Origin of the sequence: Pedobacter deserti, assembly GCF_024436415.1 — a bacterium.
In the GTDB taxonomy this organism is placed as follows: Bacteria; Bacteroidota; Bacteroidia; order Sphingobacteriales; family Sphingobacteriaceae; genus Pedobacter; species Pedobacter faecalis.
In genome coordinates this window covers 519,044-634,386 of sequence record NZ_JAFMZQ010000001.1, presented here as the reverse complement: position 1 = coordinate 634,386, position 115,343 = coordinate 519,044, and the positions used below count along the sequence as shown (strand labels likewise).

The 115,343-nt window shown below is 46.0% G+C and carries 109 protein-coding genes and 1 tRNA gene (2 of these 110 running past the window's edge); 68 read left to right on the top strand and 42 right to left on the bottom strand.

The window, feature by feature from the left end; translation table 11 throughout:
- The 3 genes from J3P40_RS02925 to J3P40_RS02920 all read right to left on the bottom strand — a co-directional run.
- Window positions 1-233 carry the 5' portion of a helix-turn-helix domain-containing protein gene (locus tag J3P40_RS02925; protein ID WP_256002761.1) on the bottom strand. It extends 214 nt beyond the left edge of the window, so 233 of the gene's 447 nt are visible here — the first part of the coding sequence; the start codon lies at window positions 231-233; its stop codon lies beyond the left edge, outside the window.
- A 349-nt stretch (window positions 234-582) separates the two neighbouring features.
- Window positions 583-756 (bottom strand): type II toxin-antitoxin system Phd/YefM family antitoxin, encoded by a 174-nt coding sequence (locus J3P40_RS17790; RefSeq protein ID WP_370687707.1) that lies wholly within the window; start codon window positions 754-756, stop codon window positions 583-585.
- 18 nt (window positions 757-774) lie between these two features.
- Window positions 775-1,581 carry a hypothetical protein gene (locus tag J3P40_RS02920; protein ID WP_256002758.1) on the bottom strand — a complete coding sequence of 269 codons (807 nt, stop codon included), beginning with the start codon at window positions 1,579-1,581 and terminating at the stop codon, window positions 775-777.
- 112 nt (window positions 1,582-1,693) lie between these two features.
- Between J3P40_RS02920 and J3P40_RS02915 the strand changes: the two genes are divergently transcribed.
- The 4 genes from J3P40_RS02915 (at window position 1,694) to J3P40_RS02900 (ending at window position 5,219) form a co-directional block, all read left to right on the top strand.
- Window positions 1,694-2,635, top strand: a complete 942-nt coding sequence (locus tag J3P40_RS02915) for an NADP-dependent oxidoreductase (RefSeq protein ID WP_256002756.1) — start codon at window positions 1,694-1,696, stop codon at window positions 2,633-2,635.
- A gap of 210 nt (window positions 2,636-2,845) precedes the next feature.
- Window positions 2,846-3,478, top strand: coding sequence for a DUF6266 family protein (locus J3P40_RS02910; RefSeq protein WP_256002754.1), 633 nt, complete (start codon window positions 2,846-2,848; stop codon window positions 3,476-3,478).
- A 30-nt stretch (window positions 3,479-3,508) separates the two neighbouring features.
- A complete protein-coding gene (gene tsaE, locus J3P40_RS02905; RefSeq protein ID WP_256002752.1) occupies window positions 3,509-3,934 on the top strand; it encodes a tRNA (adenosine(37)-N6)-threonylcarbamoyltransferase complex ATPase subunit type 1 TsaE in 426 nt (141 codons plus the stop codon).
- A gap of 58 nt (window positions 3,935-3,992) precedes the next feature.
- Entirely contained in the window at window positions 3,993-5,219 is a 1,227-nt protein-coding gene (locus J3P40_RS02900; protein WP_256002749.1) for an alanine dehydrogenase, read from the top strand.
- On the opposite strand, the gene J3P40_RS02895 is transcribed toward J3P40_RS02900, so the two are convergent.
- Window positions 5,220-6,548 carry a D-alanyl-D-alanine carboxypeptidase/D-alanyl-D-alanine-endopeptidase gene (locus tag J3P40_RS02895; RefSeq protein ID WP_256002747.1) on the bottom strand — a complete coding sequence of 443 codons (1,329 nt, stop codon included), beginning with the start codon at window positions 6,546-6,548 and terminating at the stop codon, window positions 5,220-5,222.
- A gap of 31 nt (window positions 6,549-6,579) precedes the next feature.
- Here J3P40_RS02895 and J3P40_RS02890 point away from each other — a divergent pair, with 31 nt between their 5' ends.
- The 3 genes from J3P40_RS02890 (at window position 6,580) to J3P40_RS02880 (ending at window position 9,064) form a co-directional block, all read left to right on the top strand.
- The gene (locus J3P40_RS02890; protein ID WP_256002745.1) at window positions 6,580-7,806 is read left to right on the top strand and encodes an aspartyl protease family protein; all 1,227 of its coding nucleotides are present in this window, start codon (window positions 6,580-6,582) and stop codon (window positions 7,804-7,806) included.
- 51 nt (window positions 7,807-7,857) lie between these two features.
- Complete coding sequence (locus tag J3P40_RS02885) at window positions 7,858-8,811, top strand: hypothetical protein (RefSeq protein WP_256002743.1); 954 nt, start codon at window positions 7,858-7,860, stop codon at window positions 8,809-8,811.
- A gap of 61 nt (window positions 8,812-8,872) precedes the next feature.
- Entirely contained in the window at window positions 8,873-9,064 is a 192-nt protein-coding gene (locus tag J3P40_RS02880) for a cold-shock protein (RefSeq protein WP_256002741.1), read from the top strand.
- Between the two features lie 68 nt (window positions 9,065-9,132).
- Here the strand turns inward: J3P40_RS02880 and J3P40_RS02875 are convergent, their stop codons facing one another.
- Window positions 9,133-9,942, bottom strand: a complete 810-nt coding sequence (locus J3P40_RS02875; RefSeq protein WP_256002739.1) for a glycerophosphodiester phosphodiesterase — start codon at window positions 9,940-9,942, stop codon at window positions 9,133-9,135.
- A gap of 90 nt (window positions 9,943-10,032) precedes the next feature.
- Between J3P40_RS02875 and J3P40_RS02870 the strand changes: the two genes are divergently transcribed.
- From J3P40_RS02870 to J3P40_RS02850, 5 genes are all read left to right on the top strand, one after another.
- Window positions 10,033-13,335, top strand: a complete 3,303-nt coding sequence (locus J3P40_RS02870) for a DUF4175 family protein (protein ID WP_256002737.1) — start codon at window positions 10,033-10,035, stop codon at window positions 13,333-13,335.
- Window positions 13,336-13,344: 9 nt separating this feature from the next.
- The gene (gene ybeY / locus J3P40_RS02865) at window positions 13,345-13,782 is read left to right on the top strand and encodes an rRNA maturation RNase YbeY (RefSeq protein WP_256002735.1); all 438 of its coding nucleotides are present in this window, start codon (window positions 13,345-13,347) and stop codon (window positions 13,780-13,782) included.
- 64 nt (window positions 13,783-13,846) lie between these two features.
- The gene (locus tag J3P40_RS02860) at window positions 13,847-15,706 is read left to right on the top strand and encodes an ABC-F family ATP-binding cassette domain-containing protein (RefSeq protein ID WP_256002733.1); all 1,860 of its coding nucleotides are present in this window, start codon (window positions 13,847-13,849) and stop codon (window positions 15,704-15,706) included.
- Between the two features lie 68 nt (window positions 15,707-15,774).
- Window positions 15,775-17,637 carry a tRNA uridine-5-carboxymethylaminomethyl(34) synthesis enzyme MnmG gene (gene mnmG, locus J3P40_RS02855; protein WP_256002731.1) on the top strand — a complete coding sequence of 621 codons (1,863 nt, stop codon included), beginning with the start codon at window positions 15,775-15,777 and terminating at the stop codon, window positions 17,635-17,637.
- A gap of 143 nt (window positions 17,638-17,780) precedes the next feature.
- Window positions 17,781-19,403: an Ig-like domain-containing domain gene (locus tag J3P40_RS02850; protein ID WP_256002729.1), complete on the top strand. Its 1,623-nt coding sequence runs from the start codon at window positions 17,781-17,783 to the stop codon at window positions 19,401-19,403.
- Here the strand turns inward: J3P40_RS02850 and J3P40_RS02845 are convergent, their stop codons facing one another.
- Both J3P40_RS02845 and nadB read right to left on the bottom strand, forming a co-directional pair.
- The gene (locus tag J3P40_RS02845; protein ID WP_256007047.1) at window positions 19,404-19,913 is read right to left on the bottom strand and encodes a gamma carbonic anhydrase family protein; all 510 of its coding nucleotides are present in this window, start codon (window positions 19,911-19,913) and stop codon (window positions 19,404-19,406) included. It abuts the gene before it with no gap.
- On the bottom strand, window positions 19,913-21,499 hold the full coding sequence (nadB, locus tag J3P40_RS02840) for an L-aspartate oxidase (RefSeq protein WP_256002727.1): 1,587 nt from the start codon (window positions 21,497-21,499) through the stop codon (window positions 19,913-19,915). The genes J3P40_RS02845 and nadB overlap by 1 nt, the downstream gene beginning before the upstream one ends.
- Before the next feature lie 455 nt (window positions 21,500-21,954).
- On the opposite strand from nadB, the gene nadA reads away from it, so the two are divergent.
- Window positions 21,955-22,947, top strand: a complete 993-nt coding sequence (nadA, locus tag J3P40_RS02835) for a quinolinate synthase NadA (protein ID WP_256002725.1) — start codon at window positions 21,955-21,957, stop codon at window positions 22,945-22,947.
- A 15-nt stretch (window positions 22,948-22,962) separates the two neighbouring features.
- On the top strand, window positions 22,963-23,997 hold the full coding sequence (thiL, locus tag J3P40_RS02830) for a thiamine-phosphate kinase (RefSeq protein ID WP_256002723.1): 1,035 nt from the start codon (window positions 22,963-22,965) through the stop codon (window positions 23,995-23,997).
- Here the strand turns inward: thiL and J3P40_RS02825 are convergent.
- On the bottom strand, window positions 23,994-25,217 hold the full coding sequence (locus J3P40_RS02825; RefSeq protein WP_256002721.1) for a DNA recombination protein RmuC: 1,224 nt from the start codon (window positions 25,215-25,217) through the stop codon (window positions 23,994-23,996). The two genes, thiL and J3P40_RS02825, sit on opposite strands and share 4 nt — an antisense overlap.
- 136 nt (window positions 25,218-25,353) lie before the next feature.
- Here J3P40_RS02825 and J3P40_RS02820 point away from each other — a divergent pair, with 136 nt between their 5' ends.
- Window positions 25,354-26,049, top strand: a complete 696-nt coding sequence (locus J3P40_RS02820) for a zinc metallopeptidase (RefSeq protein ID WP_256002719.1) — start codon at window positions 25,354-25,356, stop codon at window positions 26,047-26,049.
- Between the two features lie 4 nt (window positions 26,050-26,053).
- Here J3P40_RS02820 and apaG read toward each other — a convergent pair whose 3' ends face one another.
- Window positions 26,054-26,440 carry a Co2+/Mg2+ efflux facilitator ApaG/CorD gene (apaG, locus tag J3P40_RS02815; RefSeq protein WP_256002717.1) on the bottom strand — a complete coding sequence of 129 codons (387 nt, stop codon included), beginning with the start codon at window positions 26,438-26,440 and terminating at the stop codon, window positions 26,054-26,056.
- A complete protein-coding gene (gene dusB, locus J3P40_RS02810; protein ID WP_256002715.1) occupies window positions 26,425-27,423 on the bottom strand; it encodes a tRNA dihydrouridine synthase DusB in 999 nt (332 codons plus the stop codon). Before dusB ends, apaG begins: the two co-directional genes overlap by 16 nt.
- 48 nt (window positions 27,424-27,471) lie before the next feature.
- On the opposite strand from dusB, the gene J3P40_RS02805 reads away from it, so the two are divergent.
- Window positions 27,472-28,383: a CPBP family intramembrane glutamic endopeptidase gene (locus tag J3P40_RS02805; protein ID WP_256002713.1), complete on the top strand. Its 912-nt coding sequence runs from the start codon at window positions 27,472-27,474 to the stop codon at window positions 28,381-28,383.
- Entirely contained in the window at window positions 28,380-29,189 is an 810-nt protein-coding gene (locus tag J3P40_RS02800) for a phosphatidate cytidylyltransferase (RefSeq protein ID WP_256002711.1), read from the top strand. Before J3P40_RS02805 ends, J3P40_RS02800 begins: the two co-directional genes overlap by 4 nt.
- Here the strand turns inward: J3P40_RS02800 and J3P40_RS02795 are convergent.
- Window positions 29,179-30,435: a hypothetical protein gene (locus J3P40_RS02795; RefSeq protein ID WP_256002709.1), complete on the bottom strand. Its 1,257-nt coding sequence runs from the start codon at window positions 30,433-30,435 to the stop codon at window positions 29,179-29,181. The genes J3P40_RS02800 and J3P40_RS02795 overlap by 11 nt on opposite strands.
- A gap of 15 nt (window positions 30,436-30,450) precedes the next feature.
- Window positions 30,451-33,792: a transcription-repair coupling factor gene (gene mfd, locus J3P40_RS02790; protein ID WP_256002707.1), complete on the bottom strand. Its 3,342-nt coding sequence runs from the start codon at window positions 33,790-33,792 to the stop codon at window positions 30,451-30,453.
- A 76-nt stretch (window positions 33,793-33,868) separates the two neighbouring features.
- On the opposite strand from mfd, the gene J3P40_RS02785 reads away from it, so the two are divergent.
- From J3P40_RS02785 to J3P40_RS02765, 5 genes are all read left to right on the top strand, one after another.
- The gene (locus J3P40_RS02785; RefSeq protein WP_256002704.1) at window positions 33,869-34,192 is read left to right on the top strand and encodes a DUF2752 domain-containing protein; all 324 of its coding nucleotides are present in this window, start codon (window positions 33,869-33,871) and stop codon (window positions 34,190-34,192) included.
- A complete protein-coding gene (locus J3P40_RS02780) occupies window positions 34,185-34,544 on the top strand; it encodes a TM2 domain-containing protein (protein ID WP_256002702.1) in 360 nt (119 codons plus the stop codon). The genes J3P40_RS02785 and J3P40_RS02780 overlap by 8 nt, the downstream gene beginning before the upstream one ends.
- A gap of 19 nt (window positions 34,545-34,563) precedes the next feature.
- Entirely contained in the window at window positions 34,564-35,661 is a 1,098-nt protein-coding gene (locus tag J3P40_RS02775) for a Nif3-like dinuclear metal center hexameric protein (protein WP_256002699.1), read from the top strand.
- Window positions 35,661-36,407 carry a zinc ribbon domain-containing protein gene (locus J3P40_RS02770; protein WP_256002696.1) on the top strand — a complete coding sequence of 249 codons (747 nt, stop codon included), beginning with the start codon at window positions 35,661-35,663 and terminating at the stop codon, window positions 36,405-36,407. The genes J3P40_RS02775 and J3P40_RS02770 overlap by 1 nt, the downstream gene beginning before the upstream one ends.
- A gap of 161 nt (window positions 36,408-36,568) precedes the next feature.
- Entirely contained in the window at window positions 36,569-36,922 is a 354-nt protein-coding gene (locus J3P40_RS02765) for a hypothetical protein (protein ID WP_256002693.1), read from the top strand.
- A 423-nt stretch (window positions 36,923-37,345) separates the two neighbouring features.
- On the opposite strand, the gene J3P40_RS02760 is transcribed toward J3P40_RS02765, so the two are convergent.
- From J3P40_RS02760 to rsfS, 3 genes are read right to left on the bottom strand one after another with little or no spacing between them, the layout of a single operon-like run.
- On the bottom strand, window positions 37,346-37,990 hold the full coding sequence (locus tag J3P40_RS02760; protein WP_256002690.1) for a LutC/YkgG family protein: 645 nt from the start codon (window positions 37,988-37,990) through the stop codon (window positions 37,346-37,348).
- 11 nt (window positions 37,991-38,001) lie between these two features.
- Window positions 38,002-40,092: an ATP-dependent zinc metalloprotease FtsH gene (gene ftsH, locus J3P40_RS02755; protein WP_256002688.1), complete on the bottom strand. Its 2,091-nt coding sequence runs from the start codon at window positions 40,090-40,092 to the stop codon at window positions 38,002-38,004.
- A gap of 19 nt (window positions 40,093-40,111) precedes the next feature.
- A complete protein-coding gene (gene rsfS, locus J3P40_RS02750) occupies window positions 40,112-40,486 on the bottom strand; it encodes a ribosome silencing factor (protein ID WP_256002685.1) in 375 nt (124 codons plus the stop codon).
- A gap of 40 nt (window positions 40,487-40,526) precedes the next feature.
- Between rsfS and J3P40_RS02745 the strand changes: the two genes are divergently transcribed.
- Together J3P40_RS02745 and pfkA are read left to right on the top strand one after the other, a co-directional pair.
- Entirely contained in the window at window positions 40,527-41,297 is a 771-nt protein-coding gene (locus tag J3P40_RS02745; RefSeq protein ID WP_256002683.1) for a biotin--[acetyl-CoA-carboxylase] ligase, read from the top strand.
- Between the two features lie 93 nt (window positions 41,298-41,390).
- Window positions 41,391-42,374 (top strand): 6-phosphofructokinase, encoded by a 984-nt coding sequence (gene pfkA, locus J3P40_RS02740; RefSeq protein ID WP_256002681.1) that lies wholly within the window; start codon window positions 41,391-41,393, stop codon window positions 42,372-42,374.
- Window positions 42,375-42,398: 24 nt separating this feature from the next.
- On the opposite strand, the gene J3P40_RS02735 is transcribed toward pfkA, so the two are convergent.
- Complete coding sequence (locus tag J3P40_RS02735) at window positions 42,399-42,719, bottom strand: heavy metal-binding domain-containing protein (RefSeq protein ID WP_256002678.1); 321 nt, start codon at window positions 42,717-42,719, stop codon at window positions 42,399-42,401.
- A gap of 42 nt (window positions 42,720-42,761) precedes the next feature.
- Window positions 42,762-43,280, bottom strand: a complete 519-nt coding sequence (locus J3P40_RS02730; protein WP_256002675.1) for a 5' nucleotidase, NT5C type — start codon at window positions 43,278-43,280, stop codon at window positions 42,762-42,764.
- A 160-nt stretch (window positions 43,281-43,440) separates the two neighbouring features.
- On the opposite strand from J3P40_RS02730, the gene J3P40_RS02725 reads away from it, so the two are divergent.
- The 5 genes from J3P40_RS02725 to J3P40_RS02705 all read left to right on the top strand — a co-directional run bounded on the left by J3P40_RS02725 (window position 43,441) and on the right by J3P40_RS02705 (window position 47,110).
- The gene (locus J3P40_RS02725; RefSeq protein WP_256002673.1) at window positions 43,441-44,004 is read left to right on the top strand and encodes a 30S ribosomal protein S16; all 564 of its coding nucleotides are present in this window, start codon (window positions 43,441-43,443) and stop codon (window positions 44,002-44,004) included.
- 82 nt (window positions 44,005-44,086) lie between these two features.
- Window positions 44,087-44,608 carry a ribosome maturation factor RimM gene (gene rimM, locus J3P40_RS02720; RefSeq protein WP_256002670.1) on the top strand — a complete coding sequence of 174 codons (522 nt, stop codon included), beginning with the start codon at window positions 44,087-44,089 and terminating at the stop codon, window positions 44,606-44,608.
- 15 nt (window positions 44,609-44,623) lie between these two features.
- The gene (gene trmD, locus J3P40_RS02715; protein WP_256002668.1) at window positions 44,624-45,301 is read left to right on the top strand and encodes a tRNA (guanosine(37)-N1)-methyltransferase TrmD; all 678 of its coding nucleotides are present in this window, start codon (window positions 44,624-44,626) and stop codon (window positions 45,299-45,301) included.
- A gap of 121 nt (window positions 45,302-45,422) precedes the next feature.
- Window positions 45,423-45,770: a 50S ribosomal protein L19 gene (gene rplS / locus J3P40_RS02710; protein WP_256002666.1), complete on the top strand. Its 348-nt coding sequence runs from the start codon at window positions 45,423-45,425 to the stop codon at window positions 45,768-45,770.
- A gap of 113 nt (window positions 45,771-45,883) precedes the next feature.
- On the top strand, window positions 45,884-47,110 hold the full coding sequence (locus J3P40_RS02705; RefSeq protein WP_256002664.1) for a Glu/Leu/Phe/Val dehydrogenase dimerization domain-containing protein: 1,227 nt from the start codon (window positions 45,884-45,886) through the stop codon (window positions 47,108-47,110).
- An 18-nt stretch (window positions 47,111-47,128) separates the two neighbouring features.
- On the opposite strand, the gene J3P40_RS02700 is transcribed toward J3P40_RS02705, so the two are convergent.
- The 3 genes from J3P40_RS02700 to J3P40_RS02690 are packed head-to-tail and all read right to left on the bottom strand — an operon-like array spanning window position 47,129 to window position 50,547.
- Window positions 47,129-47,788: a phosphatidylserine decarboxylase family protein gene (locus J3P40_RS02700; protein ID WP_256002662.1), complete on the bottom strand. Its 660-nt coding sequence runs from the start codon at window positions 47,786-47,788 to the stop codon at window positions 47,129-47,131.
- Between the two features lie 60 nt (window positions 47,789-47,848).
- Entirely contained in the window at window positions 47,849-48,391 is a 543-nt protein-coding gene (hpt, locus tag J3P40_RS02695) for a hypoxanthine phosphoribosyltransferase (protein ID WP_256002659.1), read from the bottom strand.
- Between the two features lie 8 nt (window positions 48,392-48,399).
- Window positions 48,400-50,547 carry a transglycosylase domain-containing protein gene (locus J3P40_RS02690; protein ID WP_256002658.1) on the bottom strand — a complete coding sequence of 716 codons (2,148 nt, stop codon included), beginning with the start codon at window positions 50,545-50,547 and terminating at the stop codon, window positions 48,400-48,402.
- 113 nt (window positions 50,548-50,660) lie between these two features.
- On the opposite strand from J3P40_RS02690, the gene J3P40_RS02685 reads away from it, so the two are divergent.
- The 3 genes from J3P40_RS02685 to J3P40_RS02675 are packed head-to-tail and all read left to right on the top strand — an operon-like array spanning window position 50,661 to window position 52,714.
- The gene (locus J3P40_RS02685) at window positions 50,661-51,737 is read left to right on the top strand and encodes an Mrp/NBP35 family ATP-binding protein (RefSeq protein WP_256002657.1); all 1,077 of its coding nucleotides are present in this window, start codon (window positions 50,661-50,663) and stop codon (window positions 51,735-51,737) included.
- Between the two features lie 34 nt (window positions 51,738-51,771).
- The gene (locus J3P40_RS02680; protein ID WP_256002656.1) at window positions 51,772-52,017 is read left to right on the top strand and encodes a NifU family protein; all 246 of its coding nucleotides are present in this window, start codon (window positions 51,772-51,774) and stop codon (window positions 52,015-52,017) included.
- A gap of 55 nt (window positions 52,018-52,072) precedes the next feature.
- A complete protein-coding gene (locus J3P40_RS02675) occupies window positions 52,073-52,714 on the top strand; it encodes a peptidase associated/transthyretin-like domain-containing protein (protein WP_256002654.1) in 642 nt (213 codons plus the stop codon).
- Here the strand turns inward: J3P40_RS02675 and def are convergent.
- A complete protein-coding gene (gene def, locus J3P40_RS02670; RefSeq protein WP_256002652.1) occupies window positions 52,711-53,274 on the bottom strand; it encodes a peptide deformylase in 564 nt (187 codons plus the stop codon). The genes J3P40_RS02675 and def overlap by 4 nt on opposite strands.
- A 17-nt stretch (window positions 53,275-53,291) precedes the next feature.
- Entirely contained in the window at window positions 53,292-54,521 is a 1,230-nt protein-coding gene (locus J3P40_RS02665) for a M16 family metallopeptidase (RefSeq protein WP_256002650.1), read from the bottom strand.
- A 128-nt stretch (window positions 54,522-54,649) separates the two neighbouring features.
- Here J3P40_RS02665 and htpG point away from each other — a divergent pair, with 128 nt between their 5' ends.
- The 5 genes from htpG (at window position 54,650) to J3P40_RS02640 (ending at window position 59,661) form a co-directional block, all read left to right on the top strand.
- Window positions 54,650-56,539 carry a molecular chaperone HtpG gene (htpG, locus tag J3P40_RS02660; RefSeq protein ID WP_256002648.1) on the top strand — a complete coding sequence of 630 codons (1,890 nt, stop codon included), beginning with the start codon at window positions 54,650-54,652 and terminating at the stop codon, window positions 56,537-56,539.
- A gap of 157 nt (window positions 56,540-56,696) precedes the next feature.
- The gene (locus tag J3P40_RS02655) at window positions 56,697-57,407 is read left to right on the top strand and encodes a DUF4397 domain-containing protein (protein WP_256002646.1); all 711 of its coding nucleotides are present in this window, start codon (window positions 56,697-56,699) and stop codon (window positions 57,405-57,407) included.
- A 178-nt stretch (window positions 57,408-57,585) separates the two neighbouring features.
- On the top strand, window positions 57,586-58,095 hold the full coding sequence (locus J3P40_RS02650; protein WP_256002643.1) for an RNA polymerase sigma factor: 510 nt from the start codon (window positions 57,586-57,588) through the stop codon (window positions 58,093-58,095).
- Window positions 58,076-59,344, top strand: coding sequence for a porin family protein (locus J3P40_RS02645; protein ID WP_256002641.1), 1,269 nt, complete (start codon window positions 58,076-58,078; stop codon window positions 59,342-59,344). The genes J3P40_RS02650 and J3P40_RS02645 overlap by 20 nt, the downstream gene beginning before the upstream one ends.
- A gap of 56 nt (window positions 59,345-59,400) precedes the next feature.
- Window positions 59,401-59,661: a hypothetical protein gene (locus J3P40_RS02640; RefSeq protein WP_256002639.1), complete on the top strand. Its 261-nt coding sequence runs from the start codon at window positions 59,401-59,403 to the stop codon at window positions 59,659-59,661.
- Window position 59,662: 1 nt separating this feature from the next.
- On the opposite strand, the gene J3P40_RS02635 is transcribed toward J3P40_RS02640, so the two are convergent.
- The 7 genes from J3P40_RS02635 to ruvX all read right to left on the bottom strand — a co-directional run bounded on the left by J3P40_RS02635 (window position 59,663) and on the right by ruvX (window position 66,696).
- Window positions 59,663-61,201 carry a YifB family Mg chelatase-like AAA ATPase gene (locus tag J3P40_RS02635; protein WP_256002637.1) on the bottom strand — a complete coding sequence of 513 codons (1,539 nt, stop codon included), beginning with the start codon at window positions 61,199-61,201 and terminating at the stop codon, window positions 59,663-59,665.
- Between the two features lie 94 nt (window positions 61,202-61,295).
- Complete coding sequence (ffh, locus tag J3P40_RS02630; RefSeq protein WP_256002634.1) at window positions 61,296-62,636, bottom strand: signal recognition particle protein; 1,341 nt, start codon at window positions 62,634-62,636, stop codon at window positions 61,296-61,298.
- An 84-nt stretch (window positions 62,637-62,720) separates the two neighbouring features.
- On the bottom strand, window positions 62,721-63,740 hold the full coding sequence (locus J3P40_RS02625; protein WP_256002632.1) for a DUF3078 domain-containing protein: 1,020 nt from the start codon (window positions 63,738-63,740) through the stop codon (window positions 62,721-62,723).
- Between the two features lie 77 nt (window positions 63,741-63,817).
- Complete coding sequence (locus J3P40_RS02620; RefSeq protein WP_256002630.1) at window positions 63,818-64,570, bottom strand: hypothetical protein; 753 nt, start codon at window positions 64,568-64,570, stop codon at window positions 63,818-63,820.
- 50 nt (window positions 64,571-64,620) lie between these two features.
- Entirely contained in the window at window positions 64,621-65,610 is a 990-nt protein-coding gene (locus tag J3P40_RS02615; protein WP_256002627.1) for a glucosaminidase domain-containing protein, read from the bottom strand.
- Window positions 65,611-65,634: 24 nt separating this feature from the next.
- Window positions 65,635-66,270: an O-methyltransferase gene (locus J3P40_RS02610; RefSeq protein ID WP_256002625.1), complete on the bottom strand. Its 636-nt coding sequence runs from the start codon at window positions 66,268-66,270 to the stop codon at window positions 65,635-65,637.
- A gap of 9 nt (window positions 66,271-66,279) precedes the next feature.
- Window positions 66,280-66,696 carry a Holliday junction resolvase RuvX gene (gene ruvX / locus J3P40_RS02605; protein WP_256002622.1) on the bottom strand — a complete coding sequence of 139 codons (417 nt, stop codon included), beginning with the start codon at window positions 66,694-66,696 and terminating at the stop codon, window positions 66,280-66,282.
- 107 nt (window positions 66,697-66,803) lie between these two features.
- Here ruvX and J3P40_RS02600 point away from each other — a divergent pair, with 107 nt between their 5' ends.
- From J3P40_RS02600 to J3P40_RS02590, 3 genes are read left to right on the top strand one after another with little or no spacing between them, the layout of a single operon-like run.
- Window positions 66,804-67,952 (top strand): DNA polymerase III subunit, encoded by a 1,149-nt coding sequence (locus tag J3P40_RS02600; RefSeq protein ID WP_256002620.1) that lies wholly within the window; start codon window positions 66,804-66,806, stop codon window positions 67,950-67,952.
- 1 nt (window position 67,953) lies between these two features.
- Complete coding sequence (locus J3P40_RS02595; RefSeq protein WP_256002617.1) at window positions 67,954-69,387, top strand: PSP1 domain-containing protein; 1,434 nt, start codon at window positions 67,954-67,956, stop codon at window positions 69,385-69,387.
- Complete coding sequence (locus J3P40_RS02590) at window positions 69,380-69,853, top strand: gliding motility lipoprotein GldH (protein WP_256002615.1); 474 nt, start codon at window positions 69,380-69,382, stop codon at window positions 69,851-69,853. The genes J3P40_RS02595 and J3P40_RS02590 overlap by 8 nt, the downstream gene beginning before the upstream one ends.
- Here J3P40_RS02590 and J3P40_RS02585 read toward each other — a convergent pair.
- Window positions 69,836-71,137 (bottom strand): UDP-N-acetylmuramoyl-tripeptide--D-alanyl-D-alanine ligase, encoded by a 1,302-nt coding sequence (locus tag J3P40_RS02585; protein WP_256002613.1) that lies wholly within the window; start codon window positions 71,135-71,137, stop codon window positions 69,836-69,838. The genes J3P40_RS02590 and J3P40_RS02585 overlap by 18 nt on opposite strands.
- 81 nt (window positions 71,138-71,218) lie before the next feature.
- Here J3P40_RS02585 and J3P40_RS02580 point away from each other — a divergent pair, with 81 nt between their 5' ends.
- The 3 genes from J3P40_RS02580 to J3P40_RS02570 all read left to right on the top strand — a co-directional run bounded on the left by J3P40_RS02580 (window position 71,219) and on the right by J3P40_RS02570 (window position 78,522).
- The gene (locus J3P40_RS02580) at window positions 71,219-73,660 is read left to right on the top strand and encodes a M14 metallopeptidase family protein (protein ID WP_256002610.1); all 2,442 of its coding nucleotides are present in this window, start codon (window positions 71,219-71,221) and stop codon (window positions 73,658-73,660) included.
- Between the two features lie 287 nt (window positions 73,661-73,947).
- Window positions 73,948-77,064: a SusC/RagA family TonB-linked outer membrane protein gene (locus tag J3P40_RS02575; protein WP_256002608.1), complete on the top strand. Its 3,117-nt coding sequence runs from the start codon at window positions 73,948-73,950 to the stop codon at window positions 77,062-77,064.
- Between the two features lie 12 nt (window positions 77,065-77,076).
- Window positions 77,077-78,522: a SusD/RagB family nutrient-binding outer membrane lipoprotein gene (locus tag J3P40_RS02570; RefSeq protein ID WP_256002606.1), complete on the top strand. Its 1,446-nt coding sequence runs from the start codon at window positions 77,077-77,079 to the stop codon at window positions 78,520-78,522.
- Between the two features lie 483 nt (window positions 78,523-79,005).
- Here the strand turns inward: J3P40_RS02570 and J3P40_RS02565 are convergent, their stop codons facing one another.
- Window positions 79,006-79,848: a S66 peptidase family protein gene (locus J3P40_RS02565; protein ID WP_256002603.1), complete on the bottom strand. Its 843-nt coding sequence runs from the start codon at window positions 79,846-79,848 to the stop codon at window positions 79,006-79,008.
- Window positions 79,849-79,889: 41 nt separating this feature from the next.
- Between J3P40_RS02565 and metG the strand changes: the two genes are divergently transcribed.
- From metG to J3P40_RS02550, 3 genes are all read left to right on the top strand, one after another.
- A complete protein-coding gene (gene metG / locus J3P40_RS02560; protein ID WP_256002601.1) occupies window positions 79,890-82,004 on the top strand; it encodes a methionine--tRNA ligase in 2,115 nt (704 codons plus the stop codon).
- A gap of 42 nt (window positions 82,005-82,046) precedes the next feature.
- A complete protein-coding gene (locus J3P40_RS02555) occupies window positions 82,047-82,499 on the top strand; it encodes an EamA family transporter (protein ID WP_256002598.1) in 453 nt (150 codons plus the stop codon).
- A gap of 58 nt (window positions 82,500-82,557) precedes the next feature.
- A tRNA-Arg gene (locus J3P40_RS02550) sits at window positions 82,558-82,629 on the top strand.
- Window positions 82,630-82,694: 65 nt separating this feature from the next.
- Here J3P40_RS02550 and J3P40_RS02545 read toward each other — a convergent pair.
- Window positions 82,695-83,447: a phosphatase PAP2 family protein gene (locus tag J3P40_RS02545; RefSeq protein ID WP_256002596.1), complete on the bottom strand. Its 753-nt coding sequence runs from the start codon at window positions 83,445-83,447 to the stop codon at window positions 82,695-82,697.
- A gap of 246 nt (window positions 83,448-83,693) precedes the next feature.
- Here J3P40_RS02545 and J3P40_RS02540 point away from each other — a divergent pair, with 246 nt between their 5' ends.
- From J3P40_RS02540 to J3P40_RS17785, 3 genes are all read left to right on the top strand, one after another.
- On the top strand, window positions 83,694-84,740 hold the full coding sequence (locus J3P40_RS02540) for a sensor histidine kinase (RefSeq protein ID WP_256002593.1): 1,047 nt from the start codon (window positions 83,694-83,696) through the stop codon (window positions 84,738-84,740).
- Between the two features lies 1 nt (window position 84,741).
- Window positions 84,742-85,464 carry a LytR/AlgR family response regulator transcription factor gene (locus J3P40_RS02535; protein WP_256002590.1) on the top strand — a complete coding sequence of 241 codons (723 nt, stop codon included), beginning with the start codon at window positions 84,742-84,744 and terminating at the stop codon, window positions 85,462-85,464.
- A 274-nt stretch (window positions 85,465-85,738) separates the two neighbouring features.
- Window positions 85,739-85,864 carry a hypothetical protein gene (locus J3P40_RS17785; RefSeq protein ID WP_370687721.1) on the top strand — a complete coding sequence of 42 codons (126 nt, stop codon included), beginning with the start codon at window positions 85,739-85,741 and terminating at the stop codon, window positions 85,862-85,864.
- Here J3P40_RS17785 and J3P40_RS02530 read toward each other — a convergent pair.
- On the bottom strand, window positions 85,861-86,673 hold the full coding sequence (locus J3P40_RS02530; RefSeq protein ID WP_256002588.1) for a hypothetical protein: 813 nt from the start codon (window positions 86,671-86,673) through the stop codon (window positions 85,861-85,863). The two genes, J3P40_RS17785 and J3P40_RS02530, sit on opposite strands and share 4 nt — an antisense overlap.
- A gap of 61 nt (window positions 86,674-86,734) precedes the next feature.
- On the opposite strand from J3P40_RS02530, the gene J3P40_RS02525 reads away from it, so the two are divergent.
- On the top strand, window positions 86,735-87,244 hold the full coding sequence (locus J3P40_RS02525) for a hypothetical protein (RefSeq protein ID WP_256002585.1): 510 nt from the start codon (window positions 86,735-86,737) through the stop codon (window positions 87,242-87,244).
- Between the two features lie 127 nt (window positions 87,245-87,371).
- Complete coding sequence (locus J3P40_RS02520) at window positions 87,372-87,968, top strand: Crp/Fnr family transcriptional regulator (protein WP_256002583.1); 597 nt, start codon at window positions 87,372-87,374, stop codon at window positions 87,966-87,968.
- Here the strand turns inward: J3P40_RS02520 and J3P40_RS02515 are convergent.
- Window positions 87,937-88,539, bottom strand: coding sequence for an RNA polymerase sigma factor (locus tag J3P40_RS02515; RefSeq protein ID WP_256002580.1), 603 nt, complete (start codon window positions 88,537-88,539; stop codon window positions 87,937-87,939). The genes J3P40_RS02520 and J3P40_RS02515 overlap by 32 nt on opposite strands.
- A 115-nt stretch (window positions 88,540-88,654) precedes the next feature.
- Between J3P40_RS02515 and J3P40_RS02510 the strand changes: the two genes are divergently transcribed.
- The 6 genes from J3P40_RS02510 to J3P40_RS02485 all read left to right on the top strand — a co-directional run bounded on the left by J3P40_RS02510 (window position 88,655) and on the right by J3P40_RS02485 (window position 98,384).
- Complete coding sequence (locus J3P40_RS02510; protein WP_256002578.1) at window positions 88,655-89,815, top strand: FecR family protein; 1,161 nt, start codon at window positions 88,655-88,657, stop codon at window positions 89,813-89,815.
- A gap of 356 nt (window positions 89,816-90,171) precedes the next feature.
- Window positions 90,172-93,720: a SusC/RagA family TonB-linked outer membrane protein gene (locus J3P40_RS02505; protein WP_256002575.1), complete on the top strand. Its 3,549-nt coding sequence runs from the start codon at window positions 90,172-90,174 to the stop codon at window positions 93,718-93,720.
- An 11-nt stretch (window positions 93,721-93,731) separates the two neighbouring features.
- Entirely contained in the window at window positions 93,732-95,093 is a 1,362-nt protein-coding gene (locus J3P40_RS02500; RefSeq protein WP_256002572.1) for a RagB/SusD family nutrient uptake outer membrane protein, read from the top strand.
- 15 nt (window positions 95,094-95,108) lie between these two features.
- On the top strand, window positions 95,109-96,080 hold the full coding sequence (locus tag J3P40_RS02495; RefSeq protein WP_256002569.1) for a discoidin domain-containing protein: 972 nt from the start codon (window positions 95,109-95,111) through the stop codon (window positions 96,078-96,080).
- Between the two features lie 30 nt (window positions 96,081-96,110).
- Window positions 96,111-97,247 (top strand): TlpA disulfide reductase family protein, encoded by a 1,137-nt coding sequence (locus J3P40_RS02490; RefSeq protein ID WP_256002566.1) that lies wholly within the window; start codon window positions 96,111-96,113, stop codon window positions 97,245-97,247.
- A 9-nt stretch (window positions 97,248-97,256) separates the two neighbouring features.
- Window positions 97,257-98,384, top strand: coding sequence for a TlpA disulfide reductase family protein (locus J3P40_RS02485; protein WP_256002563.1), 1,128 nt, complete (start codon window positions 97,257-97,259; stop codon window positions 98,382-98,384).
- 83 nt (window positions 98,385-98,467) lie between these two features.
- Here J3P40_RS02485 and J3P40_RS02480 read toward each other — a convergent pair whose 3' ends face one another.
- A complete protein-coding gene (locus J3P40_RS02480; RefSeq protein WP_256002560.1) occupies window positions 98,468-98,974 on the bottom strand; it encodes a DUF6265 family protein in 507 nt (168 codons plus the stop codon).
- A 93-nt stretch (window positions 98,975-99,067) separates the two neighbouring features.
- On the opposite strand from J3P40_RS02480, the gene J3P40_RS02475 reads away from it, so the two are divergent.
- Together J3P40_RS02475 and J3P40_RS02470 are read left to right on the top strand one after the other, a co-directional pair.
- On the top strand, window positions 99,068-99,370 hold the full coding sequence (locus J3P40_RS02475; protein WP_256002557.1) for a hypothetical protein: 303 nt from the start codon (window positions 99,068-99,070) through the stop codon (window positions 99,368-99,370).
- Between the two features lie 10 nt (window positions 99,371-99,380).
- Complete coding sequence (locus J3P40_RS02470) at window positions 99,381-100,031, top strand: DUF305 domain-containing protein (protein ID WP_256002554.1); 651 nt, start codon at window positions 99,381-99,383, stop codon at window positions 100,029-100,031.
- A 1-nt stretch (window position 100,032) separates the two neighbouring features.
- Here the strand turns inward: J3P40_RS02470 and J3P40_RS02465 are convergent, their stop codons facing one another.
- Window positions 100,033-101,070: an LLM class flavin-dependent oxidoreductase gene (locus tag J3P40_RS02465; protein WP_256002552.1), complete on the bottom strand. Its 1,038-nt coding sequence runs from the start codon at window positions 101,068-101,070 to the stop codon at window positions 100,033-100,035.
- Window positions 101,071-101,155: 85 nt separating this feature from the next.
- Window positions 101,156-101,953, bottom strand: coding sequence for a DUF3298 and DUF4163 domain-containing protein (locus tag J3P40_RS02460; protein ID WP_256002549.1), 798 nt, complete (start codon window positions 101,951-101,953; stop codon window positions 101,156-101,158).
- A 31-nt stretch (window positions 101,954-101,984) separates the two neighbouring features.
- Between J3P40_RS02460 and J3P40_RS02455 the strand changes: the two genes are divergently transcribed.
- The 4 genes from J3P40_RS02455 to J3P40_RS02440 all read left to right on the top strand — a co-directional run bounded on the left by J3P40_RS02455 (window position 101,985) and on the right by J3P40_RS02440 (window position 108,456).
- Window positions 101,985-102,842, top strand: coding sequence for a phosphodiester glycosidase family protein (locus tag J3P40_RS02455; RefSeq protein ID WP_256002546.1), 858 nt, complete (start codon window positions 101,985-101,987; stop codon window positions 102,840-102,842).
- Window positions 102,843-102,845: 3 nt separating this feature from the next.
- Window positions 102,846-104,030 carry an aspartate aminotransferase family protein gene (locus J3P40_RS02450; RefSeq protein ID WP_256002544.1) on the top strand — a complete coding sequence of 395 codons (1,185 nt, stop codon included), beginning with the start codon at window positions 102,846-102,848 and terminating at the stop codon, window positions 104,028-104,030.
- Window positions 104,031-104,104: 74 nt separating this feature from the next.
- Window positions 104,105-105,013 (top strand): class I SAM-dependent methyltransferase, encoded by a 909-nt coding sequence (locus tag J3P40_RS02445; RefSeq protein WP_256002541.1) that lies wholly within the window; start codon window positions 104,105-104,107, stop codon window positions 105,011-105,013.
- Window positions 105,014-105,165: 152 nt separating this feature from the next.
- Entirely contained in the window at window positions 105,166-108,456 is a 3,291-nt protein-coding gene (locus J3P40_RS02440; protein ID WP_256002539.1) for a ThuA domain-containing protein, read from the top strand.
- Here J3P40_RS02440 and J3P40_RS02435 read toward each other — a convergent pair.
- Window positions 108,440-108,808 (bottom strand): response regulator transcription factor, encoded by a 369-nt coding sequence (locus tag J3P40_RS02435; protein ID WP_256002536.1) that lies wholly within the window; start codon window positions 108,806-108,808, stop codon window positions 108,440-108,442. The two genes, J3P40_RS02440 and J3P40_RS02435, sit on opposite strands and share 17 nt — an antisense overlap.
- 57 nt (window positions 108,809-108,865) lie before the next feature.
- Here J3P40_RS02435 and J3P40_RS02430 point away from each other — a divergent pair, with 57 nt between their 5' ends.
- A complete protein-coding gene (locus J3P40_RS02430) occupies window positions 108,866-109,426 on the top strand; it encodes a thiamine pyrophosphokinase (RefSeq protein ID WP_256002533.1) in 561 nt (186 codons plus the stop codon).
- 3 nt (window positions 109,427-109,429) lie between these two features.
- Entirely contained in the window at window positions 109,430-109,933 is a 504-nt protein-coding gene (locus tag J3P40_RS02425) for a GNAT family N-acetyltransferase (protein ID WP_256002531.1), read from the top strand.
- Here the strand turns inward: J3P40_RS02425 and J3P40_RS02420 are convergent.
- Both J3P40_RS02420 and J3P40_RS02415 read right to left on the bottom strand, forming a co-directional pair.
- The gene (locus tag J3P40_RS02420) at window positions 109,923-110,864 is read right to left on the bottom strand and encodes a M20/M25/M40 family metallo-hydrolase (RefSeq protein WP_256002528.1); all 942 of its coding nucleotides are present in this window, start codon (window positions 110,862-110,864) and stop codon (window positions 109,923-109,925) included. The genes J3P40_RS02425 and J3P40_RS02420 overlap by 11 nt on opposite strands.
- A complete protein-coding gene (locus J3P40_RS02415) occupies window positions 110,861-111,955 on the bottom strand; it encodes a DUF4407 domain-containing protein (protein ID WP_256002525.1) in 1,095 nt (364 codons plus the stop codon). The genes J3P40_RS02420 and J3P40_RS02415 overlap by 4 nt, the downstream gene beginning before the upstream one ends.
- Before the next feature lie 96 nt (window positions 111,956-112,051).
- Between J3P40_RS02415 and J3P40_RS02410 the strand changes: the two genes are divergently transcribed.
- The 3 genes from J3P40_RS02410 to J3P40_RS02400 are packed head-to-tail and all read left to right on the top strand — an operon-like array spanning window position 112,052 to window position 113,529.
- A complete protein-coding gene (locus tag J3P40_RS02410; RefSeq protein ID WP_256007046.1) occupies window positions 112,052-112,369 on the top strand; it encodes a rhodanese-like domain-containing protein in 318 nt (105 codons plus the stop codon).
- Window positions 112,370-112,555, top strand: coding sequence for a DUF6358 family protein (locus J3P40_RS02405; protein WP_256002522.1), 186 nt, complete (start codon window positions 112,370-112,372; stop codon window positions 112,553-112,555).
- An 11-nt stretch (window positions 112,556-112,566) separates the two neighbouring features.
- Window positions 112,567-113,529, top strand: a complete 963-nt coding sequence (locus J3P40_RS02400) for a hypothetical protein (RefSeq protein ID WP_256002520.1) — start codon at window positions 112,567-112,569, stop codon at window positions 113,527-113,529.
- Window positions 113,530-113,539: 10 nt separating this feature from the next.
- Here J3P40_RS02400 and J3P40_RS02395 read toward each other — a convergent pair whose 3' ends face one another.
- Together J3P40_RS02395 and J3P40_RS02390 are read right to left on the bottom strand one after the other, a co-directional pair.
- The gene (locus J3P40_RS02395) at window positions 113,540-114,157 is read right to left on the bottom strand and encodes a rhomboid family intramembrane serine protease (RefSeq protein WP_256002517.1); all 618 of its coding nucleotides are present in this window, start codon (window positions 114,155-114,157) and stop codon (window positions 113,540-113,542) included.
- Between the two features lies 1 nt (window position 114,158).
- Window positions 114,159-115,343, bottom strand: partial view of a M14 family metallopeptidase gene (locus tag J3P40_RS02390; protein WP_256002515.1) — the 3' portion only. Its footprint extends 516 nt past the window's final position; 1,185 of the gene's 1,701 nt are visible here — the last part of the coding sequence; the start codon falls outside the window, past its right edge; its stop codon occupies window positions 114,159-114,161.

Sequence of the window (115,343 nt, the reverse complement as noted above, 5' to 3'; positions counted from 1 at the left end):
GTCACTTCAGTTGCCAGAGGAACGATAGAAATCGGCTTACCTTCACTCATCGCCTTAAGAATTTCTCCCAAAAGCTCAAGTGCTCTATACGGGATTTTAATCCGTTCCTTTGTCTCCTCGATCTCAATCTCGGTTTGCTCCCCGCTAATATGTGATAGCACGGAAGACAGCGTTGGATATGATTCAATAGCCATCTTCTGTTCCAGCTTAGAAGGCCTCCGTATTTGTTCCATAATTAATAAGATTTATGCACAAAAATAAACGAAATAAACGAAACAAACAAAATAGACGAAACACGATTATATTAACAACGATCTAAAATGCCAGTCGTTGCTTCTATAAAATGGGCACAATGAGAAAATTAACTTCGTATATACCAGCGCCCTTTATAATGCTTAAATCCTAAGAACTTCCCATGTTTAAAGAATCCCTGACCGTGAAAGGGGGGTTCTTTTAATTTCTCTTGGTAACGCTCTGATTCTGTGCTCGGCATCTTCATCATTCCATCCAATACTCAAAATCTTCCCAGGCTTCGGGAGTAAAAACGATATTCATGCTCAGTCTTTCACGTGAGTTTCATCTTCAGGAATAAATAATTTTCGCACTCCCTTGATTTAGACGCTCAATAGACTGTTCAAGACGTCTACGATTGGCTTCAGTGGACATCAAATGTGATGTTTCAATAAGCGAATTGTATTCTTCAGTGGAGATCACTAAGACAGCGTCATTCTCACTATTATTAGCTATTACTTTCATAATTAAGTTTTCAATGGCTCACTCCCCATAATCAAACATCACCTCGAGTCTTGACGCTGTTGCCGCATTGCCAGTCGTCACACGCTTAACCGGCAATCCTACCGCATTGTAACTGTACTGACTTGTTCTTAATTCACCCCAATCCATTTTCTGGCTCGTCAAGTTATTCGGGAGAAAGAAGGCTCTATAATCGAAATCACAGGAAATCTGCTTGAAAACGCCCACACTATAGGTAACAGACAGGACTGGTATTCCTTGGAGCGGATTCTGCTTGTCGTCGAATATACAGTCTTGCTTAATATCAGCAGCCAGAGGAGGCAGGGTCATCCATTCACTTGAATCGTCCTCTTCGCTTCCCGGGTGTGTCCAGTAGTCAGGTATACCATTTCTGTGAACCCTTCGTGTCACCCGCAGCGTATCACCTAAGCTATAATCAAACACGTATGCAAACTTCTTTAACGCAGCTGGAACGTCCGAGATCTCCACACGGGAGAGCCTGTCGCCCTCGTGGCTGAAGTTCGCCTGGGCACATAACCTTACGGCGCCGTCTGTCAATTGCTCATAAGTCTTGGCGGCGGTTATCTTGCCGGCCGAATACTCGTAATCCGTGTAAACTTCAATACTACCATTTTTATACTGCCTTGTTTGTTTCAGCAGCCCTTTGTCATCAAAATAAAACTCCGTTTTGCGGGATACCTCAGCCTCAACGGTCGTGATCGATTTGATCCTGTGCTGGGATTTTTGCGGATTATCTTTCTTGCATGAGGAAAGGCTGGTGCCAATCAGCACTGTCAGAACCAGCGTTAATACTTGTAATGTTCTCATAAGAGCCTGAGCGTTTGTTTTTCGTCCCACTAATGTAATTAGAAAACTTTGACAAAAACAACCATTTAAAACACTGAAATTAACGCCACTTTTGTACAAATCAACTCCGCAAATGATGAAAGCCATTATACTTAAAGAACCTGGCGAGGCCGGGCAACTGGAATACACCGACCTTCCTGTACCCACAATTGTGCAGGGCGAGGTCCTGATCAGGGTAAAAGCGATCAGCATTAACCCTGTCGACGTGAAAACGCGTGCTGGCAAGGGTGTTTATGGGCGCATCAAAGCTGAGCAGCCCTTGGTTATAGGCTGGGACGTTTCGGGCGTGGTGGAAGAAAGTCTGAGCGACTTGTTTAAGGCTGGCGATGAGGTGTTTGGGATGGTCGACTTCCCCGGCCACGGCAAGGTTTATGCTGAGTATGTAGCTGCACCTGCTGCTCAACTGGCACTGAAGCCGGCAAATGTTTCGCACGGAGAGGCCGCAGCTGCCACGCTGGTGGCGCTTACAGCATGGCAGGCGCTGGTTAAGAATGCCAAGGTTCAGCAAGGGCAAAAAGTGCTGATTCATGCGGCATCGGGTGGCGTCGGTCATATCGCGGTGCAGATTGCCAAACATCTGGGTGCTTTAGTCACCGGAACTTCCTCCGCAAAAAACAAAGACTTTGTGCTGTCGCTTGGGGCCGACGAGCATATTGATTATACCGATTACAACTGGAGTGCACATCCGCGTGAGTACGATTTTGTACTGGATACCATTGGCGGCGAAAACATCGATCACTCGCTCGAAGTAACCAAAGAAGGTGGCACCCTGATCAGCATTCCATCCGGACTTAATGAGCAGGTGACGGACAAGGCAAAATCGAAAGGTGTGAACGGCTACTTCTTCCTGGTGCAATCGAACGGCGAAGACATGAAACACATTGCTGATCTTCTTGAAAAAGGCGTGATCAAGCCGCATGTATCGCAAACTTTCTCATTCGGGCAAATGGCCGAGGCTCACCGGCAGGTGGAAAGCGGAAGAACGGTCGGAAAAGCAATTGTAGCCCTTCCCTGATTTAGCCTGTTAGTTAATCAGCAAGATGCCACTTCGTCTGTGCATGAAAGCTAAATAACAGGGGGAAAACAGGGGCTTAACAGGGGCATAGCCCGGATCAAACATAGCCAAATTCGGGTAAGGTCCGGGTTAATCCTTTATAAACTATGTATTAAAATTTTGTTTTCATGCCACTATTCCTTAACTTAGTATAAACCAAGTATCAACGATATGGCAAGAATAAAAAAAGGAATTTTAGGCCCGTTCAGTGGCACAATTGGCACGGCAGTGGGGTATGAATTGAAGGGACAAGGCGTTATGCGCTCCCGACCAAGGGTAAACAAAAAAAGGAAAGTTTCAGATCCCGAGCAATCCAACAGGGATTGGTTTAAGGTGCTCCAGCATTGGCTGCAGCCGATCACGCCATTTCTCAGGATCGGCTTTAAAAACTATGCCGAGACATTCGAGGGTTTTTTAGGCGCTAAATCGTACAACAGTAAAGTTGCCAGAGGCGGTGAATACCCGGAGATATGGGTTGATCCGGCCAAGGCATTGGTTAGCTACGGACATTTGAGTCAGGCCGATCAGGCCGGGGCAGACTGCGCGAAACCTAATACGATTACGGTCAACTGGAGCGGAGGCGAACAGGTAGCCATGGAGAAAGCCATGATTTTACTGTACAATATCGAGAACAGGCATGCTTACATAGACACAGCCGCAGCATGGAGGGCCAAAGGCACATTTGATTTTGAGCTGAGTCCGACCGATGTGGGCAGGGTGTTTCATGTTTATCTTGCTTTCGTTACGATCGATCAAACGCACCAAAGCAATAGTCAGTACCTTGGCGCGGTAACCCTGCAATAGATAGCGCGTTATTTGCTAGATTTGCAGGCTATGAACAAGCTTGAAATTGAGGTCAACGGATTGGATGAATTATCTTCCGCCGCAGCGCAGATCCTGGATTTTGCCGCCGGTGAACGCATATTTATCCTGCGGGCAGAGATGGGCGGGGGTAAAACGACGCTGATCAAGGAACTGGCACGGGAGCTGGGGGTGACCGAGGTCGTTTCGAGCCCTACTTTTTCTATTGTAAACGAATACGATGCGCAGGGCGAGCCGGTCTACCATTTTGATTTTTACCGGATCAAGGACATCCGGGAGGCGTACGACATCGGCTATGAGGAGTACTTTTACTCCGGACACGTATGTTTTGTGGAGTGGCCGGAGAAAATTGAGTCGCTTTTGCCTGAACATTATGTGGAAATCAGCATTGTTGTGTTGAGCGATACAGCGCGCTTGCTAAGGTTATCAAAAATTTAACAGTATAAGTACCTTTTTTTCAGCTATTATGCTTAATTTCAGCAACTAAAATAGTAAGATGGCAACAGGATTACGCGAAGGAATGGCCGCTATTGCACAAAAAGGTTTGTTGCAGCCTAAAGAGGCAATGTCAGAAATAGCTCCGAAAAGTAACAGTCTTTTTATCGGTATCCCTAAGGAGATCTCTTTTCAGGAAAACAGGGTTCCGCTCACACCTTTGTCGGTAGCCCTGCTCGTAAACAACGGGCATAAAGTACTCATTGAGTCGGGTGCGGGACAGGGCGCTAACTTTTCCGACAAGGATTACAGCGAGCAGGGCGCGCAGATTTCCTTCGATAAGAAGGATGTTTTTGCTGCCGATGTGCTGGTTAAGATCGCTCCGCCGACACTGGAGGAGATTGAACTGATGCACAAGGGGCAAACGCTGATCTCGGCCATGCAGATGGGCGGCATCAATGAAAGTTACCTGAAGGCCATGCTGGCGAAGAAGATCAATGCTTTATGCTTTGAGCATCTGCGCGATGAAGGGAATGTGCTGAGCGTAGTGAGGGCCATGAGCGAAATTGTCGGGGCCACCTCTATCCTGATCGCAGCCGAATACCTGAGTAGCGTAACCGGCGGCAAGGGCTTGATGCTTGGGGGTTTCACGGGCGTTCCGCCTACGGAAATTGTGATCCTGGGCGCAGGCACGGTGGGCGAATATGCCGCACGTACGGCGCTTTCGCTGGGTGCCGAGGTTAAGGTGTTCGACAGCTCCATATACCGGCTCAGAAGGCTGCAGAATAACCTGGGAAGCCGGGTGTTTACTTCCGTGATGCAGCCGATTGTCCTTGAAAAGGCGATTACGACTTGCGATGTGGTCATCGGCGCGATACGGGCTACCAATGGCCGCAGTCCTTGTATTGTAACGGAAGAAACCGTGAGCCGCATGAAGCCTAATTCGGTGGTGATCGACGTGAGTATAGACCAGGGCGGTTGTTTCGAGACCTCGGAGGTAACCAACCACAAAGATCCGGTGTTCCGGAAATATGATGTGATCCATTACTGTGTGCCGAACATTGCTTCGAGGGTTCCCAGAACGGCTTCTTATGCCTTAACAAACATCTTTAGCCCTATTTTGGTGGATATTGGTGATATGGGCGGCTTGATGAACGTGGTATGGACCAAGCCGGGCATCAGGGAGGCGCTGTATATTTATCAGGGGCATCTGACCAATAAGGATCTGGCAGGCATGTTCAATATTCCGTATAAGGACATTGAACTGCTCGTGGTATCGAATCAATAGTTACATGTTTTCGTATACGTAGGTCACGACATCGGCTACGGCGGCCCTGATCTGGGCGGTAGGCTTCACGAAATTGTTGTTCATAAAGGCAAACAGGTAGGTATTGCCTTTTTTTGTGACGATATAGCCCGCCTGGTTATAGTTGTTCGAGAAGCTTCCTGTTTTGCCAAATACAAAGGGCTTATCGGTAGCCGGATAGGCGGCTTTCAATGTACCGCGGTTGCCCCCGGCGGGAAGCAGGTCGTAAAGGGCCTTATCTTCTTTAAATTCCAAACGTATGCGTTTGAGCACCTCGATAAGCGAGCGAGGTGTGATGAGGTTGTACCGCGTTAGTCCCGATCCATCTACCCACACCGGCTTATCGGGCAAGTCCGACAAATACCTTGAAAGCACGGTTTTGATGGTTTTTTCGCCGGATAAAGTATCACCCAATCGATCCGCACACACCAGCAGCAACTGCTCGGCAATGAAGTTGTCGGACGGCAGCATCATTTCCTTAATGGCCAGTTTGGTGGGTGTACTATAAAGGGTTTTGGCATCTGACGGAAGTGTACGGCTTAGGGTGGCTACCCGCTTTTTCAGTGTATCGCTAAGGAGGGCAAGTGTAAGCGTATGACTAAGCTTATAGGGCAGTTGCTGCGTGTAGTTCGGCGGAATGCTGAGGGGCGGGTAAGTAAAGCTGTTCTGTGTAAATGCCCTGGTGATATGGAAGGATGTATCGCGGTCGGAAGAATCGGCGGCAAGATAGGCTTGGAACAGTCGCGGCAAAGTTTGGAGTTTTCCCTCGCGTTCGCTTATGCTCAGCACATTGCCCATCACCGGAAATTCATTGATCTCCGCCTGGTAATCGTCATTATAATCGTCCCATTGCCAGCCGCGGCCATAAAAGGCGCCGGTATACCGGCCTGGGACAAAGAACAGTTGCCGGCCACTATTTACCAGGAAACTGGCCGCCTTGGTGCCCTCCAACCTGTTATGCAAAAAAGAGGGGTCGCCAGTACCCCAGAAAATCAGCGAATCGCCGCGTTCCTGGTAGCGGAGCGCCGGCAGGGAATCGGGCAGCAGCTTGAGTGCGGCATACATGGTCAGCAGTTTCATGTTAGAGGCCGGCGTAAAGTATTTATCGGCCTGATGTGCCGCAACCATCTTCTGCTTACCGCTGTCGTACAGGGCAAAGCCGGCGTGGTGACCGGTAAGCTCTTCAAAGCGCTCCAGTCTGCGGCTGATCTCCTTTTGTCCGCGGTTCTGCACAGAACAGCCGGGCATCGCCAGTAAGGCGAAGGCTGCTGCGGAAATGCGGTACCGGTACTTTAGCTTAATTTTAAACATGCTGTACAGGCTAATTTATTAAATTAGTTTGATGAAACGCTGGTTGACCCCCAAATTGCTGTTGCTGGCCATACTGCTGCTGCAGGCATGGCCTGTCATGTCGCAGACCTTCCGGCTGGACGGCAAGCGCAAACAGCAGCGTGTGGCGTTCGACCATGTGCGCAACCTGGTGATCGTGAAGATGTATGTGAACGACAAAGGCCCGTATAATTTCATCCTGGACACTGGGGTCGGGCCTATGATCGTTACCGATTCGGCTATTGCGAGTATGGTCGACCAGCATAAACTGCGCCCCATTACCATTGCGGGTATGGGTGGAAATGTTGTGCTCAACGCACTGGCCTGCGACCACATGAAGGTCCGGCTGGGCAGGGCTGTGGCCTCCAGCATCCCTGCAGCAATACTGGAAGATGACGCTTTCGGGCTATCGGCCTACGTAGGCATGAAGATTTCCGGACTCCTGGGGTACGATTTCTTCAGCAGCTTTGTGGTCGATGTGAATTATTCTGCGCGTAAACTGCGCTTCGGCTCTGGCAAGGATACGCCGCAGCGCAGGGGCGAAAAGATTGACATTGAACTGATTGGCAATAAACCGCATACTGTGGTTGAACTGATGGTGCCGGGCCGGGGCAAGATTGCCGCCAGGGTTGTGCTCGACAATGGCGCCAGTCACGCGCTATCACTGGAAAGTCTGGACAACCTCCCCTTCCCTGTACCGGACCAGTCGATCGCCGCCAATCTGGGTGTGGGTTTGGGCGGACCAATAAGCGGGCGTATCGCGCGGATGCCAGAGATGAGGATGGGTGGATTTGTGTTTACCGGGGTGCTGACTTCCTTTCCTGAATATGACCGCCAGGCGGGACTTCGTTTCCTGGAAACCCGTCATGGCAACCTGGGTGCCGATATCCTGAGCAGGTTTAACATGGTGATAGACTATGCCGGCAATGCCATGTATTTACGGCCCAATAGTACCTACCGCAAGCCCTTTGAGCACGATATGTCGGGCATGGAACTGTTTGCCGACGCTTCAGGCTCCCGCTTCTTTATCGGCCGCATAGAACCCGGATCGCCTGCAGAGGAGGCAGAACTAAAGCCCGGCGATGAACTGATCACGGTAAACTTTAACCGCTCAAAATCCCTGAACCTGAGTGCGCTCAACATGCTGCTGCGGTCGGGCGACGGTACCATACTCTATTTTTCTGTAAACCGTGGCGGTGAACTGCTGGTGAAGCGGATAAAGTTGAAGAAAAGAATATAAATCTCTAATTTTAGCGTTTTATGTGTACTTACATATTCTGCGCGACTTAAGATGATTAACAGACTTTTCCTTGCCCTGCTTTCGGGGTCCTTCCTGGTGTTATCAGGATGCGGCAACCGGGAGGGCGATAAAAATGATCCCGGCAATACCACAATGCCCGACGGGCGATACGATTTCAATACGATTAAGGACATTACTTTCTACGAGGCTAAGCGTAAGTTTGCTTCGGGTTTGATATTCAACGAGTCAGGCTTTCAGCAGGAACCGTCCTGGGAGATCCGCTTCCGATCCAATGATACCGTGGAAGTGTACAGTCCGGATGAAGACAAGATGTTCCCCTTTTACATCACCTACGATCACGGACAGGTCTATAATTTTGCGAAAAACTATTTCAGGATCATGCATGTGTCTAAAGACAGCCTGGTGTTTCAGCGCCTTCACCTGAAGCGCAAGGAAATCTCCAAGGGCATTGAGTCGGACGTGCACATGACCTTCTATACGGATGCATATATCACCAAGAAGCTGAAGACAACGCTGGAAGAGCTAAGAAAGCCTCTTCCGAAAGACTCGGCTTATATTCGTGAGCTTACAGCCAAAGCGCAGAGAAATCCCGGCAATGCCGACAGTGCCTTTGCGGCAAGGAGTCCGGTCGCTTTTACGCCTGTAAGCGATATGATCAAGGTGGAAAAGAAAGACAATACCGATCCGGTGATGGGTTTAACGGCCTACGATTATATGTTTCCGAGGTACCGGATTGAAATCTCCAAAGCGTACAAAGACTTCGGTTATGAGTTTTCCGTAGTGGTGGATGAGAACGGAAAAATCCACCTCGGGAAAATTGACAATGTGATCCCGGAACAGATGGCCAGCAGGCGAAAAACCATACAGGCAATCATCGATGTGTACTTTTATAACCTGCTGAAAATAAGCCCGGGAACTTCGCTGGGCATCCCTCACCCGAGCGAGGTGAAGATTGTGGCCGTGGGCAAAACCACCAAAAAATGAGGGGCTTGCATTTTTAAAAAAATATTATGTACATTGCAGACTTAATTATAAAAACAATACAATGCAAGAAGGAACAGTAAAATTTTTTAATGTAACTAAAGGTTTCGGTTTTATTATCCCATCAAATGGCGATAGCGATATCTTTGTACATTCAACAGGCCTTATCGACGAAATTCGTGAAAACGACAAAGTTGAATACGAAGTAGAGAGCGGTAAAAAAGGCTTGAACGCGGTTAATGTTAAAGTAATCTAGATTATTCAAGACATAAATTGTACAGCATCGCAGTGTTACTGCGATGCTTTTTTGTTTTAGGGGGCGGATTATTTCCTATCTCTTGACGCAAGAATATTGAGCAAGCGCTCCGGCTGATCGGTAGTGATGAACTCAACCTTATTATCGAGCAGCCAGTTCATGTCGGCCTCTTCGTTGACGGTCCATGAGTTGATGGTTAGCCCCAGTTCTTTGGCTTTGGCAAACCACTCCCCTTTCTTATACACATTCATGTGGTAGTCGGCACCGTAAAAACCATCGGCCTTGAGCTGCTCCAGGGAAACATCACCTTTCAGGTAAGCTACATTGGCTTTTGGCTGTATCTGACGAATATGCTTAAGGATGTCATAACTGAAACTGATATAGTCGACCCAGGCTGTAGCTTTTAATTTGCCTACCATGGCCACAGCTTTATCCGTCATGCGCAGATCGCGCTCTGTGCTGATATTGGATGGTTTAAGCTCCAGGATGAGCTTGGTTTTCTTCTGTTTTTTCCCTGCTTTAAGGTACTCTTCCAGCGTGGGGATGTTCTCGCCATTCGGATGCTTTTTGGTAAGCAGGTCTTTATACGTGGAACGAGGGATGGACAGTCCGTAGAAAACATCATCATGGTTTACCACCAGTACACTGTCGGACGTCATATGCACATCGAATTCGGCCCCGTGGCAACCGAGCCTGACGGCTTCCTGCAGGGAGGCGATGGAATTTTGAGGGAGGTTTTTCTGTTTCCATGCGCCGCGATGGGCGATGACGGGGTTCTTATTCCAGGATCCCTTGCCCGATGACCGGCCTGCTGGCGTACCTGGATTGATCTGCATGCTGAGCGCTGCAAGTGTAACGGCTATAATGGTTGCTTTCATATGTGATAATTTAATCAAAATTATCCGTTTATTATTAAGCGAATGTTTTGATCTGTTTATTTTTATCTTTATTTACATTGTGCAAACTTAATGAAGAGCAATTACGATCTTCTGGTATCTAAAATCAATGAGTTTATTCAAAAGTTTTACCTGAATAAACTGTTGCGCGGAAGCATTTATACCGCGGCACTCATGCTGAGCGGGTATTTATGCCTGTTCCTCTTCATCTATTTTACATATCCGACGGTTCTGGTCAAAACGGTATTGTTCTTTGCTTATCTGGGCGTTTCCCTTACAGCCATCGCGTTCTGGATCGGCAAACCTGCGCTTCATTATTTCAGGTTGGGCGACAACCTGAGTATGGAGGAAGCCGCCGTGCTTATTGGCGATCATTTCTTTCATGTGCGGGATAAGTTACTGAATACGCTTCAGTTGAAAGCGCTTGCAGATGCCAATCCGGCACAGAATGCCTTAATTCTGGCGGGTATCGACCAGAAGATCATGGAACTTCGTCCGGTGCCGTTCTCCAGTGCGATCCGGTTTAAAGACAACAGGAAATATTTGAAATATTGTCTGCTGCCACTGGCCGTGATCGTACTCATTGGCGCTGTTTCTCCAGCCATACTGAAAGAGGGTACCTCGGGCTTCATACAGTATAACCGTGAAATCCTGCCTAAAGCCCCGTTTAATTTCGTGGTGATGAACAGGTCGCTCCAATACACCCAGGGCGACGATGTGACGATAACGCTAAGGCTGACCGGCGAGACGCTGCCCCAGGATGTGTATATCGTAGATGGCAAAAACACGTATAAACTGATAAAGGCGGACAAGACGACTTTTACGCACGTCTTTCCGAACATTCAGCAGAGCAAACAGATTTTCTTTTCAGCGGGTGGTTTCAGTTCTGCGGGCTACCTGATTGAGGTTAGGCCGCGTGCGGCGCTTACGGGGGTTAGCGCAGCGTTGCATTTCCCGGCCTATCTGAACAGGAAGACGGAAAGGATAAATAATGCTGGCGACTTGACGGTGCCGGAGGGCACTAAGGTTACGTGGAACATGCAGACCGTGCATGCGGAAGAACTGGAGTTCTCGCTGGGCAATAAGGTTTATCGCCTGCGTCCGCAGGAAGATGGGTTCAGCTACAGCGCAACGCTGAGTGAGACCACGCGGTACCGGATCTTTCCAAAGAACAGGGCTACTGTTTCACGTGATTCGTTGTCGAACCAGATCCTGGTGATGAAAGACCAGTATCCGGCGATCAGCGTGTCAGGCACACTGGATTCGATTACGCAGAAGGCCATGTACTTTGTGGGCAGCGTAAGCGACGATTATGGCTTAACGGCTCTTCACTTCAAAGCGGAAATACGGGGCGCTGGTGCCGAAAAGCGGCTGATCAGCAAAAGACTGCCTTTGAAGCCGGGGCAGGCGGGACAAAGTTTCACCTGGCTGTGGAACATCAATGATCTGGCGCTGAAGCCCGGGGAACGGGTGTCTTATCTTTTTGAGGTGACGGATAACGATGGCGTGAACGGCGGAAAGAAATCCCGTACGGATGTACGCACTTTCGAGAACCCTACGGCGGCGGAGGTTTCGGCCCGGATAGAAGCTGGCAGCTCGGCCTTGAAAGGACAGATGGAACGCGCCATTAAGCTTGCGGGCGAACTTGAAAAGGAAAGCAAGAAGCTTGCGGGCGAGCTCCTGGATAAGAAGCAGCTGGGTTATGAAGAGCGTAAACAGATTGAGGCCTTGCTGAACAAGCGGAAGGAACTGGAACGCAGTATAGAACAGATGAAGCTTGAGAATGAGCAAAACACCTTGCAGAAGATAGAAAACCAGGCGCTTAAAGAGGAGATGCTTGAAAAGCAAAAGCAGATCGATGAGCTGTTTAACCAGGTGCTTGATGATAAAACGAAATCGCTGCTGCAAAAGTTGCAGGACATGATGGACCAGCGCAGCAAGGATCAAACCCGGCGCGATCTGTCGGACATGCAGATGGACAACAAATCACTCCGTAATGAACTCGACCGCATTCTCGAGTTGTATAAACAGCTGGAATTTGAGCAGCAACTGGAAGGGGCAATCGACCAGCTTCGCGAACTGGGTAAGGAACAGCAGTCTCTTGCTGAAGAGACGCGTAAAAATGCATCTGATCCTGCCGCGTTGAAGAAAAAACAACAACAGCTTAATGAGGCGGTCGACAAGGTTAAAAAGGACCTTGCCGAACTGGAAAAAAAGAATGAGATGCTGGAAAGGCCCAATTCTTTTAATGCTCCCGAGGAGAAAATGGAGTCGGTACAGAAAAAGCAGGAGGAAGCGAATAGACAGCTTGACCGCAAAGCGCGCAGCGAAGCAGCCGAAAATCAGCGCAAAGCGGCCGAAGAGATGAACGAAATGGCGAAGCAGATGGAAGAAGAAAAGGCGAAGTCGGAAAAGGAAGCGGAATCTGTGAATGCACGCGACCTGAGGCAGCTTCTGGAAAACCTGCTGAAGACTTCATTTGAACAGGAGAAATTGATGCTCGACCTTAAGGAAATGAATGTTTCGGATCCGAGACTGCGTGCCGCGGCGCAAAAGCAACGCGTGCTTAAGGACTACATGAAGACGGTGGGCGACAGTCTTTTTTCGCTGAGTAAGCGGGTTCCGCAGATTGAACATGCCGTGAATGAGGAGATGCATAAGGTAAATCAGAACGTAGACAAGAGTCTGGAGTATCTCTCGGACCGTAATCTTTTTAACGCGGGCAGGCATCAGCAGCAAGCCATGACGGCGATCAACAATCTGACGCTTATGCTGAACGAGGCCCTGGAGCAGTTGCAGCAGTCGAAAAGCAACGCTAAAAGCGGTCGCGGCCAGAAAAACAGCATGCAGCAACTCAGACAAATGCAGCAGCAGTTGAACGAGAACATGCAAAAGGCCCGGGAACAGTTGCAGAAAGGCGGCGGAAAGGGATCGGTACCTAAGGGACAGATGAGTGAGGAGTTTGGTCGGATGGCACAGCAGCAGCAGATGATCAGGGAGGGTTTGCAAAAGCTGAACAACGAGGGCAAGGCCAAAGGCGCCGGCGGCAATATGGACAAGCTGATCGAAGAAATGAAGAAGACGGAAAGTGATCTGGTGAATAAACGCCTGGAGCTTGAAGCCATGAACAGGCAGCGTGATCTGCTGGTGAAAATGCTGGACCTGGAGAAGGCGGAAAAGGAACAGGAAGAGGACAGCAGCAGGCAGAGCAAGGCTGGTAGGGATTTCCCCCCGCACTACCTCCGCACGCTTGAGAAAATGGAACAGGAGCGGCGACCAGGGACGCAATGGCTGGATATTATGCCGGCGGAATTGAACCACTACTATAAAAACAGCTTAGCGGAGTATTATAAAATGCTAAATTTGAGGCCTTAAATGATTAAAATGCCTAAGCCCGCTATTTTCTTTTTTTCGGAGGACCTGAATTTTACGCTTAAAAATAAGACCGTTATCCGTTCCTGGCTGCTTGATGTGATACAGGCAGAGGGTTATATGTTAAGTGAATTGAACTTCATATTTTGCAGCGACGCCTATTTACTCGATATAAACAAGCGTTTTCTTCAGCACGACACGTTTACCGATGTGGTGACTTTTGATTCGTCTGAGGAGCCGAAAACGATTCAAGGCGATATTTTTATTAGCGTTGACCGGATCAGGGAAAATGCATCGACGTACAAAGAGCCTTTTTTAAAGGAGCTTTGCCGGGTGATGGTGCATGGCACCTTGCATCTGCTGGGCTATAAAGATAAAAGCAAGACGGATAAAGCCAGGATGACAGACAGAGAGGATCATTACCTGGCTATATTAACCCTCCTGCGTTAAGCGCGATTTATAATCCGTACTTTTGCAGTAATTTTCTGACTATTACATACGTTAATCATACACTTTGAGTACACTAATTGCAGCTGAAAACCTTGGCCATGCTTATCATGAGGAATGGCTTTTTAAGAATCTGACCCTGGGCATTCAAACCGGACAGCGCGTTGCGCTGGTCGGAATAAACGGTGCCGGTAAAAGTACTTTGCTGAAACTGCTTGCCGAACGCTTTCTTCCCCTGGAGGGCAAGATCGTTAAAAATAAAAGCGTGCGTATTGGATTCCTTGATCAGGAGCCCTCCTTCCCTGACGGTTATTCGATCAGTGATTTTATATTTTCCCAGGAAAACAAACAGCAACAGTTGATCCGGGAATATGAGGAACTGATTGAACAGGAGCATCCCGATGAAAATGAACTGAACCGCCTGTACGGAGAATTGAGTGAGCATAACGCCTGGGAATACGAGCATGAGATCAAAACGATCCTGAGCCGTATGGGCATTACGCAGCTTCAGCAGAAGATTTCTACGCTTTCGGGCGGACAGAAAAAGAGGCTGGCTTTGTCTAAGCTGCTTATCGAAGATCCGGATATCTATGTGTTGGACGAACCGACCAACCACCTGGATATAGACACGATTGAATGGCTGGAAAAATTGCTGACCTCCGGAAACAAGACGGTATTGCTTGTGACACACGACAGGTATTTTCTGGATAATGTATGCAACACCATCGTGGAGCTGGACCGTGGAAAGATGTATATCTACAATGGGAAGTACGCTTATTTCTTAGAGAAAAAATCGGAGCGTGAAGCTGCCGATGAGGCGACTTTCCAGAAGAATAAGAACCTCCTGAAAAAGGAATTGGAATGGATGCGCCGTATGCCTCAGGCAAGGGCCACGAAATCTCAGGCGAGAATAGATGCTTTCTACGATTTGGAATCTAAAACTAAACAAAGATCTGATAATCAAAGTATTACGCTTAATATCAAGATGGCCAGACAGGGCGGTAAGATTTTGGAGCTGGATCATGTAGGTATTGCCTTTGAAGGAAAGGAAATATTCCGTGACTTCTCTTATGTCTTTAAGAAGGGCGACCGGATTGGTTTGGCCGGAAAAAACGGGACTGGCAAGAGTACCTTACTTAATATCATTACAGGTGATCTGAAGCCGCAGCAGGGAACGGTTAGCGTCGGCGAGACTACGGTTTATGGTTATTACAAACAAGGCGGACTGAGCTTTAATGATAAGGACCGGGTGATTGATGTTGTGAAGTCGGAAGCAGAATATATACAGATGGCGAACGGCCAGCAGATCTCCGCATCGCAGCTGCTTACCTTATTTCTCTTCCCCCCGAAGAAGCAGCATGGGATGGTTGAGAAACTGAGTGGCGGTGAAAAAAAGCGCTTACACCTGATGCGGGTCTTAATGCAAAATCCGAATTTCCTGATCCTGGATGAGCCGACAAACGATCTTGACATTGATACACTGAACGTGCTGGAGGAATTCCTGGAAGCATTCCAAGGGGTATTAATTCTGGTGTCGCACGACCGATATCTTCTGGATAAAATGAGCGATCAGCTGTTTATCCTGGAAGGCAATGCGGAGGTAAAATTGTACAATGGAAATTACTCTGATTACCGCAACAGTTTGGAAGCGGCGACAGCTAAACCTGAACTGGTAAAAAAAGCTGAAGTAAAGGAAGAAACGCAGACACCACAAAAGAAGCGCTCCTATAAAGAGGAAAAAGAGCTCAACGATATAGAGAAAAGTATAGCCGACAGGGAAGCACAGATTGCATCTCTTACCCAGCTTTTAGCGCAGATCGATGCAGCCGATTACATGGCCTTGAAAGAGAAATCGGAAGACATCGAACGCCTGAAAAAGGAGCTCGACACGCTTACCGAACGATGGATAGAACTATCCGATATTTAATGTAATTTTGTGTTGTTCCACGTGAAACAAAAAGCACTGTTCCACGTGGAACTTATAATAAAACAAGGATGTTTAAAGAATACGATGTGATTGTGGTAGGTGCCGGACACGCCGGTTGTGAAGCTGCGGCAGCAGCGGCAAACTTGGGCTCGTCTGTGCTTCTCATTACCATGAATATGGAAACCATTGCTCAAATGAGCTGCAACCCTGCTATGGGAGGCGTAGCCAAAGGTCAGATTGTGCGGGAGATTGATGCTATGGGAGGCTATTCTGGCATCATTAGCGACAAAACGACGCTCCAGTTTCGCATGCTCAACCTTTCTAAAGGTCCGGCAATGTGGAGTCCAAGGAGCCAGAACGACCGTAAGCGCTTTGCTGAAGAGTGGCGGCTTGCACTGGAACGGACGCCAAATGTCGACTTCTGGCAGGATATGGTATCCTCTCTAATCGTTAAAAACAATACTGTTATAGGCGTAAAAACTTCCATCGGAAGTGAGATATACGGAAAGGCCGTGGTGCTTACAAACGGTACATTTTTGAATGGAAAGATTCACATCGGAGAGAAGAAATTTGGCGGAGGAAGAACAGGTGAGAAAGCCGCAACCGGGCTTACTGAACAGCTCACCGAGCTCGGCTTTGAAGCAGGCCGGATGAAGACCGGTACACCTCCAAGAATCGATGGTCGCTCGCTAAACTACACCGTGATGGAGGAGCAGTGGGGAGATGAAAATCCTGGAAAATTCTCATATCTCGATATACCGCGATCGACCGAGCAACGCTGTTGCTGGATCACCTATACAAACAGCCGGGTTCACGAAACACTCAAAGAAGGTTTTGAAAAATCCCCAATGTTTACCGGACGGATTAAAGGATTAGGTCCCCGTTATTGCCCGTCCATAGAAGATAAAATAAACCGCTTTGCAGAGCGCGACAGGCACCAGATTTTCGTTGAGCCGGAAGGCTGGAATACCTGCGAAATTTATGTCAACGGTTTTTCTACATCCTTACCTGAAGATGTGCAGTACAAAGCGCTCACCCAGATACCGGGTTTTGAAAATGCAAAGATGTTTAGGCCAGGCTATGCGATTGAGTACGACTACTTCCCTCCTACCCAATTGGATTTAACACTGGAGACTAAATTGATCAGCAATCTGTTTTTCGCAGGACAGATTAACGGTACCACCGGTTATGAAGAAGCAGCGAGCCAGGGTTTCATTGCAGGAATAAACGCACATCTGAAAATTAACGATGCGCATGAATTGATTATGAAGCGCTCTGAATCTTACATAGGTGTACTCATCGACGACCTGGTTACCAAAGGCACGGAGGAACCTTACCGCATGTTTACGTCACGGGCAGAACACCGCTTGCTTTTACGCCAGGACAATGCTGATATTCGCTTGTCGCCAATAGGCTATAAGCTGGGGCTAATTGATGATGAGCGCATGGATCGCGTGAATGCCAAGATTTCTGACTCCGATGACATCGTCGCATTCACTAAAGCGCAGTCGGTAGCGCGCAATGACATAAACGCTTTGCTGGAGCAGATGAATACCAGTCCCCTGACACAGAACGTTAAGCTCTTTAACTTACTAACCCGGCCACAACTTGACATTAACGCACTGAGGAAAGCACATCCCGGGTTAGACGAGTATTTATCAAAGTATTCTGAAGAGACCATTCAGCAGGCTGAGATCAAGATCAAATATGAAAGCTACTTTCAGAAGGAGCAGGAAATAGTCGATAAAATGCAGAAGATGGAAGATAAAGACATTAACCCCGACTTTGACTATACAAAGCTCGTATCGCTGTCAAAAGAAGCCAGGGAAAAACTTTTGAAGATTAAGCCCCGTACTTTGGGCCAGGCTTCAAGAATTTCAGGCGTTTCGCCCTCAGATATATCTGTTTTGATGGTGCATATCACAAAATAGAACATATCGCATTGATTATCAACTAGATATGATACAAACAGCGCTAATTTTAAATGAACGATTTTTAAGCGATTTAAGACATTATTTAGAAATCGGAGACATATTTATCATAAAGAAGATATAATTGATTATAAGGCCTTAAAATGCGAAATTCAGAGATTCTGTTTAAAACCATGATCACGTGCATGGGCGTTGGACTGATGTACAGTTGCGCGAGTATTCAGCAGCCCCAAGGTGGCCCCAGAGATGAGACGCCGCCTAAAGTTGTACGGATGCTGCCCGAAGATAAGACCGTAAATTTCAAATCGAAGGAAGTCATCATTGAATTTGATGAATACTTTAAGATTCAGAATGAGTTCAAGGAATTCTCAGTATCGCCGGAAATGAACGTCGCGCCTACCCTGAAAAGAAAACAAAAATCTTTGCATGTGGTATTTGCTGACTCAGCGCTCGAAGCAAATACAACCTACACACTCAATTTCGGTCAGGCCATCGCTGACGTGAACGAAGGCAACGCTGCAAAAAATCTTACCTACGTCTTTGCCACGGGCGATAAACTTGATTCTTTAAGCATTAAAGGAAAGGTGAGCAGTACGCAGACTGGCTTGCCCGAACTAGATGCGCTGGTATTCCTGCTGCCGATAAACCGCGATACCTTACTTGGGAAGCGGCGGCCCTCCATTTATACGTATACGGACAGCAGCGGAAACTACAGCCTGAACAATTTAAGGGAAGATACGTACCGGATCTATGCCCTTAAGGAGAAAAACGGCGACAAAATCTATCAGGAGAATGTTGATGATATCGCGTTTCTTAAGGACTCGATCAAATTAGAGGGTAACCTGACGGATATAAATCTTAATCTGTTCAGGGAGGACGCTACGCAATTTCGCATCGTCGACAAGCGCATACATAACGATGGCAGCATATCCATGATTTTCAATCAGAAATTGAAACAACCGGAAATCGTTGTGCTGGATCCCCCGGCGCTCGATGTCAGCAAAAAAATACGCTTCAATAATGCTAAAGATTCCTTAAAAATCTGGCTGACGGACATGAGTTTTGATTCCACAAAAATAAGCATTAAGGATCAGGGAAAGCTACTGCAAACAACCACTTTCAATAAAGGTAAAAACGAGAAGTATACCAGGACACTGGTAACAACAGACAACCTGGAAGGCGGCTTGCTTAATCCCAATAAGCGCTTGAAACTGTCTTTTAATCTTCCTATTGAAAAGGCTGATGTCTCAAAGATCACCCTTTTGGAAGATTCCTCAGAAGTATCGGGATTGAGCATACAAAAAGATTCTGCCGACTTCCTGTCGTATTATGTTATATATCCCTGGAAGCAAAAGCGGCAATATGACTTGAATTTCGCCGACAGCGCTTTTACAGGATTGTTTAATACCAACAATAAGATATTTGACAAGAGTTTCCGGTTGATCAGCAAGGATGAATACGGGACTTTAAAAGTCCAGATCAAAACACCAGAGCCCGACAAACAATATATTCTGGAGATCGTAGATGAGCAAAAAAGAGTGATCAATTCTCTCGTTGTAAGGCAAGACACCTCGGTGAGTTATGCCAATTATAAGGGTGGAAAATACTTTATCCGTATTGTATATGACACCAACAAAAATGGTGTATGGGATACCGGGAACGTGCCGCAGAGGCGTCAGCCGGAAAAAATATGGAATGAACCTAAGGAACTTTCCATCAGACCTTTATGGGAAAGAAATGAAGTGATAACGATTCCTAAGGAATAATTAACTAAACCAACTGGAGTACATGATATAGTTGTCCGGCAATCTATTCAATAAAGCCCTTTGCTCTTCGGTAATGGGCTTTATTTTTTTTGCAGGGGTCCCTGCATAAATGTATCCTCCTTCGCAGTGCGTCCCTTCCAGTACTACGCTCCCAGCTGCGATAATCGTGTATGGTTCGACCACAGCATGATCCATCACTATTGCGCCCATACCTATCAGGATATTGTCGTGCAAGGTGCAGCCATGGACGATGGCGTTATGTCCGACAGACACGCGATTTCCAATGCTTGTAGCGGCTTTAAGGTAGGTAGCGTGTATCACGGCGCCATCCTGTATATTGGTTTCGTTGCCGATGGTAATACTGTTTACATCGCCCCTGATCACCGCATTGAACCAAACAGAACAATTATTTCCCATGACAACCTCTCCTACTATAGTAGCATTCGGGGCAATGAAACAATCGGAACCCCATTTAGGAGCGATCCCTTTAACTGGTAATATTGTCATAATCAAAAAATCGTATCGGTAAGCTGGCCGGAGTGTTGAGGATAATCTGTGGTGTAATGAAGCCCTCTGCTCTCCTTACGGGACATGGCGGCTTTAATGACCATATAAGCAACCTGGATAACATTTCGTAGTTCACAGAGCTTGACAGAAACTTTGTTGGCCTTGTAAAAATCCTCTGTTTCCTGATGCAGCAGATAAAGTCGCCGGAGCGCCCTGTCGAGACGGAAATCTGACCGCACTATACCTACATAATCGCTCATAAGCTTCTGGGTTTCACGAAGATTATGGGTAACAAGAATATCTTCATTTGACTGCACTACGCCCTGATCGTTCCACTCTGGAATATGATCTGGAATATGGTTGTTCTTATAGTTGGCCACCGCATGCTCGTAAATCCTGTGCGCAAACACAGGCGCTTCAAGTAAGGAATTGGACGCCAACCGGTTGGCACCGTGAAGCCCGGTCGAAGAACACTCCCCGCATGCATAAAGATTGTTAATACTCGACCTCCCATACTCATCGACCAAAATACCTCCGCACATATAATGGGCGGCCGGCGTTACCGGGATGAGGTCCTTAGTCATATCTATGCCAATAGAAAGGCACTTCGCATAGATATTAGGGAAATGGGAAAGAATATCGGCCTGACTCCTGTGCCTGATATCCAGGTATACAAAATCTTCCCCGGATTTCTTCATTTCAGCGTCGATAGCCCGTGCTACGATATCGCGGGGTGCAAGCGAACCCCTGGAATCATACTCGTACATAAACTCTTCACCATTCTTACGCCGCAAGACACCACCAAAGCCCCGTACTGCTTCTGAGATCAGAAAAGCAGGATACTCGCCTGGATTATATAAAGCTGTAGGGTGGAATTGTATAAACTCCATATTCCTCACCTTGCCCTTGGCTCTGTATACCATAGCCATTCCATCCCCAGTGGCAATGACCGGGTTAGTTGTACTTGAATAGATATGCCCCGCGCCTCCCGATGCCATTACGGTGACGTTTGCTAATATCTTTTCCACATCGTTAAGCTCTGTATTAAAAGCATATATGCCGTAACAGTTAATATCTCCGGTACGTTTATCCACATGTTCACCGAGGTGATGCTGTGTAATCAGCTCCAGACAGAAGTAATGTGTTAATATCTCTATATTCTCATTCTGGTGAATCTGCCTTAGCAAGACGCTTTCAATCTCGTACCCGGTAACGTCTTTGTAATGCAACACACGGTGCTCAGAATGACCACCTTCCTTGGCCAAATCATATACGCCAAGGGCGTCCTTGTCGAAATTTATACCGTATTCTATGATCTCATTGATGCGTTGCGGACCTTCTTTGACCACGATCTCAACAATCCTCGGATCACACAATCCATCGCCTGCGATCAGGGTGTCTTCAATATGCTTTTCAAAAGAATCATCTTTGTCGACAACTACAGCTACACCACCCTGTGCATACTTGGTATTCGACTCATCTTCATTGGATTTGGTTACAATAAGAACTTTGCCGTGCCTGGCTGCTTTGAGTGCAAAACTCAATCCTGCTATACCTGATCCAATGACTAAAAAATCGACTTTTCTCATTAAAAATTATCTTAAATCCGGTGCAATGTTAACAACATTGAAACAGCTGTTAGTTGATTGTATATATTATCTGAACAAAAAAATTTGATTGTTTAAAGCTAAGCTAAAATGACAATTATGCGCAATATTTTAAGTTATTTTTGATCAACTTTGCATGGTTTACTAACGTTTCAGCGTGTCCTAAAAACTTCACAAAAACGTATTGATAAGTTTTAAAGAGTAATGGTATAGCTTTGTAAATCAGTCTTGAAAATGCGATTACATGCAAATAAAATGTTAGTAAATTACTAATAACTCGACATTCAATATTAAAACAAAAGTATTTTTTCACATTACCAACACCCTAATAAACCTTAAAAATCTATTTATATTAAATCATTATATTTTATTGAAGCGTTGAAAGCTCCGTATCTTTACGAAGAAAAAAAAGCCGAGATGTATACCGTCTGACGAATATGGATATTACAGCAGAATTAAACAGGAAGGGTTTTGTAGACGAAACTATTGATCCGTCGCTCGACCTTTTCGATGAGATTGAGAAGTTAAAAAAGGAAAAGAATGCCATCATACTGGCACACTATTATCAGGAACCTGATATACAGGATATTGCAGATTATATTGGTGATAGTTTAGGACTCTCTCAGGAAGCCGCAAAGACAGAGGCCGACGTTATTGTTTTTGCAGGTGTACATTTTATGGCCGAAACTGCGAAGATCCTATCCCCGGATAAGAAGGTGCTTTTGCCTGATCTGAAGGCCGGCTGCTCTCTTGCAGACAGCTGTCCGCCGCATTTGTTTAAGAAATTTAAGGAGCGGCATCCTGACCATGTGGTGATCACTTATGTGAACTGTACAGCTGAGTTAAAGGCTTTGAGTGATATTGTGTGTACTTCCACCAACGCGGTGCAGATTGTAGAAAGTTTACCAAAGGATACCAAGATCATATTTGGACCCGACCGTAACCTTGGGGCATGGGTGGCTAAGAAGACCGGCCGTGATCTGGTCCTGTGGAACGGTGCCTGTATGGTGCATGAGATCTTTTCGAGGGAGAAGATTACGCGTCTGAAAGAGCGTCATCCGAACGCGAAGTTTCTGGCCCATCCGGAGTGTGAGGAAGCTGTATTGCAGATGGCCGATTTTATAGGATCTACAACCGGTTTGCTGAAGTATACGATGACGAGCGAGGCTGACGAATTCATTGTAGCAACGGAAAGCGGCATTATCCATCAGATGGAAAAGGCAAATCCTGGCAAAACCTTTATACCAGCTCCGCCAAACAATAGCTGTGCCTGTAATGATTGTCCGTATATGAAGCGCAATACGCTTGAGAAACTGTATTTGTGTATGAAAAATGGCTTACCAGAGGTAACGGTACCGGCGGATATCATTGTACAGGCCAGAAAGCCCATCGAGAGAATGCTGGAGATTTCAGCAAGTTTAGGATTGTAAAGAAATTTAGAGATCATGTTTGAAAACAAGGAACGTACGGATATAGCGAATTTGGGTGAGTTTGGATTGATCAGGCACCTGACGGAGAACTTTAAGATCAGGCATGAAACGAGTGTTAAGGGTGTTGGAGACGATGCAGCGGTGTTGAACTTTAAAGATAAAGAGGTGCTGATATCGACGGATCTTCTGCTGGAAGGGATTCATTTTGACCTGGCATACGTACCACTGATGCATTTGGGATATAAGGCTGTACAGGTCAACCTGAGCGATATTTATGCGATGAACGGTATGGCTACCCAGGTTACTGTTTCTATTGGTTTATCGAGCAAATTTCCGCTGGAAGCAGTAGAGGAAATTTATAAGGGTATAGAACTGGCATGCAACAAGTTTAATATTGATCTTATCGGCGGGGACACGTCGGCAAGCAAACAAGGGCTTGTGATTAGTGTTACAAGTATAGGTTACGCGGAAAAAGAGGCTGTTACGTATAGAAACGGTGCGGAGGAAGGGGATCTTATTTGCGTTTCCGGGGATCTTGGTGGTGCGTACGTAGGGCTTCAGATCCTGGAAAGGGAAAAACTCATATTTTTAGAAAATCCGAATATTCAGCCTGATCTGGAAGGCAAGGATTATATTATCGAAAGACAACTGAAACCGGAAGGGCGCCGGGATATTGTTGATCTTTTAGCACAAATGGGCATCAAACCTACTGCAATGATTGATGTGTCTGACGGTCTGGCCTCGGAGATATTGCATATTTGTCAGCAATCTGACAAGGGGTGTAATTTATATGAGGAAAAATTTCCGATTGATCCGCTGACTTATGAGACAGCGCGTGAGCTCGGTCTTGACCCAACGGTTTGTGCCCTAAGCGGAGGTGAGGACTATGAGCTCCTGTTTACTATTAAACAGGCTGATTATGAAAAGCTTAAGCACGATGTGGATATCAGTATCATTGGCCATATCACAGATAAAAACTCGGGCTGCAAGCTGATCTCGAAGTCGAACGTGGTGCATGATATAAAGGCACAGGGCTGGAAGGCATTCTAATCCAGGTATTTACCGTCTATCTGTTTGGTAGCCCTGGCGCCTAGAAGTCTGATTTTTTCGGAGGTGCCCGAGAGGTTTCCATTGCCGGTAGACAGTTTATTCATCGCCTTATCAAAAGCATCCTGGCTTTGCCTGATGTTTTTACCGATGTTTTCCATATCGGCAAGGAAGCCTACGAATTTATCGTACATGGTACCGCTTAAGCGGGCTATTTCCAGCACATTTCGTGTTTGACGCTCCTGTTTCCATATACTTGAAATGGTTCGAAGGGTGGCGAGCAGTGTGGAAGGACTTACAATGACTACTTTTTGTTCCCATGCATAGTTAAAAATTTCTGCATCTTTTTGGACAGCAATTCCGAATGAGGACTCTATGGGAATAAAAAGCATGACAAAATCCGGCGAGTTGATTTGCTGAAGTTCCTGATAATTCTTTGCTGATAGTCCCTGTATATGCGCTTTAATGGATGCAAGATGTTGTTTAAGATATATCTCCCGCTCCGTATCCGTATCTGCGTTGACCAGGCGCTCATAGGCCACTAAGGATACTTTTGCATCGATAATGATGTGTTTTTCATCAGGAAGGTTTATAACTACATCGGGATAGAAGCGAGAACCGTCTGCGGTTTTCAGGCTGTGCTGGATGTGGTATTCACGGTCTTTCACGAGTCCGGAGCTTTCCAGTATCCTTTCCAGGATCACTTCGCCCCAGTTGCCCTGTTTCTTGCTGTCGCCCTTTAACGCCTTTGTGAGGTTTGCTGCATCTTCCTGGATCTGCCTGCTTTGCAGCATAAGCTGGGAAATGACGCCTTTCAGTACGTTTCTTTCATCTGATTCGTTCTTGTAGGCTTTTTCTACTTTTTCTTCAAAAGCTTTGATGTTCTGCTTTAGGGGATTCAGAACCTGGTCGAGCTGATATTTGTTATGCTCGGTGAACCTGGATGCCTTATCGTCAAGTATCTTATTGGCTATATGCTCAAATTCCATTTTCAAACGGTTTTGAAGTTCATTGATATAACTTTCCTGGCGGATGTGATTCTCTTTCTGAAGTTCCAGTTGATACCCTGCCCTGACAAGCTCGTTATGCTTTTCAGAATGACTGATGCGCAGCTGCGCAAGTTCATCGGTAAGCTTATTTTTTTCCTTTAGCAGAACTAGGTATCGCCACACCAGGACGATACTTGCTGCTAATATTATGATCAATACAATTATCACGTTCATGAGTATGCTAAATATTTAAGTAATACTAATGTAATTTTGGATCAGTATCAAATTAGTTTTAAAAGAAATTTCCGCTTGGCAGGGAAACGGGTATACTTTTTGATTTGTAACTCTTTGAAAAACATACACTACGACAATGGGAGCATATTTTATATTAATAATCCCGGTTCTACTTCTGAGCATGTTCGTGCAATGGCGATTTAAAAGTAAGTTTGCACAGTATGCGGAAATGCAATTGAATTCGGGGTTTTCGGGTAAAGAGGTGGCGGAACGGATGCTGCATGATCATGGTATTTTTGATGTACAGGTAATGAGCACAGACGGACAGTTGTCTGATCACTATAATCCTGAGAATAAAACAGTCAATTTAAGTACTGATGTTTATTACGGGCGAAGTGTTGCAGCGGCAGCAGTAGCAGCGCATGAATGCGGTCACGCGGTTCAGCATGCGAAAAGCTATGCGTGGCTCAGTTTGAGAAGCAGTATGGTCCCTATAGTAAGTATTACGTCGAATTTGCTTCAGTGGGTATTGATTATTGGGGTCTTTTTAATAGCCTTTACCTTTAACCCTATTGTTTTGGCTATTGGTGTGGCCGGTCTGGCGCTGATTACGCTCTTCAGCATAATTACCCTGCCGGTTGAATTTGATGCGAGCAGGCGGGCGCTAAACTGGCTTAAATCGAATCGTGGGGTCTTAGCTACTACACAGGAGCATGTACAGGCCAAGGACGCACTGTGGTGGGCGGCTATGACTTACGTGGTGGCGGCGTTAGGCGCAATGGCCAATCTGCTGTATTACCTGTCTATTTTATTCGGCCGCAACAGGGACTAGGAGATTAGTTGAGCCGGTAAGGCACGATCAGCTGGAACTGGGGAATTTCAACAATAAACTCCGTGTCGTCGCTGAAGCGATGCATCAGATAGTTGCCTCTCATACTTCCCATATCTGTAGTAAGATGGCATCCGGAAACATAGGAGTGGCTATTGCCTGGCTGAAGCACCGGTTGTAAACCTACTACCCCCTCGCCTTCTACTTCTCTCTGCATCCCGTTTGAGTCGAAAATGAACCATTGGCGGCGTTTGAGCTGGATGGTTTGGTCGGTAAGATTTTCGATAGTGATACGATAAGCAAACATAAAGTGCTCTCCTTCCGGACTCGAATATTCGTCCTGAAAAGTTGTCTCAACGGAAATCTTAACGCCTTGTGTTATTGCTGTAACCATGATTCCTGATATTTATCTGCGATTTCATCCAGAATGCTGTGGATGGTGCTGATGTCTTCTTCTTTGACGAGTTGCATGCGATAGGGTTTAAAGTCGGGCAGCCCTTTGAAATAGTTGGCGTAATGCCTTCTCATCTCAAATATTCCAACCCGCGGTCCTTTCCATTCGATAGATTTTTCGAAGTGTGTACGGCATACAGAAATACGCTCTTCGATAGTGGGTGGCGGAAGAACCTGACCAGTGTTGTAGAAATGGCGTATTTCCCGGAAGATCCAGGGATAGCCGATAGCCGCTCTTCCGATCATGATTCCGTCAACTTCATATTCCAGGCGCCAGTCTGCCGCCTTTTGGATGCTATCTACATCTCCGTTACCAAAAATAGGTATCTTGATTCTTGGATTCCGCTTTATCTTTCTTATAAGGGTCCAGTCTGCCTCCCCTTTGTAGAGCTGGGCCCTGGTTCTACCATGTATGGTAAGCGCCTGGATGCCTATGTCCTGAAGTCTTTCCGCAACTTCTTCAACGTTTTTGGTGTTGTCATCCCAACCCAAACGGGTCTTTACGGTAACAGGTAAATGTGTAGCCTTTACTACCGCGTCGGTCATCTTAACCATTTTATCTATATCCTGAAGGAGGCTTGCACCAGCTCCGCGACAGGCAACGTTTTTAACCGGGCAGCCATAGTTTATATCCATCAGGTCTGGTCCGGCCAGGGTAGCTATTTCGGTAGCTTCGCGCATGTGGTCTATTTCACTCCCGAAGATCTGTATACCGATAGGGCGTTCGTATTCAAATATGTCCAGCTTAGCTTTACTTTTCGCTGCATCCCGGATCAGTCCCTCCGACGAGATAAATTCGGTATACATCATATCTACCCCGTTCTGTTTGCAGACAAAACGAAATGGCGGATCACTCACATCTTCCATCGGGGCGAGCAATAATGGGAACTCACCCAGATCTATATTTCCTATCTTTACCGACATTTTCTATCTTCAAGCCAAATTTGAGTACAAAGGTACTCAATATGCATAATGAATTTTATACAAAAAGATAAAGCGGAGAATACGCCCTATATTCAGATCGTTCTGCTGCTTGCCTATGCGCTGATCGGCTTTGTCGTTTCGTCGGTAATTGCTATAGCTGTGCTGGTGGGAATGTATGGCATGGAAATGCTGGCTAACCCCCTTTTGCTGACCAGTGGAGAAAATGAATACCTGCCTGGTTTACGGCTGTTGCTTATCGCGAATTCTGTGGGCCTTTTCCTTTTCCCACCGCTCCTTTTGTCGTTTACAGAGAAGCGGTCGCCTTATGCTTTGTATCATTTTGAGCCGCTTCAACTGCGACTGTTTGCTATGGTGTTTGGAATTGTACTTGTGTCGATGCCCTTTATGGAATGGGTAGCCATTGCAAACCAGAAAATGGTATTGCCCTATTTCTTGCAGGATTTGGAACGCTGGATACGGATGAAGGAGGACGAAAACATGCGTACCACGCTGATTTTGCTGAAAATGGCGTCTGTAAAGGATCTGTTGATCAATCTTTTCATGATAGCCCTGCTGCCTGCCGTTGCGGAAGAATTGATGTTCCGGGGCGCCGTGCAGCGCATTTTCGGGAGGTTTTTTAGCAATATACATGTGGCGATATGGCTTTCAGCAATATTGTTTAGTGCAATCCATGTGCAGTTTTATGGCTTTGTTCCACGTATGCTGCTTGGTGCAGCCTTTGGATATCTGTACTTCTGGAGCGGAAGTTTGTGGTATGCCATTGTTGCGCACGGCTTGAATAATGCCTACGCGGTATTGGCGGCCTGGTATATGCAGCAAAAAAATATACCATTATCGGAAGATTCAGTGAGCACTCCTCAATTTACCTGGTATGCATATGTGGTAAGCTTTGTGCTGACGATAGCTGCATTCCGCTACTTTAAAAAACAAGCCAAATGAAAACACGGGCAATTACTGCATTTTTTTTTACGATCGTCATGCTGGGCTCTATCCTGCTGGGTGGCTATACGTTTACGGTGTTTTATTTGTTGCTAAGTCTGGCAGCACTGCTGGAATTTTTTAAGCTGATAAAAACGTCTGGCATCAGGCCGCACAGGAATGTTGCACTGGTGGCAGCGGCACTTATTTTCTTAATGACGGCGGGCTTTCATTACCTGAAATTTGAGTCGAAATTCCTTTTCCTGCTGGTACCGCTGATTTTTTCAGTTTTTATCACGGAGTTGTACAAAAAGTCCAAAATCCCTTTTGCGAATATCTCTTACACTTTTGTTGGCTTTATATATGTAACCATCCCCTTCTGTTTCTTCTTCTCACTGGGGTTTTTGTATAATGGGAATTCCTACAGTTTTCATCTGCCTCTTGCGTTCTTACTGATGCTGTGGGCAAGTGACACGGGCGCTTATCTGTTTGGTGTTAAGTTTGGCAAAACGCGATTGTTTGAGCGCCATTCTCCTAAGAAGTCCTGGGAAGGACTGGGCGGCGGAATGCTGACGAGCCTGCTGGTTTCCTATGGTATATCACTTTGGTTTACCGAGATAAGTTTACTTGTATGGGCCGGAATGGCCTTTTTAATCGTTTGTTTTGGAACGCTGGGTGATCTGGTGGAGTCGATGCTGAAGAGAAGTCTGAACGCAAAAGATTCGGGATCTTTACTGCCCGGTCATGGTGGAGTGCTTGATCGTTTCGATGGGTTATTAATCGCCGCACCGGTGGTGTATGCCTATCTGTATCTGATTATAAACTAGATTCATGCGGGTGTGCAGCCTGTCCGGTAAAATATTCGGCATCTGCCAGGTATTTCAATATGGATTCAGGGTCCTTGTCGCTTATTTCGTGCTGGCTAAACTCCTGCAGGTGGCTTAGCTTAAGCAGTGAACCGCAACCGGCATCAGTAAATAGTTTGCTCAGCTTTTCGTTCTGATGGATATGATAGGCGTTGAAGGTCGACAGTTTATCTATCATCAAATGTTTTTTGTCTTCCTTCTCGAGGTCTATAAGCTTTTGCAGTTTCCGTCCTTCCGGGGTGTTGTCATTCGTCAGGAACAGGAATGTGCGGATAATAAATCGATTATCGTCTAATGTAACCAGCAGGTAACCCACTTTTTCATCTGATATGTAAAATGGTACCAGGCTTCGGGAGTTTTCCCGGTGGTACTCGATATCATCTTGCTCAAAGGTTAGAAATACGATAGAATGCATGATACCAGGGGTGATGTCAATTCGTTCCTGAAGCCTGTTTAAAGCGTGCTGCTGGATGTATACATCGAGCGGCATGTCGATGCCCCGCGATTGAAATCCTAGCTGAGAAGGCTTTATTTTTGACCATACCTGCTTAAGTTCTGGGTCGACCCATCCGAGACGGTATACGACGCGTTTTTCTCCGTCGATGATCATACTGCTCTTTTCTGTTTTGAACTCATGGATCATGATGTCATTATGCTGGCTGAGCATATTGCAGGCCGCTGTCTGATTAATGTCGGCCTTAATGATACTTCGGTTATAATCGCTCAAAAAGAGTGTTACATCCTGCATAAGTGTCGCCATCATATCCATGATCAAATCGTGGCTTTCTGTTTCGGGAAAATAGTCACTAAGCGATTCGCGGACCTGATCGGCATGTGCAAAGTAATTGTCGGACATGACCGATACGTAGTTGATAAGAATCAGCCCTTCGGAGAAAAGCAGGTTTAACGGTACTTTGTTCCCGTTGGTAAGCCCAATGAACTGATCTTCCATAAACCTGTTCATGAGTTTGTTAAACTGTATAACGAGGGACTTGGACATATCTGACCCGGGTGCGGCCTTGGCTTTAAGGACCGGGTATCTGGATTCATATATTTGTTCAAGCGCTGCGGGGGGGAATTTTTTAAATATGCCCGGACCCGCAAGCATGTCGCACATGTAGGCGATGCGCTCCATAAAACGCTTCTTGTGTCGCATGGCCTGCGCTTTGGCTTCTGCTGGGTTATACTTCTTTTTTGCTTTGGCCATGAGTCTCAGGTTTCTTTAATGCAATACCATTTCGAGCATTTCAACTGCTTCGTCTACTGTGTTTAAGTTATCAAAAGCGATGCGCAAACTGTCTTTAACTTCTTTAAGATTGCATAGTCTGGGATGCATCTGCGCAAAGTGCAGAATCTTATTGAATGTATTGGAATCAAAAAAAGGTGATTGCTTATCTGACACAAAGTAACCACGTAATATTCCTTTTTTGAACGTTATTTTTTCAAAGGCAAGTTTTTTAGCCACCCATTGTAAACGTAATACGCTAAGCATGGTTTGTACCTGCTTCGGAACCGGACCAAATCTGTCGCGCAGGGATTTTTCAAAGGCTTCCAGCTGTGTGTTATCCTCTATCTTCGATAGTTCTGTATACAGATTATACCGCTCAGTGATGTTGGTTACATAGTTGTCTGGAATGTATAACTCCAGATCAGTATCTATTTGAGTGAAGGTTACAAACGGTTTTTCCGGCTGATCTTTGAACAGGTCTTTAAATTCATCGTCCTTTAATTCCTGTATGGCTTCGTCGAGTATTTTGTGATACATCTCAAATCCGATTTCGGCAATAAAACCACTTTGTTCTGCTCCCAGAAGGTTACCGCTGCCGCGGATATCCAGATCGCGCATAGCGATATTGAAACCACTGCCCAGATCGGAAAACTCTTCAATGGCGCTGAGGCGTTTTCGTGCTTCAGAGGTTAGTGTGCTGAGCGGAGGACTAAGCAGATAGCAGAATGCTTTCTTATTGGAACGGCCCACACGACCACGCATCTGGTGCAGATCGCTTAACCCAAACATATGTGCATGATTAATGATGATGGTGTTCGCGTTGGGAATATCGAGGCCTGCTTCGATGATTGTAGTTGCTACAAGTACATCTTTTTCTCCGTTTATGAAGTCGAGCATAACATCTTCAAGCTGGTCGCCATCAAGCTGACCATGAGCAATACCTATGCGCGCCTTGGGTACCAGTCGATGTATTAACCCGCCAAGCTGGGGCAGGTCGTTTACCCGGTTGTGGATGAAAAATACCTGTCCGCCACGGTCAAGCTCGTACTGGACCGCCTCCTGGATCAGTTTATCATTGAATACGTGCAGTTCAGTATTTACCGCCTGCCGGTTTGGCGGTGGCGTACTCATAATGGAAAGATCCCTGGCGCCCATCAGGGAGAAGTGAAGCGTACGGGGAATGGGCGTAGCAGTAAGCGTAAGTGTGTCTACATTGACTCGTAACGCCCTCAGTTTTTCCTTTGAGGAGACACCGAATTTCTGTTCCTCATCGATAATCATAATGCCAAGGTCCTTAAATTTCACATCCTTACTTAAGAGTCGGTGCGTGCCAATGATAATATCAACCTTTCCTTCTGAAACTTCCTTCAGCGTGTCTTTAATCTGTTTGCTGGTTTTAAAGCGATTTATATAATCGACTTTACAGGGAAAGTCTTTTAAGCGGCTTGAAAACGTTTTGAAGTGCTGGAGCGCCAGAATTGTGGTGGGGACAAGTACTGCTGCCTGCTTGCCGTTTGCAACGGCTTTGAAAGCCGCACGAATGGCTATTTCGGTTTTGCCGAAACCTACATCGCCACATACCAACCGGTCCATAGGATGCGGGGCTTCCATATCCCTTTTGACGTCGCTCGTGGCCTTTACCTGGTCGGGGGTATCCTCATAAATAAACGAGGCCTCAAGCTCTGTCTCCAAAAAGCCATCGGGAGCGAAAGCGGTACCGATCTGAGCTTTGCGCATGGCATAGAGCTTGATCAGGTCGCGCGCAATGTCTTTAACTTTTTTTTTTGTTGTTTTCTTCAGCTTGTCCCAGGCTTCCGTCCCAAGCTTATTCATTTTGGGAGCCGTGCCGTCTTTGCCGGTGTATTTGGCAATCCGGTTCAGGGAATTGATATTCACATACAAAAGATCATTATCGGCATAAACAAGCCGGATCATTTCCTGTGTCTTTCCGTTTACATCTACTTTTTCCAGCCCAGCGTATTTTCCGATTCCGTGATCGATATGGGTGACATAGTCGCCAGGTTTGAGATCGCGTAGCTCTTTCAAGGTGATCGCCTGACTTCGCTGGTAGCCTCTCTTTAGCTTATATTTATAAAAGCGGTCGAAAATCTGATGATCGGTATAAAACGCAACATGTTGACCAGCATCGATAAAGCCCTCCCTCAGAGAGATATTTACCGGCGTAAACCGTGCTGTTTTGTCGATATCATCCAGAATGGCATACAATCGCTCTGTTTGTTTGGATGAAGCGCTGAATATGAAATTGTGAACGCCTTCTTTTTCGTTTGCTTTCAGGTTGTGAATAAGCAGTGAGAAATCTTTGTTGAAAGATGGTTGAGGCCTTGTTTCGAAATTGAGGAGATGTTCAGTTTTATAAAAGAACTGTTTTCCAAACTCGATCAATGTGAAATCCTGCAGCGTGTCAGCCAGCATCTTTTCGTCTGAAAAAGCGAATTTCGGATCAATCCAGTCGGCGTTTTCCTGTTTTTCTTTACTGGGAAGTGCTTTCCAAAGCTCTACAGCTTTCTTGTATCCGGACTTCGTGATGTCGAGCGTAAATTCCACGTCTTTGAACCAAAGTTGCGTGTCAGAATCGATATAATCCAACAGACTGATGTTGTTCTCGGTAAGATATTTGGACTGGACGTTTGGAATGATCGTAAGCAGATTAACGTCCTCCACAGACAATTGGCTCTCTATGTCGAATGTTCTTATGCTTTCCACTTCATCGCCGAAAAATTCGACACGATAGGGAAGATCATGGGAGAAAGAAAATATGTCTACAATACCACCTCTTATAGAAAATTGTCCGGGTTCATAGACGAAATCGGTTCTTTCAAAATCGTAATCTATCAGAAATTCATTTATGAAGTCTATGCCGAGTTTGGCGCCAAGGCTAATCTCAAGTGTGTTTTTTTCAAGTACTGACCGGTTTATAACCTTTTCCGCCAATGCTTCGGGGTAGGTGACCACCATGCGTCCGTATTCGGAATGATGGTTGAGCTCGTTGAGCACTTCTGCCCGGGCCAGCACGTTTGCCGTATCAACCTGGGTGAATTCAAATGCTTTACGAAATGAGGATGGAAACAGCAGCACTTCGTTATCGAGTATACTCTCCAGATCTGATTGGAAGTAGGCTGCCTCTTCCCTGTCGGGCAAAACAAAGAGCATGGGTTTATGCAGCAGGAAATAGCTGGCGACAGCAACAACGACGTCTGATGACCCGACCAAACCACGCATTTGAACTTTTGTCCCCTTGCCTGTATTCAATGACTTTGCAAGGGACTCTACCCTGCTGTCCGTCTTGTATCTGTTAATGAGGTCGCGGATATTCACACTACAAATGTAAGACTTATGAGTATTTTAGCTGTAACAATGGTCCTATTAATCAATCTTAGTAATAAATTGCATCATGAAGTGGTTTAGCCAGATGCCTTTGGAGCTTACTTTCTGGGTGATGGCGATTGTGCTTCTGGCGACTGCAGAACCGGTAACCCACCACGACGCAAATCATTTGACATTATGTCCGGTTGCGTTGCTTGGTCTGGACTGGTGTCCGGGTTGTGGGATCGGGAGAGGAATCACTCAAGTGCTGCATGGGAATATAACGGAGAGCTGGAATCATCACAAACTGGCCATTCCTGCACTGCTGGTCATCGCATGCCGGGTTGTTGACCTTAGCGGATTTAGACGAAACCATTTAAATATTATATCAGGAGGAAAAAAACATGTATGATTCACCATTTATGACATTGCCCGGGATTACACCTCAAGAGTATTCCTATTTACAAACAGCGACTACGGGGTTCAGTGACCAGCAGTTGAGGGGATTTTTGATGATATATGGCAGTAAACGAAGAAATCCTGACGATATGGTTCTGTACGCGATCCTTGGTTTTTTCGTTCCGGGCTTACCGAGATTTCTTGTTAACCAAATTGGGATGGGTGTCCTCTATTTTTTCACGCTTGGATTGTGCTTTATTGGAACGATCATAGACCTGGTAAATCATAAAAACCTTGCATTTGAATATAACCAGCGTATGGTATTTGAGAGCCTGCAAATGGTGAAGATGGGTAATATACATTGACGATATGTATATTTAGTGCATGAAGTTAGGTATTTTAATTAAGCACCTTGAATCTTTTGCTCCGCTGCAATATCAGGAGGATTACGATAATTCCGGACTCCTTGTGGGTAATCCGGATCAGGAAATATACGGCGCTTTGGTGGCGCTTGATTGTACGGAAGACATTATAGGGGAAGCCATAGCAAATAGCTGCAACCTGGTGATTACACATCATCCTATCATTTTTAAGGGATTGAAACGAATTACGGGGTCTACGTACACGGAACGTGTAGTTCAAAAGGCACTCAAAAATGATATAGCTATTTACGCAATACATACCAACCTGGATAGTGTGAAGCACGGTGTGAATGGAGTGATTTGTAAGCGCCTTGGGCTCAGAAACACCCGTGTACTGAGGCCTAAGGGCGATTTGTTGAGAAAGTTGGTTACTTTTTGCCCTATGGCTCACGCGGATGAAGTTAGGGAAGCGCTGTTTTCGGCGGGTGCGGGACACATTGGTCAGTATTCCGAGTGTAGCTTTAACAGTCCGGGCTTTGGTACTTTTAAAGCAGGGGAAGGAACCGAACCCTATGTTGGGGAACGGGATATTCTTCATGAGGAGTCGGAGCTCCGTATAGAGACCGTTTTCCTCGCTAAAGACCAGCGTAAGATCTTGCTCGCGCTGCTTGAGTCGCACCCTTACGAGGAGGTGGCATACGATATTATTCCACTCGCAAACGGTTTGGATACTGTTGGTTCGGGTATGATAGGATGGCTTGAACAGGAGACGGACTGCCTTCAGTTTATGAACTTCTTAAAAGACAGAATGGACACAAACCTTATCCGGCATACCACATTGCTTCCAAAGAAAATAAGACGGGTTGCCGTTTGCGGTGGTTCGGGAAGTTTTCTGATCAAGGACGCAATAGCGCAGCATGCCGACGTGTTTATTACATCTGATTTGAAATATCATGAGTTTTTTGATGCGGACGGAAAAATAGTGCTGATGGACATCGGACACTTTGAAAGTGAACAATTTACATGCGACCTGTTGATAGACATTATTCAAGAAAAATTTCCTAACTTTGCAGTCCGCTTAACGGAGCGTAATACAAACCCGATAAATTATTTTGTTTAATGGAACAAACTGTAGAACAAAAGCTAAAAGCTTTGTACGAATTACAAACCTTACACACCAAAATTGATAAGATACGTCAGATCCGCGGTGAACTTCCTATGGAGGTGGCTGATCTTGAAGATGAGGTTGCTGGTCTGGAGACCCGCATTCAAAAGTTCAAAGCCGAACTGGATGATACAGAAGATGCCATTGTAACCCGCAAGAACATGATCAAGGAAGCACAAAACCTGATCAAGAAATACGAGACCCAACTTAAAGAGGTTAAAAACAACCGGGAATACGATGCTTTAACCAAGGAGGTAGAAATTCAGAATCTTGAGATTCAGGTATGTGAGAAGAAAATCAGAGAATACGGATTTGAAATCACCCAGAAGAATGAGGTTTACGAAAAGGCACTTGAGGATTTGGAGCTGAGGAAGAAAGATCTTGAAGTGAAAAAATCAGAGCTTCAGACAATCACCGCAGAGACCGAGAAGGAAGAAGATACCCTGACAAAGCGGTCGGAGGAAGCTTCAACTCAGATCGAAGAGCGTCTGCTTACTGCATATAATAGACTTAGAGGAAATGCTAATAATGGTTTGGCGGTTGTGACAATCGACAGGGATTCATGTTCTGGTTGTTTCAATCAAATACCTCCGCAAAGGCAATTAGATATACGTCAACGCAAAAAGATCATAGTATGTGAACACTGTGGTCGTATTTTGGTAGACGAGGCCTTAACTCAGGAAGTGATGGAGGAGGCGTAACAGCGTTTTAAATTATTATTGAGGCCGCCCGATAGGGCGGCTTTTTTTGTGCTTAAGAATTAAAACCGATAAAATATTTAGTTTTTAGAAAAATTTGATTTTATTTTGATGTAGTTTGGCGGATTTGTGATTTTATATTACGTTTGTATAAAATATCTGTGATGAGTAAGAAAACGTGTCTATATTGCGGTGCCGTGCTTAAGGGCCGATCTGACAAGCAAAGCTGTGATGATCAATGCAGAAGCGCAAAGAACCGGACGGATAACAAGAGTACAGAAGCGGGAAGGCGGGTGGGGAGGGCACTACGTAGAAACAGAGATATCCTTCTTAAAGTAAACCCATCAGGTTCAAAGCGCGTCCTGATCGCTGATTTGATTGAGCAGGGTTATCAACCTGAATTTTTCACATTTCTTCGAACTGGCGAAAGTGGAGTTTATTTCGGGGTTTATGAGACCGTAATTGTACCCGTTGACTCCCAGTATTGGCAACTCACCCGGATTAACACGTTGGTGTAGTTGTATTGCACCCAGTCTACTCTTTACCTTTAGATCGCCCTCTGCCCTGTGTTTTCCGTTCCGGTAGATTCTTGTAAAATGGGGCCTGGATCTCCGCATTGATTAGCTCTCCCGGCATAATTCCAAATATTATCTCCAGTTTTCTGACCTTCGTATAAGGGATATCCTTATTGCTAGTGAGAGGAATTTTACCGTAGTTTATGAAAGTATTAACTGAGACGTCTAACAATTCATGGATTATGGGAGCTAAATTTCTATGATCTTTCTGTTGCAAGCTTTCCAGCAATTCGATAATTTTATACTTATACATGTGAGCCTTTTATTTTTTATCAAAACGTTAGGCTACAAAAATATGTCGTTGAAAATAATTTGCCCAAGTATAACCGGTTAATTTAAATTGACTGGAGTCAGTTACAAATTACTTTAATGAAAATCATCGACCATAAAGACAAACAGTTCCTTTGGTCCGTGGGCGCCTAGTACGAGTGTCTTTTCAATATCAGCGGTGCGGCTAGGGCCGGTTACTGTACTGATCATTGAGGGCAACTGATTTCCGTACTTATTGCGCATTTGAGTGAAGGCGTCTTTAATGTCCATAACAAGCTGGCCAGTTCGTGCTACAACGATATGATGATGCGGAAATATACTGAGCCTCCGTCCGGCAGCATTGTTATTAGAAAGCATTACAGAGCCGTTTCGCGCAATAAGTGCTTCACAGAGGGTTATTCCAACCTCGGCAAATTCAAAGTCCTTATCTGTCTTATAAAAGGGGAATTCGTACTGTGTGAGTAGAGCTTGAAGTTCCGGCTCCCAGCAGTATATTTTCCTCCATTTAAACTGGTCTGCAAGCTGAAGGATATTTTCCATGAATTCCAGCCCGTTTTCGCAATAGATGAAATGACCAGACACAGCAGTAAGCTGCTCTGCAAATAAGACCTCAGGAATCTCTGTTGCCTCTTTGTATACGGGAGTATCTTCTATATTAGGATAAGGATTATCCCTCTTCTCAAGGAGGGCTTTCCTTATCCTTTTTAGCATGAGTTCTTTTGGTGTGATGTTTTCGTGCATCGCCAAAGGAATTATTCCGACGGGGTGTTTGGCAGATTGACGGTCACCGGAGAATCGTTCGTTTCAGTGACGCCATCGTGCAAAAGCCCTTCGGCTGCCGGTTTTTGGTCGCCTGTGCCGTTAACAAACTCGTCGTAAGTTGTCCGGTTGTCAAAAGGCCTCTTTCCTAAGATCTCCTCGAGATCTGTTTGAAACAGAATTTCCTTCTCGATCAGTTTCTGAGCAAGTTTTTCCAGCCCGTCGCGCTTCTCAGTCAGCAATTGTTTGGTACGATCGTAGACTTTAGCGATCATGCCGCGGACTTCGCCGTCAATCAATTCAGCAGTTTTTTCAGAATATGGTTTACTAAAGTTGTATTCGTTCTGAGGATCGTGAAAAGACACATTGCCGACCGAATCATTCATTCCATAAATAGTCACCATAGCATAGGCTAGCTTAGTGATGCGCTCCAGGTCATTTTGTGCTCCGGTAGAGATTTTACCAAATACGATATCTTCTGCAACCCGGCCACCCATGGTCATACACATGCCGTCCGTTAACTGTTCGGTTGTATATAAAAACTGTTCTTTAGGCAGATATTGGGCATATCCTAATGCCGCAACACCACGAGGAACTATAGAGACCTTAACCAGCGGGTCTGCGTGTTCCAAAAACCATCCTGCGATTGCGTGGCCAGCTTCGTGATATGCTACAATCCTCTTTTCTTCAGGAGATATGATCTTGTTCTTTTTCTCCAGTCCGCCGATTACCCGGTCGACCGCATCCTGAAAATCCTGCATATCTACCGTTTCCTTATTTCGTCTGGCTGCAATAAGCGCAGCCTCATTACATACATTCGCTATTTCCGCACCGGCAAAGCCCGGGGTTTGGGCCGATAGTTTCTTTGCATCAACCTCTGGGGCCGTTTTTATCGGTTTAAGATGGACTTTGAAAATCTGCTCGCGACCAACCAAATCTGGCTTGTCTATGGAAATTTGCCTGTCAAACCTTCCGGGCCTCAATAAGGCAGAGTCCAGCACGTCCGGACGGTTCGTAGCAGCAAGTATAATAATGCCAGAGTCAGTTCCGAAACCATCCATTTCTACTAATAACTGGTTCAGCGTGTTTTCGCGCTCATCATTTCCGCCCATCATGCTGTTCTTACCACGTGCACGTCCTATAGCGTCAACCTCATCAATAAATATGATACACGGTGCTTTATCTTTAGCCTGTTTGAACAGATCTCTTACGCGGGAAGCTCCAACGCCCACAAACATTTCGACAAAATCTGAACCGGAAAGAGAGAAAAATGGAACCTGCGCTTCTCCCGCTACGGCTTTCGCAAGTAAGGTTTTACCCGTGCCCGGAGAACCTACAAGCAATGCGCCTTTTGGAATTTTACCACCAAGGTTTGTGTATTTTTTAGGGTTCTTAAGAAAATCAACGATCTCCATCACCTCCTGCTTTGCTTCTTCCAGACCCGCGACATCGTTGAAAGTGACGCTTACCTGGCTTTCTTTATCAAATAGGGTAGCCTTGGATTTTCCAATATTGAAGATTTGTCCGCCTGCTCCCCCTGCGCCACCACCCATACGGCGCATAATGAACATCCAAAACCCTATAAACAGCAACACGGGAATAATTACGGTGAAAAACCAGGAATTAAATGAACTTTGCCGGGTTTCCTTTTCAGCCAAAATACGCTGATCAGGAGGAAGTGACGCCTGAGATTCCTTTAGTTGCTCGTCCACCGCGTCCATAGATCCAGCGGTATAGTATACTGCCGGGCCGCCTGAGCTAAAATTTCCTTTCGGCTGATATTTTTTATACTTAGGATCGCTTAGCCGATCTTTTTTGATATAGACTTCGACTTTCACCAAATCTTCATGTTTATACGCAACCAGCTTCTGCACATCGCCAGGCAGAAGCATTTGTTTCTCAAATTCACGATAGTCTATTTTCGTCGCCGTGTCGGAATTGAAAAAGAAGTTCAAAAAGATCAACCCAAGTATAAGCGCTGCATAGACCCAGAAGATATTGAATTTAGGCCCCTTCTGTGGCTTTTTTGGAATATTGGGGATCCTTTTAATAAGTTTCGGTTTTGTATTTTGGTCTTCTTTCATTTGTCTTGGATATTATTGTTTAGGCGCTTTTATATGACGTTGCCTGGGCATCTCCCCACAAATCTTCAATGCCATAGAATTCGCGCTTTTCCGTTTTAAAAATATGTACTACGATGTCAAGGTAATCCAGGATAATCCAGTCCGCAACATCGTGTCCCTCTTTACGCCAGGGATCTGTTTGTGTGGCTTTAAAAATTTCTTCTTCTACGCTGTCGGCAATGGCTTTAACCTGAGTAGACGAATTGGCACTGCATATGATGAAATAATCGGAAACGGAACTATTAAGGTTTCTCAAATCCAAACGCACGATATCATTTCCTTTTTTTTCCTGAATGCCTTGAACGGCAACTTCTGAGAGGTATGTAGAAAGGTTTCCTATTTTCTTTTTTACCATTAAATAACTTAAGTTTGATTAACAAATATACGATCAACACTTGCAAAATAACACTTTTCCAACATTATTTGTTGGTCACAATCTGATCAGATTATCTTCGGTGGGTTCTACAAATGACTTTCTCAAAATGATGTTGTCAAATTCCGAGCCACTGTTGGAAGGCACTGTAATTATGGCAGATAACCAATTTGCGGGGCGAGGGCAATACAGCAGTTCGTGGCAGTCTGAGCCTGGCTCAAACTTGACGTTCAGTATCTTCTTAAAGCCGGGTTTCGTCCCGCTCGAAAAGCAGTTCTTATTGAATATGGCAGTTTGCGTGGGCATAAATGAGGTTTTATGCAAGCTCACTCCTTCTGGCTTTTCGGTCAAATGGCCGAACGATGTGTATTACCAGGATCGAAAGGTTGGCGGCGTTCTCATCGAAAATGGCGTCTCTGAAAGAATAATAAGTTACAGCATTGTCGGAATAGGAATAAATGTCAACCAGCAGAACTTTGATGGTCCAGGTCTTGCAAAGGCAGTTTCAATAGGTAAAATTTTACAGCAGCATGTCGATTTGCAAGATCTTTTAAGGCAGATATGTGGTGGCATTGAAGCCGAATATCTGAAATTGAAGGCAGGCAGACAGCAAGATCTGCATGAAAGGTATCTGTCTATTCTTTATCGCCGTGGTATAACCGCGCAATACGAAGATAAAACGGGTGCGTTTGACGGGGAGATAACCAGGGTGGATGAACGTGGCGTTATGTTCGTAAAACGAGAGGGTAAAGATTATGAATATCGGGTTAAAGAAATAGAATTTTTACCATGACTAGGCAGAGATGCGGGAGCTAAATGAAAAATATTAAGTAATTTCACGGCCATATTGAAAATATAACAAACGATATTTTCAATGAGCAACCAAATGAATAAGATTAAAAATATAGGTGTATTAACTTCCGGGGGTGATGCTCCGGGCATGAATGCAGCGATTCGGGCTGTAGTGCGGGCGGGTATTTACTACGACTTATCCGTTACCGGGGTACTCAGGGGATATGAGGGTTTGATTAACGGTGACTTTATTGAAATGGACCGTAAATCGGTAGCTAATATCATTCAGCGTGGCGGAACGATTTTGAAGACGGCTAGGAGCGATTCTTTCCGCACCAAGGAAGGACGAGCTGAAGCTTTTAAGCAAATTAAGGAGAAGCAAATAGATGCATTGATCGTTGTTGGTGGCGACGGAACATTCACCGGGGCAAACATATTTTCTCAGGAATACGATATCCCTGTGGTAGGGTTGCCCGGCACTATCGACAATGACTTGGAAGGGACGGATTTTACCATAGGATATGATACCGCAATCAACACGGTAATTAATGCCGTTGATAAAATCAGGGATACCGCTGAGTCGCATGACAGACTGTTTATCGTTGAGGTGATGGGAAGAGACTCCGGCTTAATTGCGCTAAGAAGCGGAATAGGTGTTGGCGCGGAGGCTATTATGATTCCTGAGGCTAACATGGGCGTTGAGGGCCTTGTTACAAGGCTTGAGAACGGACGTAAAGACAAAGCTTCAAAAATCATTATTGTGGCCGAAGGCGATGAGATTGGTGGAGCTTTTAATGTTGGGGAAGTTCTTAAGAAAAAGTTTCCAGCATATGATATACGCGTATCGGTGCTGGGGCACATACAGCGCGGTGGAAAACCAAGTTGCATGGATCGTGTGTTAGCGAGCAGGTTAGGTGTAGCAGCTGTTGAGGGCCTGCTTAGCGGTCAGTCGGGCGCTATGGTTGGATTAAAAAACAGGGAAGTCATCTTTACGCCTTTTGATCATGCTATTAAGCATATTGATGCAAAGGAAATTAGTCCGGCCTGGCTCAAATTGGTTGAAATACTATCTTTATAACAAAAGGCCCCGGAGGGGCCTTTATTATTCAATGATAACGGCTGTCCCCGTGGCGGCAACCATAAGCATGCTCCCTCCATTGCCGACAGTTTCGTAGTCTAGATCTACACCAATGATCGCATTAGCGCCCATTGAGGCCGCATATTGCTGCATTTCATTAATGGCGGTGTTTTTCCCTTCGCGTAAAACCTGTTCATACGAACCGGACCTGCCTCCTACGATATCTCGGATGCCGGCAAACAAGTCTTTAAAAATATTTGCACCGATGATGGTTTCGCCAGTAACCAGCCCGATGTACTTCACGATTTTTTTGCCTTCTACTGTATTTGTTGTTGTAACTAACATACTGTGGTCTTTTTTGTATTCGACTAAAATCCTAAAGAAATGTTACAAAAGTTTTTCCAATACTTCCCGCCAGTTGTTTACGCGCTCATATTCGGTAAGCAACAGATTATGAGGAGAGGTAAACAGTAATTTCCTGCCTTTAAACCCTACGAAATTTTTGGCTCTATCGTCAATCATTACGTCTACATCAACGATCTTGTTCCCACAAAAAATAATATTCTTCCATCCTATAAAAGGGAAGTGTTCATTTAACCAGTCGTACTTATCGATCAGTGAGTTCCGGAACTCCATAGCGGCAGAGACGATATACACCTCATATTTTTCATGAAGGGCTCGTACTGCGCTCACGCTTCCTTCCAAAGGTTCCAGGTCCCTGAAAAATCCAGGTTCGTTAATATAGTCAAACCATTTGTCTTTCACTGCCTCCGGAACATGCTGATATATTTCGTTGCCAGGGATAAGAACCGTGTCGAGAGATACCCCGTAATCTCTGTTATATAATTTTATAAACTTCTTTATCGGGTCTGCCAGGACCTCATCCATGTCAATAGCTATTCTCATTACGCAGTTGTTTGTAACCAAATATGGGTATTCTGGTTTTAACCCGTGTACGTGAATTTAAAAAATATTGCATGTTGCTTATCATTAGTATTTTACTTAAATTTGCCACCCCGCAAGCACGGAGCTCCGGGAACTATGTTGAATACATAAACAAAAAGAAATGGCAACTAAAATCAGATTGCAAAGATTCGGAAAGAAAGGTAAGCCTTTTTTCCACGTAGTGGTAGCGGATTCCCGTTCACCAAGAGATGGTAAGTTTATTGAGCGTTTGGGATCATACAATCCAAACACCAATCCGGCTACCATAGAGCTTAATTTTGATAAGACCTTAGATTGGGTTAATAAAGGAGCTCAGCCAACAGATACTTGTCGTGCTATCCTGTCTTACAAGGGCGTACTATACAAAAAACACCTTGAAGGCGGCGTTAAAAAGGGTGCATTAACTCAAGAGCAGGCAGAAGCTAAGTTTGCGGAGTGGCTCAGCGCTAAAGACAACAAAATTGAAGGCAAGAAAGAGAGCCTTACAAAATCTAAAGAAGAGCTGAAGCAGGCAGCATTAGCCGCAGAGTCTAAAAAGAAGGCTGAGCGGGCAGAAGCACTTGCCGCTAAAAATGCACCTGTAGAAGAGCCAGCTGAAGAGGCTGTGGATACTGAAGAAGTAACTGCTGCCGAAGGTACAGAAGAGACTCCTGCAGCTGAGGCAAGCAGCGAAGAACAAGCATAATTTTCTCAGTACTCAATGATGGCGAAGGATTTTCTGACTGGAAAAATCCTTCGCTTTTTTTTTGAATCTATTTATAATACTCATGACACCGGAAGAGGCGTTTTATATCGGATATATCACAAAAACCCGCGGACTGAAGGGAGAAGTCCAAATTTTCTTTGAATATGACAGTCCCTCAGAGCTGGATTTAAGCGTGCTATTTGCTGATATTCAAGGCAAGATGGTACCCTTCTTTACGGCATCTTACAAATTGCATACGAATAATACCGGCTACTTTACCTTCGATGATCTGGATCACATAGACAAAGCGCAGATCCTATTAAAAAAGCGAATATATCTACCTCTCTCTAAGAAGCCGGAGCGGACGCCAGATGAGTTTTATTATGAAGACCTTGTAGGGTTTTTCGTAACCGACGAAAAACTTGGAGCACTGGGCAAAGTGATACAGGTGCATGAATATCCGCAACAGTTTGTAGCCACAGTGAAGTATCAGGAAAAGGAAATAATGTTCCCACTTACAGATGAGTTTATTCAGGAGGTCGACGATGAGGAAAAACGCCTGCTTGTTCAATTACCGGAAGGCTTGCTCGACGTTTACCTATAAATTGTAGATTTGCGCATGCGTTTCGATATTATAACCGTTCTGCCAGGCTTGCTGGAAAGCCCCTTTGCCCACTCAATTTTGCAGCGCAGTCAAAAGAAGGGACTGGCGGAAATCGTCGTACACAATCTGCGGGACTACGCGTCTAACAAGCAGAAAAGTGTTGACGACTACCCGTACGGAGGTGGGAGCGGGATGGTGATGTCTATAGAGCCTTTTGCAAAATGTATAGAAGCACTAAGGCAGGAGCGTATGTATGACGATGTTATTTTCATGACGCCAGATGGGAAGACGTTTAATCAGTCAGTAGCCAACGAACTTTCGGTTAAACAAAATCTGATTATACTATGCGGGCATTACAAAGGAATAGACCAACGCATCAGGGATTTGTATGTTACGCGGGAAATATCCATTGGGGACTATGTTTTGTCAGGAGGGGAACTTCCTGCCGCTGTAGTAGTTGATGCGGTCGTTCGCTTGATACCCGGTGTACTCAATGACGAAACCTCTGCGCTTTCAGACAGCTTTCAGGGCGATCTTCTGGACGCCCCTGTTTACACGAGGCCGGCTGACTGGAACGGGCACAGGGTGCCGGATGTCCTGCTCAGCGGACATGAAGCTAAAATCAGTGAATGGCGGTACGAGCAAGCCCTGGCGCGAACGAAAGACAGGCGTCCCGACCTGCTAAAAGATTAATGGTTGTTGAAATCAAAAGCATTGTGGAAAAAAATAAATTATGCTTTTTTTTATCAAATAATATTCATAATATTGCAATCCGATTTTTAGAGAACAAAAGTCGGCTTAATAGCTTAAAATCATGGATTTAGTAAAATTTGTTGAAGAACAGGTAGTCGCAAAAAATGAGGTTCCTGCATTCAAATCAGGAGATACAGTGAGCGTTCACTATAAGATTCGCGAGGGTAATAAAGAACGGGTTCAGATTTACCAGGGTGTTGTATTACAACGTAATAGCGTAGGTGCTAATGAGACCTTCACCGTTCGTAAAATGTCCAATGGTGTGGGTGTTGAACGTATATTCCCGATCAACTCACCAAATATCGCTAAAATTGAAGTGAATAGCTATGGTAAAGTTCGTCGTGCAAAACTATTCTATTTGCGTGAACTTACCGGTAAAGCTGCCCGCATCAAGTCAAAAAGAGTATAGCTCCATACTCCTTAAAAATATCGCCTCCAGGTTTTCTGGGGGCTTTTTTTTTATCTAAGTTTGCGGTCAACTAACTTATGAGATAGCCAAAAAGATTGGTTGTCTGACACATCATGAAAGAACTTTTAAAAAAATTCGAAGAAAAGAAGCCTGAAATTGTTTTTGAATGGAAGGACCGGGAGTCGGAAGCAGAGGGATGGGTAGTGATAAACTCTCTGCGGGGTGGTGCGGCAGGAGGAGGAACCCGGATGCGGAAGGGGCTCGACAAACGTGAAGTAGAATCCCTCGCCAAAACCATGGAGGTTAAATTTACGGTATCCGGCCCACCCATAGGTGGTGCAAAGTCTGGCATTAATTTCGATCCTGCAGATCCGAGGAAAAAGGAGGTCTTAGAAAGATGGTATAAAGCTGTGATGCCCATTTTAAAGAGCTATTACGGCACCGGCGGAGATCTTAATGTGGATGAGATTCACGAAGTTATCCCGATCACGGAAGATTATGGTTTGTGGCACCCTCAGGAAGGTGTAATTAACGGGCATTACCAGGCCCGGGAAAATGAACGCATCCATCAGATCGGCCAGCTTCGCTATGGAGTGTCTAAAGTACTCGAGGATCCTGCGTACACGCCCGATATCAAGCGTAAATATAAGGTTGCCGACATGATTACAGGTTATGGGGTAGCAGAGTCTATACGCCACTATTATAATATCTGGGGAGGCCAGCTAGAAGGTAAGCGGGCAATTATCCAGGGCTGGGGCAATGTAGCCGCCGCTGCTGGATATTATTTATCGCAGAACGGCGTAAAAATCGTTGGTATTATTGACCGGGTAGGCGGGGTTATTAAAAACGAAGGGCTCGGTCCCGATGAGGTTGCGCAGCTTTTTAACAATAGACTCAATAATACCCTGGTTGCTCCGGATTTAATGTCTTTTGATGATGTATATGCGCAGATATGGCAAACAGGGGCAGAGATTTTTGTGCCTGCTGCAGCGTCAAGGCTGGTCACGTTAAGCGAGGTAAATCAACTTATTAACAATGGCCTTGAAGTGGTTGCATGCGGGGCGAATGTTCCCTTCGCTGATAAGGAGATTTTCTTCGGTAACATCATGGAACAGGTTGACAACCACATAGCCTTGATTCCGGATTTCATATCTAACTGCGGAATGGCACGTGTATTTGCCTACCTGATGCAACGCAATGTAGAGATGAGCGATGATGCAATATTTACGGATGCATCCAACGTGATATATGAAGCGATGCAGGCCATCTTTGTTCAGTCAAGGTCTAAAACGGGGCTTTCCAAAACTGCTTTCGAGATCGCATTGAAGCAATTGTTGTAATGAAGGGCGGTATAAAGGCTATTTAAGCTCTCCGAGCACGGTCACGCCGCCCTTTACCATTTGCCCAAGCTGGAGGTCTACTTTAGTCCCAAGTGGAAGAAATACGTCTACGCGGGATCCGAATTTTATAAAGCCAAACTCCTTGCCTTGTTCCACCTGGTCTCCCTCTTTCACATACCACACAATTCTTCTGGCAAGTGCACCCGCAATTTGACGAAAAAGCACTGCACTGCCATTTTTATGTTCAACTACTACTGTTGTGCGCTCATTTTCGGTGGAAGATTTTGGATTCCAGGCTGCAAGATATTTTCCGGGATGATACTTAAAGAATTTTACCATACCCGAAATGGGGTTCCGATTAATATGAACATTTACAGGCGACATAAATATAGAGACCTGAAGACGCCTGTCCTGAAAATATTCGCCTTCTTCAGTTTCTTCGATAACAACGACTTTTCCGTCTGCCGGGCATATCACAAGGTTTTCCCCCGATGTAAATAGTCTTTTCGGATTTCTGAAAAACTGCAGAACGATAAGGAATAAAGCAAGCGAAAAGATATAGGTGATCCACCGCAACCATGCTACGTCAGCATATTTATAATCTACAACTGCATTTAAAACAAAAATAAAAAGCAGTGACAAAGCAATCGTGGTGTACCCTTCCTTGTGTATGGTCATAGTATTAATTAATGCTAAGCGCAAAATTCGGAAAAAAATATCGCATTCGACGCAACCGGATCAAACTGATTTGGCGCTATAAATGTCCTTTAGGTTTCTTCCGAGCCCATCATAGTCTAATCCGTAGCCAACAACGAAGTTATTGGCTATTTCAAAACCGATATATTGTTGTTCGTTAATCTCGGTACGCAAGGCAGCTGGCTTAGATAATAAAGTACATATGGCCACTGAAGCAGGGTTCTGCTCCTGAATGCGATCAAGAATATATCGTAGCGTTAAACCCGTATCAATAATATCTTCCACAATAATAACATCGCGGTTATGTAGGTTCTTCGGAAGGCCAAAGATTTCTTTAATTTCTCCGCTGGTTTCCTGGCCCTGATACGAGGAGACCTTTATGAAGCTGACCTCACAGGAGCCGCTGATCTCTTTGAGGAGGTCTGCCATGAACATAAACCCACCGTTTAGCACCCCAATGAAAATCGGACACCTTGTCTCATAATCAACGTTCAGTTGGATCCCAATTAAACGGGTTCTTTTTTTAATCTGATCGTTTTCAATCAGGATTTCAAAATATTTATCCGCTACTTGAATGGTGTTCATGGCGATGGTTAAGGCTGTTCAGTGTTGTTCTCTCTTCTTCTTTGTTCCCGGCGTTCTCTCCGTAATTCCCGTCTCGACTTTTCGACGGTGTCCGAAGGAGCCGTCTTTGATACGGTGTCACGTTTTGATCCACCGAAAAGACGATCAAAAAGGGACTTAGAATCGTCCTGGGTTTCGATAGGGGGTAGCTGATCGTCTAATTCTACTGCATTCGTATCAATTGTCGCTGAATCTGGCAAAAGGTATTGCCTCAATCCTTCTCGTAGCCTGACGGTGTAAAAACCGTAGCCATTGGTGTCAGGCGGCGTCAGGCCCCTGCGGGCCATGATATTCCCGATATAACGAAAGTAATTATACATATACCCCTTCAGGCCGCCATCACTGCCAAATTTATACATAGCTATTTTCGGTCTCGGCACAATGTTCGCAAGAAATATACCCTCGCCAATGTTAAGTTCCGAAGGGTGCTTTCCAAAATAGTGCCGTGACGCTTCGCCGATCCCATAGATGTTCTGTCCCATCTCAATGATGTTGAAATACACCTCAAGCATTCTGTTTTTGCTTATAAGCCGGTTATTTTCAATCAGCCATACGATCAATATCTCTTCCGCCTTTCTGGCCAATGTTTTTTGTCGGCTAAGAAAAACGTTTTTAACGAGCTGCATGGAGATCGTACTTCCGCCACGAACGAAGCGTTTCTCTTTAAAATTCACCGCAAATGATTTCCTGATCGATTCCTGAACGAAACCTTTATGGGAAAAGAACGACGGGTCTTCTGAGGTGAGTATGGCGTTTTTGAAGTTGCTGGACACCTCGTTCAGCGGCGTGAAGTTAGCATTTGCCGGGCCAATCAGGATATCACGCATGGGTTTTCCATATTCATAAGGCGTGTAGATGAAGTCTTTATTGATTTTCTGAAGATTTGTTTTACCCCATTGAAGTATCTTAAAGCCATTGGGTGTTAGCCCCGAAGAAAATTTAACACTGTCGGGTATGCTGCTGTCTAAATGAAAATAGAGGTCGTAACGAACTTTTCCGGCGACCTTGATGCCCTCCAGCGATTCAAACAGGCCAGCAGGCAGCGAATTAAATAGCTGTTGAGCGTCCTGTTCGGGAATCCTCAGTTTCAGTTCGTATATCTTGTTCGGTTTAAGCGTATACTTCAGGTAAGGCCTAAGTTCAACATCCCGAAGGAAAATGGAGGAAGAACTATCCAGGGCAACGTAATTTTTTCCAACAAGCATATCCGCGTCTATCCTGGCATCCCTGATCACGATGTCATTTGAGGCGATTTTGGAATGATTGAAGAGCAAGTTATGAACAGCCCATGATCCCTCGATCCTATATCCTTCACCCGAATTGTGCGCATTTGTCATCTGAGTTCTGACCGTGTCGAACCGAATGCGCGCATGTAGCTTATTGTTCAAATAAGGCAGTTCTACGCTTCCTTTTTCGGCATATAGCTTAACGTCAAGCTGCTTTTTTCCAGGCTTCAGCAAACCTGAGAGGTGCCAGGTCGCTTCACCCGAGTTTACCAACACCGTAGAGGAGAAGTCGCCGTCGTCGATATTCGCCTCAATAACCCTGAAGGAGAGCTTAGCGGTATCGTTGTCATTCACATCAAGCACAAAATTTTTCACGGCCATCTGATCCGGAATCTTATATAGCAGTTGGTTCACGATATTATGGGCTACATCTGCCAGATTAAGCTCCCCCTGGGATTCCGCATTTTCGCGTTTTTTTCTCTTAAGAATAAAATCTAGATTGCTTACAGAATCTCTAAAAACGGCCTGTACTTTTCCATCAGTCAGGTTAACCTCCGAAAGCTTAACATCTCCGAAGAGCAAAGGGAACAGTTTAACACCAACAGTCATGTCCGAAATCGTCAGCAGCGTGTCCCGCTCTTTCGGCACCACGGTTACACTTTTCATACGCACGGTACTCAACCCGCTAAAATCTGCTGAACCAATCTTAACCAGAAGATCGTAGTCTGAATCCGCTTTGTTTACCGCTTTTGCCATAACCTTTTTTAGCAATGACTCGCGCTTCGTATAGGCCACAGTGCCAAAAACCAATAACAACAGCAAAATAACCCCAATAATCCAGGCGCCCATTTTCAAATATTTCGCAGGAATGTTCAATTTTTTAGGAAGCATGCTGTGGTACAGAGTTGATCAAATGTAGTGGATAAATGTTTTTTTCGTGTTAAAATTACACTAAAAACCCTAATGTCAACGATTTGTAGGCCTGTTTTGTTTAAATTTGAGCAATGATAATTACCCCAGAACAAGTTCTAACAGCACTAAGTCATGTCGAGGATCCCGACCTTAAAAGAGATCTTGTATCCCTGAACATGATCAAGAATCTGAAGATAGATGGTCCTCATGTCTCGTTCACATTAGAATTGACAACGCCAGCGTGTCCGATGAAAGATATGCTGACCAATGCCTGCACAAATGCCATCAAACATTTAGTGAACAACCAGGCCCAGGTTTCTATAGAGGTCACTTCCCGGGTAACCAGGCCTCTTGACAGCTCGCAGTTGAAGGACATCAAAAACATTGTGCTTGTCTCATCTGGCAAAGGAGGCGTAGGTAAGTCGACCGTGTCGAGCAATTTGGCAGTTGCGCTTGCTGCAACAGGAGCGAAGGTAGGTCTTATCGATGCGGATATATACGGACCCTCCATACCGACAATGTTTGGGGTTACAGGGATTAAACCCGGAGCCACCGAAACAACCGGAGGAAAGGCGCTTATTACCCCGGTTGAAAAATATGGCATCAAACTGTTGTCCCTGGGGTTTTTTGCAGATCCTGATCAACCAGTTCCGTGGCGCGGGCCCATGGCTTCAAATGCCGTGAAGCAGTTATTTAGTGAGGCCGACTGGGGTCAACTTGACTACCTGGTTGTAGATCTGCCCCCGGGAACCGGAGACATCCATATCACCATTGCACAAAGTTTCCCGATAGCTGGAGCAGTAATAGTCACCACCCCTCAGCAGGTAGCTCTGGCAGATACCCGGAAAGGACTAGGCATGTTTATGATGCAGGGAATCAATATCCCGGTGCTTGGGGTTATTGAAAACATGTCATATTTTACTCCGGCCGAACTACCGGAAAACAAGTATTACCTTTTCGGTAAAGACGGAGGCAAGACACTCGCTGAGTCTTTCCGTGTGCCGTTCCTGGGTGAAATCCCTATCCTTCAAAGCGTATCCGAAGCAGGTGACCAGGGGAAGCCGATAGCGCTGAACAACGAGGATCTGCTTGCGAAAACATTCTCTGTCATTGCAGGGAAAGTAGCCCAGCAGGTTGCTATAAACAATGCGCAAAAGGTTAATTCATAAAAATTTACTATTTTTATATTTTAATAAACATCCAATGAATTTAACAGAACAAGTTGAACAGGCATTAGAAACCATCAGACCATATCTGGTGGCAGATGGGGGTGACGTAGCGATTGAAGAGATTACGCCGGAAAAAGTAGTTAAATTACGATTATTGGGTAATTGCGGCTCTTGCAAGATGAGTTTTATGACGATGAAAGCAGGCATAGAGCAAGCCATCATTAAAGCTGTACCAGAAATCACCGGGGTTGAAGCGATCAACCTGACCGAGCCCGTATGATCTTTTAACACTATTTAACGGAAGCGTTGTTTATACAATAGCTATCTTTGTATATATGAGGTATTTGTTAATTGTCTTGTCCTTCTTCCTTGCGGCTCCGCTGTTTGCGCAGCAGACTCCTGTCAGCAAGAAACTGATCCAGTTCTCCGGGATCATTACGGACCTGGACAGCAATACCGCGGTGCCTTATGTTACGGTAACTAACCTTACCAACAAAGACCAAAGGTACGCGGCAAACTACAAGGGCTTTTTTTCGTTTATTGCCCATCCTGGCGATACTATACTTTATTCTGCCGTGGGATATCGTGAACAGATGTTAGTCATCCCCGGAAAGATCGACGACACCAAATATACGGCAATGGTAAAAATGAAAGCCGAGATCATAAACCTGCCTACCGTCCGGGTCTTTCCGTGGGCTACCGTTGAAGAGTTTACGCGTCAGTTTATGACGATGAAAGTTGCGGATGATGACTATGTCATTGCAAATAAGAACCTGTCACGGGAAAACCTTAACGGGATGATCCAGAATCTACCACGGGATGCCGGAGAGATATCCAGTATCAACTACCGCCTCAATCACGACAGGGCGTTGAATAAGAACATGGTTCAGACAAACCCTTTGCTGAATCCATTTGCATGGGGAAAACTCATGCAATCGATCTTCAGCGGTGATAAAAGCAGAAGTTCAGATAACTAACGCCTCTTGGATTGGTTAGGGAAGCGCATTTTATATTCCGCCTTTACGTTGCCTTTTGAAATGGCGTCCAGCCTGCTCTTCAACATACGTTTTCTGAGTAAGCCAAGCTTATCTGTGAAGAGCGTTCCCTGAATATGATCATATTCATGCTGTATGACGCGCGCAGGCATACCTGTAACCTCCTCTTCCTGCAGCACCCAGTTCTCATCATAATATCTGATGCGCACGTTCGGCTTTCGCATCACGTCCTCACGAATATCTGGAATACTGAGGCAGCCTTCGTTAAAAGCCCAGGGTTCGCCGCTTTCTTCAATGATCTCAGCGTTGATAAAAACCTTCTTGTAACGATCCTTATCCTTGTCGTCCCCGCCGCTCGTGTCAACAATAAACAACCTTATGGCCAGGCCAACCTGTGGAGCAGCAAGCCCTACACCGCTTGCGTTATACATGGTTTCAAACATATTGCTTATCAACTTATCCAGGTCAGGATAAGATGCATCAATTGGTGTACAGACCTTTTTTAAGACAGGATCTCCGTAGGCTACAATCGGTAACTTCATTTGGCAAAAGTAGTAAATTAGCTTATAGGAAAAAAGCTCAGGGAACTCAGGTTTTCTTCGTCGAGCACCTCATTAGCAATGTCAGCAAGCGCGTCAGAAGATACCGCTTCTATTTTATTGAAAACCGTCTGCAAACTATCCACAAACCCATAGTCGAGCAGGCTCTTTGCCATCGAAATGATCAGACCGATACGGTTCTCTTCACCCAATGCAATCTGACCGATAAGTTTCTGCTTTGCTTTTTGAAGCTGTATGGGTGATAAGGACTTATCCTTTATTTTTTTCAGTTCTCTGTTAATCAGCATCCATGCCTTGTCAACCTTCTCCTTGTCCGTTCCGAAGTATATGGTGAAAAGACCAGTGTCGCTTAGCGGGCTGTAGCTCGACTCGATCGTGTAGGCAATGCCATGCTTTTCCCTGATCTGCAGGTTTAAGACGGAACTCATCCCATTGCCCCCAAGGAAGTTGTTGAGCAAGAGTAAACCGGTTTTATACTCATGGTGCAGCGAGTACGCCTGAGCGCCTAGTACTGCGTGAACCTGCTGAATCGGCTTCTGTTCAACAATGGCTCGCGGGCGAACCTTTTTAGGAGGCGTGCGCGTTATCGAGGGCGTGTTTTCAGCAATGTCAGCATAGTGCTTTGTAAACACAGCCTTGGCTCTGTTAAAACTATAATTACCCAAAACGGCAACCACAATCTCGCTTGTCCGGTATTTAAAGGCAAGAAACTTGAATATATCAGCTCGAGTGATCGACATAACGCTTTCTGAGGAACCAAGTATATTTCGGCCAAGCGCATTTCCCGCAAATATCAGATCTTCAAAATCATCATATATGGCTTCTTCCGGCTGATCGAGATATGACGCTATTTCATCCAGGATCACACTTTTCTCCTTCTCCATCTCATCCTCAGGAAAGGTAGAATGAAAAACGATGTCGTTAAAGAGTTCTAGGGTACGATCCAGATAGGGGTTGAGAAATGAAGCATGAATACAAGTGTATTCCTTTGTTGTATAAGCGTTTAAATCGGCTCCCACGCTCTCAAGCCTGTTTAGGATCTGGTTTGTCGTTCGCTTCTCGGTGCGCTTAAAGATCAGATGTTCTATAAAATGCGCAAGGCCACTTTTATCATCGGCTTCATCTCTGGAGCCGCTATTGATAACAATGCAGGCATGTGAAATCGGAGAAGCTGAGGGGACGTGGAGCAAGCGTATGCCATTAGGCAACGTGTGAACATTATATTCCATTCCGCACAAAGGTACACAAAGTAAATTGACTGCTGCGGTTTGATCAAAGCCGACTGTCAATTTGACAACAAAATTATTTTTGGAATAGGCCTTGATATGCAGCACATGTACTTTTAAAAGTTAAAAATATGAGCGTAGAAGAAAAAGGAACCATATCCATCCACACGGAGAACATTTTTCCTATTATCAAGAAATTTCTTTATTCCGACAACGAGATTTTCTTGAGAGAACTCGTTTCCAATGCCGTTGATGCGGTGCAGAAAATTAAACGACTTTCATCGCTGGGCCAGTATAACGGAGAGCTAGGAGCACCGCTGGTAGAGGTGGCACTCGATAAGGAGAAGAAGACCATAACCATATCCGACAACGGACTGGGGATGACTGCCGAAGAGATAAAGAAATATATTAACCAAGTGGCTTTCTCGGGCGCAAGCGAATTCGTAGAGAAGTTCAAGGACGCAAAAGATGCCAACGAGATCATTGGCAAATTCGGGCTTGGATTTTATTCTGCCTTTATGGTGGCCGACTTAGTCGAGATTCAGACTCTGTCTTACCAGGAGGGAGTGGAAGCTGCTCGTTGGGTGTGCGACGGAAGCACTACCTACGAAATTACTGCAGGTAGCCGCACTACTCGGGGAACAGACATTATTCTTCATATCAACGCAGAGTCTGAAGAGTTTCTGGACAAGTTTAAGTTAGAAGGAATCCTCGACAAGTATGGAAAGTTTCTTCCTGTTCCCATTAAGTTCGGCACCAAAACCGAGCAGGAGCCGGACGGAGAAGATGAAGAAGGAAAGCCAAAATACAAAAGCGTGGAAGTTGATAATATCATCAACACCACGAATCCGATCTGGACCAAAGCGCCTGCAGATTTGTCAGATCAGGATTATCTCGACTTTTATAAACAGTTGTATCCATTCTCCGAGGATCCGCTTTTCTGGATACATCTTAATGTAGACTATCCATTTAACCTGACCGGGGTACTATATTTCCCTAAACTGAAGAACGACTACGAGTTTCAGCGTAACAAAATCAAGTTGTTCTCCCGCCAGGTATTTATTACCGACGAGGTTAAAGACATTGTTCCTGAGTTTTTAATGCTTTTACACGGTGTAATAGATTCTCCGGACATTCCGCTAAACGTATCACGAAGCTTCCTTCAGGCCGACAGCAACGTTAAAAAGATTAACAACTATATTACACGTAAAGTAGCCGACAAGCTTCAGGAGTTGTTTAATAAAGACCGTAAAGCGTTTGAAGAAAAATGGACAGATATTGGCCTTTTTGTTAAATACGGTATGGTAAGCGAAGAGAAGTTTTACGAAAAGGCCAAAGACTTTGCGCTGCTTACAAACACCAAAGAGGAGCACTATACGCTGGAGGAATACCGCGAAAAGGTGAAGGACATACAAACCGATAAAAACGGCCAGGTTGTTTACATTTACGCTAATGACCCGGCTAAGCAGGACAGCTTTATCCAGTCGGCAGGCAAAAAGGACTACGATGTACTGGTCATGAATTCTCCGATCGACAACCATTTCGTGAGCCATCTCGAACAAAAGCTTGAGAAAACTTCGCTGAAGCGTGTCGATTCAAGCGTTGCCAGCAAGCTTATCGAAAAAGACGAGCAGATCGAATCTGTACTTACCGAGGAGCAATCACAGCAGGTTAAAGAAATCTTCGAGAAAGCTATTTCGAAGCCGGGCTACACCGTTGAGATCGTAGGCCTCAATCCTGAAGAGCTGCCAGTTACCGTTACCATGGACGAGTTTATGCGAAGAATGAAAGACATGGCCGCAATGGGCGGAGGCATGGGTTTCTACGGCAGTATGCCTGATAGTTATAAAGTAGCAGTAAATGGCAACCACAAGCTCATCGGAAAAATAGCGGCTGCAACAGACGAAGAGACCAAAACCATGCTTGCCAAGCAGGCGATGGACTTAGCATTACTTGCGCAAGGCATGCTAACGGGAGCCGAACTAACGGCATTTGTCAGCAGAAGCGTAGAACTCATTTAATTAAGCGATCCTTAACAGATCATGAGCTGGCTGAGCAATCAGCCGGCTTTTTTTATGTTTTTTAATTCGATGTAGCGTTTTGTCAGCTTTGCCCGTTTTAGTATCAAACTGTTAGCGGCCATAACAAGATTGAAACAAATTTAAAGAGACAAACACTATGAAGATTTTAACAAATATTAAAACCATCTCAAGAACTTTCGCAGCACTGGCCTTTGGTGCAATCGTTTTATCCGCGTGTTCAAAAGATGATGACGATTTTACGCCTCCTGAAATCGCCGGACTAAACGTTGTGCATGCCTCTCCCACGACAGAGAAGCTTGATGTTTATGTCGAAAACACTTTGGTGCCCAACAATACCGACTTCAGTTTTGGAGGTAAGATCGGTTATTTGAATCTGATCACTGGAAATAGGACCATTATTGTAAAGAAAAAAGGAACAACCGCGAACCTGCTTTCGGAAGGCTTTGACTTTGAGGTTCAAAAAGGGTATACCTTGTTTGTTGCCGATAAATTTGACCAGTTGAAGTATGTCATGATCAAAGATGATCTGTCGTACCCGCAGAGTGGTAAGGCGAAAGTGCGGTTTGTGCATATGAGTCCGGATGCTCCGGCCCTAAATTTGGCTATAGCGGGTAAAGACACCGACTTATTTACAAACAAAACGTTTAAGCAATACACGGAATTTGTAAACATAGATCCGGCACAGAATATTACGTTCAATGCGGAGGATAAAGAAACCGGCGCCGTGGTAGCTACCGTCGCCAACGTAAAGATTGAAGCAAATAAGATCTATACCATTTGGGTAAAAGGCCTTGCAGAATCTGATGATGATCAGTTGAAGCTGGCCGTAAACGTTTTTGCTCACTAGGCCCTGTGCCAGGCAAACCGACAGCCGGGACTTATATTGGTTCCGGCTTCATTAATTAAAAAATATCCAGGATATTTGCGGGTCAACTGACTGATATAAAACGAATTCCCAAATAGGAATGCTCCATTTGCATCAAGCAATCAAAGGTTGCTTAAATAACGACAACAAATGCAAAGAAATGGTCTACAAATCATTTTACGGATACATTATTGGGGTTATTTTACGCTACGTAAACAACCGCGATGACGCGGAGGAACTCGTCAACGACAGTTTTATCAAGATATTTAAAAGCATCGCACAATTCAGTTTTCCTAAAGAGGACGACCAGCTTCAGAAGGCTTTCAAGGGATGGATTGCCAGAATATCATCCCGAACTGCGATCGATTTTCTCAGAGCCAGAAAAGAGTTTACCTCGATAGACGATATTGCAGAGGGCGACCAGCCAGTTACCCATCTAAACGCCATCACTCAACTTAACGTGCGGGACATCATGAGCCTGCTCAATGCCCTCCCGGAAACCCAGCGCCTTATTTTCAATATGTATGAGATCGAAGGCTTCTCGCACGATGAGATTTCCAGGGCACTGAGTATCTCTGAAAGCTCGAGCAGGGTTTATCTTACCAGGGCCAAGACAAGGCTGAGGGATTTATATGTTAAAAATTTAAGTCATGTTTATGCGACCAACTGATCATAGAGAGCCAGGAGAGGACGAGCTGATTGCCCGTATTCGGGAGGGTTTGATCGGGCATGAGGAGCCTTATCGCCCGGGCGCATGGGAAGAATTTAGTACGAAGAAGCAGCCAGGACGCAAGCCGCTTATATTATGGCTCGGCGCAATAGGCTCTGCTGCTGCAGTGGGACTCATTGTAGCCAAATTGTTCTTCTTTAACCAGACGCAAACACCAGACTCACTGATTCCGGCTCAGGAACAGCCAGGACTTACAAAGATTGAAGATACGGGTATTCAGAAGGCCCCCGAAACAACTGCACCTGAAACCCATATTTCAAAACGGGAGCAGATCATTGTTCATCCTGCGGTAACTCCGGGCACTGAAACGCAGGGATATGCCGTTGCGCAGGACCCTGAAGCTAGTCCGGTACAGGCAATCGCTAAAAACCCGGCATACAACATAGCCAACGTTGTACCTAAGCTGGAACAGTCGGCCTCAGAGAGAGTAGCCCGTCCTCAGGAAGAAACAACAACTACGCCGGTGACAGCCAGAAGGAACGATATCGAAACGTTCCTGGCGCTCGAGTCGGCGAGGAACCAGGCTCAGCCTAAAAAAGATGCTTCGTCCGCGGCCGACAAGTGGGAAGTCGGCGTTATGCTGGCGCCCTCTGTAGGCAATGCAGGCAAATTGAATATGGGTTACGGCTTAAGTATGGCCTACGCGCTTTCCGATAAAGTATCCTTAAGCTCAGGGCTCTCTTATAATGAAATGGCGGCATCTAAAGGTACTGAGGACAACCGGCTGATGGAATCGCCTGCGAAGACTGCCATCGCCAGCGAATCGAAAAGCCTGGAGTCTGTGGATGCCAGGGTAGTAGGAATAGACATCCCGCTGGAAGTAAAATACCGCTTCAGCGAAAAGGTATATGCAAACGTAGGCGTCTCGGCTTTCGCGGTCATCAATCAGCGCCAGAACAACACCTATATACAGGAGCGCCTGGTGCAGAACGCCCCCACCCTGGCCGGTGAGGAAGACAGCTTTAAAACCGTCATTGTTGCCGAGAAAGCTAGAGAGGAGGCTCCGCGGTCTGAGGTCAACCAGCAGAACTACCTTGGCTTCTATAATTTTTCTTTTGGATTCAGGCAGAAAATAGCGGGCGACAAGGCAATTTCCATAGAACCCTTTATGAAGGTGCCGATGAAGGAAATTTCTAAAGAAAACCTGCGCTTCATGGGTACCGGTCTCCGATTGAAATTCGACTTCTAAGTGCTGAAACAGCTCCGTAATTCTGATTATCTTTACACCAGAATAAAACAGTAGCCATGCAGCAACCATTTGATATCATACTCGGCGATGTGAACTATGCGGTATTTCCTGAAGGAAATGATACCTACGCCATATATAAGGACGGAAAAGAATACGCTCTTATTCAAAAAGATACCGATACCCAGTGGATCAAGTTGGATGCTGAGACCGGTACACCTGACTTTGAGGCCGACGAAGAGATCAATCAAATCGGCCGTGAAATCGTTGCCTATGTGCCTCCTGCAGAAGATGATGAACTGGACGAAGACGAAGATTAATCTACCGGTTCCAGCTGCTTCTGTCCAGGCTGCGGTAATGGATTGCCTCCGCCAAATGCTCCAGGCGGATTTCCGGTGTCCCCGTCAGATCCGCAATGGTGCGCGAAACCTTCAGTATACGGTCATACGCCCTGGCCGAAAGCCCAAGTTTTTCCATGGCACGCTTAATTAACTGCTGTCCGTCAGGATTAATTTTACAAACTGCGCGGACCATATTGGGGCTCATTTGCGCGTTGTAGTGCAGCGATTCCTGCTGCCTGAATCTTTCCGTTTGCACTGCCCTGGCAGCGATCACCCTTTCGCGAATCGCACTGCTCGGCTCAGCCTCCGCAGCAGATGTCAAGGCATTAAAGTCAACAGGGGTTACTTCCACGTGCAGGTCAATCCGGTCCAGCAAGGGTCCTGAAATCTTTCCAAGATAGCGCTGAACCTCGCCCGGACTACAGGTACATTCGCGCTCGGGGTGGTTAAAGAAACCACATGGGCACGGATTCATAGAGGCGATAAGCATGAAGCTGGCGGGGTAATCCACACACATCTTTGCTCTTGATATCACCACATTCCTGTCTTCCAGCGGCTGACGCATCACTTCCAGTACGCTTCTTTTAAACTCCGGAAGTTCATCCAGAAATAGTACGCCGTTATGCGCAAGGGAGATCTCCCCAGGCTGCGGATTAGCGCCACCGCCAACCAATGCCATATCCGAGATTGTGTGATGCGGACTGCGGTAAGGGCGTTCGGTCATCAAGGCATTTGCGGCACTTAACTTACCCGCGACCGAATGAATTTTCGTGGTCTCCAGCGCTTCATGCAGACTAAGGGGAGGAAGGATCGTTGGCAACCGCTTGGCCAGCATCGTTTTTCCCGCGCCCGGTGGACCAATCAGAATCAGGTTATGCCCGCCAGCAGCTGCAATCTCCATCGCGCGTTTGATGTTTTCCTGGCCCTTAACATCAGCAAAGTCGTAAGGATACCGGTTTATACTCCTGAAAAAGTCAACGCGGGTATTTACCACCACCGGTTCAGGTCTCTGGCCTCCGGTAAAAAAGCTAACCACTTCGGGCAGCGTGCGCATGCCATATACCGAAATATCGCTTACAATAGCTGCTTCCCCAGCATTTGCGTCCGGCAGAATAAAGCCACCGAAGCCAGCCTGTCTTGCTTGTATTGCGATTGGCAAAGCACCTTTAAACGGCTGGAGTGTCCCGTCGAGCGAGAGTTCGCCCATAATAAAGTAATTGCCTATGTCGTCCGCTTCAATCTGACCTGAAGCTGCCAGGATGCCAATAGCAATAGGTAAATCGTATGCAGAACCTTCCTTCCTGATGTCGGCAGGCGCCAGGTTAATCACAATTTTCTGTCTGGGCATTTTGAGACCGGCCGACTGGATCGCGTTTTCTACTCTGCGCAGACTTTCCTTGATCGCATTGTCGGGCAAGCCAACGATATGATACCTATTGCCACCACCAATGCTCACCTCAAGCGTTATCGTAAGCGCATTGACACCAAATACGGCGCCTCCATATGTTTTTACCAGCATAGCTTTTACGAGGGGCTCGTTGCCCTTGTCTAAATTAAGCTGATTTACCGCCACGACGGTTGCCGTAAAAGAAATTTATTTTTTAGGCAGAAGACTACATTCTTCCCTGAGGCATTTTCGGCATGTTTCTCATCATCTTTGCCGCAGCGGCCGGATTTGAGAATTGCTTCATCACCTTACGCATGTCCTCAAACTGCTTGATCAGTTTAGTAACCTCCTCAACAGGTCGGCCCGAGCCTTTAGCGATCCTAAGCCTTCTGCTTTGCTGAATGCTATCCGGGTTTTCCTTCTCAAACGGCGTCATAGACTGGATGATCGCTTCAATACCTTTAAACGCATCATCTTCGATCTCGATGTTCTTCATCATTTTGCCAACGCCTGGGATCATCCCCATCAGATCCTTCATGTTGCCCATCTTTTTAATTTGCTGGATCTGATTATAAAAGTCGTTGAAGTCGAACTTATTCTTACGGATTTTCTTTTGAAGTTCCGCAGCCTCTTTCTCGTCAAACTGCTGCTGCGCGCGCTCTACAAGGGAAACCACGTCACCCATACCCAGAATACGGGAAGCCATACGGTCCGGATAGAATACATCCAGCGCCTCCATTTTCTCACCCGTGCCAATAAATTTAATGGGCTTGTTTACCACCGATTTGATAGAAAGCGCAGCACCACCGCGGGTATCACCATCAAGTTTCGTTAAAACCACCCCGGTGAAATCAAGGCGGTCGTTAAAAGCCTTGGCAGTGTTAACCGCATCCTGTCCGGTCATGGCATCAACAACGAACAGGATTTCATGCGGTTTAGTATTGGCTTTAACAGCGGCAATCTCATCCATCATCTGCTCATCTACCGCCAACCGGCCTGCTGTATCTATGATAATAACATTGTTATTCTGTTTTTTACCCTCGGCAATACCTTCCACGGCAATACCTACCGGGTCTTTCGAGTCGCGGTTTACATACACCGGCACACCAACCTGTCCGCCCAGAACCTCCAACTGATCAATCGCTGCAGGACGATATACGTCGCCCGCCACCAAAAGAGGCTTCTTACCTTTAGCTTTAAGGAAGTTTGCCAGTTTACCGGTAAAGGTCGTTTTACCCGCACCGTTCAAACCCGCAATCAGGATAATCGTAGGATTGTTCTTAAGGTCAAGCTCCGTAACCTCACCACCCATCAGGGAGGTCAGCTCATCGTTCATGACCTTGGTGAGCAACTGTCCGGGCGAGATAGACGTAAGAACGTTCTGACCAAGCGCCTTCTGCTTCACCTCATCCGTAAAGGTTTTCGCTGTCTTATAATTTACGTCGGCATCCAAAAGCGCCTTACGGATCTCCTTCATGGTCTCGGCCACGTTGATCTCTGTAATGCTACCCTGACCCTTTAAAACTTTAAACGCACGGTCCAGCTTATCCTGTAAATTTTCAAACATCTCTTAATCCTGTATTTATGGTGATTATACTCGCTCCAAAGTTAGTGAATTTTTTGACCCCACATAAGGCTTGTACCTGTTTACTTATCTCGGGAAAGTGAACCCAAAACCTAAGGAAAGGTTTTGACTGGCCTGTATTTCGCGGTCAGCATCTTTATCAAACAGACCTACGCCGTTGATCTGCACCCGCATAAACTTGTTGATCTGAGACTTCAAGGTAACATCCAAGCGGTGGTCAATATGCTCAAGCTGCCTGTCGTAAGGGATAAACATGTTATAACGAGCATAGAGGAATACATTCTTAAAGATTTCCTTATCGCGGAGTTCGCTGGTTACCTGAAAGGCGAGCTCATTTCTGAACGTTTGAGGAGGCCTTGCACCTTCACGCTTTCTTAAGCCGTAATTTCCGTTGTTAAACCGGGTGTTTATTACCGTTGTATCCAGCATAAACGTTTGTTTTGCCGTACCAGTACCGATCCTTGTTGAAAAATAAGGAACAGGTTTGTACTCAAAACCGATAGACTCCGTAAGGTATCCCGGAGACATGAACTTGGAAATCAGGGACGACTTCTCTTCCCCTTCTTCCCTGTAATAGGCATAACCCGCATCAAACTGCGTCTCAAGGGTTACCGATCCAAAGAAGAACCAACTCTTCGACAGCTGCAAACCCGCTTTGTTATCCCAGAAGATACGGTCTTTCGTTTTTTTCTGCAATTGGTCCTTATTTTTGATCTTACCGTATTCCAGCCTTACCTCGCTGGTATAGCTGTAGCCCTCCTTGCTGTAGGCTGTCCTGTAATTCAACATGCCACCCACGGCAAATGAGTTTACACCACCGGCTTTCCAGTTCTTCGAAAACGAGCCCTGATTTACATCTACGCCAATCTGCGTGGTCGTCTTCCAGTAGTTTACTTTTTCATCCACCACAACCGGCAATATCTGTACAGGTTTGAATACCATGGGCGTTATACGCACCGGGATAGGACTCCGCTTTAACTTAATTTCAAGTCCTTTAGTTTCAATAGGAAGCGTATCTATCTCCTGTGCAAACAGAGGAGATACTGCGCCGAGCAATAAAAAAAGACAGATCTTAAAAGGCTTCATTTTATACAAAGTAAAGCAAAAAAGTGACTTATTAAAAGTTTAATGCTAAACTAATTACGGGCATAAAAGTTTTCCAGTCAGAACTCTTCCATTTTTACCTTAGGCAAAGGAGGCAGGCGAAAAGCGGCCGGATTACGCTTATAACTCGCATAACTGTTCCTCAGATACACCACAAAAGCATAGTCAGACGCACTAAGCACAAACTCATAGGTAGGCCGGTATTGCTGCATAAAATCCTGCGCCTCGTAGTCACTGATGTTGAGAACCTGCTTCACATGTTCAGGCCTGAACCGATAATCAATGATCGACTCCCGATAGTCGCGCTCCAGAATCTTCTGCAAGTGCCGCGCATTTTTTCCCTGCCGGCTCAGCAAGTTATAAATCGCGTCTATCCCCAGACCAACGCCACCCATGCCCAAATTGAGAAGGTCTTTAGATTTACCCCTTTCAAGGGCATATTTATATTCGCGCTGTGTAAGCTCGTACTGTTCTTGAGGCGTCAGCTTCCTGCCCATGATGGAAACCTCTTTAAGCGTAATTCCGCGGGATTTAAGTTGGAATAGCACCGACGACTGCCCGTGGAACACCACTGTATCTACCGCATATCCTTCCAGAACGGCAAAGATTGTGTCGCCCGCAGCGGCACTGATCGCAAACTCACCCTTAGCATTATTATAAATGCCCTCATCGCGACTGCTGTTATAGATGTAAACCTTTGCCAGGCGCTGTTTGGAGTCTGTGTCAACAACGAAGCCCCGCAGGTTGCTCGTCTGAGCAAAAGCCCCTGCAATGCAAGAGCAAAAAAGAATAAGCAGGCCTAAAATCTTCATTGGATAACTCAAAGCTACAAGATAACATCATGAGCCGTAAAATATTAACATTATTTAACTACAATCAGTTTCTGCCCAATTTTAATTCCGGAGTCAGTCAGACCGTTCAGCGTTTTCAAGTCCTCCACCGAAATATTAAAACGTTTAGAGATACTGAAGAGGGTGTCGCCCTGTTTTACGACATAATTCTTTTCAGCTGGAACAGCAGCCGGATCAGGTGCGGACGTTGGTTCCGGAGTTGCGGGCGATACCACAACAGGCTTTTTGTCGCGTTGCTTATATGGGCGGTATACCGGCGCAGGCGGGATGTCGCTGTTTACCGGCGGAGCGGAGATTTTCAATGTGTCCGGCACTTTAAGCACCTGTTTAGACGGAGGCGTCTCCACGGGCTTAAACTTCTTGTCTTCTTTAGGAATGTTGGCATTGATCTCTGTAAACACCCTGTCCTCCCGCTTCAATTTTTCCGTTTCCGTTTCAGGCTGATCGTAGCGGTATAACTGATACTTGTCGATCAGGTTGATCAGCAGTTCCGGGTATTTAGGGTTGGTCGCATAGCCCGCCGCTTTCAATCCCATCGCCCAATTGCGGTAATCGTTTTTGTCGAGCTCGAATAAAGCACTGTAGCGTTTGCGCTTTAAAAATTCCGAATGGTCGCGGTACGACTCACGCGCGTCCTTATAGACCCGGAAACAATCATCCTTCTGGTCATCATCTTTATAATACCCCTTTCCCTTCCAGTCGGACGTACATTTTATGCCGAAGTGGTTATTAGCAAAGCGCGCCAGACTGCTGTTGCCGCTGGCCGACTCGAGGATGCCCTGCGCAAGCGTGATACTGGCTGGGATCCCGTACTTGTTCATCTCTTCAATGGCTACCGACTTGAACTCCTCTATATAAGACAAGGTTGTCCGCGATTTGTATTCAGGATTAGCTTTTGTGGCTTCCTTTTCAATTTTTTTATTGTTACGGCTGTATTGTCTCGTCTTACAAGACGAGAAAAACAGGATAATTGCAGCAATGCCCAGCAGTTTATATTTCATTAAAACGCTCGTTTTCAGTGTTAATTATTTTTTTCTAATGATAAACAGACCGTCCCTAACCGGAAGGATCAGCTTCTCTACACGGTCATCGGCAGCGATCTTGTCGTTAAAACCCGTAATGTTTTTCGTGTCCTTATCCTGTTTTTCCTGCAGCACCTTGCCGCTCCAGAGCACATTATCCACAATAATCAGTCCCCCGCTCCGCACCTGGTCGAACACCATGTCATAATACGTCCCATTGTTTTTCTTGTCGGCATCAATAAACACTAGGTCAAACACCTCGTCAATCTCCTGAAGCGTGCTTGTCGCATCGCCGATAATATACCTGATCTGATCCTTGAAAGGGGATGCCGCGAAGCTCTCACGCACCATGTCTTCCAGTTCTTCGTTGATGTCGAGCGTATACAGCATGCCATCATGCTGCAGACCTTCGGCCAGGCATAGTGTGGCATAACCCGTAAAGGTACCTACTTCCAGTATCCTTTTTGGAGAAATCATCTTGCTCACCATGCTCAGCACGCGGCCCTGGTAATGCCCCGAAAGCATTCGAGGCATCAAAACCTTCAGATTGGTTTGCCGGTCTATGTGCTTCAGTAGCTCGCTTTCCGGTTCACAGTATTGAAGCAGCAGTTGCTGCATATCATCATTGATCAGGCTCATATTGTGCTGTTATAAACGAGGGTGCTCCATAAAATATTGTAAAATGATCGTAGCCGAAATGGTATCAATACGCTCCTTGTTTTGCCGGTCCTGCTTCCTGATCCCGCTCTGCAACACCGTCTCATGTGCCAGTTTGGAAGTGAATCGCTCGTCGACCCAATACTGTGGAATATCCGGGAAAGTCTTTTTCAGGGTACGCGCAAAACCCTTCACATGCTGCGCGGAATCCGAAGGGGTACCATCCATTTGTTTCGGGTCGCCAAATACAAAAGCCTCCACAGTTTCCCGAGCCAGATAATTTTTCAGATATTGCACTAAATCCTTCGGATGCACGGTGTCCAAACCAGTGGCAATGATCTGCATCGGGTCGGTAACCGCAATACCAACACGCTTTGTTCCATAGTCGAAGGCCATAATACGGGGCATGGGTCCAAAGATAACCAATTATTTAAGTAACCACGTTTGGATATTGTTGTTGCTCGGGCAGTATTCCCGACTTCATTCTCTACGTTATTTTTACTATTTTGCATGCCATGCAGTTCAGGAAAATCATTGGTCAGGACGCTGTGAAGGCGCAGTTGATCCAGTCGGTAAACGACAACCGGGTAAGTCATGCCCAGCTGTTTTTGTCGTGCGATGGTAGCGGGGCGCTTCCTCTGGCCATAGCCTATGCACAGTATCTTAACTGTGGCGACCGGCATGAGGGTGATAGCTGTGGCAATTGTGCTTCATGCCGCAAGTATGAGCGGTACATCCATCCGGATCTGCATTTCTCTTACCCCTTCTTCGCTTCCAAAGATATACGAACGGCGGTAGATGTGCTCGAAGAATGGAGAAATATGCTGCAGGAAGATATCTATTTCGATATGGATACCTGGCGCTCCAGGCTGAACGCGGAAAACAAGCAGGCCAATATTAATATCGCCGAGTGCCACGATGTCATCAAAAAGTTGAGCTACAAAGCCTTTGAGGCGCCTACTAAGGTGCTTATTATGTGGCTGCCCGAGTATCTCGATAAAGAAGGAAACAGTCTCCTTAAGATCATTGAAGAGCCGCCGCAGAACACGTTATTTATATTGGTAGCGCATAATCAGGACCAGATCCTACCCACTTTGCTGTCTCGTACGCAAATTGTTAAAATACCTAAACTGGATGATGAGGTTATTGAGGAACACCTGCTGGAAAGCTTTGGACTGTCCGAAAACCAGGCGCGTGAGTACAGTTTTTTGGCCGACGGAAATCTGATTGAGGCGAAGCGGCTGGTAGTGAATACGCACAATGAGAATGCCGACCTGTTTTCCGGTTGGTTGAGGATGGGCTATGGCAACAGGGTGGCAGACCTGATTGGCTTTGTGGATCAGATCGCGGGCTGGGGCCGGGAAAATCAAAAGAACTTTCTGAAATATGGCATCAGCTTTATGCGGGAGTGCAGTCTGCTGCTCAGCGGCGCTGAAGACCTGGTTAAACTGCCCGCGAATGCATTAGATACCGCAAAGAAACTGTCGGCCAACGTGCTTAGTCTGGCCATGGCCGAAGCCGTGGTAGAGGAGCTCGAGAAAGCGCACTATCATGTGGAGCGAAATGCGAATCCTAAAATTCTGTTTTTAGATGTATCTTTACAGCTGGTTAAAATAATCAAATTTAAAACGTTCCCTTCGGGGACTCAACATATATTCAACTGATATGGGATGTGGAAGTTGCTCTACAGGAGGTGGTTGCGCACCCGCGGGCTGCAAAAGTAATGGCTCTTGCCTTACAAATGGCTGCGGTAAAATGGATGTTTACGACTGGCTGTCCAACCTGGATATGCCAACCAATTATAAGCCTTTCCCCATTGTAGAGGTTAAATTTAAAGGGGCCAGGAAAGAGTTTTTTGTGAATGCAGAGAACATTTATCTGGAAATAGGTGAGCTGGTAGCCGTTGAAGGGGCTACCGGAGGTTACGATATCGGGCACGTTTCGCTTACGGGCGAACTGGTGCGCATGCAGATGAAACGGCGTAAAACGCATGCTGATCAGGTAACCCGGAAGGTGTACCGTAAGGCTACGGAAGCCGATGTGCAAAAATGGAAGATCGCAAAGGATCTGGAATGGGAAACCATGCATAAGGCCCGGACGCTTGCGCTCGATCTCCGCTTATCGATGAAAATCAGTGATGTGGATTATCAGGGCGATAAGACCAAGGCGACTTTCTTTTATACTGCCGAAGGGCGTGTCGATTTCAGGGAACTGATCAAGAAGATGGCCGAAACTTTTAGGGTGCGTATAGAAATGCGTCAGATCGGTATGCGCCAGGAGGCCGGGCGACTAGGCGGTATAGGTTCATGCGGACGGGAATTGTGCTGTTCTACCTGGCTTACTAATTTTAAAACGGTATCTACCGCTGCTGCGCGGTATCAGAACCTTTCACTTAACACGCTTAAATTGGCCGGACAGTGCGGCAAGCTGAAATGCTGCCTCAATTACGAACTGGACACCTATCTGGATGCATTGAAAGATATTCCCGACCGTGTGGACAGTCTGCATACCGAAATTGGTGTGGCCCGTCACCAGAAGACGGATATTTTCAAAAAGGTGATGTGGTTCAGTTACCCGAACACGGAGGACTGGATTCCGCTTAAGGTTGATCGCGTGAAGGAGATCATGGCGATGAACAAGCGTGGTCAGAAGCCGGTTAATCTGAAGGAGGAAGCCATAAACCTTGCTCCGGTTGTTGTTGCCGAGAAAACACACGATTACGAAAATGTGGTGGGGCAGGATAGCCTGACCCGCCTGGACGATAAATCGAGAGGACGCGGGAACAAGAACAAGAACAAGCAGGGTGGCGACAGGAACAACCGGCAAGATAGAAATCAACGTCAGCAGAAGCCTTCACAAGCAAAACAGGGCGGTGGTGCTGGGCAGATAAAGCAAGCCGGACAAGGCCAGCCCGCTGCGCAAGCGAAGCAGGCACAACAGCCGAAGCCACAAGGACAGCCACAGGCCAAACCAGCACAGCCAAAGCCACAGGCCGTAACGGGAGTTGAAGGAGGCGAAGGACAACCGGCGGCAAACAGGAATCGTAACCGTAACCGCAACCGGAGAAATAAGCAAAAGGACAAGCCTAAAGATGAGTAGACCGGGGCTTCTTGTTGTTGCAGCCCTTCTTTGCCTGTTTTTTTATGGCTGCGAACCCGGCACAATTGCAGATACCAATGTGTCGGTACCCGCTCGCAACTGGACCTATGTAAATAAAGCACGTACGGTGGTCGACATCCAGGACATCAGCAAAGCCTACAATATCTATTTCAAGCTCCGTCATACTTCCGATTACAGGTATTCAAACATCTTTATACTGATGCATATGGGTGGTGCTGGAATTAAAAAGCATACACACCGGTACGAATACCGCCTGGCCGAGCCCGATGGCAGATGGCTGGGTGCCGGATCTGGAAATCTGTATACCTATACTTTTCCCTTGCTTACTAACTACCGGTTTACCAAGCCTGGTAAATATGCCATTGAGATTGAGCAAAACATGCGCGACAATCCTCTGAAGGAAATCAGCGATGTTGGGATTAAAGTATCACAGCAGGGGCAGTAACTGCTCAAGAGCCATTCCGCGCGATCCTTTTAGTAACACGAGGCTGTTTCGGACCGGGTGCTCCTGGAAATAATCTAATGCCTCGGCCGGGGTAGCGAAATACCTGCCGGGCTGCTTGTCGCGCAACCGGCTAAATGCCTCGCCTACAAAATAAAGCTCGTCGGCACCCACAGCGGCAGCTTCACCGGCAATGTTAGCATGCTGAGTTTCCGATTCATTACCCAATTCAAACATATCGCCTATAATAATCACCTTGCGGTTGGCGGTCAATCGGCCGAGGTTGCCCAGGGCGGCCGACATGCTGCTGGGGTTGGCATTATAAAAATCGCATATGACTTTATTGTAAGACGTTTCGGTCAACTGTGAACGGTTATTGTTGGGGTGATAGCCCGCCAGTCCCTCAGCTATCTGGCCCGCACTTACACCAAAATAATTGGCAATGCAGATAGCAGCGAGAATGTTCTCAAAATTATATGCTCCGGTTAAATTCACGCTGGCGTTGTAGGTGCCGGTGGTGTCAGACCAGAAGAGGCTGATCAGCGGATCGGCCGTAAGCAATTCGCCCCATACATCGTTTCCCGGATCTTTGCCGTAACTGATGATCTGCTGCAGACCGGCGATGCGGCCCATTTCCTTTAGGTGGGCATTGTCCTGGTTAACGAAAGCTTCCCTGCCGTGGTTTGCCAGGTAGGTGTATAACTCACCTTTACCTTTTTTAACGCCCTCGAATCCGCCAAAGCCTTCCAGATGGGCCATGCCCACATTGGTGATCATGCCGTGGGTCGGGTCGGCTATACCGCAAAGAAATTCAATCTCCTTCTGGTGGTTGGCGCCCATCTCAATGACGGCGATTTCCGTGCCGCTTGGTATAGACAGGATGGAAAGCGGCACGCCTATATGGTTGTTCAGGTTGCCCTGGGTAGCGAAAGTGCGGTATTTAGGCAACAAAGCAGCATTGATAAGTTCTTTTGTGGTCGTCTTACCATTCGTGCCGGTCAGCCCCACAACAGGTATATTGAGCTTGCTGCGATGATGCCGGGCCAGGTCCTGCAAAGCGCTGAGCACGTCGGGTACCAAAATGCAGCGATCGCTCGTTTTGTATTTGATATTGTCGACTACCGCATAGGCAGCTCCCATCGTTAAGGCTTGTTCCGCAAAGGTGTTCGCGTCAAATTTATCTCCCCTGAGGGCGAAAAATAAACAGCCAGGCGTTATCCTGCGGGTATCGGTACAGATCAGCGGGTTTTTCAGATAGTGTTGGTAAAGCAATTCGGTGCCGGTCATAGCAGATAGTTAATGCGCGATAAAAATACACGATGAACAATAAACAAAAAATTTATCTTTAGTAATTGTACAACAAATTTTATGGCCAAAAGTATTCTGCTTTTTTTTGCGTCCCTCCTCCTGGGCAGCGGTGTACTTGTAGCCCAGGTAAGAACGCCGGACGACTACCTGGGTTATGAGTTGGGAAGCAGATTTACAAGTCACGACCAACTGATCGCTTATTTCAAACACGTAGCGGCGGCCGATAAAGAGCATATAAAGTTAATCAGCTACGGCACCTCCTATGAAGGGCGCGAACTGATCGCTGTGATAATATCCTCCACGGAGAATATGAGCAGGCTCGAAGAGATCAGGCAGCAGAACCTTCGTCTAAGTAAAGGGCGTTTTGCCGGTAAAGCCTTGAAGGGACAACCAGCCATTATGTGGATGAGTTATAATGTTCACGGTAACGAAGCTAGCACGTCAGAAACGGCTGCAAAAACCCTGTACGCGCTCACCGGGGGCAGGACGAATGAGATTGAGCGCTGGTTGAGCAACACAGTGGTCATCATAGATCCCTGTCTGAACCCCGACGGCCGGACACGCTACCTGAACTATTTTAATGAAGTGAGCGGTGCTGCGCCTAACCTTAGTCCGCTGGCCAGAGAGCATAACGAACCCTGGCCGGGCGGTAGGAGCAATCACTATTACTTCGACCTGAACCGAGACTGGGCCTGGCAAACGCAGCAGGAGACGCGTCACCGCCTTAAGCTATACAGGCAGTGGATGCCTCAGGTGATGGTCGACTTCCATGAACAGAATTATAATGAACCCTACTATTTCGCCCCGGCCGCGGAGCCTATTCATGTCGATGTAACGCCATGGCAGCGGGAGTTCCAAACCATTGCTGGAAAGAACAATGCAAAATATTTTGATGAGTATGGCTGGCAGTATTTCACCAAGGAACGTTTCGACCTGCTCTATCCTTCGTATGGCGATACCTATGCCTTATATAATGGCGGCGTGGGCATGACCTACGAACAGGGAGGTATAGATGCCGGTCTTGCCGTAATCACCCTGCAGGGCGATACCCTTACCTTAAAAGATCGCATCGCACATCACTACACCACCGGACTGGCTACGCTGGAAACCGTTTCGCGGCATGCCGACAAACTAGTCCAGGAATTTAAAAGCTATTTTGAGAAGGCATTGATCGCTCCTCCGGGGATTTATAAGACATACGTAGTGCGTGGGGTAAATGGGGGCAGACTCCAAAAATTGGCCGAATTGCTCGACCGGAACGGGATAAGCTATGCATATGGTCAAAACACCGCATTGAGGGGGCTGAACTATGAAACCGGAAAAACAGAGCAGTTCCAGCCCGGGCGGAACGATCTTTTTGTGAACCTGCACCAGCCTGCGGCTATGCTGGCCAACGTGCTGTTTGAGCCGCGGACAGAAGTGCGCGACTCCAACACGTACGACATAACGGCCTGGTCGCTCCCTTATGTTTATGGCTTACCAGCATATGCAGTAAAGGAGTCTGTGAAAGGACTCTATCCATCCCCGGATACGGCAACGCAGAAAACAGTCGGGCCGCCCGCCGTACGGCCATACGCCTGGGTGGTCGACTGGAATTCGCTTACACATGCCCGGCTACTGATCGATTTGCAGGCCGCGGGAATTAAAGTGCGCGTAGCTGAAGAGCCGTTCACCATTGCCGGGAAGCAGGTTGCCGTAGGTGCGCTGCTGGTATACCGGGCGGAGAATGAAAAGAACATCCCTGGTTTGGTCGCGAAGATTGAAGCTTTGCAACGTAAGCATACCATTGTGTTGCAGGCTATAGCGAGCGGTTACGCCGAAAAAGGAAAGGATCTGGGTTCGTCGGCCTACCCCGTTCTAAGAGCCCCTAAAATTGCCTTGCTGGCTGGCTCCGGTAGCACAGCCCAAAACGTGGGGGAGATCTGGCATTTTCTGGAGCGTGAGCTTCGCTGTCATATTACCACTGTGAATATCGAGTCGCTCGACCTGATTGACATACGGAATTTTAACGTATTGATTGTTCCAGATGGCCTATACGACGCAGGAATAAGCGAACATTTGCAGGACTGGATTAAGGCGGGGGGTAAATTGATTTTGATAGACCGCGCAGCGGATGCGGTTGCAGATTGGAAGCCCTTTCAGATCCGCATACGTGAAGCAGGTAAAGAGAACAGTTTGCCCGGGGCAATTTTCAAGCTCCAGATGGACGCTGCCCACCCGCTTTCAGCGGGAATTGAAAAGTGTTATTTCGCACTCAAAACGGATGACAAAGTTTACGAACCTCTTGAAAAAGGAAAAAACGTGGGGTCATTTCATTCGGGAAGTTACGTGTCCGGTATAGCCAGTAAAGCAGCCTGCCAAAAGCTAAATAGCGGAATGCTGTTTGGTGTAGAAAAGATCGGCTCGGGAACCGTTATATATCTAGGAAACAATATTTTATTTCGTTCTTTCTGGGAATCCGGCAAACAAATCTTCGCCAACGCTGTTTTTCTAGTTAATTAGCAGCAACAGGGCTGTATTAGAAAGAAAGGAGGGCAAATTCCTTAAAACGTTAAAATTTGTTAATCATTCTGTTTGTTCGACGAGGGAATTCCCAAACAGAACAAAATTCTATTGAATCAAATTGAATAAAATAAAATTTTACGTGCGCATTTGTTAGTCGGTTTTTAGATTCCTGTATTCTGTCATTGTTTTGTCATTAAAAGCTGCTTCGCGATGAAATAGCTATGCATGCATACTAAAATCCCTATATTTAGCGCAATTATTAACTAACCTAAATTTTTAATTTTATGAAAAAACTTCTACAAAGTTTGTTCATAATCTTGTGCATGGCATCCACGGCTATGGCGCAAGACCGAACAATTACTGGTACAGTTACCGGACAAGACGATGGTCTTCCGCTTCCGGGCGTTTCTATTTTAGTAAAGGGTACAAAAGTTGGTACTCAGACGAGTTCCGAAGGCCGTTACGCGATTACAGTTCCGGCAGGCTCTACAGAACTTGTTTTCTCTTATCTTGGTTATGTATCGCAAACAGTTACACTGCCTTCAGGCAATGTTGTCGATGTTGCTCTGGCATCAGATTCACAAGCTCTCTCAGAAGTGGTTGTTACTGCACTGGGAATATCGAGGGAATCAAAGTCGCTTGGCTATAGCGCTTCGGTAATCAAAAGCGAACAGCTCACTGAAGCACGTTCAACAAACGTATTGAATTCTCTTGCCGGAAAGGCTCCCGGGGTGCGGATCAATTCAACCTCCGGAACGCTTGGAGGTTCAGCAAAGATTGTCATCCGTGGAGTCAATTCGTTGGGAGTAAATAATCCTCTTTTTGTCATTGATGGCGTACCTGTTACTGACGGGACATCTACTGGAGGTACCACGGCCAATAATGTTGACTATGGAAACCGTATCGGTGACTTAAGTTCCGACGACATAGAATCTATGACCGTGCTGAAGGGAGCTGCTGCTACCGCGCTTTATGGTTCTAGAGCTAAAGACGGTGCTATTATTATCACTACCAAGAGAGGTGCAAAGGGGTCTAAGACATCGGTTAGTGTTAATTCATCTGTACGTTTTGAAAGTCCTTTGATATTGCCGGATTTTCAGAACGAATATGCACAGGGCATTTATGATGAGACCGAGGACGCGTACATCTATGACTTGAGATACTCTAACGGTTGGGGACCAAAAATTTCTGATGTTCAAGGCCAGCAGTTTACGGATTTTCTTGGCCGGCAGGTTACACTTAAGGCATATCCTAATAATGTTAAAGATTTCTTTAACACCGGAGCCTCTTACATAAACAACGTGGCTTTCGCTGGCGGAGGCGACAACTCAGACTACAGGCTGAGTTTCACTGCTGTGAACGAAAAAGGAATTATCCCTGAATCTAAACTTGGGAAATATAACTTTTCTGTAAATGCGGGACGCGAATTCAGTGAAAAGTTCTCCTCAAGATTTGTTGCAAGCTATAACCGCATCAACGCAGACGGAAGACCTTCTCAGAGTTCCAACAATACAAACATTATTACATCCGCTATTTATTCGTTACCGAGGGTAGTTGATATTAATGACGTAAGAAATAATGTGATTGATGAAACCGGAAAACAAATTTTCCTTACGACGGACAGAACAGGAAACAACCCTTACTGGATTATGCAGTATAACAGAAACTCGAATAAGGTGGATCGTTTTCTGGGGTCTTACACGTTGGATTATAAACCGCTCGACTGGATAACGATCACCAATACTTTAGGTGGAGATATTTATACAGAAAAAAGATCTAGTGTTACCCGGAAAGGAACTGCTGGTACAACGAACGGTGCGTTTACAAATACTGACATTTTCCAGCGTCAGATCAACAACGACTTGGTTGAAGACTTCGACTTTCAATTGGTTGTTGGTGGTAACATCAACGAGCGGTCGTCCGAAAGCACAGTAGTTGACGCGAGGGACCTTACTATTGATCAGTTGTATAACTATTCGAACGCCGTTCGTACAGTGCCAACATTAGCTTACAGCAAAAGACGACTTTTGGGCGCTTTTGCAGCATTCAGTGCCAGTTATAAGGACTTCCTTTATCTCGATGTTACCGGAAGGAATGACTGGGCTTCTACACTACCTATAAATAATCGTTCATATTTCTACCCTTCGGTAAGCGGAAGTTTCTTATTCTCCGAATTGCTCAAAGATAAGAATATGGATTGGCTGAGTTATGGAAAGTTGCGGGCTAGCTGGGCAAGTGTCGGAAGTGACTTGCAGCCATATAATTTGGATTTCCAATATAATCCGGTAACAAGTGTATTCATGCAGTATGTAAGTTCTTCAGCGCCTATTTTCCCGATCGGAGGTGTAACTACCGCATTCACCGGCCCGCGGATTTTGCCTAACGCTGATCTGGTTCCTGAAAAACAGAACTCTTACGAGTTGGGTGCAGATGTTCGCTTTCTGGCAAATCGTATCGGCTTGGATTTCACCTATTACAACACAAGAACTACCAATCAGTTGATCCCGATTGACGTTGCTATCTCGACAGGTTATTTCTCTAAATATGTTAATGTTGGCGCCATTAGAAACAAGGGTGTCGAAATAGGATTAAACCTGGTCCCGGTTAGGAGTTCTGATTTCGAATGGAACGTTACCGGTAATTTCTCAAAGAACGTTCAGCGTGTGGAGGAACTTGCAGAAGGCCTAACTGAGTATAGCCTTGCAAGTGGTTGGAGCGGATTGCAGATAAAAGCTGCCGTTGGCGAGGGCTTCGGTTTATATGGACTCGGATGGGAAATGGATCCAAACGGTAATCATGTTATAGATGCAGAAAGTGGATTGAAGAATCCTTCGGCGACAGCGCAGCGTCTGGGGGATATTTATCCGGACTGGATGCTAGGAGTTAACAACCAGTTCCGATACAAAAACTTCACTTTGAGTGGACTTATTGATATCCGCCAGGGCGGAGTGTTCTATTCAGGTACGGTAAGTAACCTCAGAAGCGGAGGCTTGGCTATAGAGACAGGTGGAGACCGTACGCCTATCGTCGATCCGGGTGTAAATTTTGTAGATGGTGCTTATCAGCCAAATACTACTCCGGTTAAGAGTATGCAGGAATACTGGGGCAATGAAGCTGGTGGCAGCAATACAGCCGGAAGTATATTCGATGCATCGTATGTAAAATTGAGGGAGATAAGGTTTTCATACGCATTGCCTGCTAGTCTGTTTAAAACGAATTCTGTATTTAAGTCCGCCGAAATCGGTGTTGAAGGAAGAAACCTCTGGCTAATAAAAAGTCATGTGCCGCACGTTGACCCAGAGCTTAACTTCTTCGGTGCAGGATCTGTTGGTGAAGGAGTTGAATTTAACAGTATTCCTTCAACTAGATCTTTTGGTATGAACTTGAGATTCACCTTTTAATTTTGAAAAATCATGAAAATTAAAAATAAGATAATATATATGATGCTTCTGGTTTCAATTACAGCCGCGTCATGTAAGAAATATTTAGACATAAATACTAGTCCGCTTACCTCTACGGTGGTTGAGCCGAAGCTGTTGTTTGGCTACGCAATAACCGCTTGGGATGTGAACAAGAATAGTGGTGATGCATGGTTGCCAATAGGATTGATGACTCAAAACATCGCCAGTGGTGCCAATTACGGCTGGGGTAAGGATAATGTATATAACCTCAGCACTTACACACTCGGTAATACTTGGAAAGTTTTCTATAGTTCAGGAGGGAATAACCTTAAACTAGCGATTAAAGCTGCGGAAGAGGCCAGTCCAGTACAGAATAACACAGCCGCTCAATGTAAAATTGTGCTTGCGCAAATGATGTACGAGGCTACTACATTGTATGGAGATGTACCATTTTCTGAGGCGTTTCAACCTGAACAGTTTCCCTATCCAAAATATGACCCGCAGAAAGACGTGTTCGAGGGGATAATAGCGATGCTAGATCAAGCTATTGGGCAGATCGACCCTGCCAGTCCGTTGAAGTTGACAGATTATGATGTTTACTATGGAGGCGATATGGCAAAATGGACCCGACTGGCAAATTCTATCAAATTTAAGGTTCTTATGACGATGGTTGACAAGGATCCATCAAAGGCAACTCAGATAGGACAGTTACTTGCCGATCCATCTTCCATGCTTAGTTCTGCAGTAGACACGTGGCAGCAAAAATATTATGCCACGACAAACAACGAAAACCCTAAGTACCGTCTTCTGAAGGAGTACACCAACGGAGAAAATCAATGGTTCTTTGCAAACAACAATGTATTTAAATACATGGAGCCAATAGACGACCCGCGTATCCCACAATTTTTTGATCCGGGTGCCGATGGTGAGTATAGAGCAGTTGAGACGGAAGCGACCGCAAATGCAAATACCTCGCTCATTAGTGCTTACTTATACAGACCGGACGCCCCTTCGGTGATTCTGTCTTATCAAGAAATACTGCTACTACAAGCAGAGGCATATGCAAGAGGGTTGGGTGTCGGACAAAATCTTGGTACTGCTCAGCAGCTCTATAGCGAAGGAGTTAGACAGTCAGCCTTGTTTTACGGTGTGAGCGCTTCTGATGCTCAAGCGTTTGTCACTGAAGACTTGCCGAATTTGACAATATCGCCTGATCCGTTAAGACAAATACATTTGCAGCAATGGGTTGATTTAATGGACCGTCCTATGGAGGCGTTTGTACAGTGGCGCCGGTCAGGTCCGGAGGGATCTGAAGTGCCGGAATTAACTTTGCCGTTGGGCGCATTTTCTGGTCCGCTGATAAGAAGATTTACTTTGTCAGAGGATGAAATTGCCGCAAACCCGAGCATTCCAAATCCACAGCCGAAGTATTTCGACAAGATGTGGTTTGACTTATAATAAGCACACACATAAAGGGGTCATATTAATATGGCCCTTTTTTATGATCTTTGTTTTGCCTTAACAGGTCCGACGCCAGACAGGTTCTGCCCACCATTACATTGCCCGAATTATGAAGTACCCCATAGAATCCACACGAATTTTTTAAGTAGGTCGGTCGTAATCAATCATTAAGATTGATAGACTTTTGCGCGATTCAATGTATAATTGGAAGTTACTCTAAACAGGTCTTCATGGGGTATAAACTGAATGTGAACAACCTTAGTAGAGTTTCAGAGAGAATAATTATATAATTGCCTAAAGTTGATAAATTTTTGACTATCTACGGGTTATAGGCCCTTTGGTTCCTATGAGTTGGTTATCGATTCTGTGTTAACTTTTGCCGGCTTATCGTCTATGTGGATAGACATAATTCCATTGTTATTGTGCTTATTTCTAACTTCTTAAGAAGAAGGGCAGTGCCAAAGTAGAGTTTGATAGGCTTTATCCCAGTCCTTTCCCCACCACTATAGCACGATTGTCGTCAATGTGGCCTGCAGGAAAATCAAAGTAGACAAGGTAGTCATACTTGCTGACGACTTGTAGTATGATTTCTTGAATCGTTTGACCGAAAGGGATTTTTTCTTGCGGCATTTCGTTGAACGCGCCGACGATGAGGCCCTTAAGCTTTTTCAGCTTTCCCGATCTGTCTAACATCCGCATCATGCGGTCCACAGCAGCAGGTCGCTCCCCAATATCCTCAATAAAAAGAATTTTATCTGTATAGTCCATTGCAGAAACGGAGCCTTCCAACATCACTAATAACGTAAGGTTTCCCCCGATGATTGCTCCTGATTTAGGCAGATTTGGATACCTATACTCAATCGGCTCCCCAAACAACGCACACCTTAAAGATTCCAGGGATTCAGGCGTGGCATCATCAAAAGTATAGGGCATCGGACCGTGTATGCTTTGTATGCCATATACAGCGTACAGGTGGGAGAGCAATACGGTAACGTCGCTGAAACCGACGATCCATTTAGGGTTTTCAACAAAGTGAGTAAAGTCAAGCTCATCGATAATACGAAGGCAGCCATAGCCGCCCCGTCCTGCTATAATAGCACTTACTGAAGGGTCGTCCATGAACCGTTGAAGGTCGGCGCGGCGCAACTCGTCGGTGCCGGCAAACTGGTGATGTTCAGCGGTAACACTTTCTCCCAATACAACCTCCAGTCCCCACGACAGGAAGACTTCTATGGCCTTATCAATCGGTCGGGGCAGCCTGCTGGCAGGGCATACAATGGCAATCTTATCGCCCTTTTTTAAATAGGCGGGCTGTTTAATCATGAGGTAAAACGCTTATCTTTGCCAAAATAATAAAAATAGTTTTGGATAATAGTAAAATAAAACGATATACGGTTACGGCCGCCCTTCCTTATACAAACGGCCCTGTGCATATTGGTCACCTGGCGGGTGTGTACCTTCCGGCGGATACCTATGTGCGCTACCTTCGGTCGAATAAAAGAGATGTGAAGTTCGTGTGCGGATCAGATGAGAACGGGGTTCCTATTACGCTAAAGGCTAAAAAAGAGGGCGTATCTCCCCAGGAGGTGGTCGATAAATATCACAAGATCATTGGTGATTCTTTCAAAGAATTCGGGATCTCTTTTGATATCTATCATCGTACTTCGTCCCTGATGCATCATCAGACGGCGTCCGATTTCTTTGAGACGCTCTATGAGAAGGGGGTGTTTACAGAGGAGGTAACCGAGCAGTATTATGATGAGAAGGCGCAAACCTTTCTGGCCGACCGCTATATTACGGGTACCTGTCCTAAGTGCGGCAACGAAAGCGCTTATGGCGATCAGTGTGAGAGCTGCGGCAGTACGTTGAACGCGACCGACCTGATCAATCCAAAGTCTACACTTTCGGGCGAGCCTCCGGTTAGAAAAGAAACCAAGAACTGGTTTCTGCCGCTCGACCAGTACGAAGATCAATTAAGGGCTTATATAGACAGCCATAAAGAGTGGAAACCAAATGTGTTCGGTCAATGCCAGAGCTGGCTTAATGCTGGTCTGCAACCCAGGGCTATGACGCGCGACCTCGACTGGGGCATTAAGGTGCCGCTGAAAGACGCAAACGGTAAGGTGCTTTATGTTTGGTTCGACGCACCGATTGGTTATATCTCGGCAACCAAGGAGTTGTTTGAGTACGCCCGTCTGGATGTGTGGAACCCGAAATCAGAGGAATATTATATCAACCAGAAGGAGCTCGAAAAAGGTAACTGGGAAGACTACTGGAAAAGCGATGAAACCAAGCTGGTGCATTTTATCGGGAAGGACAACATCGTGTTTCACTGCATCATCTTCCCCGCCATGCTCATGGCGCACGGGGGCTATACCCTGGCCGACAACGTGCCGGCCAATGAGTTCCTGAATCTGGAAGGACAGAAGATTTCGACGTCTAAGAACTGGGCGGTATGGCTCAACGAGTATCTTGAGGAATTTAAAGATAAGCAGGATGTGCTGCGGTATGTGCTTACCGCCACCGCACCGGAAACGAAGGATAACGACTTTACCTGGAAGGACTTTCAGGCACGAAATAACAACGAGCTTGTGGCTGTGTTCGGCAATTTCGTAAACCGTGTGGTTGTGCTTACGCATAAGTATTTTGGAGGCAAGGTGCCAATGCTGATGAACGTCACACCGGAGGATCAGCAGGTTATTGATGAGCTTGCGGCATACCCGGCACGTATAAGTGCCTCGATTGAAAACTACCGTTTCCGGGAAGCGCTTGCCGAGGTGATGAATGTGGCGCGACTGGGTAATAAATATTTGGCTGATACGGAACCCTGGAAAGTGATTAAAACCGATGAGGACCGCGTACGTACCATTTTAAATATCAGCTTACAGATCGCTGCTTCGCTGGAGATATTGATAGAGCCGTTTTTGCCTTTTACGGCCGACAAGCTGATGAAGATGTTCAATTACGGTGGGTACCTGTGGGAAGATGCCGGCAAGATGAACCTGCTGGCACGGGGTCACCAGCTCAATGAACCTGTATTGCTGTTCGAGAAAATTGAGGATGAAACCGTGCAGGCACAGATAGACAAGTTAAACCGAAGCAAGGCAGATAATGAAGCAGGCGCTGCAGTCGCCACAGTAGCTCCCGCGAAGGAAAACATACAGTTTGAACAGTTTAGCGCCTTAGACATTAGGGTTGCTACTATCGTAGCAGCAGAGAAAGTAGCTAAAACTAAAAAATTGCTTAAGCTAACGCTTGATACCGGGCTTGATGAGCGAACAGTGGTGTCTGGCATTGCCGAATACTATCAGCCAGAGGATATTATCGGTAGGCAGGTCAGCGTGGTGGTTAACCTTGCTCCCCGCGAGATCAAAGGAATTTTATCCCAGGGGATGATCCTGATGTCTGAGAATGCTGATGGATCTTTGGCTTTTGTGGCCCCTGTCGTAACACATAAAGCAGGCAGCGTGATCCGCTAGCAACCGACGAGGCAAGTAATGCCGCCAAACTTTCCGGGCTGCATGGTGTTTAACTTAGAAACATTTATGTGGATTGTTTGGGCGGTACTCGCATCGCTGTCGGCAGCGCTGGTTATTATTCTTACGAAGGCAGGACTAAAAAATGTGGACTCGAGTCTGGCATTCGCTATTCAGGCGGTTTTAATTTTGTCGATCTCATGGTCGGTCGTCCTGTTCCAGGATACCCAGGGAACATTGAAGGACATTGACCGGAAAGCCTGGATATTTCTGATTTCTGCCGGAGTGGCTACCACATTATCGACATTGTTTTCTTACAAGGCACTGTCTATGGGGCCTTCGTCGTTCGTAGTCACTATTGAGCGAACGTCCCTGGTTTTCACACTGATCTTGTCGGTCATATTTTTAAAGGAAAAGCTTAGCTGGCAACTGGTACTGGGCGGCGTGCTGGTACTTTCAGGCGCTATCATCATAGCCCTCTCCGGCAGCTCGAAATAATTGATAAAGGCTTTAATATTATTTTTATATTTGCGCCTGCCTGCATTTGTAGGCGTCTGGTCTCATAGTTCAACGGATAGAATAGAAGTTTCCTAAACTTTAGATGTGGGTTCGATTCCCGCTGAGACCACTCGATTACAGCGTCTGAAAATCAGGCGCTGTTTTATTTTTCCAAATTGTTGTTATTTGCTCTCGTCAGAACCTCATAGATAGCCCCAGTCCATACTCTCTCCCGTTATAAAACGGCATAACAGTTCCGCTTAAGTTATCTTTTTCCTTGAAAATGGCTTTCTTTATGGCGGGATGAATCCAATAAGCAATTTTGGTGCTTAAGATTCCGATTCCGGCGCCTGTGGCAACATCCGTAAGCCAATGCCTTTCGTTTGACATTCTGAATAAGCCGGTACCAGCGGCGACTACATAGCCTGTAATACCATACCACTTCGATACGTCTTTATATTCCTGGTATAAATATTCAGCACCCATAAAAGCTGTAGCGGTATGCCCGGAAGGAAACGATCTTTTGTCTGAGTCATCTGGTCTGGTAACTTTTGAAGTCTTTTTGATGATGTTCACCGAGCCACTCATCAAGAGATAGGCCGTGGCCAAAACAATGGTTCTATCTTTGAAACTATTTTTTCCTGGTAGGCCTAACGCATTCAGGGCATAAACAGATAAAAAAGGGCTGTATTGAGCATAATCGTCCCAGTTTACCTTCTTATCATCATGATCTCTGAATTCATTTTTTACGCGGATGTTGAAGTCTTTTAAAGCAGGGCTGACAAGACCGACCATTCCATACCCGATCAGCACACCAGGTATGATGAGCGATTTAGGTTTGAAAGGAATATTCTTATTATTTATTGTCGTGTCAATCGAGGCATCTTGTCCCTGCACCTGTAAGCTAGCCGCCGACAATAGAAGAAGCATGATAATTATCTTATTCATGATTTAAGTTCGTTGGTTCATTTTTTGGCTAAAGTATATTTCTCCTGAACCCCTAATTTTTATATATACAAAGTGTCTTACTTTATAGATTAAAGCGGCATTTACATCTAGTAAAGTAAAATCGCACATGCAGATTTCAATAATGCATCCCTGATCTTCGTTTGGTATATATTTAATGCGCTTTTGTATAGTCAAAATTTGTCTCTCCCGTGTATTGCTTATTTTGCTTACGCCCAGAAATAGACTATGAATAGAATTCTACGCAGAAAGACCATGGATGCAAACTGTATACTTCAGTTGATCATTTCAGAAAAGTACCGGTTTCAACGCCATTTGCTACTGATCGCATTTTGTATTGTGGTCTTATATTATAGTCCGCCCGACTACCAAGAACCCTTTGAAACTTACAACCGACTGGTCATTTTTTCGCAAATAATTCTGCTGGCCTATAGCAATATGTATTTTTTTGTCCCGGTGTTCCTGTTCAGGCAAAAATATCTCAGCTATGGGCTCTTTGTGCTTTCAGCGATGGTTCTATCGTTCTACATTCACGAGGCCTTTTCTTATATTTTTAAGCTAGATCTATTACCGAATGAGGATGACAGTATTAACTTTTTTACGTTCTCCTTTATGACCATGGTGCTCATTATTGCTTCGGCCTCAGTTAAGCTATTTCAGCGTTGGGTAGCTGATACTCAGGTGATTCATGGTTTAGAACTGGCGAAAACAAACGCCGAACTGGAACAGCTCAAGAATCAGATCAATCCGCACTTCCTTTTTAATATGCTTAACAATGCGAATGTGTTGATTGAAGATGATCCCAGAAAGGCTTCTCAGGTTCTGATGAAATTAAGTGATTTACTTCGTTATCAACTTTATGACAGTTCAAGGGAGGAAGTGTTGCTAACTTCAGAAATTCATTTCCTGGAAGATTTTTTAAACCTGGAGAAGGTTAGGCGGGATAATTTCAAATTTCTCATCTCCAAGGAAGGTGAATTGAGCGGTGTGCAGGTTCCTCCGTTATTGTTCATTTCATTCGTCGAGAATGCAGTTAAGCACAATAATGATTCGGTGAAATCATCCTATGTTAATTTGTTCTTCGAAATGCGTCATACAGAGCTTTTTTTCAAGTGCATAAACTCGAAACCGGCGGTAAAAGCAGTGAATAAATCGGGCGGGTTGGGCTTGTCAAACATTAAACGACGACTAGAGCTTTTATTTCCCGCTTCTCATGACTTGAATATCAAAGACGATCCGGAAGCGTATTGCGTTACCTTAACCATAAAATTATAGCATGAACTGCATCATAGTAGATGATGAGCCACTAGCAAGAAAAGCGATCCAAAAATTGGTTTATCAGACAGAAAATCTAGAATGTATAGCTTCATTTAACGGGACTGATGCTACACGGGAATTTCTGTCAAAAAATGCGGTCGATTTGATATTTCTAGATATTCAAATGCCAGGGGTGAATGGAATTGAATTTGCCAGAACTATCGCTAAAACGACCTTAGTGGTGTTTACAACCGCTTTTCATGAATTTGCCTCTGAGAGCTATGAAGTTGATGCTATCGACTATCTAATCAAGCCAGTGAAACTGGAACGCTTTCAAAAAGCGGTTGAAAAGGCGCAAACCTATTCCAAATTATTCCGTACGGATCAAACCAGCAGCAATATTGAAAACGTCACCGACGATTATATTTTTGTAAGGGCCGACCGCAGGATGTTTAAAGTGTATTTGAATGATATACTTTATATCGAAGGCTTGAAAGACTATGTGATTATTTACCTCGAGAATCAGAAGGTAATTACGCTGATGAATATTAGGACCATTCATGAACTGCTTCCTAAAAGGCTCTTTGTAAGGATAAGCAAATCTTACGTCATTAACGTCAACAAAATGGATTCGGTAGACAACAATACCGTTTACATCGGAAAGAACGAAATACCGATCGGCAATATTTACAGGGACTTCTTTTTCAGTGAATTTGTAACCAGGAAAGTTTTAAATAGGTGAGTGATAGGTGCCGTATTGCCAGGCGTTCCTATCTGGATATTACCCAAATGCTAAACGCTTACTAAGCGGTTAAACCCGGGCAATGTCCGGGTAACATCCGGGTAGTATCCGGGCAAGAAGGCTTGGCAGACTAACACCTGATACTCCAGCGAGGAGGTAAAAACTAGAAAGTTTTAAATCGCACCTGAAATGCAAATTTGGTGTCGGTAAGGATAATCCCGGCAGATATTAAGCGATTGGTTCAATTTTTTGAGGATGCTACAGGACCACAGAAATTGTTCAGGAGCCGACCACAATGCCTTGGGGTAATCGTTCCCTGCTATTCATAGATCCGGACGGCAATCTAATCAATTTCTTTACGCCCGTAAGCGATGAAGCAAAGAAGAGGTTTGCGATTTAATGAGTACCTGCGTCTGCCTTGCTTAAAACAACGCTTGCCACGGTTTGCCAGTTCGCAATAACCTGATCGTAGAAAGGTTCATCTTGAGAGCCGCCTTTAAAAATGGCGTAGCTACGTTTCCCGTCTTTGCCGATATAGCTGCGGGTCGACTCGAGCATCCGTGTGGATATACCAGTTAATACCTTATCCAGATCAAAATTGAATGTTGCCAGATAGTTGTCGGATGGCTTTACCATGATCTCGGAGAGATCAAGATTGGCTTCGAAAGGAAATGAACTGCCAACCAATACACTATCGGTCCCTCCATAAGAATTTCTGAACGTGCCTCTAAACCTAAACGCCAGGTCCGACTTTTGTGATTTCCTGCAAAGTAATTTTATCTCGACGTTCCTGTAGGATCCGGATGGCAATTGAATAATGCCGGCAAGCGCACCGGCGCTTAGGATGTCCAGGTTCTTTTCAATAGAAATTGTGGTATCCAGATCGCTATTGCCTCTGCCGGCAAAAGATATCTTCTCGACATAAACTGTAGCCGACGACCAGGCTACATCGACTGTGGTGGAGGTGTCGATAGACCGCGCGCTGAGGGCTTTTGCAGCAGGTACCGAAGCTTTTGCCACGTAGGCGATGTCTCCGAACCCCGAAAGCGGTTCTTCGTTTTCGACGTTTTTTTCGCAGGCCAAGATGGAGATCATCAAGAGGCATAGTCCTGCATAAAGTTTGGCGGCAGAGAGCATTGTTTTCATAGATGCATAAAGGTGTTTGGTTGTCAGGTAAATATAGGAAGAGTTTACAATTAAAAACCTCATAAATTAACTTAAGTGAATATTTGGTTTTCCCAGAATCTCAAACTTTGGAAAAAAAAGAATTATGGGACTATCAAATCTGGGCATCTTCCACACGGTTGTTGGAATTGTTGCCATTGTAGCGGCGCTGGTATCTTTTGTAAGATACCGTGGAATCGCCTTAAGTAAGTTTTCGGGGAAAGTTTATTTGTACACGACATTGGTTACATCGCTCACTGCACTTGGTGTATCGAAGCATGGTGGCTTTAACGCTGGACATGGGTTTTCTTTGTTTATTGTTGTGCTGGTTCTTATCGCTGCATTTCTTCACTATAAAAAACAGTCGGCCAACAGGGCGCGGTATTTCGCAAACTTTTTGCTGTCGCTAAGTTTCTTCTTGTCGCTCATTCCGACAGTAAATGAGACAATGACACGTGTGCCGGTTGGTCACCCCCTGGCGGCGGGGCCGACTGATCCCCTGATCGCGAAGACGATCCTCGGCCTGTTTGTTTTGTTCATCACTGGTTCGGTTTATCAGTTCTTTGCTCAACGCAAGGTGAGCAGGGATGCGTCAAATGATGTCAGCCAAAGGTGACTTTTTGAATTGTAATATGATTTGTTCGAGTCGTGCAGAAGCGAATGGTTGGTGATGACGTACTTTTGCATCATAATGCGTTGAATTATGATAACTAAAAAAGTTTGGGTCACTAAAGTAGTTCGCAATGAATGAGAAATATCAGGTGCTGTCGCAATACCTGCATGATTTTGCCGGACTGAGCGACAAGGACATAGCCGAGAGCCAGGCTTACTGGAGGTTGCGCAAAATTGCAAAGGGCGATTTCTTCAACATGCAAAGCATGGTGTGCAACGACCTGGGCCTGGTTCTTAAAGGCATCTTCAGGATTTATCACCGCGATCCGGAGACCGACGAGGAAAAGAACATTTTCTTTTTCTCAGAGAACCAGTTTGTCGTCTCGTTCAGGAGCTTTATCTCCAGGAATCCCTGCTGGTATTTTATAGAGGCTATGGAAGACTCCGAGATCATATTTATTTCTTATGCCGATCTAAATGGCTTGTACGAAAGGAATCTGAAGTGGGGACGGTTTGGGCGTGTGCTGGCGGAAACCTTTTTCGCCTATGCGCAGTCAAGGACAGAAGAGTTTTTATTTTTCTCGCACGAACAGCGGTTTTTGCGTCTGCAGGAAGAACATCCAAACATTGTGGAACGAATTCCAGCATACCATATCTCGTCGTTCTTAGGAATCACTACCCCCTCTCTCAGCAGGATCAGGAAGAGGTTGAAAGCAGGTAGCAGCTAATGAGCAGCAGACCGGTATCGCGGTGTGTAAGCATATAGGTTTTGATCGACTGCAGGGCTTTGGTCATGTGGCTGTTTACAGTCGCCACGGAGATTCCGAGAATCTTGCTTGCCTCTTCGTAGCTTCGCCCTTCAAGTTTACATAGTTCAAACACCTGCTTTCGCTGGGGTGAAAGCTGATTGATCGCGTCCTTCAATAAGGCCGAGGCTTCTTTGCTGAGCAGAATGTCTTCACCGCTCAGGTAATGCTCGGTACCGCGCAAGATCAGCTGTTCGATCAGCGTGTTGTCTGACGCCACTTTCCTGAAGTAGTTGTACACCAAATTTCTGGCGACCGTATATATGAAGGGCTGGAAAGGTTTCTCTGGGATAATTTTTTCACGGTTGTCCCACAGCTTAATGAACAACTCCTGCAATAATTCGTCGGCAATATCCTTATCCCTCACCATCCTGAGCATCTTTAGATACATAGGTTTGCCGTAAGCCGCATAAATTCCATTGAAAGCTTTCTCGTCGCCTTTTTTGAGACGGGCAAGCAAGTCGTTTTGATGAGAATCTTCTAAAATTGTCAAAAGGCTAAGGGGCTATTGCACATCAAATCTAACGATTTTAAAAAAAAGTTGAGAATTTCCCCGATTGGAGTCATTGTTTTTTGGCCCGGGCGTGTATTGCTTAATAATGGGAGAAATGAAAGCACCGGCCGATAGCCTGTTTGCGAAATATCTGGAGGGTAAATGCAGTGCGTCGGAAACGCGGACGCTGTTGCAGCAGTTTGGCCTTGCTGAAAACGAGACACTTTTAAAGGAGGCCATATTGGCAGAACTTGAAAGGGATTTTGTTACTGTTTCGGAGCCGGCCGATCTTGATGCCCGGCTTAGTGCAATCGGGTCATCCCTCAATGCACACATCACGCATAATAAAGAAACAGGCAAGCCGTTCTTACTGAAGTTTTGGCCTCGTGTTGCCATTGCTGCGGCTGCGGTAGCGACAATAGTATTGTCTGTACATTTCTTCTTTCCGGGATATACCGATGTAACGGGAACTTCTGAAAAGATTGTATATAAAAACGATGTAAACCCAGGAACCGACGCCGCTACACTGACTTTGGCCAACGGGGATACCATACAGCTTAACGGATCTAAGAAGGGTGTGATTATAGGAGGGGATATCAAATATCACGATGGGGATGTTGTAGAAGCCGGGCTCGCCGAGTCGCAGGAGTTGACTGCTCAAACGCCACGTGGAGGTACTTATCAGTTTACACTTTCTGATGGTACACGTGTATGGATGAACGCAGATTCTAAGATTTCATTCCCGTCACGGTTCACCGGAGATAAGAGAGAAGTGAGGTTGGAAGGTGAAGCATACTTCGAAGTCGCAAAGCAGGCACAGCTATTTATCGTTACAACCGGATCTCAGAAGGTTGAAGTGCTGGGGACGCATTTCAATATTAAGGGTTATACAGGCGACAGCGATATTAGAACAACGTTGCTGGAAGGTTCGGTGCGCGTTAGCAGGGCTGATGAGCGTATCTCCGCGGTAATAAGGCCGGGCGAGCAGGCCATCAATCGCGGGAATATACTGGTTGAGAAGGTAGACGTATCGGAGGCTGTAGCCTGGAAAAATGGCAGTACCTTATTCAAAGAAAGAACACTCGAAAGTATCATGCGGGAATTGTCGCGCTGGTACGACGTGCAGGTCGTTTACGAGCCAGGCGCGCCCAAACAGGAAACCTATAGCGGCGCGGTATCGCGAACAAGGAATCTTTCGGCAATATTGGAAAGAATGCAGACCACCGGGAGCGTGAGGTTCAGAATAGAAGGCAAAACCGTAGTGGTAATGAAATAATTAAGATCGTCCTAAACAGCTAATATGAGTATTAACCTAAAACCGATTATGAGAAAAATTCTACGTTACTAAAGAGGAGAAAACGGAGCTTAAATAAAAGCCGGAAAGTGCTACCAACACTTCCCGGAAATAGTTTGAGCGACCATTCCTGAAAATCAGGAAGAACATTTTTGCTAAACAATTAAGTACCAACTCAAACCGATTCAAACTTATGCATTATTGCTAAACAAAGCAATAAGTAACTGGTCTGTCGTCGACCACGCTGGGTTTGAACACTAAACAAACGACGAAGTATGAAAAATGCTTTAAACCGAGGTGAGCCATTTGCAGGGCTGCCAACCAAAATCCTATTGATTATGAAGTTAATCATAGTTCTAATGACCACTTTATTCGTTCACGCAAGTGCTGCGGGTTTTGCTCAGAAAGTAACGCTAAACGAAAAAGGCGCCTCTCTTGGAAACGTAATCAATAAGATCCGTGCACAGACCGGGTATGATTTTGTATTCAATACCAAAGAAGTTGAAGGGGCAAACAAAGTAACGATCTCTCTAAATAATGTGGAACTGGATGAAGCTTTGAAAGCGCTTTTCAGGAACCAAAATCTTAGTTATTCCGTAAAGGACAAGTTTATCGTTATTGAACCGGTAAAACGCTCTTTTATAGATAACCTTGCCGCTGTTTTTACCAACATCGACGTGCGTGGCCGTGTAGTTGATTCACTGAGCGGCGATCCACTTCCGGGTGCAACCGTGGCTGTAAAAGGGCAAAAGCAAGCTGTTCGCACAGGCGCCGACGGGTCTTTTTATCTCCAGAATGTGGAAGATGATGCCACGCTGGTCATTACTTATACGGGTTACGGCGCAAAGGAGATCAGGTCATCAAAAGATGTGGGTACAATCCGTCTTTCCATGACTGCCGGCTCCCTTGAGGAAGTAGCTGTTACGGTAAATACAGGTTATCAGCGCATCAAGCCCGAGCAGAGCACAGGCGCAGTATCTCAGATCACAACCAAGGAATATTCATCCAGGGTAAGTACCAATTTTCTTGATGGCTTGGTGAACAGGTTGCCTGGTTTGATGATTAATAACTCAGTCCAGTTTACAAGTACTACTCCTGGCGTTGGTCAAACCGAAAGGCCGTTATTCAACATTCGGGGTATTTCTACAATGTCAGCCAACCAGAGTCCACTCATAGTAGTGGATGGATATCCCACGGAATTGACGCTGGAGATGCTAGATCCCAATGAGATTGCCTCTGTTACCATATTGAAGGACGCCGCCGCCGCTACTGTGTATGGAGTAAGAGCCTCGAATGGTGTAATTGTTGTTGAAAGGAAACAAGCTAGACCCGGCGCGGCGCAATTTAACTTCAATACTACAGTAGGCCTTACACCAGAGGAAAATTACAGCCGTTACCGCTGGGATCCACAAGCGTCTGCTATCAATGCAGATTACGTACGTGAAAGACAGTCGCTTATTGTCAATTCATCCAGCTGGAATGCATTGTATGCGCCCAATGCTGTGACAGGGGGTAATGTACGTCGTGCTATACCTTATTATATTGTCGCCCAGTTGGCTGCAGGCATTATTACGCCTGAACAGGCTGAAAGTTCTTTTGCAGAGCTAGCTAATTATGATAATCTTGACGATTACAGTCGCATATTCCAAAGAACGGCAGTTGCGCAAACTAATACCCTGAACGTTTCGGGTGGTGTGCCTAATGCTTTATATTATATTACGGCGAATTATACTGGAAACCGCGGTAATGCAATCTTGAATGACAATAATAGGTTTCAATTGACTGGCCGTACCACACTTAAGCTCGCAAAACGACTAAGCCTGGAATTAACCACTGAATACCAGGAAAATCGCCTTAACAATGCTCCTGTACCTGCCCCAGATGCTTACGCCGGGTATGAGCGCTATGAAGATGTAAACGGTAATCCAGCCGCCATCATTTCACAAAGTTACGCTCCGGTTTATAATAACCTGTTGCTTTCGCAAGGCTTTTTAGATCAGAATTATTACCCGCTGATTGAAGCGAATAAAGTAAGTAATAAGACAAGAACACTGAATAACAAGACTATCGCAAATTTCACTTACGATATTGGGAAAGGGTTCAACCTTTTGTTCGGTGGTGTTTATGAGACGTCGCGTACAGAGTTTAAGCACCTGGCTGCCCAAGGCTCAAATGAAGTGAATTCAATGGTTAATACCTACACAGTTACGCCGACCGCCACTAACCCTTCGCTAGCTTTCAAGAGGAATATCCCTGACGGCGATTTCCTGCGCCAGCAGAATACCAATGCCACTGGTTATACCGCACGGACGCAATTAAACTATAACAAAAGAATTGGCGACCATTCCCTAAACGGGATAGTCGGTGCTGAAATGCGCAACCTGGTGAACAAGGGTAATTTGGCGTCTTATTTTGGCTACAATGATCAAAGTCTGCTGCATCGGCCTGTGGATTATGCGGCTATATTTAACGGCGCATCAGGTGTAAGAGGAACTTTGGTTAGCGCCAGTTCTCTTGGAGCCTTAAACAGTTACTTTAATCAGACCTATGAGGATGACAGATTCTTATCGGCCTTTGCCAATGTTGTATATGCCTTTAAAGATACCTATTCTCTATCAGGGAGTATGCGCATTGATCAATCGAATCTGTTTGGTAGTGATCCAAAATACAAATACAAGCCGTTATGGTCGTTAGGTGCAGCCTGGAATATTCATCGGGAAAATTTCCTGAGCGATGTAAGCTGGGTTCACCAACTGAAACTACGGGGGGCTTATGGTTTTAATGGAAATGTGGCTAAACTTTCGCTTCCACAGGTTATTGCCGAAGCTCAGTTGAATAGACAGACTACTCCCGACCTTCCATCACTCGTCCTATTCTCCAATGCCAATACAGGGCTTCGTTGGGAACAGACAGAGAACTTAAATCTCGGCCTTGATTATAATGTTTTCAAAAATATCACTGGTAGTGTAGACTATTACACTAAAAAAACAACCGATGTGATGGGTAATTCAACGATTGATCCAACGCTAGGCGCCAGCTCTGCCTTGGTTAATTATGCGACCATCAAAAACAACGGTTTGGAGTTTAGCCTCAGAGCAGACTGGATATCCACAAGTAACTTCAACTGGAATACAGGTATTGTGGTAGCCAAAAATAACAGCAAGGTACTTGATGTATTTAGAACAGGACGTTACGATCCACAGATACTTGATATACTGGGCTATGTGGATGGTCACCCGGTAGGCGCTATGTTCTCTTATGATACACGCGGACTTAATAATGAAGGTCACCCTATTATTTACGATCAGAACGGAACGCCATTCGTGGTAAACACCAGTAGCACAGGCACCCCATTGGTCACTGCGATGTCAGATAAGAATTCAGGACTTGTTCAATATTCTGGAACAACTATTCCAACCATTAGTGGCGGATTAAGTAACCGGGTGGATGTAGGTAATTTTTATATTTTCGCGATGATAAACTACTATGGTGGTTTTAAAGTAAGAGTTCCTAGGCCGATGCCGTCAGACACCAGGCCATTAGTGGGGTCTAATAACTATTGGAGAGTTCCAGGTGATGAATTAAAAACGGATATTCCAAATCTGACTGATCTAAGCGCTCCAAATCCATCTTGGGCATACCGTTATAATAGCAATTACGTAGTACATGGAGATTATATGACACTAGGAGATTTAACCGTTTCCTATCGTTTAAATGACCTTGGTTTTGTCAAAAAGGGAGGCTTTAAGAATTTTGAGATTAAAGCCCAGGCTTCAAACCTATACTCTGTTGGGTTCAATCGCTATAACTTTAGTATGGCTACGGGAAGCTATGCCAAATCGTATTTAACGCCTACGTATACGCTTGGTTTGTTCACTAATTTTTAAAATTTACACTAATGAAGAAATTTAAATATATAGCCGCCCAATTGCTTGTTTGCTGCATGGTTTTTAGCGGTTGCGATAAGTATCTAGATGTAGAACCAAAGGGTAAACAACTGCTTAAGACAACGAATGATTTTGATCTTTGGTTAAACGCATATCCGTTCACATCTGAAATGAGCAGTCCGTATCTGGACTATATGACGGACAATATCGATTACTTAAGCGTTAATACGCCGCCCATTAGTCTTGCTGACTTCGTTTATACCTGGCAACCACAGTTCACAAATGATGTACAAGCTCCGGCCTATTTATGGGCTGACCACTATCAGCGCATCAGTTTGTACAATACTGTATTGATCGGCATCGATGGGGCTGAGGGTGGTACTGTATCCCAGAAGAACAGCCTGAAGGCGGAAGCCTTGCTTGGCCGTGCATATTCATATTTTTACCTGGTAAATGAATATGCCAAGCCTTACGACGCGGCAACTGCAGCTACCGATTTAGCGGTGCCTTTCGTAACTTCAGATAATGTGAGTCAAAAAGCTCCGCCAAGAGCTACAACCGCTGAAATTTATCAGCATATTATAGAGGATATCAATGCGGCCATCCCGAATCTTCCTGATGACAACAGCGGAGCAAGGTTTCGTGGCTCTAAGGCTGCAGCCTATAGCGTACTGGCACGTGTTTACTTGTACCGGAGGGAATATAACGAGGCACTGCGTTATGCAGAGCTTGCCTTGGCAAACACCCGTGCTACTATGATCGACTATACGAACCCTGCTTCATTTCCCACTACACAAAATGTGGTGTCTCATCCAGACGCTATCTACGGTAAAGGATATGCCGCTGCCGGTATCCCGATCACCCAGGACTTAAAAGCTTCGTTTGCAAGCAATGACGCAAGGAGGACAGTGCTTTATGTAAGCTGGGCCAGTGCTGCAAGAGGCGCTACAGCCTTTTATGCTGCTGCAGTTACACAAGTTTTTCAGCTGACAAACTCCGGCACAACTGTGCAGGAAATGCGCTTAGTTGCTGCGGAATGCTCCGCTAGGGCAAACAATCTGACAGACGCGTTAACTCATCTGAACGTCGTTCGTAGGGCTCGTTATACTGGTGCTAATAGGGATTTCAATTCGACGGATCGAAATATTGTATTAGACGAAGTGCTGGCTGAACGAAGAAGAGAATTGCCTTTTCATAGCTTACGCTGGTTTGATATGCGGAGGTTTGACATGGAGGACGAAATGGAGGCGGTAACCCGGACAAATGGGCAAAACCAGGTGATTGCCACCCTTGAACCGCACAGCCCAAGATATACCCTCCAAATACCCATTCAGGTGACGGCCTTTAATCCAGATATGCCTCAAAATCCATAACTAGAAAATTTCGAAATGAAGACATACAAATTAAATCTATTGACAATATGCACGGTTGTGCTATTGTTTATAGCTTGCAAAAAAGACAAGACTGAGCGCCAGGCGTTACCTGAAGGTAGTGTAACTTTTGATGTGCCGGCTTCAACAGATGTTGTGGCGAGAGATCTAGACATCAGAAAAGTGTCGGTGGTAAGTGTGGAAATGAAGGCGGCCCTTCAAGGCAACGCTTCTTCTGACGTGCATTACGTAACTTTTGCGCCTGATACGGCTAAGATTGCTGAGTATAGGCTTAAGTATGGCAATAGTGCCCTTTTACTTCCAACTAAAAGCTATCTTTTTTATAAAACAACCGTAGCTATCGCTGCTGGGACTAATATTTCAGAAGCTGCAATCCTGAATCTTGGTTTTCAGACCACATTGCAGCCATTCAGCACCTATGTGCTGCCGTTAACTATTACTTCAGTCGATGGCGTAGTACAGGATCCAAAGACTCGTAAAGTTATTTACTATGTCTTTAATACAAAAGAGCCACGTTATGTGAGCCATGCCGGCTTTACGCCTACGGCTACTGCTTCGTCTACATTAGGCGCAAACACAGCGAGCAGAGCAATAGATGCAAATACGGGTACAACATTTTGGGCAAGTTCTAATACAGTGCCGCTGCCACAATTCCTCACCATTGATTATAGTCGCAATGTTACATTTACTGGTTTAGACTATTTCTTTCCGACGGGTTTAACCCCTGCTAACGGAGCTCAGACGACCTCTGCAAAAGTAGAAACAAGTGTAGATAATGTAACCTGGACGGACAAGGGCACATTTGCGATTGATGTCAACAATAGTGCTAGAACGCATACGATCAATTTTCCTTCGCCAACTACGGCGAGATACGTACGATTCACAGTTTTAGCGGCAAATCCATACGTAGCATCAGCAACGATCACGTATCACATAGGTTTTGTGGGCGGGATTTTATTGTTGAATTAGAAAATAATTCCTAATCGATAAAGGAGAGAGATGAAAAATACATTGTTTTCAATTCTAATGCTGCTGCCATTTATGGCAGCAGCTCAAAAAACTTATACCATCACAGGTAAATTGCCTGCAATAAAAGGCGAGGCTAAAGCTTACCTCGTGCTCTTCAAAGAAGGAGCCTGGAAAGAAGTGGACTCTGCTGAGATTAAGGCGGGTAACTTCCAGTTTACGGGTAGTGTAGATGAGCCGCAGAGTGCTTTGTTGACCGTTAGACAAAAGGGAAAAGCAGATGCCGGCCAGCAGCGTGATAGTCAGGATTTCTTTATTGAAAATTCTAAGATCGAGGTTGTTGGTACAGACGCTGTCAGGACTGCAACAATAACCGGGTCGCTGTCTGACAAAGAAAACGCTGAACGGGAGGCCTTGATGAAACCTGTTACGGCTAAGATCATGAAGCTGCAGGATGTGTATGGTGCCAAGACGGCAGATGGCGCGTACGTAAAGTCTTTAGATGAGCGTAAGATGGCTGCAGACAGCATCCAGAAGCTGGTGGCCATGAACAAGAGCATCAACTGGCAGTTTGCTGAAACTCACTTGAATTCTTTCATGGGGCTTTATACATTCAATATGTCAGTGCTCGACAGTTATTTTGATCCGGCCAAGGTTGAGCCTCTTTTTAACCGGTTTTCGGCTGAACTAAGGTCGTCACCATTAGGAAAGCGTACAGCTGAAAAAATTGAAATTGGCAAGAGACGCCAGGCTGGGTCTAAAGCCACCGATTTTACCCAAAACGATATTAATGGTAAGCCCTTCAAACTTTCTTCGTTGAGAGGTAAGTATGTGCTTGTTGATTTTTGGGCAAGCTGGTGTGTACCGTGTCGCGCTGAGAACCCTAATGTGGTCAAAGCATACAATGCATTGAAAGGTAAAAACTTTGAAATCGTAGGGGTGTCGCTCGACTATCCCGGAGGCCAGGGTGCCTGGGAAGCCGCAGTACAAAAGGATGGCTTGCCATGGATTCACGTAAGCGATCTGAAAGGCTGGAAAAACGAGGTAGCTGTATTGTATGGGATCAATTCCGTACCTCAAAATCTGCTTATAGATCCGCAAGGCATGATCATAGCTAAAAATCTGAGGGGTGAGGCGCTGACGGAAAAGTTAAAAGAACTAATTAAATAGTCGAAATTTATGTTATTAAAAAAGGCAATTGCCCTTCTGATGATGCTGCCCTTTGTTGCGTCGGCACAGGACAAATTTGAGATAGCGGGTAAGATTCCCGGTGCGGGCAGCGACAGAAAGGTAGTACTGAGCTATGTAAACGCCGAGGGAAAAAGTGTTAAGGATAGTGCAGTGTTAAGGAAGGGTAAGTTCAGCCTTACCGGCACTACGTTATATGCTAATAAAGCATATCTATCTTTGTTGCCTCTGCAAAAGGATACAGTAAGGCGCAATTCACAAGGCGATTACCAGGAGTTTTACCTTGAAAAGGGCAAATACAAGGTGGTAGGTAATGATAGTGTCTCGACTGCAAGCATTACCGGCACACAGGCCCAGGCAGATTTCAATGAATATAACGCTAAGACTAAAGTGCTCTTTGCACAGTTTCAGGACATCACGGAGCGGTTCACTAGGGTGTATTATGCGAAGGTAAAGGACACCGTGGCCATCAAAACCATACAGGCTGAAGCCCGACCTGTACATGCGAAAATTGAGGCTCTGGTTGATTCTTTTATTTTCAGTCACCCCGACTCTTACGTAACGCTCGATCTGATCAGTGCAAACAAGACAGCGGTTATTGATCCGGTTACGTTTGAGCCGTATTACAAAATATTGAGCCCAAGAGTTCTGGCGAGTAGCGCAGGTAAAAAGCTGACGGCAAAGTACGACAAGGCCAAACAAATTGCACTCGGAAAAACGGTCGACTTTACCCAGCCAGATGCTGAGGGTAAGGAGTTTAAGTTGTCTTCGTTGAGAGGTAAGTATGTTCTGGTAGATTTCTGGGCCAGCTGGTGTGTGCCCTGCCGTGCAGAAAATCCGCATTTGCTGAAAGCCTATAACGAACTGAAGGATAAAAACTTTGAGATCGTTGGGGTTTCGCTTGATGAAACTAAGGCCGCATGGTTAAACGCGGTAAAGCATGATGGCATGCCATGGATTCAGGTGAGTGACCTTAAAGGCTTTAAAACGGACATTGCTGTGAAATATGGCATTTCAGCTATCCCGCAAAACTTCCTGATCAATCCAGAAGGTGTAATTGTCGCGAAGAATCTTAGAGGCGCGGATGTGAACAAGCAAATCGCATCTTATATAAAATAAGGCAGGATTAATAATTTTTTGAAAGAGGCTGTATCATTGATGAAATGATCAGCCTCTTTTTTTATTGTCGTAGTTATCGGCTCTTATTTAGCTACCTTGCTAAACAGAAACAGGTCGTTATAACTGTACTTTCCATCTTTAGGATTGCCAATAGCGATGGCGAACTGTTTGTCTCCACGCTTCTCATATAGTACACGCATCTCTCCGCCTTCTTTCTGAAACACCGCGCGGTCTTTGCTTGCCTCCACAAAAGCATAGCGGTCCTGCTTATCTTTTTCCTCCTGTCCTATCAGTCCTGGTTTAAAATGCTTCACCATAGAAATCAGGCGGTTATCGGTGTACTCATACGCGAGGATTTCATATAAATCTATTTTGTCGCCACGCATCATCCGCATAAAACCAACCATATGATCAGGCTTAGGTGCCAGCCATACCGCCTCTATGTCCTGTCCGCTCGCCGTCTTGGCGGTCCAGTGCCCCTGGATAAAGCTGATGTCAGAGAATGATCCTTTAATGGTACTTTGCGCCTTAGCGCCCTGAGGCATTAGCCCCGCAAACGATAGTAGAATAAAAAGATATACGTATTTCATAAATCACTGGTTAGAAAAATAAATATACATAATCGGGTGTTAAAAGATAAACATATCCGAAGCCCATCTGTTATTTATGCAAAATCTACAGCTATGGAAAATTTAAATCAAGATCAGTTTACTGAAGAAGAAATCCCGAATTTGGATCAGTTTCAGGTAGGCCGCAGTGCCTCGTCAGATGATGAACTATCGCCTACGGCCCAGAACCAGGAAGATGATTTGGGTGGTGGTGACGATGATGATGCCGGTTATACCGAAGGAGAGGTGGAGTACGCAGATGGTGAAGGTACAATGCTGGACGACGAAACCGAAGACTTTGAAGACGAAGATGATGACATGAATCTCGATACCGACGACGACGCTGATTTCGAGAACCCGGACGATGATCCTGCCTAATCATAAAGCTATGAAACCGCTCAGTTTTATTTTGGTATCAAGCCTGTCGGCCTGCATGTTATTATCCTGTGCAGGCCGGCGTAATTCGACAGACTCGGGTTCTGGGATTACCACATTAACTCCAGCAGAAAAGAACCCTTCCGTTGCTGTAATGAACGCCACCGGGGATGCGCTTACACCAAGTGTAACCCGAACAAACGGGGCGGGCAACAGGGAGAATGCGGAACGTATTGCCGACGGAGCTATTAATCAGGCCCGGGCAACAGTGCAGGCTTCCGGAGGTGCGGTTGTGCAACCCATAACCACCATAACTCCGGGTAGTTTTGCTACCTCCGCTATGGAAGATCACCAGTTGCTTCGAAATGATTTGAAGAAATTCAGTTCGGGCAGGCAAACGGTTTGGCGCGATTCCGTAACTGCCCGGCTTGGGGCAGTGAACCCCTCATTGCTTTCACTGGTAGGCCCACAAGCCTCCCAAGAAGGAACAGAAAGGGCAAAAAGTCTGGCCCAGATTGTAAGCCAGTACCGCAGTACCATTGCCATGTTTGAGGCCAACGCTAAATCGGACGATAAGGAAGTAAGCGCTTATGCGAGTAAGTACCTGCCAGTGTTACGGCGGCACCTGGCACAGGCGCAACGACTCATCGTACAAATCCCATAACTCAATTTCCGAGGGCTTTTCGGACCGCAGGCGCTACCTGTGTGCCGAACAGCTCTATCGAACGCATCATATTCTTATGAGAAGGGTCGCCCACGTCCATATGTCCGATAAACCGGGTAATCCCGAACAATTCGTGCATGTACAGGATTTTGTCGGTCACAGCCGATGCGTCGCCAATAAACAACGCGCCTTGTTTGCTGCGCCCGCCATTGTACTGTACCCTTGTATAGGGAGCCCAACCTCTTGAGGCGCCTATCCGGTTCATTTGTTCCGCATAGTTGTCGAAATATTCGCTCGCTCCCGCTTCGTTTTCACTCAGGAAAGAATGTGAGTGTATACCGATCTGCATTTCTTCGGCCGGGTGACCATGACTGATGTATTCCTGTTTGTAGAATTCAACCAATGGCTGGAACTGTGCCGGCATGCCGCCAATAATGGCAATGATGAGCGGCAGACCTAATCTTGCTGCGCGAAGTACAGACTCTGGCGTGCCGCCTACAGCGATCCAGACGGGAAGCTTGCCATCCCGGGAGGCCCTGGGCAATACGGTCTGATTAACCAGCGGTGCGCGGAGCTGGCCCGACCAGCTCACTGGGCCATTGCTGTTATTTATCTTTAACAGCAGGTCGAGCTTCTCTTCAAAAAGCTGATTGTAATGTTTAAGGTCGTACCCGAACAATGGGAAGGACTCAATGAAGCTGCCCCGGCCTACACCTATTTCGGCTCGTCCGCCCGACAAAAGATCTAGCGTCGCAAAGTCCTGATACACTTTCACCGGTTCTGCCGAACTAAGCACCGTTACTGTGCTCATCAACTTGATGTTTTTCGTTACGCTCGCCGCCGCGGCCAGCACGATCTCGGGCGACGATACAGCGTAATCAGGGCGGTGGTGCTCGCCTAGTCCGAACACGTCCAGACCTATCTCATCAGCAAGTTTGATCTGCTCGATGATTTCCCGAAGTTTTGTCTCTGCCGATCTTGGTTTCCCGGTCTGCCGATCGTTGGCGAGGTCGCCAAACATTCCAATGCCTAATTCCATATGCTTTTGTTTTCTTTAACCCAAAACTACCGCTTTATACACGCTATTACATTGATCCATGTTAAGAAACACGTTACGCGAGGAATCAATGCGCGGCTAACTGGCTGAGGTACTCGGGTCTGATCAGACCCTCAAGATCTTTCAGCGGTATGTGAAGATCGGTTTTGCCGGCGGCGTAAGGTTTTATCTCGTAAGGACTATACGTGAAGATGATGCCGCTTTCATTAAATGTGAACGTTTTAGTCAGTGCAAAGCGATCGTCAATAAAAAAATACCGCCCTGCAAGTGTTTCTGTGGGCTTTAGCCCCTCGTCTTTTCTAAAGACCTGCTCGGCCAGGCTTTCGAGTTCCTGACGTTTTCCAGGAACGAGCAGCGAGTCGAGCGTGAGGAGCTGGCCGCTTGCCGGGGATATGTTGTACGACAGGAAGACGGTGTTTGGATGAGCACCGCCCTGGTAATAGAAGTAGGTATTTAATATGGAGATGAGTTCGGGTTTATTTAACTGCACCGTCATATTCATGCCCATAAACCAGGTAAACCTCCGGTCCTTATTGGCTGCACGGTCGTTTTCATATTGCTGTATAAATTGCTGGGCAATATCCTGGTAGCCGCTGTATTTGATGTCGTTGCCTATGGTTGACGCAACATGCTGCTCCAGCAACTGGTTGATCTTTTTATCCGCAAAAACCGGGTATACGATCACTGCCTTTGCGGTGTCCGTATAATTTGTGTCGGCCGATACAGGGTTCTTTGCATACACTTTCACCGAATCGTAACGAAGGGTGTCTTGCGATGGGGAGGCCGTCTGGTCGGGTTGGCTGGTGTTGTTACATGCTGCAATAGCAAGCAAACCAAACATGCATAGGGACAGGATTTTTTTCATCGTTAGCTTAAATTATGTCTATTTTTATCGAATGTTTAAAAGACCGGCCTTTCTCTTGATCATGATCTTCTGTTTAAGCGGAGCTTACGGCCAAGATACAGATTCTCTCGCTTTAGTCCGCGCCAAATGGACTAAAAAGCGCATCGCAAAAGGTGTAAAGCTTTTGGTTCATCACTTCAGTGACAAGGAAATGTTTGGGGCCAACCAGAACATCAGTTACCTGGAAGTGAAGCAAAAAAAAGGACGGGCGCCTTTTGCGCTCGGCAGCGAACCGTCTGTACTTCGGCCGACCAGTGCTTTTGGTATCTCTGCAGATGCCCTGGCGGCGGTCAACGGCACCTTCTTTGACGTCAAAAACGGCGGTTCGGTTGATTTTATCAAGGCAAATGGTCAGGTTGAACAAGAGAACCGTCTGGATAATAATCAACGGGCGTCACATCAGCGTGCAGCTGTGGCAATTAGAGACGGGCGATTGGATATATATAAATGGGACGGCAGCGACAAATGGGAACAGGATCTTCCGGCTACGGAAGTAATGACCAGCGGCCCCCTGCTCAGCTTTAAGGGAAAGCAGGAGGTGCTCGACAGCGGCGCATTTAATGTTTTGCGGCATCCGCGAACGGCTGTTGGTGTCAAGGCAGACGGGAAAGTGTTACTCGTCACCATCGACGGTCGGCATACCAGCGCCGCAGGAATGAGCTTGTTTGAACTCAGCAAGGTAATGCGCTGGCTGGGTTGCGTTGATGCCATCAATCTCGATGGCGGAGGTTCTACAACGCTTTGGGTAAACAGCACAGGGGTGGTAAACTATCCCTCCGACAACCGCTCCTGGGACCATAAAGGCGAGCGTAAAGTCGCCAACGTTATTCTCATCAAGAAAAAGAAATAAACAATGATCAGCAACAAGGAGCTTTTTCTGCTCAATACTGCACAAACTTCCCTCTCGCCGCGGATGCTGGAGATAGAGCGTGCGGAAGGATTGTATCTGTACGACAGCTCCGGCAAGGCCTATATGGATCTGGTATCCGGTTTTGCCGTGAGCAATATTGGTCACCGCCACCCAGCCGTCGTAAAAGCGATAGAGGAACAACTGCAGAAGTATATGCACCTTACGGTGTACGGGGAGTTTGTACAAACCCCTATGGTACAGTTTGCGGCCCGGCTCTCCGAGGTGCTTCCTGATCCGCTCGACAATGTTTATTTCGTCAACTCAGGCGCCGAAGCTACGGAAGGCGCCCTGAAACTTGCCAAGCGATATACCGGCAGATCACGGATACTGTCCTGCCATAATGCTTACCATGGTAGCACGCACGGTGCCCTCAGTGTTATGGGAAACGAGTATTATAAAGAAAAGTACAGGCCTTTGCTTCCAGATATAGATTTTATCTATTTTAACGACGAGGAAGGTTTGGAACAGATCAACACAAGCACAGCTTGTATAATTTTAGAAACCGTACAGGGCGAAGCAGGCATACGGGTAGCTTCGCCAGCATACATGCAAAAGCTGAGGGAGCGCTGTACCGAAACAGGCACTTTGCTTATCATGGATGAGATTCAGGCGGCGTTCGGGCGTACCGGTAAACTCTTTGCTTTCGAGCATTACGGGATTGTGCCCGACATTCTGCTGCTGGCCAAGGCCATGGGCGGCGGAATGCCCATAGGCGCATTTATTTCTTCAAAACAGATCATGAGTGTGCTTGCCGAAAACCCCATCCTCGGGCACATCACCACCTTTGGTGGTCATCCGGTCTCCTGTGCTGCGGGCCTGGCTGGTTTAAACGTCATCCTTCAGGAAAACCTGCTGGCCGAAGTACCTGCAAAGGAGCAGCTTTTCCGTTCACTGCTGGTACACCCGCTTATCAAAGAGGTCAGGGGTGTCGGACTCATGCTTTGTATTCAGCTCGACCACTTTGAGCAGGTAGAGAAGGTGAGTGAAATCGCTACACGCAACGGCGTGATTATAGACTGGTTCCTGCATTGCGAAACTGCATTGCGGATCGCGCCGCCGCTCATCATCTCGGAAGGCGAGATCCGCAAGGCCTGCGCTGTAATCCTTGATGCCTTGGATCAGCTATGACAGGGGTACAAAAAACAAGGGTATATATGGATTTATCAGAATTTTTGACAATTATTGCAGCATAAAACAAGGGGATGTTTCATAAAGAGAGTTACGACAGGCATGGCGACTGGTACAATCAGCAGTTTCCAACGGAAGAATCAAAGCGGGCATACCTGACTAAAAGGAAGCCTCTGGACTCGCCCGACCTGGCTACCTGGCTTCAGCAGTTGTTCTTCGATTGCCTGGATCCTCTTTTAAAAAGCGGTCGGTCGGAGTGGCTTACCATCGGTGATCCCTACGGATTCGATGCGGAATACATCCTGAAGAAAGGAAGCAATGCCATCGCGTCAGACCTTAATACCGACATGCTTTCGGTAGCGTTTAATGAAGGCATTATCAAAGAATACCGCTCAGAAAACGCGGAACAACTCTCTCTGGCAGATCAGGAGGTCGACTATGTGTTGTGCAAAGAGTCCTACCACCATTTTCCCCGGCCCTACGCCGCAATGTATGAAATGATGCGTGTGTCACGGAAGGGCATTGTGATCATTGAACCGCAGGACCCTGTCTCCAAGATGCCTTTGCTGCTCTTCGTTGTGAATACCATGGGCGCTATCAGCGACAAGCTTGTCAGGAAGTTCTGGAAGAACAGGTTTTCTTACGAGCCAGTGGGTAACTTCGTTTATAAAGTATCAGAGCGGGAGTTCGAGAAGTTTGCTGCCGGACTTGATTTGCCTATGGTGGCTTTTAAGCGCTTCAATCCAAACTTCTATTTCAAAGGGGCCGATGATGTGCCTACGGCTATGGGCAACAGCAAGTTCCGCAAGGTATACTGGAAGAAATCGCTGCTCGATATGCTGGTGAAACTGCGGATGATTCCCAGCCAGGTGCTTGGTACCATTATCTTTAAGCAAATGCCGACATCCGAAGAGCAGGAGCGACTCAGAGCGGCGGGTTATCACCTGTTAAAGATGCCCAGAAACCCTTATTTGAATTCATAAAAAAAATTCAGGGATTTTCAGATAATTGTTAAGTTTACCAAAAATAACACACTTAACAAAAGCCCTTTATGTTTTTATCCAAGTATCTCAAAATACACCTGTTTGTATTTTCGGCGATTTGTGCTTCGATAGTTTTTTACGCCTGCAAAACCGTGGTCCCAAAACCGTCGAAAGCATCCGAATCTGGCAAACCAGCAAGGGTACTGGTGTTCTCCAAGACCAAAGGTTTCTATCATACCTCTATACCTGCAGGTATCGCAGCGATTCAGAAGCTGGGAGCGGAAAACAATTTTACGGTCGACACCACCAAGAACTCTGCCTATTTTGTTGAAGACAGTTTGAAAAACTATAGCGCTGTCGTGTTCCTGAGCACCACAATGGATGTGCTGAACAGCGATCAGCAGGTGGCCTTTGAACGTTACATCCAGGCTGGCGGGGGCTTCGTCGGTATTCATGCGGCGGCCGATACGGAGTATGACTGGCCATGGTTTAATAAACTGGTCGGCGCCTACTTTTTAAGTCACCCCCAAATCAGCAATGCCGTGGTGATGGTCGACGATACGACGCATATTTCGACCAAGGGATTGCCAAAGCGCTGGGAGCGCAGAGATGAGTGGTACAATTACAAGAACATACAGGAGGGCATCAATGTACTGGCGCGCTTAGACGAGAGCACCTACGAAGGTGGCGCCAATGGCGATAACCACCCGATTGCCTGGTACCGCGAATTTGATGGCGGTCGGTCTTTTTACACCGGGGGCGGACATACCGACGAGAGCTTCAGTGAGCCTCTCTTTCTTAAACATATACTTGGCGGTATCAAATACGCTATCGGAACTCAGCCTTTAGACTACAGCAAAGCTTACGCGGTTAAAAAGCCCGAAGACAACCGCTTTATCAAGACCATCCTGTCCGACGACCTGAACGAGCCCATGGAACTGGCGGTTGCGCCCGACGGCCGGGTGTTCTTCATTGAACGTGCAGGTAATTTTTATGTCTACACGCCGTCCGACGGCAAGACAGAGCTTGTCTACAAATTCCCGGTAAAGGCTGTAGATAAATATTTAAATGGTTTGCTGGGTATGACCATCGATCCTGACTTTGCCGTCAATAATTATTTATACTTTTTCAATACAGCTTCTGCGGGCGATAAGGTGAAGCAGCATATTTCCCGTTTCAGGATCAGTCAGGATAACGTGCTCGACCTCCAGTCTGAAAAAGTACTGATCGAAATCCCCATAGATCTGGAAGTAAGTGCGCACACTGGGGGGTCTATGGCGTGGGATAAGCATAAGAACCTGTTTATTTCAACAGGCGACAATACCGTGCCTTTTGAGTCGGACGGATTCGCGCCTATAGACAGACGTCAGAACCGCCTGACCTTCACTGCAGAGCGTTCGGCTTCGAACACAAACGACCTTCGGGGCAAGATATTAAGGATCCACCCCGAGGCCGACGGAAGTTACACCATTCCCGAAGGCAACCTCTTTCCTAAAGGAACAGCCAATACACGTCCGGAGATTTATATTATGGGATGCCGTAACCCATACCGGATATCGGTAGACCCGGTAACTTCAACGCTGTATTGGGGTGAGGTGGGTCCGGATTCGGGTACTGACGGTGTGCAGGGACCGCGCGGTTATGACGAGTTTAATCAGGCCAAACAGGCGGGCAACTATGGCTGGCCGTATTTTGTGGGCGACAATAAGGCTTATAAAATGTATGATTTCGCCACGAAGCAAGTTGGCGCCCTGTTCGAAGCATCAGCCCCGCAGAACACATCTGAGTATAACAATGGATTGCAAAACCTGCCTGCGGCACAAAAACCGATGGTTTGGTATCCGTATAACCGCTCTGCTGAGTTCCCTGAAATTGGCCAGGGTGGCCGTTGTGTCATGGGCGGACCGGTATACCATTTCAGTCCGGCGCTTCAATCGCCCACCAAACTACCTGAGTACTACGATAAGGGCGTGTTTGTGTACGATTGGATGCGGAACTGGGTGTATGTGTTGCGTCTTGACGAGAACGAAAACTACAAAAGATTGGAGCCGTTTATGGAAACTAACGGCGACTTCAGAAGGCCGGTCGACATAGAGATCGGATCTGACGGCGTGATGTATATGCTGGAATACGGTTCAGTATACGGTATTGATAACGTTGACGCTCGTTTGGTGCGGATCGATTACAACGGGGGCAACCGTGCTCCGATCGCTAAGATCGAAACGCGTGATACCATCGGCCTGGCACCTTTTAAAGTGAACCTGGCCTCGAAGAGCTATGATAATGATGACGACGACCAGCTGACCTACGAATGGCGTCTTGAAAACAACCAGGTTGCTTCAACCAATGCCAACCTGAGCTATACTTTTAACAATAATGGCATTTACAAGGCAGTGCTTAAGGTCACTGATGCAGGCGGACTGAGCAGTACCGATACCCTGGAAATTAAAGTTGGAAATACCTTGCCACAAGTAGCCATCAACACAACCAGCAATGCTTCCTTCTTCTTTCCTAAAGCTGAAGCGTTCAAATACCAGGTAGACGTAAAGGACAACGAGGACAAGGTTGTTGATCCTAAAAAAGTACTGGTTAAACTGGATTATATTGCAAAGGTGGAGAACAACCAGTCCGTTGTGGGGCATCAGCAAATCACGCCGACCTATAACTACGGTAAATCACTGATTGCCGGCAGTGATTGTAAGGCATGTCACCAGTTGGACGCCAAATCAGTAGGCCCCTCTTTCGTGCAGGTCTCCAAACGGTATGCTACCAATAAAGCTGCGGTAGATCTGCTGTCTAAAAAGATCATCAAAGGCGGCGGCGGTGTTTGGGGCCCGCATGCGATGAGTGCACACCCGCAGATATCTACTGAGGATGCTTCTGAAATGGTCAAGTACATCTTGTCGCTTACCGCTAAAAAAACCAATACGGCATTGCCGCAAAAAGGCAGCGCAATGCTCGACAGGCACCTGGACACCAAAGATCAGGGACGATATATCTTCTCTGCGTCTTACACAGACAAAGGCGGTGCAATTACCCCGCTTACCAAAAAGGAAACACTGGTATTACGTCCTGCAAAAGTACAGGCAGAAGAAGCTGATATTTTGAGCAATGTGCAGAAGAATAAAACCTACCTGGGCAGTATTCACAACAAGTCATACTTCGTGATTAAAAATGTTGATCTGAAGTCGATCAAGCAGCTGACCTATTTCTACGCTTCGGCGAATAGGGATGCCACCATAGAGGTTCGTGCAGATTCGCCTAAAGGAGCTCTGGTGAGCACGGTAAACTATACCGCTACGGGCAACTGGGATACCTTCAAAACCTTGACCGCACCGGTTACCGATCCGGGGGGTCGCCACGATCTTTACTTTATATTGTTAAAAAGTGCTGCACCAAACCGTGATCTGATCAGCATAGATTGGATCAGTTTTGACCGCTGATATAACACTTTATCGTGTTAAGCACGAAATCAAGCTTGAACGGTTTGCTGATCATCGCGTCAGCACCGTTCTTACCTACCATCTTTTCAAGCGGTACTGCGGCCGACATCATGAATATCGGGTGTAGGACAGGCTCCTCTGCATTCTTTATTTCACGGCAAAGATCCAGGCCGTTGCCGTCCGGCAGCATGATGTCCATCAGCAATAAATCCGGCTTTTGATGCGCCATAGCGGTTTTCAGGTCGGTAAGTGTATTAAACACGTCCACTTCATAACCTTCGCCGGTAAGCAGTGTGTTTAAAATATATGCGATGTCTTTATCGTCCTCTGCTACAAAAATTCTCTTTCTCATAATGATATAAAACTCAAAACAGGTACGAATGTTTGTAAAAGGGATTAATTTTGGCCTATGTCTTCACACCATATCATACGCGAAAAACAGGAGCCTGCATTATATGTTCACCGGCTGGGCGACTTCCACGAGGATTACCTGGGTCAGATGCTGGAATGGAGTCCTACGTTGATCGTCAACGAAACCGAATACGACAAGGCGCTTAGCCTGGGTCTCAAAGTGGATCTCGTTGTTGCAAAGCCGGCTTTCTCTACCCTGCAGGAAGATACAGGGCTTATCCCGGAAAGTGATAATGCGCTGCATGCCGTCCTTAACCATCTGGCGGAGGCAAAGTATCCGGCAGTCAATATTATCGGTGCAGAGGTAGAACTGCATGAGCTTGAAGCCTTTCTGGACAAATTGAATATTGTCCTGTTTACGGCGCGTGATAAAGCTTACGCCGTGAAGTCCGGCTTTAAAATATGGAAGCCTGGCGGACAGCTCTTCGCGCTCAGGCCAGTCGCCGGACTGCAGGTGTCGAACTTAAAGGCCTGTGATGATAGGTATGAGGTAGAAACAGATGGCTTTGTTGAATTTCATTTTAATGCCCCGTATTTATTTATAACGGAGCAACTATAAACAATGATGATCCTACTTAGAAGAGCCATGGAGGGGGATATAGATAGTATCCGGGATTTAGCGATGAGAACCTGGCCATCGGCCTATGGCGAGATATTATCGGAAGAGCAGATCAGCTATATGCTGGATACCATGTACAGTAGAGCCGAACTGCTCAAGCAGTTCAGGGCCGGGTATGTCTTCCTCATGGCAGAGGAAGATGGTATGGATATCGGCTTTGCCGGATACTCCGGTCTCCCGGAAAACGATACCATCTATAAGCTACACAAGCTATATGTGTTGCCGCAGCAGCATGGTAAGGGAGTTGGCAAACTGCTGATCAGCGAAGTATGCAGGTTGGCCGCCCATGCCGGGGCAAAAACGCTTCAGTTAAACGTAAACCGTCACAATAAAGCCCGGGGCTTTTATGAAAGCTTAGGCTTTAAGATCGTTGAGGAGGTCGACATCAATATTGGTAAGGGCTTCTTCATGAACGACTTTATTATGGAAAAGGAGCTTACTCAATAAGCCGCGGTATCCTTGTCGGCGTATCCTGCCCTTTAATGATGCTTACGGCGCTCCGGGCAATGGCTTTTATCGTCGACAGGATATTCTCCACATCAAGCGTTTCGTACTCATCCTTTACCGTATGGTAAAATTGGTCGGTATCGATCTGGTCGGTACTGATGGTATGTGCAGGTACGCCCAGCGCAGCCAGCGTGGCGTTGTCGCTGCGGTAAAACAGATTTTGCTTAGGGTAAGGATCCGGGTGAAAGGTAAATTCAGTTCCCTTCAGGTTCTTTTGCAGGATCTTTCCGAAATCCGACTTATCAAAGCCTGTAATGAATGCGGCGTTCTTCCCGAATTTACTGTCCTTGCCGATCATCTCGATATTGAACATCGCCACCACATGATCCGGATTTAGTTTTCCTGAAAAATGTTTAGAGCCAAAGCCGCCGATCTCCTCTGCGGTAAAGGCCACAAAGATCAGGGTACGTTCGTTATTGTTCAGGGCCTTATAGTACTTAGCCAGCGCGATAACGGCAGTTGTGCCCGAGGCATCGTCATCTGCCCCATTGGCAATACTGTCCTGCGCGTCTCCTTTAACGATGCCGATATGGTCATAATGCGCAGAAAAGACCACGATCTCCTTCGCTTTAGATTTGCCCGGGATCATGCCCGCAACGTTGAAAAGAGCTTTGCCCTGGCGTTCAAAGCTCTGACGAAAGGAAGTTTCTCCCGGAAGTGGTTTCAGACCGATCTGCTTGAATTCAGCTTCTATGAAACTTGCCGCTTTGTCGATGCCCGGACTGAAAGTTGCCCTGCCCTGCATATCGTCACTGCTTAGTGTCTTGATCAGTTTGTCTACATAGGTTCTGCTGATGATCTTGTTAATGTCCTGCGCATAAATGTAGGGCGCACTGATAAGCAATAATAAAGCGGTTAAAATTCGTTTCATTGATCGGAGTTATATAAAAATGTTCTCTTTCGGCGGCCCACTTCAGCATCTACGCGCGTGTCATGTACGCCGTCTACCACGCTAACCTCATAGTCTCTTTCCCGGTCCGATTCATGTACCTGGCTGATCTCTATGTTGTTAACGGCTTTGTCGTACGGGCCGTTACTGCTCATCAATTTAACAAAAACCGGCAAGCATTCAAAGAAAATAAACAACAAACCTATAAATGTTACCGCCAGTGCCGTATCGGTGTCGGGCTTGCCGGCAGGTGTAAATTTAAGCTGACCCAAAGCCCAGTTGCGGTCGGCAAACCCCGCCACGCTGACAAGACTATCCAGCTGTTTGCCGGTATACAGCCGTTCACTCATCATTCCGTCGAAAGCTTTCCGGTCGGAAATGAAATTCTCGAGCCTGAGGGCTGCCGCACCCAGCGTATCCAGATCGCTCTGCCTTTGCTGAAGTTCCGCTTCCTTTCGTTTGGCGTACGGGCCATAACCCATAATGCCCGATGTCTCGGTGGTTTTATTGCCAAAAATTTCATAATTGAGTTTCTGCCTGTCGCTCTTAATGGCTGCCTGCAGCGAGTCACGCTGTGCCCGGATGTCGGCAAGCTTAGCCATTTCAATTTTGTATTTATTATTGAACGCCGCATTTAATGTGTCAATCCGCGAGCGCTGATTGTTCAGATAACTCATTTTCAGGCGTTCCCTGATTTCTTTGTCGAAGATTTTAAGTTCAAGCGGGCGGGAGATTACAATACCGATCATAATCGCAAGCAGGATACGCGGCGTAGCTTGTAGAATTTGTCGCGAGGCAGAGGCGCTTTTATCAATGCTCGATACGATGTAGCGGTCCATATTGAAGATCGCCAATCCCCACAACAAGCCAAACAACAGCGCATACCCTATAGCTCCTGGCTCGCCCTTAAAAATAAAATGCAGGGCATAGCCGCCCGATAAAGCAGCAAACAGGCCGGTAAAGAAAATCGTGGCACCTATGCCGGTGTATTTCGTGTGTTCGGTAGGGTATTTTTCCAGTGTCGGGATATGGGCCCCTGAACAGAACCAGAAAAACCGCTGTATGGCGTTCATGATGTACTTGATAATGTTTACGTTACTACTATTAAACGCCCGGCACGTTCAGTTGTTACAATACAATTCGTATCTTTGAAAAAACAGATTGCTATGATTAAGGAAATAACGGTCGAAGAACTAAAGCAGAAGATCGATAATAACGAAGATTTTCAATTGATTGATGTCAGGGAACCCTTCGAATATGAAGTGTCTAACCTCAACGGCGAGAATATCCCCCTGGGCGGTATTTTGATTGAGGCCGATAAAGTAGCCACAGACAAGCCTGTCATCATTCAGTGCCGCAGCGGTAAACGCAGCGCAGCCGCAGTAATGCAGCTTGAGCAGCAGCTGGGGCTTACCAATCTGTACAATCTTAAAGGAGGCATTCTAGCCTGGCAGGAAGCATTTGACCCTGAAATGCCTGTTTACTAGATGGTCAAAAAGATCGCGTTAAACGTTTTTTACACCCTGGCGATTATTATATGCATCATAGGCATCGTATGGTGCGTTAGTAATAATCAGTACCCTTATATCGCCGCTTTTATTGGTTTTGCCGTGTTCTTTGGATATCTGAAACTTAAACTGTTCAAGGAGATGCGCAACTTGTTAAAGAAGTAGCGGAGACATACATGAGCACAGTTTACCAGCCCTTCCGCAGTTTCGACTTTCATTATAAAAAGTGTTACCTGAGCGGCGATACATTTTCGACACCCATAGAAGAAAGCAATATCCTGCCACGCTGGCTGCTCGATATGGCGGGACTTAGCGGAGAGGAGCCGATTAAACTGCTCGATGAAAGTATCCGCAGCTACAACAGCCTGAAGGTTCCGGTGAATATCGAAGTGCAGGAACACTTTGTTGATGCGCTGGAGCAGAGAATGCAGCAGGCTTTTTCTGAGGGGTACCAGGGAGTGTCGCAGTTAGTTCAAGCCGACATCTTTAACTGGATCGGGAAATTCCTGTATGGGCTGGTGTACCTGGAAATGAACGCCGCAGTGCGCCAGCAGCAATTGAGTGCCGACGGACTGAACATGTCGCAGGGCCTCATGCATAAGTTCGGCAACCTGCATACCATGATTCAGGGCATCTATACACCGGTGGAGTTCGAAGAATTTCAACCCTGGTCTATCGTGGTCGTCGAGCTGGCGGAAGATACACCGTTCAGCTTCCGCGATGAAATCAACACGCTTACCTTTTCGATGAAGATGAAGAATTTCGGCATCGTGGCCTGTCTGCAGGACAATGGCACCAATGCCCGATTCCATCAGCAATTACTCGATCAGATCAAAGGGACCAAGCTTTCCGCGGAGCAGTTTGAAGAACTCTGTGCCAGGTTCTATTATTCGGCATATTTGTTTAACCGCCTCCCCGAATACGCGGTGATGCCTGTGGAGGGTACCATTTACATCGAGCCCATGCCGCTCAAGGGCACCCTAAACAAGCCGATCTTTGATCACTGGCAGCATAAAACCTATGCGCAGGTGCTACAGGAATTCTGGAAACCATGGGGCCACACCCTGTTTGAAATCATCAAAGATCCGGCTAATCCGATGAGCTATTTCCATCCCCCGGCACTTCCCGCCGTATTATAAACGCCGGTTGCTAGGCAAGCTTAAGCATAATCTGGTTCAGGAAATGCGGGATCACGCCCGGCACAAGAAGAACGGTAAGGATCAGACCCGACAATGCGCCAAAAAAGTGGGCATCATGGTTTATATTGTCCCGCGCCTCTCTGGAGGCGTATACGCAATATACAAGATAAAGCGGGCCAAACACGATTGCCCAGACCGGAATGGGAATAAGCATAATATACAATGAAGTAAAAGGCGAATAGAGAATGTATGAAAAAAGCACCGCACTGATCGCCCCCGACGCTCCGAGGCTGTTGTACCACATATCATTCTTATGGCGGACTACAGTAGGGATATCGCTCAGAATTAGACTCACGAAATACAGGATCGCAAAGTTAACTGAGCCGATAACCTTTTCAAGCCCGAAGCCGAACGACCAGAAAGTGACCATGTTAAAGATCAGGTGCATCCAGTCGGCATGGATCAATCCGCTCGTAATCAGCGTATGCAATTTATAACGGCGCGAAACACTATAGGGGTGCAGCATAAACTTCCCATACAGGTCCGGATTGCTGAACGCATAAAGGCTGGTCACAATGGTAAATAAAAAGATGATTGAGGCAACGGGCGTTTCGTGTAAAGATTCCATATTATTTTAATGATAAGGGCTTAGGGCTAAGTAAACGTGCAACAGGATATCGTGAATGTGTCTTTTCGTAGTAGGTAGAGTTTTTATATACAAAGTCCAGCTGCGCGCCTGCATCCTGGGCCAGCTTAGGGTTCTTTTGCTTTTCCTTCTCAAGCGCTTCCCGCAACTGCGGCTGTGCTTTGAGCAGCTCGGCCGCAGTATCCTCAAAAATATAGGCAGAGTAATGTTCCTTCATGCTCAATACTGCGTCGAAAAAGTTCCAGTTAAAGAAAGAGTCAGTCGCCTGCGGTTCCAGGGTTTCTACAATATAACGGTTGACCGCCTGGTTTGTGTACACCACATAATCTCCCTCGTAAAAGTAGATCTTTTGCCGGACGGGCTTCAACTGCAGGGCGGAGTGCAGGTAATGCCCCTCATAAGGTGCGGTGCTGGTCTTATACTCCCCAATGTAATACATTTCAACATCAAGCTCTGCCTGTTCCGTTAATCTGCCCATTTTCACGCCGTTCAACCGCAGCAAGGCGATCACCTTCTCCCAGGCCTGCGGAATGATATATGCCACGGGCTTTTTAACAACCACCGAAGCCTCAAAGTTATTCCACTGCTTTATGGTTTTGGTAAAAGGCGCATTCCTGTCGTAATACAGGCGATCCAGACCGCTTACCTCGCTGAGTTTATACTTGGCCTCATAGCCTTTAAACTGCAGCTCGTCATACTTGTCGCGGTTAAGTTTCCAGGCAAGCGGGAAATCGGACTGGGCCGACACCGCTTCATCTGCCTTGCGTTTGTTTTCACGGATCAGCCGGGCATCTCGTTCTACCAGATCGACGTAAATCTGGAGCAGTTTGTACGTAGCGTCTACCCGCTGCGGATAAGGCTTCAGCATGTGCGTTTCCGGCATAAAACCGATGGTGTTGTGCAATGCGGCGTAACCCGTGGAGTACCGCGGCGTTTCCAGGAAGCCCATAATGCCGGCATCCGGTGTTTCCTCTATGCTGTTCACGTAAGGCGTCATTTCATAACCGGCTTTCTCCATCCTGCGGTAGAGTTCAGGCAGCATTGTCGAGGTCAGGTATTCACTCAGTAAAGGCTGAAGCTTGTCTTTTTGGGTTGGTATCAGCGTCATGACGTACTGGTAGTCCGCGCCGTTGCTCGTATGGGTATCCACAAAGATTTCCGGCTTCCA

Coding starts and splice junctions, on each gene's coding strand:
- J3P40_RS17790 (WP_370687707.1), bottom strand. CDS start 756: ATGAAAGTAATAGCTAATAATAGTGAGAATGACGCTGTCTTAGTGATC.
- J3P40_RS02920 (WP_256002758.1), bottom strand. CDS start 1,581: ATGAGAACATTACAAGTATTAACGCTGGTTCTGACAGTGCTGATTGGC.
- J3P40_RS02915 (WP_256002756.1), top strand. CDS start 1,694: ATGATGAAAGCCATTATACTTAAAGAACCTGGCGAGGCCGGGCAACTG.
- J3P40_RS02910 (WP_256002754.1), top strand. CDS start 2,846: ATGGCAAGAATAAAAAAAGGAATTTTAGGCCCGTTCAGTGGCACAATT.
- tsaE (WP_256002752.1), top strand. CDS start 3,509: ATGAACAAGCTTGAAATTGAGGTCAACGGATTGGATGAATTATCTTCC.
- J3P40_RS02900 (WP_256002749.1), top strand. CDS start 3,993: ATGGCAACAGGATTACGCGAAGGAATGGCCGCTATTGCACAAAAAGGT.
- J3P40_RS02895 (WP_256002747.1), bottom strand. CDS start 6,548: ATGTTTAAAATTAAGCTAAAGTACCGGTACCGCATTTCCGCAGCAGCC.
- J3P40_RS02890 (WP_256002745.1), top strand. CDS start 6,580: ATGAAACGCTGGTTGACCCCCAAATTGCTGTTGCTGGCCATACTGCTG.
- J3P40_RS02885 (WP_256002743.1), top strand. CDS start 7,858: ATGATTAACAGACTTTTCCTTGCCCTGCTTTCGGGGTCCTTCCTGGTG.
- J3P40_RS02880 (WP_256002741.1), top strand. CDS start 8,873: ATGCAAGAAGGAACAGTAAAATTTTTTAATGTAACTAAAGGTTTCGGT.
- J3P40_RS02875 (WP_256002739.1), bottom strand. CDS start 9,942: ATGAAAGCAACCATTATAGCCGTTACACTTGCAGCGCTCAGCATGCAG.
- J3P40_RS02870 (WP_256002737.1), top strand. CDS start 10,033: ATGAAGAGCAATTACGATCTTCTGGTATCTAAAATCAATGAGTTTATT.
- ybeY (WP_256002735.1), top strand. CDS start 13,345: ATGCCTAAGCCCGCTATTTTCTTTTTTTCGGAGGACCTGAATTTTACG.
- mnmG (WP_256002731.1), top strand. CDS start 15,775: ATGTTTAAAGAATACGATGTGATTGTGGTAGGTGCCGGACACGCCGGT.
- J3P40_RS02850 (WP_256002729.1), top strand. CDS start 17,781: ATGCGAAATTCAGAGATTCTGTTTAAAACCATGATCACGTGCATGGGC.
- nadB (WP_256002727.1), bottom strand. CDS start 21,499: ATGAGAAAAGTCGATTTTTTAGTCATTGGATCAGGTATAGCAGGATTG.
- nadA (WP_256002725.1), top strand. CDS start 21,955: ATGGATATTACAGCAGAATTAAACAGGAAGGGTTTTGTAGACGAAACT.
- thiL (WP_256002723.1), top strand. CDS start 22,963: ATGTTTGAAAACAAGGAACGTACGGATATAGCGAATTTGGGTGAGTTT.
- J3P40_RS02825 (WP_256002721.1), bottom strand. CDS start 25,217: ATGAACGTGATAATTGTATTGATCATAATATTAGCAGCAAGTATCGTC.
- J3P40_RS02820 (WP_256002719.1), top strand. CDS start 25,354: ATGGGAGCATATTTTATATTAATAATCCCGGTTCTACTTCTGAGCATG.
- apaG (WP_256002717.1), bottom strand. CDS start 26,440: ATGGTTACAGCAATAACACAAGGCGTTAAGATTTCCGTTGAGACAACT.
- dusB (WP_256002715.1), bottom strand. CDS start 27,423: ATGTCGGTAAAGATAGGAAATATAGATCTGGGTGAGTTCCCATTATTG.
- J3P40_RS02805 (WP_256002713.1), top strand. CDS start 27,472: ATGAATTTTATACAAAAAGATAAAGCGGAGAATACGCCCTATATTCAG.
- J3P40_RS02800 (WP_256002711.1), top strand. CDS start 28,380: ATGAAAACACGGGCAATTACTGCATTTTTTTTTACGATCGTCATGCTG.
- J3P40_RS02795 (WP_256002709.1), bottom strand. CDS start 30,435: ATGGCCAAAGCAAAAAAGAAGTATAACCCAGCAGAAGCCAAAGCGCAG.
- J3P40_RS02785 (WP_256002704.1), top strand. CDS start 33,869: ATGAAGTGGTTTAGCCAGATGCCTTTGGAGCTTACTTTCTGGGTGATG.
- J3P40_RS02780 (WP_256002702.1), top strand. CDS start 34,185: ATGTATGATTCACCATTTATGACATTGCCCGGGATTACACCTCAAGAG.
- J3P40_RS02775 (WP_256002699.1), top strand. CDS start 34,564: ATGAAGTTAGGTATTTTAATTAAGCACCTTGAATCTTTTGCTCCGCTG.
- J3P40_RS02770 (WP_256002696.1), top strand. CDS start 35,661: ATGGAACAAACTGTAGAACAAAAGCTAAAAGCTTTGTACGAATTACAA.
- J3P40_RS02765 (WP_256002693.1), top strand. CDS start 36,569: ATGAGTAAGAAAACGTGTCTATATTGCGGTGCCGTGCTTAAGGGCCGA.
- J3P40_RS02760 (WP_256002690.1), bottom strand. CDS start 37,990: ATGCACGAAAACATCACACCAAAAGAACTCATGCTAAAAAGGATAAGG.
- ftsH (WP_256002688.1), bottom strand. CDS start 40,092: ATGAAAGAAGACCAAAATACAAAACCGAAACTTATTAAAAGGATCCCC.
- rsfS (WP_256002685.1), bottom strand. CDS start 40,486: ATGGTAAAAAAGAAAATAGGAAACCTTTCTACATACCTCTCAGAAGTT.
- pfkA (WP_256002681.1), top strand. CDS start 41,391: ATGAATAAGATTAAAAATATAGGTGTATTAACTTCCGGGGGTGATGCT.
- J3P40_RS02735 (WP_256002678.1), bottom strand. CDS start 42,719: ATGTTAGTTACAACAACAAATACAGTAGAAGGCAAAAAAATCGTGAAG.
- J3P40_RS02730 (WP_256002675.1), bottom strand. CDS start 43,280: ATGAGAATAGCTATTGACATGGATGAGGTCCTGGCAGACCCGATAAAG.
- J3P40_RS02725 (WP_256002673.1), top strand. CDS start 43,441: ATGGCAACTAAAATCAGATTGCAAAGATTCGGAAAGAAAGGTAAGCCT.
- rimM (WP_256002670.1), top strand. CDS start 44,087: ATGACACCGGAAGAGGCGTTTTATATCGGATATATCACAAAAACCCGC.
- trmD (WP_256002668.1), top strand. CDS start 44,624: ATGCGTTTCGATATTATAACCGTTCTGCCAGGCTTGCTGGAAAGCCCC.
- rplS (WP_256002666.1), top strand. CDS start 45,423: ATGGATTTAGTAAAATTTGTTGAAGAACAGGTAGTCGCAAAAAATGAG.
- J3P40_RS02705 (WP_256002664.1), top strand. CDS start 45,884: ATGAAAGAACTTTTAAAAAAATTCGAAGAAAAGAAGCCTGAAATTGTT.
- J3P40_RS02700 (WP_256002662.1), bottom strand. CDS start 47,788: ATGACCATACACAAGGAAGGGTACACCACGATTGCTTTGTCACTGCTT.
- hpt (WP_256002659.1), bottom strand. CDS start 48,391: ATGAACACCATTCAAGTAGCGGATAAATATTTTGAAATCCTGATTGAA.
- J3P40_RS02690 (WP_256002658.1), bottom strand. CDS start 50,547: ATGCTTCCTAAAAAATTGAACATTCCTGCGAAATATTTGAAAATGGGC.
- J3P40_RS02685 (WP_256002657.1), top strand. CDS start 50,661: ATGATAATTACCCCAGAACAAGTTCTAACAGCACTAAGTCATGTCGAG.
- J3P40_RS02680 (WP_256002656.1), top strand. CDS start 51,772: ATGAATTTAACAGAACAAGTTGAACAGGCATTAGAAACCATCAGACCA.
- J3P40_RS02675 (WP_256002654.1), top strand. CDS start 52,073: ATGAGGTATTTGTTAATTGTCTTGTCCTTCTTCCTTGCGGCTCCGCTG.
- def (WP_256002652.1), bottom strand. CDS start 53,274: ATGAAGTTACCGATTGTAGCCTACGGAGATCCTGTCTTAAAAAAGGTC.
- J3P40_RS02665 (WP_256002650.1), bottom strand. CDS start 54,521: ATGGAATATAATGTTCACACGTTGCCTAATGGCATACGCTTGCTCCAC.
- htpG (WP_256002648.1), top strand. CDS start 54,650: ATGAGCGTAGAAGAAAAAGGAACCATATCCATCCACACGGAGAACATT.
- J3P40_RS02655 (WP_256002646.1), top strand. CDS start 56,697: ATGAAGATTTTAACAAATATTAAAACCATCTCAAGAACTTTCGCAGCA.
- J3P40_RS02650 (WP_256002643.1), top strand. CDS start 57,586: ATGGTCTACAAATCATTTTACGGATACATTATTGGGGTTATTTTACGC.
- J3P40_RS02645 (WP_256002641.1), top strand. CDS start 58,076: ATGTTTATGCGACCAACTGATCATAGAGAGCCAGGAGAGGACGAGCTG.
- J3P40_RS02640 (WP_256002639.1), top strand. CDS start 59,401: ATGCAGCAACCATTTGATATCATACTCGGCGATGTGAACTATGCGGTA.
- J3P40_RS02635 (WP_256002637.1), bottom strand. CDS start 61,201: ATGCTGGTAAAAACATATGGAGGCGCCGTATTTGGTGTCAATGCGCTT.
- ffh (WP_256002634.1), bottom strand. CDS start 62,636: ATGTTTGAAAATTTACAGGATAAGCTGGACCGTGCGTTTAAAGTTTTA.
- J3P40_RS02625 (WP_256002632.1), bottom strand. CDS start 63,740: ATGAAGCCTTTTAAGATCTGTCTTTTTTTATTGCTCGGCGCAGTATCT.
- J3P40_RS02620 (WP_256002630.1), bottom strand. CDS start 64,570: ATGAAGATTTTAGGCCTGCTTATTCTTTTTTGCTCTTGCATTGCAGGG.
- J3P40_RS02615 (WP_256002627.1), bottom strand. CDS start 65,610: ATGAAATATAAACTGCTGGGCATTGCTGCAATTATCCTGTTTTTCTCG.
- J3P40_RS02610 (WP_256002625.1), bottom strand. CDS start 66,270: ATGAGCCTGATCAATGATGATATGCAGCAACTGCTGCTTCAATACTGT.
- ruvX (WP_256002622.1), bottom strand. CDS start 66,696: ATGCCCCGTATTATGGCCTTCGACTATGGAACAAAGCGTGTTGGTATT.
- J3P40_RS02600 (WP_256002620.1), top strand. CDS start 66,804: ATGCAGTTCAGGAAAATCATTGGTCAGGACGCTGTGAAGGCGCAGTTG.
- J3P40_RS02595 (WP_256002617.1), top strand. CDS start 67,954: ATGGGATGTGGAAGTTGCTCTACAGGAGGTGGTTGCGCACCCGCGGGC.
- J3P40_RS02590 (WP_256002615.1), top strand. CDS start 69,380: ATGAGTAGACCGGGGCTTCTTGTTGTTGCAGCCCTTCTTTGCCTGTTT.
- J3P40_RS02585 (WP_256002613.1), bottom strand. CDS start 71,137: ATGACCGGCACCGAATTGCTTTACCAACACTATCTGAAAAACCCGCTG.
- J3P40_RS02580 (WP_256002610.1), top strand. CDS start 71,219: ATGGCCAAAAGTATTCTGCTTTTTTTTGCGTCCCTCCTCCTGGGCAGC.
- J3P40_RS02575 (WP_256002608.1), top strand. CDS start 73,948: ATGAAAAAACTTCTACAAAGTTTGTTCATAATCTTGTGCATGGCATCC.
- J3P40_RS02570 (WP_256002606.1), top strand. CDS start 77,077: ATGAAAATTAAAAATAAGATAATATATATGATGCTTCTGGTTTCAATT.
- J3P40_RS02565 (WP_256002603.1), bottom strand. CDS start 79,848: ATGATTAAACAGCCCGCCTATTTAAAAAAGGGCGATAAGATTGCCATT.
- J3P40_RS02555 (WP_256002598.1), top strand. CDS start 82,047: ATGGTGTTTAACTTAGAAACATTTATGTGGATTGTTTGGGCGGTACTC.
- J3P40_RS02545 (WP_256002596.1), bottom strand. CDS start 83,447: ATGAATAAGATAATTATCATGCTTCTTCTATTGTCGGCGGCTAGCTTA.
- J3P40_RS02540 (WP_256002593.1), top strand. CDS start 83,694: ATGAATAGAATTCTACGCAGAAAGACCATGGATGCAAACTGTATACTT.
- J3P40_RS02535 (WP_256002590.1), top strand. CDS start 84,742: ATGAACTGCATCATAGTAGATGATGAGCCACTAGCAAGAAAAGCGATC.
- J3P40_RS02530 (WP_256002588.1), bottom strand. CDS start 86,673: ATGAGGTTTTTAATTGTAAACTCTTCCTATATTTACCTGACAACCAAA.
- J3P40_RS02525 (WP_256002585.1), top strand. CDS start 86,735: ATGGGACTATCAAATCTGGGCATCTTCCACACGGTTGTTGGAATTGTT.
- J3P40_RS02520 (WP_256002583.1), top strand. CDS start 87,372: ATGAATGAGAAATATCAGGTGCTGTCGCAATACCTGCATGATTTTGCC.
- J3P40_RS02510 (WP_256002578.1), top strand. CDS start 88,655: ATGAAAGCACCGGCCGATAGCCTGTTTGCGAAATATCTGGAGGGTAAA.
- J3P40_RS02505 (WP_256002575.1), top strand. CDS start 90,172: ATGAAGTTAATCATAGTTCTAATGACCACTTTATTCGTTCACGCAAGT.
- J3P40_RS02500 (WP_256002572.1), top strand. CDS start 93,732: ATGAAGAAATTTAAATATATAGCCGCCCAATTGCTTGTTTGCTGCATG.
- J3P40_RS02495 (WP_256002569.1), top strand. CDS start 95,109: ATGAAGACATACAAATTAAATCTATTGACAATATGCACGGTTGTGCTA.
- J3P40_RS02490 (WP_256002566.1), top strand. CDS start 96,111: ATGAAAAATACATTGTTTTCAATTCTAATGCTGCTGCCATTTATGGCA.
- J3P40_RS02485 (WP_256002563.1), top strand. CDS start 97,257: ATGTTATTAAAAAAGGCAATTGCCCTTCTGATGATGCTGCCCTTTGTT.
- J3P40_RS02480 (WP_256002560.1), bottom strand. CDS start 98,974: ATGAAATACGTATATCTTTTTATTCTACTATCGTTTGCGGGGCTAATG.
- J3P40_RS02475 (WP_256002557.1), top strand. CDS start 99,068: ATGGAAAATTTAAATCAAGATCAGTTTACTGAAGAAGAAATCCCGAAT.
- J3P40_RS02470 (WP_256002554.1), top strand. CDS start 99,381: ATGAAACCGCTCAGTTTTATTTTGGTATCAAGCCTGTCGGCCTGCATG.
- J3P40_RS02465 (WP_256002552.1), bottom strand. CDS start 101,070: ATGGAATTAGGCATTGGAATGTTTGGCGACCTCGCCAACGATCGGCAG.
- J3P40_RS02460 (WP_256002549.1), bottom strand. CDS start 101,953: ATGAAAAAAATCCTGTCCCTATGCATGTTTGGTTTGCTTGCTATTGCA.
- J3P40_RS02455 (WP_256002546.1), top strand. CDS start 101,985: ATGTTTAAAAGACCGGCCTTTCTCTTGATCATGATCTTCTGTTTAAGC.
- J3P40_RS02450 (WP_256002544.1), top strand. CDS start 102,846: ATGATCAGCAACAAGGAGCTTTTTCTGCTCAATACTGCACAAACTTCC.
- J3P40_RS02445 (WP_256002541.1), top strand. CDS start 104,105: ATGTTTCATAAAGAGAGTTACGACAGGCATGGCGACTGGTACAATCAG.
- J3P40_RS02435 (WP_256002536.1), bottom strand. CDS start 108,808: ATGAGAAAGAGAATTTTTGTAGCAGAGGACGATAAAGACATCGCATAT.
- J3P40_RS02430 (WP_256002533.1), top strand. CDS start 108,866: ATGTCTTCACACCATATCATACGCGAAAAACAGGAGCCTGCATTATAT.
- J3P40_RS02425 (WP_256002531.1), top strand. CDS start 109,430: ATGATGATCCTACTTAGAAGAGCCATGGAGGGGGATATAGATAGTATC.
- J3P40_RS02420 (WP_256002528.1), bottom strand. CDS start 110,864: ATGAAACGAATTTTAACCGCTTTATTATTGCTTATCAGTGCGCCCTAC.
- J3P40_RS02415 (WP_256002525.1), bottom strand. CDS start 111,955: ATGAACGCCATACAGCGGTTTTTCTGGTTCTGTTCAGGGGCCCATATC.
- J3P40_RS02405 (WP_256002522.1), top strand. CDS start 112,370: ATGGTCAAAAAGATCGCGTTAAACGTTTTTTACACCCTGGCGATTATT.
- J3P40_RS02400 (WP_256002520.1), top strand. CDS start 112,567: ATGAGCACAGTTTACCAGCCCTTCCGCAGTTTCGACTTTCATTATAAA.
- J3P40_RS02395 (WP_256002517.1), bottom strand. CDS start 114,157: ATGGAATCTTTACACGAAACGCCCGTTGCCTCAATCATCTTTTTATTT.